The organism is Microcystis sp. 49638_E5 (assembly GCF_021300285.1).
Taxonomy (GTDB): domain Bacteria; phylum Cyanobacteriota; class Cyanobacteriia; order Cyanobacteriales; family Microcystaceae; genus Microcystis; species Microcystis aeruginosa_C.
Genome location: NZ_JAJTDH010000013.1, coordinates 1 through 115,343 on the forward strand (window position 1 = coordinate 1; position 115,343 = coordinate 115,343).

At 43.1% G+C, this 115,343-nt stretch carries 108 protein-coding genes and 2 pseudogenes (1 of these 110 running past the window's edge); 58 read left to right on the forward strand and 52 right to left on the reverse strand.

From position 1 onward, the window contains the following. Nucleotides 1-123 precede the first annotated feature (123 nt). From LW728_RS05580 to LW728_RS05590, 3 genes are all read left to right on the forward strand, one after another. Nucleotides 124-390: a GNAT family N-acetyltransferase gene (locus LW728_RS05580; protein ID WP_287669871.1), complete on the forward strand. Its 267-nt coding sequence runs from the start codon at nt 124-126 to the stop codon at nt 388-390. 234 nt (nt 391-624) lie between these two features. Next, entirely contained in the window at nt 625-969 is a 345-nt protein-coding gene (locus LW728_RS05585; protein WP_287669873.1) for a type II toxin-antitoxin system RelE/ParE family toxin, read from the forward strand. A 2-nt stretch (nt 970-971) separates the two neighbouring features. Continuing rightward, nucleotides 972-1,271, forward strand: a complete 300-nt coding sequence (locus LW728_RS05590; protein ID WP_287669875.1) for a helix-turn-helix domain-containing protein — start codon at nt 972-974, stop codon at nt 1,269-1,271. Between the two features lie 34 nt (nt 1,272-1,305). Here the strand turns inward: LW728_RS05590 and LW728_RS05595 are convergent, their stop codons facing one another. Beyond that, complete coding sequence (locus LW728_RS05595; RefSeq protein ID WP_312675946.1) at nt 1,306-1,530, reverse strand: YcaO-like family protein; 225 nt, start codon at nt 1,528-1,530, stop codon at nt 1,306-1,308. Between the two features lie 239 nt (nt 1,531-1,769). Here LW728_RS05595 and LW728_RS05600 point away from each other — a divergent pair, with 239 nt between their 5' ends. The 3 genes from LW728_RS05600 (at nt 1,770) to LW728_RS05610 (ending at nt 3,024) form a co-directional block, all read left to right on the forward strand. After that, on the forward strand, nt 1,770-2,108 hold the full coding sequence (locus LW728_RS05600; protein WP_152606973.1) for a thiol-activated cytolysin C-terminal domain-containing protein: 339 nt from the start codon (nt 1,770-1,772) through the stop codon (nt 2,106-2,108). Nucleotides 2,109-2,554: 446 nt separating this feature from the next. Further along, nucleotides 2,555-2,779 carry a type II toxin-antitoxin system HicB family antitoxin gene (locus tag LW728_RS05605; RefSeq protein ID WP_045357927.1) on the forward strand — a complete coding sequence of 75 codons (225 nt, stop codon included), beginning with the start codon at nt 2,555-2,557 and terminating at the stop codon, nt 2,777-2,779. A 17-nt stretch (nt 2,780-2,796) separates the two neighbouring features. Beyond that, nucleotides 2,797-3,024, forward strand: a complete 228-nt coding sequence (locus tag LW728_RS05610; protein WP_045357929.1) for a type II toxin-antitoxin system HicA family toxin — start codon at nt 2,797-2,799, stop codon at nt 3,022-3,024. Between the two features lie 48 nt (nt 3,025-3,072). On the opposite strand, the gene LW728_RS05615 is transcribed toward LW728_RS05610, so the two are convergent. Further along, nucleotides 3,073-5,370: a TOMM precursor leader peptide-binding protein gene (locus LW728_RS05615; RefSeq protein WP_287669882.1), complete on the reverse strand. Its 2,298-nt coding sequence runs from the start codon at nt 5,368-5,370 to the stop codon at nt 3,073-3,075. A 590-nt stretch (nt 5,371-5,960) separates the two neighbouring features. Here LW728_RS05615 and LW728_RS05620 point away from each other — a divergent pair. The 6 genes from LW728_RS05620 to LW728_RS05645 all read left to right on the forward strand — a co-directional run bounded on the left by LW728_RS05620 (nt 5,961) and on the right by LW728_RS05645 (nt 8,183). After that, nucleotides 5,961-6,308, forward strand: coding sequence for a rubredoxin (locus tag LW728_RS05620; protein ID WP_002736293.1), 348 nt, complete (start codon nt 5,961-5,963; stop codon nt 6,306-6,308). Nucleotides 6,309-6,414: 106 nt separating this feature from the next. Next, nucleotides 6,415-7,407 (forward strand): photosynthesis system II assembly factor Ycf48, encoded by a 993-nt coding sequence (locus LW728_RS05625; RefSeq protein WP_004163934.1) that lies wholly within the window; start codon nt 6,415-6,417, stop codon nt 7,405-7,407. Between the two features lie 78 nt (nt 7,408-7,485). Then, a complete protein-coding gene (gene psbE / locus LW728_RS05630) occupies nt 7,486-7,731 on the forward strand; it encodes a cytochrome b559 subunit alpha (RefSeq protein WP_002749269.1) in 246 nt (81 codons plus the stop codon). Between the two features lie 25 nt (nt 7,732-7,756). After that, nucleotides 7,757-7,891 carry a cytochrome b559 subunit beta gene (psbF, locus tag LW728_RS05635; protein WP_002736175.1) on the forward strand — a complete coding sequence of 45 codons (135 nt, stop codon included), beginning with the start codon at nt 7,757-7,759 and terminating at the stop codon, nt 7,889-7,891. 10 nt (nt 7,892-7,901) lie between these two features. Then, nucleotides 7,902-8,021: a photosystem II reaction center protein PsbL gene (gene psbL / locus LW728_RS05640; protein WP_002735805.1), complete on the forward strand. Its 120-nt coding sequence runs from the start codon at nt 7,902-7,904 to the stop codon at nt 8,019-8,021. A 42-nt stretch (nt 8,022-8,063) separates the two neighbouring features. Further along, complete coding sequence (locus LW728_RS05645) at nt 8,064-8,183, forward strand: photosystem II reaction center protein J (protein ID WP_002736108.1); 120 nt, start codon at nt 8,064-8,066, stop codon at nt 8,181-8,183. A 437-nt stretch (nt 8,184-8,620) separates the two neighbouring features. Here LW728_RS05645 and psbB read toward each other — a convergent pair whose 3' ends face one another. The 7 genes from psbB to LW728_RS05680 all read right to left on the reverse strand — a co-directional run bounded on the left by psbB (nt 8,621) and on the right by LW728_RS05680 (nt 14,505). Further along, on the reverse strand, nt 8,621-10,147 hold the full coding sequence (gene psbB, locus LW728_RS05650) for a photosystem II chlorophyll-binding protein CP47 (protein ID WP_002735904.1): 1,527 nt from the start codon (nt 10,145-10,147) through the stop codon (nt 8,621-8,623). Between the two features lie 343 nt (nt 10,148-10,490). Then, a complete protein-coding gene (locus tag LW728_RS05655) occupies nt 10,491-10,802 on the reverse strand; it encodes a hypothetical protein (RefSeq protein ID WP_002749272.1) in 312 nt (103 codons plus the stop codon). A gap of 220 nt (nt 10,803-11,022) precedes the next feature. Next, nucleotides 11,023-11,784, reverse strand: coding sequence for a twin-arginine translocase subunit TatC (gene tatC / locus LW728_RS05660; protein WP_002783793.1), 762 nt, complete (start codon nt 11,782-11,784; stop codon nt 11,023-11,025). Between the two features lie 172 nt (nt 11,785-11,956). Continuing rightward, nucleotides 11,957-12,295: a HepT-like ribonuclease domain-containing protein gene (locus tag LW728_RS05665; RefSeq protein ID WP_002752016.1), complete on the reverse strand. Its 339-nt coding sequence runs from the start codon at nt 12,293-12,295 to the stop codon at nt 11,957-11,959. Then, a complete protein-coding gene (locus LW728_RS05670) occupies nt 12,267-12,629 on the reverse strand; it encodes a nucleotidyltransferase family protein (protein WP_185239748.1) in 363 nt (120 codons plus the stop codon). The genes LW728_RS05665 and LW728_RS05670 overlap by 29 nt, the downstream gene beginning before the upstream one ends. Before the next feature lie 669 nt (nt 12,630-13,298). Then, nucleotides 13,299-14,099 (reverse strand): hypothetical protein, encoded by an 801-nt coding sequence (locus LW728_RS05675; RefSeq protein ID WP_287765624.1) that lies wholly within the window; start codon nt 14,097-14,099, stop codon nt 13,299-13,301. Beyond that, a complete protein-coding gene (locus LW728_RS05680) occupies nt 14,080-14,505 on the reverse strand; it encodes a hypothetical protein (protein WP_172963183.1) in 426 nt (141 codons plus the stop codon). The genes LW728_RS05675 and LW728_RS05680 overlap by 20 nt, the downstream gene beginning before the upstream one ends. Nucleotides 14,506-14,991: 486 nt before the next feature. Here LW728_RS05680 and acsF point away from each other — a divergent pair, with 486 nt between their 5' ends. From acsF to LW728_RS05705, 5 genes are all read left to right on the forward strand, one after another. Continuing rightward, nucleotides 14,992-16,068 (forward strand): magnesium-protoporphyrin IX monomethyl ester (oxidative) cyclase, encoded by a 1,077-nt coding sequence (gene acsF, locus LW728_RS05685; RefSeq protein ID WP_002752007.1) that lies wholly within the window; start codon nt 14,992-14,994, stop codon nt 16,066-16,068. 164 nt (nt 16,069-16,232) lie between these two features. Continuing rightward, nucleotides 16,233-16,760, forward strand: a complete 528-nt coding sequence (locus LW728_RS05690; protein ID WP_287765627.1) for a zinc ribbon domain-containing protein — start codon at nt 16,233-16,235, stop codon at nt 16,758-16,760. Nucleotides 16,761-17,158: 398 nt separating this feature from the next. Further along, complete coding sequence (locus LW728_RS05695; protein WP_287765630.1) at nt 17,159-18,463, forward strand: AAA-like domain-containing protein; 1,305 nt, start codon at nt 17,159-17,161, stop codon at nt 18,461-18,463. A gap of 184 nt (nt 18,464-18,647) precedes the next feature. After that, nucleotides 18,648-21,584: an AAA-like domain-containing protein gene (locus LW728_RS05700; RefSeq protein ID WP_287765633.1), complete on the forward strand. Its 2,937-nt coding sequence runs from the start codon at nt 18,648-18,650 to the stop codon at nt 21,582-21,584. 56 nt (nt 21,585-21,640) lie between these two features. Beyond that, on the forward strand, nt 21,641-22,738 hold the full coding sequence (locus tag LW728_RS05705) for a glucokinase (RefSeq protein ID WP_002735893.1): 1,098 nt from the start codon (nt 21,641-21,643) through the stop codon (nt 22,736-22,738). Between the two features lie 47 nt (nt 22,739-22,785). On the opposite strand, the gene glk is transcribed toward LW728_RS05705, so the two are convergent. Beyond that, complete coding sequence (gene glk, locus LW728_RS05710) at nt 22,786-23,754, reverse strand: glucokinase (protein ID WP_104396728.1); 969 nt, start codon at nt 23,752-23,754, stop codon at nt 22,786-22,788. 530 nt (nt 23,755-24,284) lie between these two features. Between glk and LW728_RS05715 the strand changes: the two genes are divergently transcribed. Further along, a complete protein-coding gene (locus tag LW728_RS05715; RefSeq protein ID WP_004162699.1) occupies nt 24,285-24,515 on the forward strand; it encodes a hypothetical protein in 231 nt (76 codons plus the stop codon). Between the two features lie 53 nt (nt 24,516-24,568). Beyond that, nucleotides 24,569-24,772 (forward strand): Txe/YoeB family addiction module toxin, encoded by a 204-nt coding sequence (locus LW728_RS05720; protein WP_071839462.1) that lies wholly within the window; start codon nt 24,569-24,571, stop codon nt 24,770-24,772. Nucleotides 24,773-25,138: 366 nt separating this feature from the next. Here LW728_RS05720 and LW728_RS05725 read toward each other — a convergent pair whose 3' ends face one another. Continuing rightward, nucleotides 25,139-26,362 carry an ABC transporter substrate-binding protein gene (locus tag LW728_RS05725; RefSeq protein ID WP_287765639.1) on the reverse strand — a complete coding sequence of 408 codons (1,224 nt, stop codon included), beginning with the start codon at nt 26,360-26,362 and terminating at the stop codon, nt 25,139-25,141. A 273-nt stretch (nt 26,363-26,635) separates the two neighbouring features. On the opposite strand from LW728_RS05725, the gene LW728_RS05730 reads away from it, so the two are divergent. The 3 genes from LW728_RS05730 (at nt 26,636) to LW728_RS05740 (ending at nt 29,487) form a co-directional block, all read left to right on the forward strand. Continuing rightward, nucleotides 26,636-26,941 (forward strand): DUF6825 family protein, encoded by a 306-nt coding sequence (locus LW728_RS05730; RefSeq protein ID WP_287765642.1) that lies wholly within the window; start codon nt 26,636-26,638, stop codon nt 26,939-26,941. 90 nt (nt 26,942-27,031) lie between these two features. After that, complete coding sequence (locus tag LW728_RS05735; protein ID WP_287765764.1) at nt 27,032-28,720, forward strand: ABC1 kinase family protein; 1,689 nt, start codon at nt 27,032-27,034, stop codon at nt 28,718-28,720. 44 nt (nt 28,721-28,764) lie between these two features. Continuing rightward, nucleotides 28,765-29,487 (forward strand): Stp1/IreP family PP2C-type Ser/Thr phosphatase, encoded by a 723-nt coding sequence (locus tag LW728_RS05740; RefSeq protein WP_194017711.1) that lies wholly within the window; start codon nt 28,765-28,767, stop codon nt 29,485-29,487. Nucleotides 29,488-29,676: 189 nt separating this feature from the next. Here the strand turns inward: LW728_RS05740 and LW728_RS05745 are convergent, their stop codons facing one another. The 4 genes from LW728_RS05745 to aat all read right to left on the reverse strand — a co-directional run bounded on the left by LW728_RS05745 (nt 29,677) and on the right by aat (nt 33,220). Further along, the gene (locus tag LW728_RS05745; protein ID WP_502845971.1) at nt 29,677-31,056 is read right to left on the reverse strand and encodes an ankyrin repeat domain-containing protein; all 1,380 of its coding nucleotides are present in this window, start codon (nt 31,054-31,056) and stop codon (nt 29,677-29,679) included. A 41-nt stretch (nt 31,057-31,097) separates the two neighbouring features. Beyond that, the gene (locus LW728_RS05750; protein WP_287765645.1) at nt 31,098-32,204 is read right to left on the reverse strand and encodes a hybrid sensor histidine kinase/response regulator; all 1,107 of its coding nucleotides are present in this window, start codon (nt 32,202-32,204) and stop codon (nt 31,098-31,100) included. A 225-nt stretch (nt 32,205-32,429) separates the two neighbouring features. Further along, nucleotides 32,430-32,612: a hypothetical protein gene (locus LW728_RS23130; protein ID WP_043997880.1), complete on the reverse strand. Its 183-nt coding sequence runs from the start codon at nt 32,610-32,612 to the stop codon at nt 32,430-32,432. Nucleotides 32,613-32,650: 38 nt separating this feature from the next. Then, complete coding sequence (aat, locus tag LW728_RS05755; protein WP_004163918.1) at nt 32,651-33,220, reverse strand: leucyl/phenylalanyl-tRNA--protein transferase; 570 nt, start codon at nt 33,218-33,220, stop codon at nt 32,651-32,653. A gap of 45 nt (nt 33,221-33,265) precedes the next feature. Here aat and LW728_RS05760 point away from each other — a divergent pair, with 45 nt between their 5' ends. Beyond that, a complete protein-coding gene (locus LW728_RS05760) occupies nt 33,266-33,607 on the forward strand; it encodes a DUF8822 family protein (protein WP_004162710.1) in 342 nt (113 codons plus the stop codon). Between the two features lie 14 nt (nt 33,608-33,621). On the opposite strand, the gene LW728_RS05765 is transcribed toward LW728_RS05760, so the two are convergent. The 4 genes from LW728_RS05765 to pdhA all read right to left on the reverse strand — a co-directional run bounded on the left by LW728_RS05765 (nt 33,622) and on the right by pdhA (nt 38,803). Continuing rightward, nucleotides 33,622-35,223 carry a glycosyltransferase family 39 protein gene (locus LW728_RS05765; protein ID WP_287765648.1) on the reverse strand — a complete coding sequence of 534 codons (1,602 nt, stop codon included), beginning with the start codon at nt 35,221-35,223 and terminating at the stop codon, nt 33,622-33,624. 60 nt (nt 35,224-35,283) lie between these two features. Then, nucleotides 35,284-36,222 carry a glycosyltransferase family 2 protein gene (locus tag LW728_RS05770; RefSeq protein WP_287765650.1) on the reverse strand — a complete coding sequence of 313 codons (939 nt, stop codon included), beginning with the start codon at nt 36,220-36,222 and terminating at the stop codon, nt 35,284-35,286. A gap of 428 nt (nt 36,223-36,650) precedes the next feature. Next, nucleotides 36,651-37,433 (reverse strand): hypothetical protein, encoded by a 783-nt coding sequence (locus tag LW728_RS05775; protein ID WP_004163915.1) that lies wholly within the window; start codon nt 37,431-37,433, stop codon nt 36,651-36,653. 335 nt (nt 37,434-37,768) lie between these two features. Next, the gene (gene pdhA / locus LW728_RS05780; RefSeq protein ID WP_004163914.1) at nt 37,769-38,803 is read right to left on the reverse strand and encodes a pyruvate dehydrogenase (acetyl-transferring) E1 component subunit alpha; all 1,035 of its coding nucleotides are present in this window, start codon (nt 38,801-38,803) and stop codon (nt 37,769-37,771) included. A gap of 247 nt (nt 38,804-39,050) precedes the next feature. Here pdhA and LW728_RS05785 point away from each other — a divergent pair, with 247 nt between their 5' ends. Next, nucleotides 39,051-41,297, forward strand: a complete 2,247-nt coding sequence (locus LW728_RS05785; RefSeq protein WP_287765652.1) for an IMS domain-containing protein — start codon at nt 39,051-39,053, stop codon at nt 41,295-41,297. A 454-nt stretch (nt 41,298-41,751) separates the two neighbouring features. Continuing rightward, a complete protein-coding gene (locus LW728_RS05790; RefSeq protein WP_004163912.1) occupies nt 41,752-42,069 on the forward strand; it encodes a KGG domain-containing protein in 318 nt (105 codons plus the stop codon). Nucleotides 42,070-42,292: 223 nt separating this feature from the next. Here LW728_RS05790 and LW728_RS05795 read toward each other — a convergent pair whose 3' ends face one another. Together LW728_RS05795 and smpB are read right to left on the reverse strand one after the other, a co-directional pair. Beyond that, nucleotides 42,293-42,847 carry a DUF2808 domain-containing protein gene (locus LW728_RS05795; protein WP_287765654.1) on the reverse strand — a complete coding sequence of 185 codons (555 nt, stop codon included), beginning with the start codon at nt 42,845-42,847 and terminating at the stop codon, nt 42,293-42,295. 118 nt (nt 42,848-42,965) lie between these two features. After that, on the reverse strand, nt 42,966-43,430 hold the full coding sequence (smpB, locus tag LW728_RS05800) for an SsrA-binding protein SmpB (protein ID WP_004162719.1): 465 nt from the start codon (nt 43,428-43,430) through the stop codon (nt 42,966-42,968). A 241-nt stretch (nt 43,431-43,671) separates the two neighbouring features. Between smpB and psb29 the strand changes: the two genes are divergently transcribed. Next, on the forward strand, nt 43,672-44,358 hold the full coding sequence (gene psb29 / locus LW728_RS05805) for a photosystem II biogenesis protein Psp29 (RefSeq protein WP_170915588.1): 687 nt from the start codon (nt 43,672-43,674) through the stop codon (nt 44,356-44,358). 137 nt (nt 44,359-44,495) lie between these two features. Continuing rightward, nucleotides 44,496-45,632 (forward strand): 7,8-didemethyl-8-hydroxy-5-deazariboflavin synthase subunit CofH, encoded by a 1,137-nt coding sequence (cofH, locus tag LW728_RS05810; RefSeq protein WP_287665169.1) that lies wholly within the window; start codon nt 44,496-44,498, stop codon nt 45,630-45,632. Nucleotides 45,633-45,653: 21 nt separating this feature from the next. Here cofH and purM read toward each other — a convergent pair whose 3' ends face one another. From purM to LW728_RS05825, 3 genes are all read right to left on the reverse strand, one after another. Then, the gene (gene purM, locus LW728_RS05815; RefSeq protein ID WP_287665177.1) at nt 45,654-46,679 is read right to left on the reverse strand and encodes a phosphoribosylformylglycinamidine cyclo-ligase; all 1,026 of its coding nucleotides are present in this window, start codon (nt 46,677-46,679) and stop codon (nt 45,654-45,656) included. A 104-nt stretch (nt 46,680-46,783) separates the two neighbouring features. After that, nucleotides 46,784-47,515 carry a RadC family protein gene (gene radC / locus LW728_RS05820; protein WP_002732646.1) on the reverse strand — a complete coding sequence of 244 codons (732 nt, stop codon included), beginning with the start codon at nt 47,513-47,515 and terminating at the stop codon, nt 46,784-46,786. 97 nt (nt 47,516-47,612) lie between these two features. After that, nucleotides 47,613-48,800: an aspartate aminotransferase gene (locus LW728_RS05825; RefSeq protein WP_287665166.1), complete on the reverse strand. Its 1,188-nt coding sequence runs from the start codon at nt 48,798-48,800 to the stop codon at nt 47,613-47,615. 338 nt (nt 48,801-49,138) lie between these two features. Between LW728_RS05825 and LW728_RS05830 the strand changes: the two genes are divergently transcribed. From LW728_RS05830 to LW728_RS05855, 6 genes are all read left to right on the forward strand, one after another. Continuing rightward, nucleotides 49,139-50,425 carry an FAD-binding oxidoreductase gene (locus LW728_RS05830; RefSeq protein ID WP_287765657.1) on the forward strand — a complete coding sequence of 429 codons (1,287 nt, stop codon included), beginning with the start codon at nt 49,139-49,141 and terminating at the stop codon, nt 50,423-50,425. Between the two features lie 9 nt (nt 50,426-50,434). Beyond that, entirely contained in the window at nt 50,435-51,790 is a 1,356-nt protein-coding gene (locus LW728_RS05835) for a (Fe-S)-binding protein (RefSeq protein WP_104396710.1), read from the forward strand. A gap of 141 nt (nt 51,791-51,931) precedes the next feature. Continuing rightward, nucleotides 51,932-53,230 (forward strand): homoserine dehydrogenase, encoded by a 1,299-nt coding sequence (locus tag LW728_RS05840; protein WP_043997934.1) that lies wholly within the window; start codon nt 51,932-51,934, stop codon nt 53,228-53,230. A 19-nt stretch (nt 53,231-53,249) separates the two neighbouring features. After that, nucleotides 53,250-54,146, forward strand: coding sequence for a LysM peptidoglycan-binding domain-containing M23 family metallopeptidase (locus tag LW728_RS05845; RefSeq protein WP_287765767.1), 897 nt, complete (start codon nt 53,250-53,252; stop codon nt 54,144-54,146). 275 nt (nt 54,147-54,421) lie between these two features. Beyond that, nucleotides 54,422-55,153: a PEP-CTERM sorting domain-containing protein gene (locus tag LW728_RS05850; RefSeq protein ID WP_287665156.1), complete on the forward strand. Its 732-nt coding sequence runs from the start codon at nt 54,422-54,424 to the stop codon at nt 55,151-55,153. An 89-nt stretch (nt 55,154-55,242) separates the two neighbouring features. Further along, the gene (locus LW728_RS05855) at nt 55,243-56,085 is read left to right on the forward strand and encodes an Rpn family recombination-promoting nuclease/putative transposase (protein WP_287765661.1); all 843 of its coding nucleotides are present in this window, start codon (nt 55,243-55,245) and stop codon (nt 56,083-56,085) included. 200 nt (nt 56,086-56,285) lie between these two features. Here the strand turns inward: LW728_RS05855 and LW728_RS05860 are convergent, their stop codons facing one another. The 3 genes from LW728_RS05860 to LW728_RS05870 all read right to left on the reverse strand — a co-directional run bounded on the left by LW728_RS05860 (nt 56,286) and on the right by LW728_RS05870 (nt 58,965). Further along, complete coding sequence (locus LW728_RS05860; RefSeq protein WP_287670660.1) at nt 56,286-57,440, reverse strand: pyridoxal-phosphate-dependent aminotransferase family protein; 1,155 nt, start codon at nt 57,438-57,440, stop codon at nt 56,286-56,288. Between the two features lie 283 nt (nt 57,441-57,723). After that, nucleotides 57,724-58,614 carry an indole-3-glycerol phosphate synthase TrpC gene (gene trpC, locus LW728_RS05865; RefSeq protein ID WP_287765663.1) on the reverse strand — a complete coding sequence of 297 codons (891 nt, stop codon included), beginning with the start codon at nt 58,612-58,614 and terminating at the stop codon, nt 57,724-57,726. A gap of 138 nt (nt 58,615-58,752) precedes the next feature. Beyond that, on the reverse strand, nt 58,753-58,965 hold the full coding sequence (locus LW728_RS05870) for a hypothetical protein (protein ID WP_004163897.1): 213 nt from the start codon (nt 58,963-58,965) through the stop codon (nt 58,753-58,755). Between the two features lie 299 nt (nt 58,966-59,264). Between LW728_RS05870 and LW728_RS05875 the strand changes: the two genes are divergently transcribed. Further along, nucleotides 59,265-59,942, forward strand: a complete 678-nt coding sequence (locus tag LW728_RS05875) for a hypothetical protein (RefSeq protein WP_287765665.1) — start codon at nt 59,265-59,267, stop codon at nt 59,940-59,942. Nucleotides 59,943-59,944: 2 nt separating this feature from the next. Next, entirely contained in the window at nt 59,945-60,235 is a 291-nt protein-coding gene (locus tag LW728_RS05880) for a DUF3288 family protein (RefSeq protein WP_004163895.1), read from the forward strand. Nucleotides 60,236-60,278: 43 nt separating this feature from the next. Here LW728_RS05880 and LW728_RS05885 read toward each other — a convergent pair whose 3' ends face one another. Both LW728_RS05885 and LW728_RS05890 read right to left on the reverse strand, forming a co-directional pair. Further along, entirely contained in the window at nt 60,279-61,184 is a 906-nt protein-coding gene (locus LW728_RS05885; protein ID WP_287765667.1) for an Npun_R2821/Npun_R2822 family protein, read from the reverse strand. 172 nt (nt 61,185-61,356) lie between these two features. Then, nucleotides 61,357-62,367: a glycosyltransferase gene (locus LW728_RS05890; protein WP_287670669.1), complete on the reverse strand. Its 1,011-nt coding sequence runs from the start codon at nt 62,365-62,367 to the stop codon at nt 61,357-61,359. Between the two features lie 118 nt (nt 62,368-62,485). On the opposite strand from LW728_RS05890, the gene LW728_RS05895 reads away from it, so the two are divergent. Next, nucleotides 62,486-62,881, forward strand: a complete 396-nt coding sequence (locus LW728_RS05895; RefSeq protein ID WP_287765669.1) for a helix-turn-helix domain-containing protein — start codon at nt 62,486-62,488, stop codon at nt 62,879-62,881. Between the two features lie 60 nt (nt 62,882-62,941). Here the strand turns inward: LW728_RS05895 and shc are convergent, their stop codons facing one another. The 6 genes from shc to LW728_RS05925 form a co-directional block, all read right to left on the reverse strand. After that, nucleotides 62,942-64,849 (reverse strand): squalene--hopene cyclase, encoded by a 1,908-nt coding sequence (shc, locus tag LW728_RS05900; protein WP_287765671.1) that lies wholly within the window; start codon nt 64,847-64,849, stop codon nt 62,942-62,944. Between the two features lie 243 nt (nt 64,850-65,092). Next, nucleotides 65,093-65,848, reverse strand: coding sequence for a translation elongation factor Ts (tsf, locus tag LW728_RS05905; RefSeq protein WP_002753383.1), 756 nt, complete (start codon nt 65,846-65,848; stop codon nt 65,093-65,095). 116 nt (nt 65,849-65,964) lie between these two features. Beyond that, the gene (rpsB, locus tag LW728_RS05910; RefSeq protein WP_043997933.1) at nt 65,965-66,762 is read right to left on the reverse strand and encodes a 30S ribosomal protein S2; all 798 of its coding nucleotides are present in this window, start codon (nt 66,760-66,762) and stop codon (nt 65,965-65,967) included. A 157-nt stretch (nt 66,763-66,919) separates the two neighbouring features. Continuing rightward, on the reverse strand, nt 66,920-67,387 hold the full coding sequence (gene bcp / locus LW728_RS05915) for a thioredoxin-dependent thiol peroxidase (protein WP_149985767.1): 468 nt from the start codon (nt 67,385-67,387) through the stop codon (nt 66,920-66,922). A gap of 2 nt (nt 67,388-67,389) precedes the next feature. Beyond that, complete coding sequence (locus LW728_RS05920; protein ID WP_287670674.1) at nt 67,390-68,238, reverse strand: M56 family metallopeptidase; 849 nt, start codon at nt 68,236-68,238, stop codon at nt 67,390-67,392. Then, a complete protein-coding gene (locus tag LW728_RS05925; protein WP_002777269.1) occupies nt 68,238-68,726 on the reverse strand; it encodes a BlaI/MecI/CopY family transcriptional regulator in 489 nt (162 codons plus the stop codon). Before LW728_RS05925 ends, LW728_RS05920 begins: the two co-directional genes overlap by 1 nt. 20 nt (nt 68,727-68,746) lie before the next feature. Here LW728_RS05925 and LW728_RS05930 point away from each other — a divergent pair, with 20 nt between their 5' ends. From LW728_RS05930 to LW728_RS05940, 3 genes are all read left to right on the forward strand, one after another. Then, entirely contained in the window at nt 68,747-69,046 is a 300-nt protein-coding gene (locus LW728_RS05930) for a small RNA NsiR4-regulated ssr1528 family protein (protein WP_004163884.1), read from the forward strand. 221 nt (nt 69,047-69,267) lie between these two features. Then, a complete protein-coding gene (locus tag LW728_RS05935; protein WP_004163883.1) occupies nt 69,268-70,428 on the forward strand; it encodes a nucleotidyltransferase family protein in 1,161 nt (386 codons plus the stop codon). 170 nt (nt 70,429-70,598) lie between these two features. Continuing rightward, nucleotides 70,599-71,837, forward strand: a complete 1,239-nt coding sequence (locus LW728_RS05940; protein WP_287765673.1) for a glycosyltransferase family protein — start codon at nt 70,599-70,601, stop codon at nt 71,835-71,837. 12 nt (nt 71,838-71,849) lie between these two features. On the opposite strand, the gene dnaG is transcribed toward LW728_RS05940, so the two are convergent. The 4 genes from dnaG to LW728_RS05960 all read right to left on the reverse strand — a co-directional run bounded on the left by dnaG (nt 71,850) and on the right by LW728_RS05960 (nt 76,727). Beyond that, entirely contained in the window at nt 71,850-73,730 is a 1,881-nt protein-coding gene (dnaG, locus tag LW728_RS05945; RefSeq protein WP_004163881.1) for a DNA primase, read from the reverse strand. Nucleotides 73,731-74,142: 412 nt separating this feature from the next. Further along, a complete protein-coding gene (locus LW728_RS05950; protein WP_287765675.1) occupies nt 74,143-75,282 on the reverse strand; it encodes a beta-ketoacyl-ACP synthase in 1,140 nt (379 codons plus the stop codon). Nucleotides 75,283-75,394: 112 nt separating this feature from the next. Beyond that, nucleotides 75,395-76,132: a peptidylprolyl isomerase gene (locus tag LW728_RS05955; RefSeq protein ID WP_287765678.1), complete on the reverse strand. Its 738-nt coding sequence runs from the start codon at nt 76,130-76,132 to the stop codon at nt 75,395-75,397. Nucleotides 76,133-76,160: 28 nt separating this feature from the next. After that, on the reverse strand, nt 76,161-76,727 hold the full coding sequence (locus LW728_RS05960) for a photosystem I assembly protein Ycf4 (protein WP_287765680.1): 567 nt from the start codon (nt 76,725-76,727) through the stop codon (nt 76,161-76,163). Between the two features lie 427 nt (nt 76,728-77,154). Between LW728_RS05960 and LW728_RS05965 the strand changes: the two genes are divergently transcribed. Together LW728_RS05965 and LW728_RS05970 are read left to right on the forward strand one after the other, a co-directional pair. Then, the gene (locus LW728_RS05965) at nt 77,155-78,954 is read left to right on the forward strand and encodes an acyl-CoA dehydrogenase family protein (protein WP_287765683.1); all 1,800 of its coding nucleotides are present in this window, start codon (nt 77,155-77,157) and stop codon (nt 78,952-78,954) included. After that, a complete protein-coding gene (locus LW728_RS05970; RefSeq protein WP_002758399.1) occupies nt 78,932-79,294 on the forward strand; it encodes an acyl carrier protein in 363 nt (120 codons plus the stop codon). Before LW728_RS05965 ends, LW728_RS05970 begins: the two co-directional genes overlap by 23 nt. Before the next feature lie 321 nt (nt 79,295-79,615). Here LW728_RS05970 and LW728_RS05975 read toward each other — a convergent pair whose 3' ends face one another. The 3 genes from LW728_RS05975 to LW728_RS05985 form a co-directional block, all read right to left on the reverse strand. Then, nucleotides 79,616-80,239, reverse strand: a complete 624-nt coding sequence (locus tag LW728_RS05975; RefSeq protein ID WP_002738397.1) for a cytochrome c oxidase subunit 3 — start codon at nt 80,237-80,239, stop codon at nt 79,616-79,618. Between the two features lie 171 nt (nt 80,240-80,410). Next, nucleotides 80,411-82,087: a cytochrome c oxidase subunit I gene (ctaD, locus tag LW728_RS05980; protein ID WP_287670685.1), complete on the reverse strand. Its 1,677-nt coding sequence runs from the start codon at nt 82,085-82,087 to the stop codon at nt 80,411-80,413. Nucleotides 82,088-82,125: 38 nt separating this feature from the next. Beyond that, entirely contained in the window at nt 82,126-83,082 is a 957-nt protein-coding gene (locus LW728_RS05985) for a cytochrome c oxidase subunit II (RefSeq protein WP_287670687.1), read from the reverse strand. 314 nt (nt 83,083-83,396) lie between these two features. Here LW728_RS05985 and LW728_RS05990 point away from each other — a divergent pair, with 314 nt between their 5' ends. Both LW728_RS05990 and LW728_RS05995 read left to right on the forward strand, forming a co-directional pair. Then, nucleotides 83,397-84,317: a COX15/CtaA family protein gene (locus LW728_RS05990; RefSeq protein WP_004163865.1), complete on the forward strand. Its 921-nt coding sequence runs from the start codon at nt 83,397-83,399 to the stop codon at nt 84,315-84,317. 13 nt (nt 84,318-84,330) lie between these two features. Continuing rightward, nucleotides 84,331-85,281: a heme o synthase gene (locus LW728_RS05995; protein WP_004163864.1), complete on the forward strand. Its 951-nt coding sequence runs from the start codon at nt 84,331-84,333 to the stop codon at nt 85,279-85,281. A 333-nt stretch (nt 85,282-85,614) separates the two neighbouring features. On the opposite strand, the gene dnaA is transcribed toward LW728_RS05995, so the two are convergent. Next, nucleotides 85,615-86,949: a chromosomal replication initiator protein DnaA gene (gene dnaA, locus LW728_RS06000; RefSeq protein WP_004163862.1), complete on the reverse strand. Its 1,335-nt coding sequence runs from the start codon at nt 86,947-86,949 to the stop codon at nt 85,615-85,617. Between the two features lie 120 nt (nt 86,950-87,069). On the opposite strand from dnaA, the gene def reads away from it, so the two are divergent. The 3 genes from def to hemB all read left to right on the forward strand — a co-directional run bounded on the left by def (nt 87,070) and on the right by hemB (nt 89,739). After that, on the forward strand, nt 87,070-87,612 hold the full coding sequence (def, locus tag LW728_RS06005) for a peptide deformylase (RefSeq protein WP_194015178.1): 543 nt from the start codon (nt 87,070-87,072) through the stop codon (nt 87,610-87,612). Between the two features lie 373 nt (nt 87,613-87,985). Further along, nucleotides 87,986-88,642 (forward strand): GTP cyclohydrolase I FolE, encoded by a 657-nt coding sequence (folE, locus tag LW728_RS06010; RefSeq protein ID WP_002752393.1) that lies wholly within the window; start codon nt 87,986-87,988, stop codon nt 88,640-88,642. A 116-nt stretch (nt 88,643-88,758) separates the two neighbouring features. Beyond that, entirely contained in the window at nt 88,759-89,739 is a 981-nt protein-coding gene (gene hemB, locus LW728_RS06015; RefSeq protein WP_190356405.1) for a porphobilinogen synthase, read from the forward strand. Here the strand turns inward: hemB and LW728_RS06020 are convergent. Continuing rightward, complete coding sequence (locus tag LW728_RS06020; RefSeq protein WP_004163859.1) at nt 89,736-90,344, reverse strand: chromophore lyase CpcT/CpeT; 609 nt, start codon at nt 90,342-90,344, stop codon at nt 89,736-89,738. The genes hemB and LW728_RS06020 overlap by 4 nt on opposite strands. A 78-nt stretch (nt 90,345-90,422) precedes the next feature. Here LW728_RS06020 and LW728_RS06025 point away from each other — a divergent pair, with 78 nt between their 5' ends. Continuing rightward, a complete protein-coding gene (locus tag LW728_RS06025; RefSeq protein WP_287765690.1) occupies nt 90,423-92,501 on the forward strand; it encodes a thioredoxin domain-containing protein in 2,079 nt (692 codons plus the stop codon). Here the strand turns inward: LW728_RS06025 and LW728_RS06030 are convergent. Beyond that, nucleotides 92,490-92,675: pseudogene (locus tag LW728_RS06030) on the reverse strand (type II toxin-antitoxin system HicB family antitoxin); the annotation flags it as partial. The gene LW728_RS06025 and the pseudogene LW728_RS06030 sit on opposite strands and share 12 nt — an antisense overlap. 2 nt (nt 92,676-92,677) lie before the next feature. On the opposite strand from LW728_RS06030, the pseudogene LW728_RS06035 reads away from it, so the two are divergent. From LW728_RS06035 to recQ, 3 genes and pseudogenes are all read left to right on the forward strand, one after another. Next, nucleotides 92,678-92,884: pseudogene (locus LW728_RS06035) on the forward strand (zinc ribbon domain-containing protein); the annotation flags it as partial. A 312-nt stretch (nt 92,885-93,196) separates the two neighbouring features. Next, nucleotides 93,197-93,808, forward strand: a complete 612-nt coding sequence (locus LW728_RS06040) for a DUF3318 domain-containing protein (RefSeq protein ID WP_287765692.1) — start codon at nt 93,197-93,199, stop codon at nt 93,806-93,808. Between the two features lie 108 nt (nt 93,809-93,916). Further along, nucleotides 93,917-96,022 carry a DNA helicase RecQ gene (gene recQ, locus LW728_RS06045; RefSeq protein ID WP_287765694.1) on the forward strand — a complete coding sequence of 702 codons (2,106 nt, stop codon included), beginning with the start codon at nt 93,917-93,919 and terminating at the stop codon, nt 96,020-96,022. A 218-nt stretch (nt 96,023-96,240) separates the two neighbouring features. Here the strand turns inward: recQ and LW728_RS06050 are convergent, their stop codons facing one another. Next, a complete protein-coding gene (locus tag LW728_RS06050) occupies nt 96,241-96,489 on the reverse strand; it encodes a DUF8620 family protein (protein WP_287765696.1) in 249 nt (82 codons plus the stop codon). A 60-nt stretch (nt 96,490-96,549) separates the two neighbouring features. Next, nucleotides 96,550-98,076, reverse strand: a complete 1,527-nt coding sequence (gene lnt / locus LW728_RS06055) for an apolipoprotein N-acyltransferase (protein ID WP_287670224.1) — start codon at nt 98,074-98,076, stop codon at nt 96,550-96,552. A 239-nt stretch (nt 98,077-98,315) separates the two neighbouring features. On the opposite strand from lnt, the gene LW728_RS06060 reads away from it, so the two are divergent. Next, complete coding sequence (locus LW728_RS06060) at nt 98,316-99,074, forward strand: GAF domain-containing protein (RefSeq protein ID WP_287765770.1); 759 nt, start codon at nt 98,316-98,318, stop codon at nt 99,072-99,074. 81 nt (nt 99,075-99,155) lie between these two features. Here LW728_RS06060 and LW728_RS06065 read toward each other — a convergent pair whose 3' ends face one another. Further along, the gene (locus tag LW728_RS06065; RefSeq protein WP_193957005.1) at nt 99,156-99,542 is read right to left on the reverse strand and encodes a hypothetical protein; all 387 of its coding nucleotides are present in this window, start codon (nt 99,540-99,542) and stop codon (nt 99,156-99,158) included. A 79-nt stretch (nt 99,543-99,621) separates the two neighbouring features. On the opposite strand from LW728_RS06065, the gene hpsP reads away from it, so the two are divergent. The 4 genes from hpsP to LW728_RS06085 all read left to right on the forward strand — a co-directional run bounded on the left by hpsP (nt 99,622) and on the right by LW728_RS06085 (nt 103,664). After that, entirely contained in the window at nt 99,622-100,782 is a 1,161-nt protein-coding gene (hpsP, locus tag LW728_RS06070; protein WP_287765699.1) for a hormogonium polysaccharide biosynthesis glycosyltransferase HpsP, read from the forward strand. Between the two features lie 562 nt (nt 100,783-101,344). Then, nucleotides 101,345-101,911 carry a hypothetical protein gene (locus LW728_RS06075; protein WP_004163849.1) on the forward strand — a complete coding sequence of 189 codons (567 nt, stop codon included), beginning with the start codon at nt 101,345-101,347 and terminating at the stop codon, nt 101,909-101,911. 48 nt (nt 101,912-101,959) lie between these two features. Then, nucleotides 101,960-102,301, forward strand: a complete 342-nt coding sequence (locus LW728_RS06080) for a hypothetical protein (protein ID WP_004163848.1) — start codon at nt 101,960-101,962, stop codon at nt 102,299-102,301. Between the two features lie 28 nt (nt 102,302-102,329). Then, a complete protein-coding gene (locus tag LW728_RS06085; RefSeq protein WP_004163847.1) occupies nt 102,330-103,664 on the forward strand; it encodes a flotillin family protein in 1,335 nt (444 codons plus the stop codon). A gap of 176 nt (nt 103,665-103,840) precedes the next feature. Here LW728_RS06085 and hemL read toward each other — a convergent pair whose 3' ends face one another. After that, entirely contained in the window at nt 103,841-105,142 is a 1,302-nt protein-coding gene (gene hemL / locus LW728_RS06090) for a glutamate-1-semialdehyde 2,1-aminomutase (RefSeq protein WP_287765701.1), read from the reverse strand. Nucleotides 105,143-105,762: 620 nt separating this feature from the next. Here hemL and dnaN point away from each other — a divergent pair. Continuing rightward, nucleotides 105,763-106,911: a DNA polymerase III subunit beta gene (dnaN, locus tag LW728_RS06095; RefSeq protein WP_004163844.1), complete on the forward strand. Its 1,149-nt coding sequence runs from the start codon at nt 105,763-105,765 to the stop codon at nt 106,909-106,911. Nucleotides 106,912-107,241: 330 nt separating this feature from the next. After that, nucleotides 107,242-107,976, forward strand: a complete 735-nt coding sequence (locus LW728_RS06100; protein ID WP_287765704.1) for a hypothetical protein — start codon at nt 107,242-107,244, stop codon at nt 107,974-107,976. Nucleotides 107,977-107,979: 3 nt separating this feature from the next. Here the strand turns inward: LW728_RS06100 and LW728_RS06105 are convergent, their stop codons facing one another. Beyond that, entirely contained in the window at nt 107,980-108,942 is a 963-nt protein-coding gene (locus tag LW728_RS06105; protein WP_287765706.1) for a M4 family metallopeptidase, read from the reverse strand. Between the two features lie 422 nt (nt 108,943-109,364). Continuing rightward, a complete protein-coding gene (locus tag LW728_RS06110) occupies nt 109,365-110,069 on the reverse strand; it encodes a hypothetical protein (protein ID WP_287765708.1) in 705 nt (234 codons plus the stop codon). A gap of 395 nt (nt 110,070-110,464) precedes the next feature. Here LW728_RS06110 and LW728_RS06115 point away from each other — a divergent pair, with 395 nt between their 5' ends. Next, nucleotides 110,465-113,857 (forward strand): HypX (modular protein), encoded by a 3,393-nt coding sequence (locus LW728_RS06115; protein WP_287765710.1) that lies wholly within the window; start codon nt 110,465-110,467, stop codon nt 113,855-113,857. A gap of 168 nt (nt 113,858-114,025) precedes the next feature. On the opposite strand, the gene LW728_RS06120 is transcribed toward LW728_RS06115, so the two are convergent. Further along, nucleotides 114,026-115,343, reverse strand: the 3' portion of a protein-coding gene (locus LW728_RS06120; RefSeq protein ID WP_287765713.1) for an FAD-dependent oxidoreductase. 734 nt of this gene lie beyond the right edge of the window; only the last 1,318 of its 2,052 coding nucleotides appear in the window; the start codon falls outside the window, past its right edge; its stop codon occupies nt 114,026-114,028.

A 115,343-nucleotide genomic window follows, 5' to 3' on the forward strand; every position in this document is an offset into this window, starting at 1 on the left:
GCAGGGGGGACTTAGACAAAATCAGTATAGCACAATAAAAGTTAAGTTAACAAGATATAGTTTAAAAAGCCGTCCTAAAAGGACGGGGCTTTAACCCAAAATTTCGGTAAATTTCGGCGGAATATGCCTAACCCAATTCCAGTGGTAATTTTGGCACGATTGGCAGTAGATACTTCTTACCAAGGTCAAGGTTTAGGATGCGGTTTATTTCGTGATGGTGCGCTACGGGTTGTTAAAGCGGCTGATACCATTGGTATTCGGGGAATTATTGTTCATGCTATTTCAGAAGAAGCTAAGAATTTTTATTTGGCTTTAGGTTTTGATGTGTCTCCTCTTGAACCGATGACGTTGATGATTACTCTTAATGATTTACGCGCTTGTACTGCTTAGTGCGCTACAGGGGCAACACGGGGTCAACCACAGGGGGTTTGCCCCTACAGGTACGTTTAAGTCCAGAATAACTTTGCTTATGGCCTCATGAACGAGATATTTGCCCTGATACACTTTACTTAGATTCAGTTAAACTAAAATGATCATCATCTTGCTTGTTAACTAACGAACAATTGACAAACTGATGATCATATTATACTAAATTAGGTATCAACCTTAATCATTAACCCCAACATGGGAGATAAACCCATTTACTGGATTGGGACGTCAAGGGAAGATATTAGAGATTTTCCTGAAGACGCAAAGCGTAAAGCAGGTTTTCAACTGAGAGCTATTCAACAAGGAGAGAAACCCAATGATTTTAAACCCATTCCCATTATTGGTCAAGGAACAGAAGAAATTAGAATTTGGACAGGAGAAACCTACAGAATCTTTTATGTAGCAAGGTTTAAAGAAGCGATTTATGTCCTTCATGCTTTTGGTAAAAAAACACAGAAAACCTCGAAAAAAGAAATTGAATTTGGACAACAATGTTATCAACAAATGATTCAATTTAGACAACAATTACAGGAGGGATAACCATGACACAATCTAACCCTATTGAAATCACTTTTGGTAGCGATAACATCTTTGAAGATTTAGGATTTAACAGTGAAGAAGCAACTAACTTAAAAATTAGAGCCGATTTGATGTTAACCTTGCGGTCTTTTATCCAAGAAAAAAGATGGACACAGCAAGAAGCCGCCACTTTTTTCGAGGAAACAAAACCGAAAATTAGTGATTTAATGAATGGAGAAATTAGCCGTTTTACTGTTGATAAATTACTCAGTCTTTTAGATAAAACGGGAATAAAAGTTAAACTCGAAATCTTCACCAAGTAACTTAAAATCATCAACAATTGACCATAAACAAGGGTTACATCCACATGGGAAAAGGATTTAATTCATCTTCCGTTAAAGCTTCTTTTAACCATCCCATGCTAACAGGAACATCATACAATCTTCCTGTCCCTAAACGCTTCCACATATGACGCATTCCGGGGACAATGACTTTAGCTACTCTTAAACCAATATCAGGACGAGTTTGGTCTAATACTAACATTTCCATCCCTTTTGACTCAATCTCTATAATTTGATTGATTAATTCATTTGTTCTACTTAAGAGATTACGCCATTATACCATAAAGTGACCCTTTAAATCTAATATAAATCTAATATAAATCTCATATAAAAGTTAATATTCTGCTCAAAAAAATATATTAGAAAAGTATTAACTTTAGAGATTGCCATTACCCAAAATAAAACTTATTCTGGTATCAAAGGTGATTAAACAAATCACTTTTAACCCAAAAAACCTGATTTTTCTGGAAGAAACAAATTATGAACACTGTGACTATGGCTGTAACCAATCAATTAAACGCACCCGTAGGTGGTTCTTTTCTTGTAAGAAATAGTGGAGGATATGTTTCTCGCTTTTCAGTCTCTTACAAATTTGAAGGCCAAGATTTTAGTAAAGATAGTGGAGAGTTTACTGCAGGTGTTAACAAATCTATCAGTATCCCTGCAGGTGCTACTGAAATTCACTTAAAAGTTGAGGAAGCTTGGTTTATTGGTTCTTGGAGTACTATTTTTACTCAAGATTTTAATAGCCCTGTTACCAAATGTTATGAGATATCTGGAACAACACTTAATCCTAGTTGGAAAGAAATCTCTTGCTAATGATCGCCTAAAGTTAGAAACGAAACCCAACATTATTCGTTCTTCCGAACTTACACTGTAGAAAATTCCTCAAGCTCCCTCTGGGGTTAGCAATGCTCTAAAGCTGATAAATATTAATCTAACAAAAACTCAAAGCTTTAGTGTACAAACTTTACAAGGGTAAGTTGCTGATAGTTTTACATGACAAGTTTGGAAGAACCACATTATTTAAGGTGTGTTACTATGGTGACATACCTTTTATCTATCTGTCATGAGGGCAGCTTATCCATTTCTGGCTCAGATCGGTTAGAATTGAAAAGTTATCAGCCTGGAAATTCGTTTTATCCTCGCGCTCATAATAAAATGTAGAACAAGCTTCTAGTTTGTCAGGGATAAAATACCTGTACTTTGTTAATTCTCTATGTACCCTATAATGACCATTAAGCCTTAAACTAGGAGAAAAACTGATGGAAAAATTGATCCAATTACATATTGAAAAGCTACCCGAAGGATTCTATTTAGCAACCTCCGATGACTTACAGGGATTAGTTGCACAAGGGAAAACCCTTAAAGAAACCCTAGAAATTGCCAGAGATGTCGCTCATCAATTAATCGAGGCTAAAAAACAACGCAATCAAATTGATAATTTAAAAGATATAGAAGATGATTTTTACTACCCTTTAGTTGTCTAAACAGATTAAAATAAAAAATGGGAAGATTATCAGGATTTCGGTATCGTGATATTATCAAAAAACTTAAAAAGCTTGGTTTTGTTTTAGATCGCCAAGCCGCAGGTAGTCACGAAATTTGGTACAATCCAGAGACAGAGAACTATACAACAATTCCTAATCATTCTGGTGATCTACCAGAGGGGACTGTAAGAGCTATTCTCAAACAGGCTGGCATTAGTCCAGATGATTTTTTACAAACAAAATAAAAACTTAATTTGTAACCATTCAGTTATAATGTCCCCTATTCCAAAGCATTACATCCACATGGGAAAAGGATTTAATTCATCTTCCGTTAAAGCTTCTTTTAACCATCCCATGCTAACAGGAACATCATACAATCTTCCTGCCCCTAAACGCTTCCACATATGACGCATTCCGGGGATAATGACTTTAGCCACTCTTAAACCAATATCAGGACGAGTCTGATCTAATACTAACATTTCCATCCCCTTTGACTCAACAATTCGCTGACAAAATTTAACATCCTCTAATAAATCATCACTAGCTAATTGTAAATAATCATGACTTTTTTTCGGTATTATTTTACTATCGGGAACTAAATAAGATTGATTGCTTAACCTTGCAGTTTGCCACCATTTAACCGCCAAAGGATCAGCAGAAGAATTATAAATCGTTGTCCCATCTTCCTTAAAAGATAACACATTCGGCAAGATTTGATTAACCTCAGTTAACGCCCGACTAATAGCAATTTTCGGGTCAAAATGCGCCCCATACCCTAACAAAATGTCCTCCACTTCCCGCTCCTTTCTCGGACTAATAGCGGCAAAACAAGGGATATTCAAATCACTGGTAATATCTAACACCCATAGCTCCCGATTTAACGCCTCATAATATTGCTTTAATTGCTCAAAATATGGCTCATTAAAGCTCTCTAAATTAACGGAAGGTTTAACTAATTGATTATACCACCATAAGGCCACACAATCTCGTTCCACTAACTCCATAAATCCTTGTAAAATCGCTTCCTCTATCGTATTTCCTGCGGCGCAGCCATTAGAATCAGCCCAACAATCTAAGGGTTCAGATTGAGGATAACCATAATAACAATATCCTGTCGGTAAATACTTAAAATCTTGAGCAGTTAAAGACCATACAGGAGTCCAATCAATGATTCTAGTTTCATCAAAAGGTTCAGGTACTTTTTGAAACCATCCTTGATTATTCCCATTCCATTCTTCTCGATGTTCATATTGTTTTTGACTAAAATTCATACATTTGTTAGGATGAATAGCTTTATCTCCTAACTCTTGATAACTGGCTTTTTCTCTGATTTCATTCCCTTGAAAAACCCCCGAATACCGCTCAATAGCTTCACAAAATCCACTGGCTTTTGCTTGACTATCTGTACGGCCTTTTCCCGCACTTCTACCTCCAATATTTTGCCGTAAACTGTCTAAATCATCAAAGACACTGCGAAAATGATGTTTAGCTACATAAGTATGAACTAAAGCATTCCCTTGTATCTTATTTAATTCTCGCACAATTCCCGTAATAGAACCGATATGATGTTGATAGGTTCTTAAGGTTTCTTCAGGAGAACAAAAACGATGTCCACCATCACTGGTAAAAGCCTTTTTCCGATGTCCCAAAACCACGGGTAAAGGTGTTTTATTCAGAGAATATCCACAACTAGGACAGTTCGGACGTTTAACTAAAATATGCTCTTGAAATTGTAAATTTAAAGTATCATAAGTCATTAGTATTCCTTCTAAACGTTGATTTTTACCTTGAATAATCCACTTAAAAACCTCCATAGCCGTCAGATTTAAAACCGTCTGTATTGTCGCTGAAGAAAACCCTAAAGGGGAAATTAAAGAAATCTTATTTTCTCTCTGTCTAATGATAAATTCCTCCACGGGACGATTATCTCGTAATCGTTGAGCCAAACAATGCCAACAACCAGTTTTATCGGGATCAAATAAGGGACCAATCCAGGCTAGGTTTCCCAGGGGATTAACTAATAACCAAGGCTTGTGCGAGGCTAAAGCTTGTTGATTAATACTCTCTAAATCGGGATGAAGATAATTATCGGTTAAAATAATGGTTAAATCCCCTTCATCTGCGACTTGAACTTGCAAGGAATTTAAAATATTGATCAAATCTTGCTGGGGAATTGAGCCTAGGCTTTTAACCGTAACCTTCAGAGATTGTAATCGTTCAAAAGCTTGGGCTTGAGAAACCTGAAGATGATGGCATAAAATTGCTAAATTAGACGATAATAATTCTTTTTTTTCTAGTAAAAACCCTCGTTTATATAACTGAAAAATCGCTTTTTGAATTGCCAGACTATAATTAATAATCACTGCGAAGGAATTAGCATTATTGGGATTGATTTCTTGATTTTGTAAAAATTCTAACTGAAGAATATCAATAATTTCATCAAGATTACGTTGACCATCGATTAATCTGACTAAACGATAATAAAGCGGCTCTTGAAAACAGATTGATTCTCGCTCAGATAGAAAAAATACCGTATTTGGTTCTAAGGTTTCAATTGAATAGGCAGGATTCCAATCAAGCTGGTTGAACACAATTTTTACTCTCTTTTTAGTTAAGGTTGATGATATACCTATAATATAAGGTTGATAGCAGTTATCTTAATGGTGAGGGGCGAAGTTTTCGTTTTCGGGAACAGGGAACGGCGAGGGAGCAGCCCATTTATGCCAAAATATAAAAGCGATCGCTAAAAGTGATTAAATTTATGCAATATGATACCAAATCCGCTTTTAATAGCATGATTAACTCCCAATCCAACTTTAAAAACCCAGTTATGGATTGTTTCCCCCTGCTCCGCAGCTCCGGCACTCCCCAATCTCCTCTACCTTTTAAACAGGATTTGCTATCAGACCCCTAATTTCTTCCCTGCCTAAAATTTCCCAATTTTTCGGAATAAATTTGAGTACCAAAATCAGGGTAAATAACCCAAATATCAACTTAATAAAGTTTTAATAGACATTTAAGCCCTAATAGATCAATCTTACTTTTTTTAAAGCCGATATGCTGCCTCGCTCATCCTTTTCAGACTTGAAAACTGGCTATTCTGTCAGGGGTTGGCCGTGAGAGGGGTCAATTTTCAAGGATAATTTGTAACAGAGTGTTGAAAATTCCTTTAATCTTAGTTATGAGCGATCGCCCACCAGAACTAACCCTAGCCGACCAGGCCCCTGCCAACCACGAATGTCGCTCCTGCGGCTACGTTTACGACCCCAGCAAGGGAGATAGTAAAACCAACACTCCCGCTGGAACCCCCTTCGAGGAATTGCCAGAAACGTGGCGCTGTCCCGTGTGTGGTGTGCGTCGTTCCCAATTTATCAACATCGGAGCTAAAGATGCTCCTTCGGGATTCCAAGAAAATCTTAGCTATGGTTTTGGAGTCAACCGTCTCACTCCTGCACAAAAAAATATTTTGATTTTCGGGGCTTTAGCGCTAGGATTTGTTTTCTTTATTAGTTTGTATGGTTTAAACTAACTCAAGCACTCATTATCTTTAATCTAACGGCTCTTGTGGCCCTGTAACCGTTCGGGTACAAACCTTAATCCGTCCCGATTCCTTGACCAATACCTCTGAACCATTGATGAGAAAACTGAAACAATTCGTAATAGTTCTAGCTGTAGCCTTTTTCTGCTTTAGCTGTAGTAATGTGCCATCCCTGAGCAGTAGTCCTTGGCAAATCCTCACCCTCGACACTGACTCCACTTTTGCCGATATCGCCTTTACCGACGACCCGCAGCACGGTTGGTTAGTGGGGACAAAATCTACCCTCTTTGAAACCAGCGATGGGGGGGACAGCTGGCAGCAAAAAGTCCTCAACCTTGGCGACGAAAAAGTTAGCTTTAGCGCCGTCAGTTTCCACGACCAAGAGGGTTGGATTGTCGGTAAACCCTCGATTCTTCTCCATAGCGAAGACGGGGGCAGCAGCTGGTCTCGTATCCCCTTAAGTGAAAAATTACCCGGTTCTCCCTACGGAATTATCGCTCTGAACGACAAAACCGCCGAAATGGTCACGGATTTAGGTGCTATCTACCGCACCAAAGACGGAGGCAAAACTTGGCAAGCTTTAGTGGAAGGTGCTGTGGGTGTGGCCCGGACAATTGTTCGTTCCCATGATGGTAAATATGTGGCCGTTTCCGCACGCGGTAACTTTTATTCCACCTGGGAACCGGGGTCAACAGAATGGCAACCCCACAATCGTCTTTCTTCCCGCCGTTTACAAAAAGTCGGTTATGGTGAAAAAGGGGAACTGTGGGCCCTGGCCCGGGGTGGTCAACTACAATTTACTAGCCCCAATGATCTCGATACATGGGAAGATAAGGTATTCCCCGAGTTTTCCACCAGTTGGGGACTTTTAGACCTCAACTACCGCAGCCCCGAAGAAATTTGGGTCGCTGGTGGTAGCGGCAATCTGTTGGTCAGTCATGACAACGGCCAATCTTGGCAAAAAGATCGCGCGGTGGAAAGTGTCCCCTCCAATCTCTATCGAATTGTTTTTATCAATTCCGACAAGGGTTTTGTCTTGGGACAAAATGGGGTTTTACTGAAATATAATCCCCCTAGCGAACCGGCCTAAAACTTGTCTCAGGGTCAACAAAGTCTCTATTATAGAGATTGAATTTTTCAAGTCCTATCATTCCGAGGAGAACCGTCCATGTCAGGTAGTACCGGCGAACGTCCTTTTGGCGATATCGTTACCAGTATTCGTTACTGGATTATCCATAGCATCACCATCCCCATGCTCTTTATCGCGGGTTGGTTATTCGTGAGTACCGGTTTGGCTTACGATGTTTTTGGCACTCCCCGTCCCGATGAGTATTACACTCAAGAGCGTCAAGAATTACCGATCATTAATGATCGCTTTGAGGCCAAAAATCAAATCGAGCAGTTTAATCAGTAGTTTACTTTAATTAAGGATAAAAACAATGGCTAGTGGTAATCCCAATCAACCCATTTCTTACCCCATTTTCACCGTTCGCTGGTTGGCAGTTCATACCTTAGCGGTCCCCACTGTCTTCTTTATCGGTGCAATTGCGGCAATGCAGTTTATTCAACGCTAGGAGAACAATTATGGAAAGAACACCTAATCCGAATCGGCAAGCCGTCGAGTTAAATCGTACTTCTCTTTATCTAGGTTTACTCCTAGTTGCTGTCTTGGGAATTTTATTTTCCAGCTATTTCTTTAACTAATTAGTCCCGATTCATTGTCATCGCAATTAGGAGGTGTTATTCATGTTCGCAGAAGGTCGTATTCCTTTGTGGTTAGTCGCCACCATCGCCGGTCTAGGCGTTATCGCTGTGCTTGGTCTTTTCTTCTACGGAGCTTATGCCGGTTTAGGTTCCTCTATGTAATTCCATTACGGGTAATTTCCCCCAGCAAAAAGCCGTTAGTTATTTCTATAACTAGCGGTTTTTTCAGTATTCGGTGAAAAGTAAAGCTCGATCGAACTTTAATACCAAATCCGGCTCTCCCAGCTTTGGTGGGTAAAATGTATTCTAAGATACATTTCTCAAGAGCGAGGGGGTGGAACGAACCACAAAGACACAAAGGACACAAAGATCGATCGATCCTATGTCAATTAAACTTATCACACAGAACCTAGAAGAGCCCAAATCCGTTTTTAATAGTGTGATTAACTCTCAAGTTATCAATGGTTTCTCCCTGCTCCCTTCTCCCCACACCCCACACCCCACACCCTACCCCCACGAAAAACTTTTTCAGCAGACCCTAATTAAAAAAAGGAGTCAAAGACTTGACTCCTTTAGTTATATGGATGATTTAGCTAAAACTAAACCTCTTGTTTACGAGTGCTAAGATCACCCAATTTTTGGAATAAACCGAATTCCACTTGTTCTTCCAGATCTGGATCGACCCCGGCGAATACGTCGCGGTAGATGGTACGAGAACCGTGCCAGATATGACCGAAGAAGAATAGTAAAGCAAAGACAGCATGACCGAAAGTAAACCAACCTCTTGGAGAAGTGCGGAATACCCCGTCAGACTTCAGGGTTTCGGTGTCAAACTCGAAAGCTTCACCGAGTTGCGCTCTACGCGCAAATTTCTTCACATCAGCAGGATCGCTGAACACCTGACCATCGAGAGAGCCACCGTAGAAAGAAACGGTAACACCACTTTGTTCAATACTCAGTTTCGATTCCGCACGACGGAAGGGAATATCAGCGCGAACGATACCTTCCGAGTCAGTCAGGACAACGGGGAAGGTTTCAAAGAAGTTAGGCATCCGACGCACGCTAAGGACGCGACCTTCGCCATCTTTGAAAACAGGGTGTCCTAACCAAGATTTAGCGATACCGTCACCGCTATCCATGGCACCAGTACGGAATAAACCACCTTTAGCGGGGCTATTACCGACATAATCATAGAAAGCCAGTTTTTCGGGGATTGCTTGGTAAGCTTCGGCGATGGTGGCTCCATTGGCGATGCTGGCCTCGACGCGACGCTCAATTTCTTCTTGGAAATAGCCTTTATCCCATTGGTAACGGGTCGGGCCAAAGAGTTCGATCGGGGTGGTAGCATTACCGTACCACATGGTTCCAGCCACGACGAAAGCGGCAAAGAAAACAGCGGCGATACTGCTAGAAAGCACCGTTTCGATATTACCCATTCTCAGGGCTTTATAGAGTCTTTCGGGGGGACGAACGGTTAAATGGAATAAACCGGCGATAATCCCGACGATACCCGCAGCAATGTGGTGAGCTACCACACCCCCGGGGTTAAAGGGGTTAAAACCAGCCGGTCCCCATTCGGGAGCTACGGGCTGCACATGACCAGTTAAACCGTAGGCATCGGAAACCCACATCCCGGGACCCCAAAGGCCTGTTTGATGGAAAGCACCGAAACCAAAGCAAAGTAAACCGGATAAGAACAGGTGAATACCGAACATTTTCGGCAAATCGAGGGCAGATTCGCCCGTGCGGGGATCGACGAATAATTCTAAATCCCAGAAAACCCAGTGCCAAACGGCCGCTAGGAATAGCAGACCAGATAAGACGATATGAGCGGCGGCAACGCCTTCAAAAGACCAGAAACCAGGGTCAACACCAGTTTCGCCGGTGACGCTCCAGCCACCCCAAGAACCGGTGACACCTAAACGGGCCATGAAGGGCAGCACGAACATTCCTTGCCGCCACATCGGGTTTAATACGGGGTCACTGGGGTCGAAAATAGCAAGCTCATAGAGGGCCATGGAGCCAGCCCAACCCGCTACCAGTGCGGTGTGCATCAGGTGAACGGAAATTAAACGGCCCGGGTCGTTGAGAACGACTGTGTGTACTCGATACCAAGGTAGTCCCATTGACTACGCTCCTCCTATTGACAATTTAGTGTCCACTTAGACGCTTTTTATATTCAGGGTCAAAATATAAGCCCAACACTCTCGACGGTTAAGTGCAAGAGTTAGCCGACCTACATTATCCCTTGAAAAGTGTATCTATTCTAAAGAAGTGTAACTATTGTTAGAACAGATTTCAAGTCTTTGCGATCGATCTTCCGCCAGAATATTCCAGATCAGGGTGTGGGGTGTGGAAATTATGAATTATAAATTATGAATTATAAATTGGGGAGTGGGGAGAAAAAGGCTGCGTCCTAACTCCTAACTCCTGATCACTGATAACTGATAACTGATCACTGATAACTGATTACTTCCTCAGTAGTTCTTCGGCATTTTGCAGGATTTCGAGGACTTGTTCGGCACTAATCAAGCGTTTTAGCACCACTTGCCCGATGGTGGGGACAGTATCGGCAATTTCTGCACTCTTGGGGGCAACTTCCACCATAATCACAGCTTCTTCCACCTTATAAAGCCATAAAACCTGTTCTCCCTCTAAAATACCGATATTTAATCGCTCTATCTGCGGTGGTCGTCGCCAACTACTCGCATGGTCCCACAAACCGCCAAATTCCCACACCCGTCCTATTGTCCAACCTGCCGTTAAGAAAAAATATTTCACTTTGTTACTCAATCTAGAATCAATCTCTAGCTTTCTGGCTTAATTAGTTTTCAGCCGTCAAATTTTATCAGCTTTTTAGCCCTCAGCCATCAGCCAGAAAAGACAATAGGCAATAGGCAAAAGACAAAAGTCAGCTTTGTTCTCCCTGCTCCCCGCTCGTCAATTCATAATTTATAATTCATAATTCCCACTCCTGTCTCCTATGACGGCTAATAGCTAGTCAACGTCCCGTTAATTTCACCACCCCAATGCCCCCAAAGTATAGACCCAAGACCGCCCCTGCTAACAGGGATTGGGTGAGAGGATCTGTGGAAGGGGTTAAAATCGCGCCTAAAATCACCGCCCCCAAAACCACGAAACGCCAACCCGATAACATCGTTTGCGAGGAAATAATGCCTAAAAAGCTCAAAATCAATTGAATAACGGGAATTTGAAAGGCGATGCCGGTACTAAACAGCAAAAGTAAGACAAATTCAAAATAGCGCTCGATCGACCAAGCTTGTTCGACCACTTCCGCCCCATAACTGACAAAAAAGTTTAAAGCGGCGGGAATCAGGGCAATATAGGCAAAAAATAAACCGGCAAAAAATAAAACACTCGATCCTAACACTACCGGGACAATTAAACGCCGTTCGCGACGGGTTAACCCCGGCAGCACAAAGAGGATAATTTGCAAGAGAATGACGGGACTAGCCACCAGTATGCCGCTATATCCAGCTACTTTTAGGGAGACGAAAAAAAATTCTCCCGGAGCTAACTGCAAAAATTTTACCCCTTGGGCGGGGACTTCCAGCACTTGTACTAGGGGTTTAACGAAGATAAAACATCCCACCGCACCCACAGCCACGGCAATTAAACTATAAAAAATCCGGCGCCGCAACTCCTCCAAGTGGTCAAATAAGGACATTTCCACTTCTCCGGGTAACTCATCGAGGAATTCAGGACTGTCTGGGGGCGGGGTTTTTACTTCTGTCGATGACATGGCTTTGGCTCGATCGTTCTCTACTCAAGCCTTTATCCTAGCATTGATAACCCTTAGCTATTAGCCGTCAGCTATCAGAATCATTCCAACATCGTCGGGTTTGCTCGGTGACAGGTTGCCAATCGAGTTTGAATTAAGTGGAAAATTCTCCCTGATAGCGATCGCACTATTCTCAGGGTTCAGGTGGAATCTGTAACTGCAAGTCTTCAATCAGTGACGGGATTTCAGCCTGAACCACATCCCATACAATATTGAGGTTGACATCATCATATTCATGTACTAACCGATTTCTCATTCCATTAATTTCTTGCCAAGCAATGTTGGGAAAGGTCTGGCGGGTTGTTTCGGAAACTCGTCTGGCTGCTTCGGCAATCACCAATAGCCGTCGAATGACTGAATCTTGAAGCTGCACATTGGCGACGAACTCAGCTTTTGAGCATTGAGCCGTGTAGGTCATGATCAGTTCTGCGGATTGCAGTATATCAAGCAGGAATTGAAGATCCCGTTGCATAAATCACCTGGGCAGAGGAAAGAATTTCGTGGCGGCGTAAATAGTTACGGCTAGTTTCAATACCTTGACGGGTAATCAGATCAATGTCTCGGTGAAACATCGTTTTTAACTCTGCTTCCATCTGATCGAGGCTGCTGAAGGTGGGGTGTGCCTCTGGGTGAAACTGCACCATAATATCAATATCGCTGTCCGGGCGAAAGTCATCGCGCAGGACAGAGCCGAAAAGGGCAAATTCGGTCACTTGCCAGCGTTGGCAGAAATCAGCAATTTTTTCCGTCGGCAGATCGATGGCACCTCTCAAGCGGGCGACTGCCGCTGCCTCAGCTAAATCCATTGCTTGTTGGTGAAACGTTTGAATCTGGCTCATTGAAGTAAGGCTCCTCCAGGATTCTGTTTTGTGCTAACGACAGAGATCGGGCGACTGAACTCCACCACAATGATATAGGCTGGCAACCCTTCTGGGTCAGATGCACCAGTTTGTTCGATTTTCTGCTTGACTCTGGCATTAATTTTACTGCGATTGCCGTTATTGCCCCACAGAAACTAGAGGCTCAATTTTACCTTAAATGTCGGCTTGAAGGAACTCTCGGTTTTACCTCGGAGATGAAAGGTTACGCCAATATAAAACAGCACTTCGACAGGCTCAGTGTCCACACTTCAACACATTTCGACAAGCTCAATGTAAAGGCTCAGTGACACGAAGCACAGCTAAAAATAAGCGACCCTGTTGCAATTCTTGCCCCTCTATTTTAACCTAAACATTGGGAATCTTCGCTAACATTCCTCAACTGAGACCACCAGAGCGGCATCGCACTCTAACCCACAGTTTCAATAAATGTACATGGTGCGTTCCCCAAAAATCGATCGGTGGAGCAGTAGGAGTCACATTAGGGAACGCACCCTACAAGAACGGCGATCGCACTGGGAATTGATTTTGCTGATGGCAATGTGTTATTCATACTTTTATCCGCCCAACGTTCCTGTTATGTTGCCTGCATAGAACTCATTTTGGCTTCATCCAATCTTTGAGAACAGCCTTACCAACACTGACATACGGATTGTCCAAAAACTCCTCAATTGCAGCTTCACCACCCGTTTGTAACGCACCGACAACACGACGCTTGAAACTAGGAGTGGTTTCATCACTCACGTAAGCCACCTTTTCAGCTTCAGTAACGCTTGGATTAGTTTGTTCTAGCTGTTTGAGAAGACGCTGAATCTCCGCTGCCGCCTCAGCAAGAGTCTGCTTTTGATCTAATTGAACGAATGTATTGTTGTCAGATCCAGCATATTTGCCAATAGCAGTACCTTGACTAACATTGTAATAGTCTCCCTCAACACCTAATCTTATTCCTCCTAGAAGACTCCCAATCTCGCTCTTTAGACCTCTAATCTGTTCACGTAGTCGAAATTGATCAGGTACAGAACTTGTAGTCATTAATTCTTCTTCTAGTATCTTTAGGTCTTCCAAAAGCCTTTGTTGACGCAGGGTTTGAATATCTAAAATACTTGAATTTTTGTTAGATCGTTCTTCTGTTACTATACTTGCAGTCTCAGATTCTTTTGGCGGAATGGATGAGTCAACTGCTTTCAAATTTCTTACTCGTTTCTGTTCACTCCAAGCCACAAAAGCAGTACCAAGACAAAAGCTTAGTGCTATGACAAAACTTGAAGGAGCACCTCCAGCAAATAGTAACATGAGGACAAAACCTATGAATACAGCCACAGTCTGCTGAACTAAGGAAAATAAACCAGCCTTAGCCTCTTCATAGAGATTTAATTCATTATGATTTCCCTGAGCCATGCTTATTACCTCCTTTTAATCCACGCAGATCTACCCAGAAGCGCCCAATGATTCGACCGGCTAGAATAATCCATAGGCAAAAGTCAGATGTGATGATTATAAAACAAGCATAGCGCGATACGCCCAACGGGTTTTCTTGCAGGCATACGTCAAAACCAGAAAAGTCTTTACCGATAATGACACGACCGATGAAACTTGGAAGTTGTAACAAAATACTAAGAGCGATCGCATCTTGTACCGAGAGATAAACGGCTCTCCATAAATCCCCCATTAACCCTCGACCTAAAACATCTAGGGGTTCCCAAACGTTCAGCAACAAGCGTTCTGCTCTTTTACCCGTCTTGGTTTTGAGTTCTGGAAGATTCGGATCTGGCTTTGAAAGAGGTTGAGGGGGTTGCTGACTCATCTAAATCATTTCGGCTCTTCTAGGTTCTGTGTGGTCAGCTTAACTTACCATAGAAGCGATCGATGCTTTTAACTTAACCAATTAGGTTTTAGATTTGTCCCTTGTTAAGTACCTAAGCAAAATTAATTACATACATCTAACCACCTCTTGCCTCTTGCCTCTTGCATGAGTGCCTTTCTTCACTAGGAAATTAATTTTGCACGACTACTTATCAGATGTGGGTTTTCAGTTCACCGATTACCGATGACTGTTTACCGATCACTGAACAAACCCCACACCCCCGAACATTTGTCAAGACTCCCAGCGAAAAATCTGGGTTTGTTCACACAGCTTAATTAAGAGTTGTAACTTTTAATGAACAGGAAGGGAGTCTAGGGCTGAGAGCTTGCTATAGTGAATCCTAGCCGTTTTTTCACGGCTCGTCATTATCAAGTCAGAGCCTTTACTCGTCTCAATCATCATCCCAGAGTAAAATCAATAATCCCTATGGTCAGCACGATCCAAAAACCAGAATTCGAGGAAATCCGTCCAGGTATAAAAGTTCCCGCCAAAGAAACGATCCTCACTCCCCGCTTCTATACCACTGATTTTGAAGCGATGGCGGAAATGTCGATCGCCGCTAACGAGGAAGAACTGAAAGCGATTTTAGAGGAATTCCGTACCGATTATAACCGGCATCACTTCGTTCGCAATCAAGAATTCGATCGCTCTTGGGAGCATATTGATGGCGAAACTCGTCGTTTATTCGTGGAATTTCTGGAAAGATCCTGCACGGCTGAATTTTCCGGCTTTCTTCTCTACAAAGAACTCGGCAGACGTTTAAAAAACAGAAATCCCGTCCTCGCAGAATGCTTTAACCTCATGTCCCGGGACGAAGCGCGTCACGCTGGGTTCCTTAATAAGGCTTTATCGGATTTTAACCTCTCCCTTGACTTGGGATTTTTAACCAAAAGCCGTAACTACACCTTCTTTAAACCGAAATTTATCTTCTACGCCACCTATCTTTCCGAAAAAATCGGTTATTGGCGTTATATCACCATTTATCGTCATCTCGAACAACATCCCGAAGATCGGGTTTATCCGATTTTTAACTTCTTCGAGAATTGGTGTCAAGACGAAAACCGTCACGGGGACTTCTTCGATGCGATCATGCGTGCGCAGCCTGATATTCTTAATGATTGGCGCGCTCGTCTCTGGTGTCGTTTCTTCCTGCTTTCGGTCTTCGCTACGATGTATCTCAATGATACTCAGCGTTCTGGTTTCTACGCCATTCTCGGTTTGGACGCTCGCGAGTACGATAAGTATGTAATCGAGAAGACCAATGAAACCGCCGGCCGCGTCTTCCCGATTGTTCTTGATGTGGATAGTCCTGAATTTTATGATCGCCTAGAGATTTGTGTTCGCAATAACGAGGGATTACGGGCGATCGATAGCGAAAACAGTGCCGCACCGGTTAAATTCCTGAAGAAATTGCCTATCTTCGCCTCTAACGCTTGGCAATTTCTCAAATTGTACCTGATGAAACCGATTCGGGTCGATAAATTAGCCGGTAGCGTCCGTTAAAAAGTTTGTTTTCTTGAGACATGGTGAGGGTGGGTGAAACCGCCCTTTTTTTGTCGATAAAATTCTTAAGAAAATCCTCTAACATTTCTATCCTCGCTAGACTGGATCCTAGGGGTGTGAACTAGGTTTTTACTTTTTACTTTTTACTTTTTCCTGTCAAAAATATGGCTATTTATAGTGAATTACCCACAGGACAACGTCTCTATCTCGATAATCAAGGGCTGCAGACGATTGTAACCCTCGCTAGTGGTGCAGTGGGACAACAACAGCAGTCTAGCAGTAGTTTTGCCACGGGAGTTTGGACAAAAGAACCCCAAATAGAGATAATTCCCCAAGGGGCGATTATTGAAATTATCACTGAAACCGGACCCCACAGAATCCAAATTCAAGGAAGCAGTATCGGTTTTTCCTCTCCTCATACCTCTGGAGTTTCTCAGTCCTCTCAATCGACCACTGCTACCAGTTTCTCCTCCTCACCGATGCAACCAATGCAACCAATGCAACCGATGCAACCGATGAAAATGGGCAATATGTCGATGAATTTTGCCCCTATGGAAATGGAGATGGGAGATATGAAAATGAGTATGGGAGACGCAAAAACCGTCAGTAAAACGCGATTTTGTAGTCAATGCGGGGCAAAAGTAGCGGCAACCGATCGCTTTTGTAGTAGCTGTGGTCATCAGTTACAGTAATAAAACCTGTTTAGCTAAATCTATAACTCCTTTTCGGGCAAAATTTTGGGGAGCATCTCATTTATGCAGGTGAGTAATTATACTTGTCACTAAAACTGTTTTCTAGCAAGGCTTTCAAAATAGCTTGACATAAAAACCTGATTTAAAGGTTACAAAGGTGAGATGCTCCCAAATTTTGTTTATATTAGCTAAATTTACCCGCTTCTAACCAGATTCGTCCACAGCGATCAAAAAGTTTATCGAATAGGGAATTGGCTGTGCCAAAGTAATAAAGCAACCGGTGTAAAGATCAGTTGCTCTGGAGAAGAACTGTATTTCAAGGGGGAATTGCTGAACTGCCCAATTGTGCTATACTGAAACCCATAACTCAAAATAGCGTTTGTTAAGTCGAGGTGTTAATGCAAGCAATGACTCCTATATACATAGAACGCCCTCCTATCGAGGAGACCTGTCGTCAGGCAATTCAAAATCCTGGAGGCCTGATTCGTATTAAAGCTCCTCAAAAAATGGGCAAAACTCTCCTACTAAGAAAAACTCTAGATTATGCTAGAAGCCTTGGATACCGAACCGCTAGTATTGATTTCTCGGAGTGGGGTCTGAATAATCCAATTTTTGATGATTATGAACAATTTCAGAAGTCACTGTGTATTGAAATTTCTAAATGTTTACAAATAGAGGATAAGGATATTGAAAGGAATATTTCTGAAACTTGGGGAATTAGATTAAGTCAGACAAAACCTACAAACTATTTTCAGGATTATTTACTTAGTCAGGGAGAGCTAGTCGTTGGCTTTGATCGGTTTGAGGTTTTATTTGATAAAGTAAATATTTTTGAGGATTTTTGTTGTTTGTTGCGAGCTTGGCACGAAAAAACAGAATTACAGTGGCAAAATTTGAAATTGATTCTTGTTAATTCAACAGATGACTACCCAGTACTTGATATTAATCACTCACCATTTAATGTTGGCATAGGAGTGGATGAATTAACTGGATTAACTGGATTTTCACCTTTACAAGCAAAAGAATTATTGAAATTTTATCTACAGGAGGATTTCAGTAGGACTGATGAGCTAATCTTGAAGGATTTTGTTGATTTTGTGGGGGGTCATCCTTTTCTTTTAGATGAATCCTTCAAGTATTTACGAAGAAACCCGACTCAAACTTTACAACAAGTAAAGGAGGAATCTCCTACAAAAACAGGGATTTTCAATCATCATCTTGGAGAAATTCTAGAAACTCTATCCAAGGAGAGCCACGAATATCTTAAAAATGATTATATTAAAATAATTCAACAATATCCAAACTCAGTAGATTTACCTCAAAAATCTGCATTTAACTTGCGTAGTTTAGGATTAATCAAAAACGCTGATAATGGTTGTTTCGTTTCAAGCTGTGATTTATATCGTTTATATTTTATTTCTTCTTTATTTATGCAGGAAGTTGGTCAACTGCTAAGTGACATTTCCCCTGATATTACTGAGGAAGAAGCAAGAACACTTGTTTCTAATAGATTAAACGACAATCTAAAACTAGGAAATAATAAAAGCAAATGGTCTCTTGTTTTAAGACGAAATTTCTTCAATAGAGATCGATTGTTTCAGTCTAGCAGAGCTGCTTTTTTTGCCGTTGTTGACTACTATATTACAGATAGTCCAGTGGGTACAGCTGTTTTAGCTTTTTTTGAAGAATGGAGCAACTACTAATAACAGCCTCAGCCATCAAACCTTCTCTTCTATAAAATTTCTCTTGTATATAGCGTTTCTCGCATCTGTGCGGCACAGTTAAACCTTTGCTGATTAAGCTGTTCAGGATCGGGAATGTACCTCTTGTGAATCAGAAATGCTATATATTGCTCAATTACTTTAATTTCAAGTTAAGGAGTTAAAAATGACAGATAATTTGACAGATAATTTGACAGGCTTTACCTTTGGCGGTGGCTTAAAGGCTGGTAATCCAACTTATGTTGATCGGAAATCAGATGATGAGTTACTTGAAAAATTAACAAAAGGCAACTATTGCTATATATTAAATTCTAAACAGACTGGAAAATCCAGCTTACGTATTAAAATTGTTGATCGTTTAAAGAAGTGTAATCCCAAAGTTGATTCTGTGATCATCGATCTAAGTGGTTTAGGAATACCAAAGATTAATTGGGAAGGCTGGTGTTTTACAATCACTCAATCGATAGCTGAAGCTGAAAGTTTGCAAATCATGACAGGGAAAGAACTGAACAAATGGTGGAATGATTTTGGAAATAATGTACCCCCATTGCAACGACATATAAATTTTCTTGAAGAATATGTACTTAAGCAACTAGATCGAAGAGTTGTGATTTTTATTGATGAAGCAGAGTGTCTTTTTTCATTTTCTGAACCTGCGAACACCGATGCTTTTTTGGCATTTATTCGTTCTTGCTCTGAAAAAAGAGAGCCAAGAGATGATAATAATCCTTATAATCGCTTGACTTACTGCATAGTGGGAACAACTTCCCCTAAAAATTTCATTCGGGATCCTCAATCTACTCCATTTAATATTGGTCAGGCGATCACCCTGGAACCGTTTAAGTTAGATGAGGTTCAACCATTAATAACAATGCTGGGTGAAAAGTTAAAAACACCAGAAAGCGCATCTAAAGAATTAATGAGAGAAATTATTCATTGGACTGGAGGACAACCTTTTTTAACTCAAAAACTTTGTCATCTTATAGTAAAAGAACGTCAAAGTAACCCGTTTACTACTGTTGAACAAGTTGTAAATTTAAAGGTTATTAATAATTGGCAAACTCAAGATGAACCTGTTCATTTTCAAACAATAGAAAAACGTCTTTTGGATAATGAAGCAAAAGCTTTTGATCGGCTTGGGCTATACAAAGGAATTTTGGAAAATGGGCAGATAGACTATCAAAATACTTCTGAGCAAATAGAACTAACTTTGTCTGGTTTGGTTTTAGAAGATGAAGGTCAATTAAGACTTTATAATCCCATATATAAAGAGATTTTTAATCTAAATTGGGTTGAACAAGAGAAAGCAAAACTGCGTTTATATATTGAAGAATTTGAGAATTGGGAAAAATGGGAAAAATGGAAAGAAACTAATAATCTGGCTTATGATCTACAAGAACGTTACTTATTGTACGGAACCAAATGTGATCGGGTACAGAAATGGAGGATAAAATTTAACGAGGATAACGGGAAGCTTTATGAAAAAGAAGGTAATTTTTTGGATCGATCGAAGACTTTTTGGCGAGAAGTCAAAGATTTATTTTCTGATTTACAGATCAATGAAGGGACGATGGAAAGTATAATTCAATCGGCCAATGATTTGACAGGAGGGTTACATAAATTCAATAGAATAGTTTTTCATATTGCTAAAAACAATAACGTTGTGGATTTACAACAGGATGAAGTTCAAGGTTGGCTAGAAAATTTAGTTTTATCAAATTCCTCAAACTTAGAGCTTTTTAAAGAATATGATCTATTTCGTCAAGATCGAGACCAATTTTTAAATCGAGATGACAGTTTTGATTTAATTTCTCTCTTTGAAAAAATTGCTCAAAAGGAGCCGATTCTCTTTGATGAAAAAAATCCACAACATCGTAAACTAAAAGATATGTGTTTTATAATTCTAGATAAGGAGCATAATTTAAGAATACTCAACAAGATTTATGAAAAAATTCTAGATCAAAACTGGATCAAGGAAGTCATGGCGGGACTCCGTCCCTATAAAAAAGCTTTTCGAGGTTGGCAAGATTCGGATCGTCAAGAATCATCTTATTTATTACAAAATAATGATCTAAAACTGGCCCTAGAATGGCTAGGAAAAAAGCCCACACCTAAATTAGAGGAAGGAGAGATTGAATTTGTAATGACCAGTTTAGTGGCGGAAGTCTGGACAACTGCTTCACCTTCTGTTCAATCTGAAGCTGTTTCATTGATCACAACTTCTCGACCATCATTACAAGGGAAAAATAACTACTCTGACTTTCTACTCCGAGAGATTTTACAATGGACAACCTCTCAAACTGCTGCCTTAAAAAAGCTTTTAGAATGGGTAAATGAGTCTGATATTCCTGTCGAAAATATCCGTAAATACCTAGAATTTCTTGTTAGATCGCAGATCAAAAACTGGAGTTATCAAGAACTATTTGACTTTGCTCTTGCTCCCCATAGCTCTTACCCTGAGAGAGAACAAAGAATTTTTATTACCTTCGACCAATACTGTCTTGGGGAAATAGACCAATCTCAAATCCAAGAACCCCTAAAAGAATGCGGAAAAATACTTGACAAATATCAAAATTTAAACGAAAATGATTTTCAGGAATTAGTATTTAACTTCCTCAAGACTAAAATTGCGAGAATCTCTCTTATGACACAACAACGACCCGAACAAGAAAAACTTGATGTTCTTCTGGACGAGACTGTTACCACCTCAAAAGGACACCTAAAATCAATCCTTATTTTTAATCTAGAGAATGGACTACCGCTGTATCACAATAAACGACTCAAATCTGATGATCCAGAGCTTTATCGTGCTCTTTTTGCAGACGGTGGTGATGCAGTAGGAGAAGCAATTGAAGGATTTGAATCCCTCAGTAAGATTCAAGAAGCTTTAGATAATTTTGGCAAGGTAACTGCCTTTGGCAATCTCACATACTCAATTTTTAAATTGGCGGAGGGAACGATGATGGTTTATTTTGTCGAACTAACAACACCTTTTGCTATTTGCTTTATCGCTCCTGATGGAATTAATTTAGGACTGGTCGTAACACGCTCACAAGCAAAAATTAAGAAGATTAAAAATGAGCTAGAAGAATTAGGTTTTTAGTCTTTTTTTGGTTGCTGTTTTCATTTAGATATATTTACTATAAAGGAGTCAATTTTATGGTCATTCTCGCTGGCAAAATTGCAGGTGATAAAAGCGAATTCGGTCTTTTTACTCACAAAAAAGATGACTCTCAAAAAAAAGTGATGCTGGATGCCTTAATTGCCCATGAAACTTATACAACTAAGGATTATGCTCAAGGCTTGGAAAACATGATAGAGACATTTTTAGAGCAATATTATTATGGGCAATATAGTGATAATGAAGATATTTATGGTGCTTGTTTTGGTATAGCAGGACCTGTTGATCATGGCGAGGCTAGAGTTGATCGCAAGGAATTTAAAGCAACTTTTACAGAGCATGACTTCAGACAAAAACTTCCCTATAACAATGTTCCTGTCTCTTTTATCAATGATATGGAAGCAATTGGCTATGGTATTTTTTTGGGAAATGGAGAAGAGCAGCTAAAAGAACTTTATCCTGGTAAATCTCACCCAAATCCTGAAGATCGCCGAGTATTAATGCTAGTGAGTGGAGGTTTAGGTCAAGCATTATGGTATAGCCATGATGAAAAAAAAGGGTTAAAACCAATCTCCTCGGAAGGTGGTCATGCGGACTTCGGTGCTAGAATAGATAAAGATTGGGAACTTTTACAATTTCTGAAAGAACTGAAACAAGAGCAGGGGGATAATAGTCCCGTTAGTTATGAGTATGTTCTTTCTGCTCCTGGTTTAACCAGAATTTATCATTTTTTTCAAAGTCTTTCTGAATGGGAAAATCAGCCAAATATCAATGATGCTGATGCTATCATTCAAGCTGCCCAGGAAGGGAATCCATTATGTAAAGAAGTTTTGGATTTTTTTATCTCTATTTGGGGAGCGCAAGCAGGGAATTTGGCTCTTACCTATAAAGCCAGTGGCGGAGTTTATATTGGCGGTATTGATATTCCCATTGAAATCTTGAAAGAAGGCAAATTTATCAATGCCTTTATTGATAAAGAGGGAAATTTCAAAGCTTATAACGAAGGCATTTCTGTTAAAGTTTTTCAAGATAACAGCATTGTCATGTGGGGGGCAGCTCGACACGCTATTGAGGCGGGTTTTGTAACTAATGGTAGATTTGCAATTATGAGGGCAAATCAACAAAAAGGGCATTGAATACCCTCACAATCAAGACAACTTCTAGGATTGTCTATCCTATGCTTCTACATTTTTGTAGCAGCGTATTTTACTGCACCTCTTAATCCCTCTAGGGTATTCAAAACAATATGGACAGGAACTTTTTCTAGCAAAACAGGATTAACCCGTGCCTTATCTGTAAATGCCTTAATAAAACTGCCATTTTGCATCAATTCAATATTTTGGGCTGCAATTCCCCCCGCAATATATAAACCGCCAAACGGTAAAAAACTCACCGCCATATCCCCTGCCGCAGCCCCAAAAGCTTCTACAAAAATTGCCATTGTTTGCTGACAAAGAAAATGACCTGCTGCTGCTCCTTTAGCGATTGCTGCCCCAGGATCAAATTGACTTAAAAAATCACCCACATCTTCAGAAGCAAACTTGCGATCCTGCAAAAAACGAAAAATATCAACAATTCCTGGGCCAGAAACCACCCGTTCCACATCAACCTTGCCGTCGGCCCGAAGATATGCTAATAACTCCTGAGCTAACAAATTATCAGGAGCAAAACTTTCGTGGCCTCCTTCCGTTGGAAACACTCGATAGCTATCACCTTCAGGAACTGCAAACGCCTTTCCCAGACCCGTACCCGCCCCAATAATAGCGATCGGCGCATCAGGCAAAAATTCACCTTCCTGTAAAGTAACTAAAGATTTATTTTTTTCTAAGACAATATTGTAGCCAATTGCTACAAAATCATTAATAAGACTCACTTTAGCAATGTTCAATTCTTCTTGTAACCGGGCCGCATCTAATTCTGGCCAAGGTAAATTAGTGATTTTACATTTGTTGTTCAGAACAGGGCCAGCCAAAGCAAAACAAGCCTTATAAACATTACACTCATCACCCAGGAATTGTCGCACTAAAGGAACTAAACCCTCATTGCCGCTCGGATAAATTTCTTCTCGGAGAGTTGATTCATTTTTTCCGTCCGTTTCTACCAAACACAACCTGGTGTTAGTGCCACCAATATCACCGGCTAAAACTAGCATGGATTTAACTACTAACGAAACTGTTCAAGATTATAGCATATCGAATATATTGCGATCTCTGTTCCAATTATCAGAACACTTAAGTAGGGAGGCACAATTATTTGTAGGATGGGTTAGCGGTAGTGTAACATGAGCGGGCGTTGGGTTTCATGCTTCTACGTTCATCTTATATTTAATTCCACCCACCCACTTAGATTTATTCAGCAACCCCTAGCTAGATTTACAAGAACTTTTGTGGCAAAATTCTGTTTATATTAGCTAAATTGAGCCGCTTCTAACCGGATTAACCCACAGCGAGCGCATTTTTCCCACTAAATCGCCTGTTTATCTATGTCCAACATTCTTAACACTGAAGACAAGGGAGGGAGTGTTTCCCTCCCTTCCCTGATGGGTTACACAAGAGCTAGAACCTCTGGAAATCTGTTACAAGGGATACCCTTGCAACGAGGTAAGACTATACAGAAACGAGAAGAGCCAAGTTATCGTTGAAACTGCTATAATTAATAAAATCTCAAGAATAGTAAAATTATATGAATGCACTAAAATACCAAACAATCATCAAAAATGGTCAACTTAGTTTACCTCCCCTCGACTTACCAGAAGGAACAGTTGTCGAAGCGATTTTGTTGATTAAAGAAGCGGCTGAAATGGATGAAACGGACTATCTGCTTTCCACAGAAGCTAACCGTCAACATCTCCAAGAGGCAATAGAATCTCTGAAAAATCCTGATAGTTATATTTATGTAAATGCTGCTAACTGATCAGGAAAGTCGCCTTTCTAACCCGAAGTTTTGATTAGTTTAATCAATGGGCAATCGCAGATAAAAAAGTTTACGCTAAAATTGTCAGCCTTATTAAAGATGTTCAAAGAGAGCCTTTTTCTGGATTAGGAAAACCAGAAGCATTAAAACATGAACTATCAGGATTATGGTCACGACGCATTACAAAAGAACATCGCCTAGTTCATAGCGTGTCTGATCAAGAAATTGTTATTGTTTCCTGTAAATTTCACTACTAATAATCGCCAGAAATTCCAGAAATAGCTGAGAGCAAGGCTCTTCTGGTTTTTGTGTGGAAGGAAGAAGAATAGGGATAATTTGGGTGCATCTCAATTTTGGACAAATATCTAGAGGACATTTTGGGCGCACGCGGTGCGCTCCTACCATTGGCGCAATAATATTAATAATATTATTGTAGGGGCGAATTGCATTCGCCCTCTTTGAATAACTTCTGCTGCTCACCTATAGGTGAGGGAAAGTCACAAATTTAATAGTCTTAAACACTTTAAACAGGATTTAGGATTACACAAAAGCTAGAACCTCTGGAAATTCGTTGCAAGGGATACCCTTGCAACGAGGTAGAAGCGAGAAGAACCACTTACTTATTAATTTTCCACAAAAGTAAATTTACCATTTTTACCATCGGCATCCATTTTAATTTGTGCGACGGAGAATTTATCCTGAATGATTTCCCCTTCGGGAGTAAAAGCAATATCTCCCAGGACAGTGACATACTTACCCGCTAAGATTTCCTGATTTAATTGTTGGCGAATTTGTTCGAGGGAAAGTGTACTGAGTTTATTTTTATCATCTACCCGTTTTAATGCCTCGACAAAAACTTGAATTCCCGTAAAAGCTTGAGCGGTAAATTGGGGCGGTGCTTTTTTATTTTCTGCTGTATAAGCGCCGACAAAATCCCGATTAATAGGATTATCTAATTCCGGGTTATAAGCTTGAGCGATGAGAATACCATCACATTGAGCTTGACAAACTGGGAAAATATTAGAAGTATTTAAACCATTGCCCCCAATAATTAAACCCTGATAACCTAATTGTCGCAACTGTTTGACCAAATTACCCCCGTCAGCAACCAAACCAGAAATAACCACTAAATCCGGTTTAATATTAATAGCGGCGGTGGCTTGATTTTGAAAATCTGTATCGGTGGTTTGGAATTTCTGCACGGTGACAATATCAAGATTTAAACTCTTTAGGGTTTCTTGAAAAGTTTCCGTTTCCGATTTACTAAAAGCATCATTTTGGGCAAAAAAGACAGCCACTTTTTTAATCTTGGGATCGATTTTTAAAGCGGTTTTAACCGCATTGGGAGCGACCACAGCCACAGGAGCGGACACCCTACCCACATATTCACCGATCTGGGGGATACCTTTAGCCGTGTTAGACGGGCCGAGAATGGGAACTTTAGCTCGATCGGCGATCGGACTAGCGGCAAAAGCTTGCTGGGACAGGGACGGACCGAGAATACCCACCACCTTATCTTGAGTGATTAGGGTATTAATGGCGTTGATCGCGCCCTGTTCATCCCCGGCCACATCCTGGATAATAACTTTAATCGGTGTTCCATTGACTCCGCCCTTTTTGTTAAAATATGTTTCAGCCATCTTGACACCGATCACCTGTTCCTGTCCCAATAGGGCGAGATTGCTGGTTTGAGCTAAAGCTGCACCGATGGGAATAGCACCAGTGGCGGCGTTTTCTGCGGGACTGGGGTTAGTTTGACTGGTGGGAGTGACGGAATTGCAGGCCACCACTAGACCGAAAGTGACTAGGGATAGTATTAAGGGGATTAATAAACGTTTTCTGAGCATCTTAACTCTCCTGAGACCGATATTGTTGATGACACTATTATTTCGCTAATCGGGTTGATTTCAGCGATAATTCCCGACGAGATCGAACCGGACTTTACCGCCTTAGAGCCTTTTCTTTCCCTTAATTTTGTCGATTAACCCCCCGTCTAACCCCCGTTTTCAGAAAAACGATTTGCCTTTTCCGGTTCTGTCGCCTAACCTAGTAGTTAGGGAATTTATAGATCGCCTTTCCCGTTCACAAAACCCAGCAAGCGAAAACATCCATTTAAGATTATGACTAACCCCGTTATTCACGCCTTTTTCCTCGGACGAGCGATCGCTGAAGTAGTCAGTGAACAGCTAGAAGATGCGTTTACCAACGCTTTAAGCGAATTAGGCAAATTTGATGCCGAACAACGGGAAAACCTGCGGCAATTCGTCGAAGAAGTGCAAATGAGAGCCGAGCGAGCCATGGAAAAGGGAGTATATACTGGTACAGAGTCCGGTGGTTCCTCCAGTGCCGATGTGCAGGAAAACATCGACGAAATGCGGGCCGAAATCGCCCAATTGCGCTCGGAACTAAAAAACCACCAGAATTAACCAAAAACCCTCTTTTAGTCGCTTTAAAGCCCCAAAAACTGCGTGTCAGCCCTTCTACCCGTCCCCGTTACCCCAGAGTTAAACCCAGCAATGCCGGCCCTCCAAGTCGCCAAAAATAGCTATCGTTGGAATCGAGAAAGCTATTCCATCAATCGTCGTCGTCTAGATATTTGGCGATTCGTTCTGACCGTACTGTATCAATTCTGGCTCAACGGTAAAAAATGGAGCTATAACGGCGGCTATAGCCAAGAAAAACTCGCCGGCAGACGCAGAAAACAGGCCGCTTGGATTCGGGAAACCATGCTAGAATTGGGACCGACTTTTATTAAAGTCGGTCAACTGTTCTCCACCCGCGCCGATCTTTTTCCCCTCGAATATGTGGAAGAACTCTCGAAACTACAGGATCAGGTTCCCGCATTTACCTACGAACAGGCCAGCAAAATTATCGAGGTATCCCTCGGTAAACCCCTGAATAAACTCTTTAAAAGCTTCGATCCCATCCCCCTAGCAGCCGCTAGTTTAGGGCAAGTTCACCGGGCCCAACTGAACAGCGGGGAAGATGTGGTGGTCAAAGTCCAACGGCCCGGATTGAAAAAATTATTTAGTATCGATCTGGCTATCCTGAAAAAAATCGCCCAATACTTCCAAAATCATCCCAAATGGGGTAAAGGTCGCGATTGGACGGGAATTTATGAAGAATGCTGTAAAATTCTCTGGGAAGAAACCGATTATCTCAACGAAGGTCGTAACGCCGACACTTTTCGCCGTAATTTTCGCGGGGAAGATTGGGTAAAAGTACCAAAAGTCTATTGGCGCTACACCTCTCCCCAAGTTTTAACCCTAGAATACCTCCCCGGCATCAAAATCAGTCATTATGAAGCCCTAGAAGCGGCCGGACTTGATCGCAAATTGTTGGCTAAACTGGGGGCAAAAGCCTATCTAATTCAACTACTCAATAACGGCTTTTTTCACGCGGATCCCCACCCCGGCAATATTGCCGTTGATAGTGATGGCTCCTTAATTTTCTACGATTTCGGCATGATGGGACAAATTAAGACCAATGTGCGCGAAAAATTAATGCAGACTCTCTTGGGAATTGCCCAAAAAGATGCCGATCGCGTGGTCACTTCTCTGGTGGATTTAGGAGCATTAACTGCTAATGGTGATATGGGAGCAGTGCGGCGATCGATCCAGTATATGCTCGATAACTTCATGGATAAACCCTTTGAGGAGCAATCCGTGGCCTCTATCAGCGATGATCTCTATGAAATCGCCTACGATCAGCCTTTTCGCTTTCCCGCTACCTTTACCTTTGTCATGCGGGCATTTTCTACCCTGGAAGGGGTAGGCAAAGGACTCGATCCCGAATTTAACTTTATGGAAGTGGCCCAACCTTTTGCCCTGCAATTAGTAAATGATATGACAGGAAATAATGGCAGTAATATCCTCGATGAGTTAGGACGACAAGCAGCCCAAGTGAGCAGCACCGCCCTGAGTTTACCCCGACGCATCGATGATACGATCGAAAAATTAGAACGGGGTGATATCCGTGTCCGGGTACGTTCCAGCGAATCCGATCGACTTTTGCGGCGATTGGGTATGATTCAAATGGGAACCAACTATACTTTACTGATCAGTGCTTTGCTTATCTCAGCGACGCTTCTATTCGTCAGTGGTTTTGGTTGGTTAACTTTAGTGCCGATGGCGATTTCGCTGCTGCCGGGGATAGCCCTCTTGAGACTTTGGCGAAAAATTGAACGTCAGGATCGCATGATGTAATTGATCGCAGGATAATAATTATTGTGTTAGCAGCAGAAATTTCGATGAACAATCTTTCTTTTGGAGGACTGACCGATCCTGGTGTAGTGCGATCGGTTAATCAGGATAGTTATTATATCGACCCCGAGCGGCGCTTTTTTATCGTTGCCGATGGTATGGGGGGTCATGCGGGGGGCCAGGAAGCTAGTCAAATCGCCACTGAAACTATCCAAGCTCATCTAGAAGAACACTGGAATTCGCCCCGGGCTGCCGGGGAATTGCTGCAGGAGGCAATTACCGTCGCTAACGAGAAGATTATCGAAGATCAGCTGAAAAATCCCGAAAGACAGGACATGGGGACAACCCTAGTCATGGCTATCTTCCGAGATGATGGCTCTTGGTACACCCATATTGGTGATTCCCGTCTCTATCGCTTTCGTGAGCAAAAATTAGAACAGGTGACGGAGGATCATACCTGGGTAGCTAGGGCGATAAAAATGGGCGATCTGTCCGAAGAAGAAGCCAAAAACCACCCTTGGCGGCACGTTTTATTTCAATGCCTTGGTCGTCGCAATTTGCCCCCAGTGACCGTGTCTCCCCTCGATCTGCAATCCGGCGATAGTTTGATTCTCTGTAGTGATGGTTTGACGGAAGAACTGTCCGACGAGGAAATTAGCGATTATTTGCAAACCGGTGCCGATTGTCAGGAAATTGTCGAAAATTTAGTGGCAGCGGCCAAAAAAGCTGGCGGTTCCGATAATATCACCGTGGTCATGGTAAGCTGTTGACTACCTAGGGTTTGCGGCAAAAAGTTTCTCGTGGGGAAGTGGGGAGATGGGAATTATGAATTATGAATTATGAAGTGGGGAAGTGGGGGAATTTCAACTAACACCCTAAAACCCTAAAACCCTAAAACCCTATCTCCTGCCGATCGCCGATCGCCTCATCTCAACAAGCAATTTAAATGCGTGGGCAGCTTACTCGATCGCTCCTGCTTGTTTTAATAAAGAAACGATCGCGTGATGGTGATTAAATTTAGCTAACATTAAAGCGGTCATTCCCCCTTGATTTTTCTGATTTAAGTACACTTTTCCCCCGTCTAACAAAACTTTAACCGTGTCGAGACAACCGTGATAACTCGCCCACATTAAAGGGGAAGCGCCGCTAAAATCGAGTTTATTGACATCGGCGCCGATATCGATTAACCGGCGCACCAGTTGACTATTATTGCCCTCACAAGCTTTCATGAGGACGGTTTTGCCATCGGGATAAACGGCGTTGGGATTAGCCCCGTAGTCGAGGAGATAACGGCAGATTTCCGTAAATTGGCGCTGTAAAGCTAAAGTTAATGGTGTTTCTCCCTGCTGAGTTAGGTTAGGCTCCGCCCCCTGTTTTAACAATTCTAAAACGATCGCTTCGTATCCTTGTACCGTGGCGATGATCAGGGGTGTATCACCAAAATGGTTGCGGTGATTGACAAAAGCGCCGGCTTGTACTAGGGCCTGGACGATCTCTAGATGTCCTTCGATCGTCCCTAAATGCAGAGCCGTTTCCCCAGCCTGATTTTGATTGTCAATACTAGCCCCCTTAGCGAGTAAAAGTCGGACAATATCGAAATATCCCTCAGCAGCAGCGATCATGAGGGCAGTTTCTCCCTCCTCCGTGCTGATGTTCGGATTTGCTCCCGCTTGCAGTAAAGTTTGCACGCTGCCGAGATTTCCCCTCTCTACAGCCAAAATTAGGGGAGTTTCCCCGGATAAAGTGGGAGAATCGAGGGGCATACCACGGGTAATAAACAATTCGAGGATTTCTGGGCAATTGGCGGTGAGAGCCTGTAACCAAGCTTCTTGACGTATTTCGTCATCTACACCACTATCGAGCAGTAAACGGACAATTGCGGCGTAATTTTGTCTGATCGCTACAGATAAAGCCGTATCTCCATCCCGATCGCGCATATTGACCCGAGCACCGGCGGTTAATAACTGTTCTGCGATCGCTGTATGACCCTTATAAACGGCGATCATTAGTGCTGGTGTACCATCTTGATTGAGCTGATTGACATTAGCGCCGACGGCGATTAATTGAGCAAGGATTTCACTGTGATTGAGGGCAGCCGCTAACATGAGAGGGGTTAAACCTTGAGGTTGTTTACTTTTGTTGATATCAGCCCCAAATTCTCGCAAAATCGCCACAATTTCCCTATGACCCCCCTGCACGGCATAGATTAAGGCCGTAGTATTTTGCACATCAGTGGCGTTGACATTTGCCCCCTGACTCAGTAAAGCTTGAACCCGCGCGAGATTGCCCTGACGCGCCGCTTGTATTAACAAGATATCCCAATTAGAAGCCATTAACAGTGACCGATCGGCAGAAAGTATTTTTTCTATTATCGATCTTTCTAGACAGGTAAACGGACAGAAAAGCTACTACCCCGTTCTAATTCTGAGGTGACGGCAATAGTTCCCCCATGAGCATCAATAATGCGACGGGAGAGATAAAGTCCTAACCCATTGTTGGAACTGTCTGGGGAACTGGAGTACAGGCGCTCAAAAATCCGGGGTAGTTCTTCTGCTGAAATGCCTATACCAGTATCCTCGACGACAATGGTGACAAAAGTATCTTCCTCTGTAGCGGGGATGAGATGAATTTTCACATCACCCTTTTGGGTAAATTTAATCGCATTGCCGATGAGATTGGTAAAAACGCGCCGCAGTTCCAAGCGATCGCCAGTTAGGAAAATTTCCCCAGCATTTTCGGCATTTAAGCTTAATTCTAGTCCTTTTTCTCGGGCAAGGGGAGTTAACTGCTGACAGACTTCTTCGAGAATATCGATAATCTTTAATTTAGTAAAATTAAGTGTCTTTTCGCCGTTTTCATAACAATAAACTTCCAAAAGATTATTAACCATTTCCAAGAGATTTGTATTACTGCGAATAATCACATGAATGACTCGACTCATTTCGGGAGTAATCTCACCGTATAAACCTTCTTGAAATAGTTCTAATATATGATTGACAGACACTAAGGGAGTTCGCAAATCGTGGGTCATCCTCGAAACAAAATCTTCTTTTTGTCTAGCCAATTGCTCTTTTTCTTGTTTGGCAATCGCCACTTCTTCTTCCGCTTCATAGATGCGTAGGGCGTTTCGCATCGCTTGATTTAAGCGCGAGGCAGAAAGACGAAATTTACTCAGATAATCGGAAGCTCCGGCTTTCATCATATCTACGGCAATTCCTTCGTCTCCGTGACCGGTTAAGACAATTAGGGGTATTTTAAGTCCCTGTTGCCGAATTTCCCGCACCAAAGTCAAACCATCTCCATCGGGTAGAAGATAATCGATAAACATACAGTCGAAAAGATTATTGGACATCTTTTCTTTAGCCTCTTGATAGTCAGCGGCTTCTGTTATTTCTATCGCCATCTCCGATGTTCTTAAGAATCGGCGCACGGCGATCCGATCTACTTCATTATCATCAACAATTAGAATTCTTAACTGGTTTAACATTGCCAATTTAAATCTGAATTTTATTACTGTCTGATCTACCCTGATAGAATACCTTGAATCGGGTTCGATGGTCAAGACATTTTCGAGGTCGATTCTTACAGCTTTTTTCTTAAAGATGAAGTATAACATAATTTGCTATTGACGACCGAATCGTGACGACTGGCCCCCCAAAACGAAAAATTAGTACCTCACTATTAAGATGACTGCCACAATCGGAAACAATACTTAGGGTTTGCTGAATAAATCTAAAAACCTTTTTGGATAAGACTTTTGGACTTTTTTCCCCTCAAAAAGTGCCAGCCATTGCGGGGATCGGGGGGAAAATTCCTGGACTTTTTCCCTGAAAATTAGGTAGTTGACCACCTGAAAATCGATGAAACCCCACACCCCACACCCCACACCCCACACCCTGCCACCACCGAAAAGCTTTTTGCCGCAAACCCTACTTAAACAAAATGGCAATGCTTCAACAGAGCGCCTTCAAGTAGGGGATGATATTCTTTTTCGGAGATAGTATAGGCCCCAAATCTAGCCAGATGGGGATTTTGCATTTGGGCATCAAATAGACAGAAATCCCGTTCTCTAAGGTGTTCGACTAGCTTGACCATGGCTACCTTAGAACCATCGGGAATTTTATAAAACATCGATTCCCCGATAAAAACCCCGCCAATGGCCAAACCTAAAATCCCTCCCGCTAATTGATCCCCTTGCCAAGTCTCGAAACTGTAAGCCCAACCGCCCTGGTGTAATTGCTGATAAATTTGCATTAACTCCGGGGAAATCCAAGTCAGCGAGCGATCAGCACAACCGGCACAAACCCCAGCAAAATCGCGGTTAATAGCCACGGTAAAGCGATTTTGATTCAAAACTCGTTTTAGGGACGTGGGATACCTAAAACGCCGATCAAGAGGGATAAGAGCGCGATTTTTACTAGAATACCAATCCAATCTGCCCCCCTCATCGGCCATGAGAAAGTAACCGCGTGCGTATCCTTGTATAATAGAGGCGGTATCCACGACTCCCCCAAGAATTCAGTCTCGTAGCCTGATCATTCTCTAATTATGCCTGATCATCCCCCACCAATTCCGCCTATTACTTTACCACCGATCGAAAATCCCCAACAGGAACAAACTTGGCTGCGCACCGCTTTACATCGTTGGTTAGATGCGGAATTTATTCCCGAAGCTATTAATGAAACTATCGCTGAACGTGCTAGTCAAATTTTTCTGCGTCAGCGTTTGGAAGGGGAAAACGATCTCGGTAGCTTGGTGATTGCGATCGTTACCGAGATGCAAGCTTTTGATTTTCGTGAAAGTTTTTATAGTGAATTCGCCATTGCTAACGCTGTCAGTGATTTAATTTTAGATAGTTTAGGGATCGATCGCTGTTGTGGCCAAAGTTAGACAGTTTTTCTTTGCTATTGGAGTTTAATTTCTATTAGCTGCTCTGCTAATTTTTCTGTGCGAATGGGGTACTGTTCATTTAAGAAGTTAACAAAATCTTCTTCGGGATGTGCCACGACGATATTACTGTAGTTTTGGGCTAATTCCTTGAGATTGAGTTTTTGCCGCCAGGATTCCACATCGCCATCCTGAAATAATTGAAACTTAACTTGATCGTTAACTAAATAGGATAATGCCAAAAAGAAACTAGGGGTATTATCGCTGATGACTATCGGCTTGGTCATGGAGTTTAAAACAGGGGCGATTTTTAGATTAGCTCCACTGGCCGTACCTCGTTGATCATCTAAAGCCGCATCAGGATTTAAACCCAGAAATACACCTGATACTATACCTAGTAGCAGCAAAATTAGCAAGATTTGTTGTCCTAAATAGTGCAGCCAATTTTTTGGCGATTTTGAGCCGATATAACTGGCAATCAGGTAGGATATAGCCATCCGGATTGCCAGAAAAGCCGGCATATAATATCTGGCTTGTAGGGAGCGGATCGATGGTTTTAATAAATCAGGTACAATTTGAAACAGTGTCGGAACAACAATCAAAGTTATGAGGAATAACCAAACTTTCGGCGATGCGTATCGGATGAGATAGTAAAGAGAATAAACCACTAACAATAATATTAATAAATGTAAAGCCGATTCTAATCTTCCTTTGCGGTGAAAGAAATTCACAAATACATGACCAGTATGACGGAATAAGGCTTGAGATATTTCGATGATATTAGTCTTAAACTGTCGATAGTATTGGGTGTTGCGATCAATTTTGTCTAGGTTGGTAAAAATCACGAATAGCCAAGGGCTAAATAAAACTAAGCTGCCAACACCTGCCAATACATAGCTAACAACTGTCCTTGTAATTTTCAATCTCTCTAGAAGAATCACATATAAAGCTTGGGCGATGGCGACGGGAGCAGAAAATAAATGAGTATAAAAAGTCAAGGCTAAACTGAGGCTATACCAGAGCCAACTTTTAAGCGTATTTTTACGGATTGCTCGTAAAAGAGCAATTCCTGATAAAAAAATTGTCACTGTCCAGCAACTATATTGGGTAGCGTTTTGTGCCGAAAGTATCCGAAGGGGAGAAACAGCGAATAAAGCGATTGCAATCGAGGCCGTTAGCGAAGAATCGAACAATTCTAGGCATAACCAATAAAGGCAAGCAATGGCTAGGATGCTTAAGAAAATCGAGAAAGTTCTGGCCGAATGTTCGATGGGGATTAACTGCATCCAGAAGCGCGCTAACAAATTGTATAGGGGAGGATGTTCTGGATTCCTCATCATAGAGCGCAAGGCATCGGATAGAGAGCGTTCGGAATGAGGATATTGAAAATATTGTAGGTCTTTCCTGCCAATAATTTCACCGTTGAAAGCCTGCTCCCGCACGTCTTGAGTCGTGTATCCCGAAAAACGCATAATACGTCTAACTTCATCGGCACTATAGACTTTTTGCTCTACATTGAAAAATCGTAGGCCAATTCCGATTAATAAAATAGCAATGATCAAAAACTTTCCGAAATTAGCGGCCAATCGATCGGGTAAATATTTTCTCTGATCCATCATAAGTTTATTTGTCCGTAGGTCATCAATCAACAAGAATTAATTGATAGTTGTTTGAAAAGTTTAATTAATTTCCAACCCAGCGATCTCAGCGATTGTATAGGCTGGTCTGCCCTTAACTTCTTCGTAAATTCGACCGATGTATTCCCCTAATATGCCAATACTGATCAATTGTACTGAACCCAAGAAAAACACAGCGATCAAGATAGTAGCTAAACCGGTAACGGGAGAGTCGGGTTGCTGCAGTCGCCAGTAGAGAACCAGTAAAGCCATCAACAGGGCAATTAAAGCAGAAAATAAGCCTAAATAAGTGGAAAGACGCAGGGGAATCTTAGAAAAAGACACCAAACTATTAATCGCTAAAGCTAGGGATTTTTTAAAAGTGTACTTGACTTCCCCGGCAAACCGGGGATCCCGCTCAAATTTAACAGCAGTTTGTTGGAAACCAATCCAAGCGCGCAAACCGCGAATATAACGATTCCGTTCTGGCATAGAATTTAATAGGTCCACTACCTGACGATCCATCAGACAAAAATCCCCCGTGTCCGCAGGGATATCCACGTCGGCTAATTGTCCCAGCAATCTATAGAAAACGTAGGCAGTCAGGCGTTTAAACCAACTTTCTTTTTTCCGTTTTGTTCTCTGGGCGTAAACCACATGATAACCTGCTTGCCAAGACTCAATCATTTTGGGAATCAATTCCGGTGGATCTTGCAAGTCGGCATCGAGGACAACAATAACTTGACCCCTAGCGAAATTGAGTCCCGCAGTTACTGCTGCCTGATGGCCAAAGTTACGAGCAAAGCTAATGTAACAGACCCTAGCATCTCTTTCCTGTAGTTCCCGCATTAATTTTAAGGATCGGTCCCCACTGCCATCATTAATCAGAATCAGTTCCACAGAATCATCTAAACTATCCATGACGGCACTGACACGACGATAGAGTTCTCGGATGGTTTCTTCCTCGTTATAAATCGGAATAATTAGCGAATATTTCGGCATTTTCGAGAGATTGAACGGACAAAGGCAGTGTTTTTATGGCGGCTACTACGCTCAATATTCTGCCAAAGTATCGCTTTTGTCAACTTAATAGATTACTGCTAAGCTGCAGGGAGGCGATTTCTTGGGCAGCACCAATAATTAGGGTTGGCTGAATAAACGTGCAATATAGACGAAGTAAGGATTTTGGAGCTTTTTTAGCGGAAGAGGTGCAAGATTTTGAAAGCTAGTGGCTCAAAAACCTTGCTTCTCCATTGCCAATCGCATCTTATTCCACCTTCAAACAATATCCTTCTCCCCTTGTCCCCTGCTCCCCGCTCCCCGCTCCCCACACCAGCCGATCGCTAACGCCGTCAGTGATTTAATTTTAGATAGCTTAGGGATCGATCGCTGTTGTGGCCAAAGTTAGACAGTTTTTCTCTGCTACTGGATTAAATTGCCAAGGAATGGTCGAGCATTGCTTGCCGACGTAAACAATTCCAGTAGGCTGCATAGAGGTCTGTCTGTTGACCGCGCAGAGAAGCGATCGCAGGTGCGGCAGGAAAAGGCCAGAGACGATCAAAAACCACTTCTCGATGAGCCAGACGAAACTGTAGCAAATAAACGGAAGCAGGAGCCTGTAAATTATCCAGTAATTGCGCTGCCAGCCGATGTAAAGACTTAAGACTCTCTCTTTCTAGACTAATCGGTTGACTGTAGGCGTTAGGGATCATACCCTCCCCGATTACCTCACCGTATTCTAAACCCTTAGATGTCACCGTGATCGGCAACCAAAGATCCCCAAAAGAGGAATCTCCCTGACTGGTTTTATAGTGCAGGGTCTGGGCAACCCAAGTGCGTCTTTCCTCGATATCCCGACAAGCTTGATAAACTTTTTTGCCAGGAAAATTCACCCAATTGGGTAATTGAATTGTTAAGGGACACCAGATTAAATTATTTTGGCCGGTTTTACCCGACTCCATTTTTGACCACAAAGAAGCCGTCCCCGTCACCTCCACCGCCAAGGATTTAGGAACCGCATTTTTTAAGGCAATCACCATCTTTTCGGTAACGGGCGATAGCCGAGACATCTGACCACTGGCTTGAGCTTCGGCATTAACGAGAATGATAACTTTGTCCATTTCTTGTTGTGGGTTGGGTGAACTTGAACGATCAGCGGTGAGGTTGGTTAAGAGTGAGAACTGACTTGGGTTCAATGCTTCTGTAGTCGCCATGGCAAAAGCTATTTCTCTGGATTTTAGCGGATTATACAAGAGCGCAACTATTTTTTACGGATTTTTTCAACAGCAACCATCTTCGAGGCGGGATTTTTCTTCTCCCCCTCATAGAATACCTTAGTTGACAGTCGCGTAAACAGTGATCAGTAAACAGTGATTAGTCAAGAAAAAATTCGACCGAATCTAAAACCTAATTGGTTAAGCTAAAAGCTTTGATGTATTTAGTTTCTAACCTTCTTTTTAGGTAGGAGAATTGCCAAATTCTTTTTTAGAGCCTCTTGCCTCTTGCCTTCAGCAGCTGATCACCGATCACTGATCACCGATCACTGAAATTACTCGTCTTCAGCGAAAATAAAGCGAGTTAGTTCACTAGGATCGGGTTCGGGGCTAGATTCGGCAAATTTAACCGCTTCCTCGATTTCAGCTTGAATTTTCTGCTCGATTTCTTTTAATTCCTCTCTCGTGGCCAGATCTCGCTCGTAGAGGTAGGCGGCAAAGCGAGTGATCGGATCTCTTTCGCCCCAGAATTGTTTCTCGTCAGCACTGCGTAACTCGTCGGGATCTGCCAGAGAGTGACCCCGGAAACGATAGGTTAAGGCCTCAATTAAAGTCGGTCCCTCACCGGCGCGGGCCCGAGCCACGGCTTCTCTGGCGGCGGCATGAACGGCGACCACATCCATACCGTCCACTTCCACACCGACCATACTAAAAACACTGGCTTTTTTATAGATTTCCGGTTGAGAAGTGGCTCGATCGTGGGCCATACCGATCGCCCACTTATTATTTTCCACCACATAGATAATCGGCAACTTCCAGAGAGCGGCCATATTCAGACACTCAAAAAACTGGCCATTATTACTCGCCCCATCCCCGAAGAAACAGACCGTTACCTGATCGGCACTGGCATCACCCATAGCTTCGCGACGGTACTTACTTTGAAAAGCCGCCCCGGTTGCGACGGGAATCCCCTCGGCCACAAAAGCGTAACCCCCTAAAAGCTTATGTTCGGCGGAAAACATATGCATGGAGCCGCCCCGTCCTTTACTACAGCCGGTAGCTTTGCCGAATAACTCCGCCATTACCTCCTTAGCGGGAACTCCGGCACTGAGGGCGTGGACGTGATCGCGATAGGTGCTAGAAACGTAATCTTCTCCCTGACGCAAGGCTTTAATAATACCGCTAGATATCGCTTCCTGACCGTTGTAGAGATGGACAAAACCGAACATTTTGCCTCGATAATACATTTCGGCACATTTATCTTCAAACATCCGCCCCAAAACCATATCCTCGTATAGGCGAAGACCTTCAGCTTTGGTAATAATGATGGAAGCAGGATTAAAGGTTGGTAAAGTACGTTCGGAAATCATAGGGTCTGTAGTATCATTTAGACAACAAAAAGGCAAGGGGAGAGGAAGCGGTAGATTTTTCGAGAATTCTGGCAGTGAATTTTTTGGTCTTAAACCAAGGGGTTCTTGGTATTTTCTCTCTCAAATCTAATCTTAGTCAGTCAGAGATTGGCTAGGATAAGATGGTATCTTGTTATTTTACTCGCTCCGCTCTCACTTACATCACTTAATTCACTAAGGACTCTCCAGAGTTGAGGTACAGCTAACCGTGCGCATTCCTCTCGACTACTACAGGATATTGGGAATCCCCTTTCAGGTGAGTGCCGAGCAAATTGATTTGGCCCACGCCGACCGGGGACGGCAATTGCCACGTCAAGAATACAGTCAAACAGCGATCATCGCCCGTCAGCACTTGTTAGATGAAGCTTACCAAGTGTTAAGTGAGCCAGATCGCCGTCGTGATTACGATGCCCAATTTTTCGACCCCAATCCCTTGCTTCTCAACCCAGAAAGCACCGCCGAAAACCTAGATTCTCAGGGTGGCGAGGCGGCCGCGGCTTCGCCGGAATATCCCACTCCCCAGATTACCATTGCCCCCGCCGATCTGGTGGGAGCTTTGCTCATCCTGCAAGAGTTGGGAGAATACGAGTTAGTGATTCGTTTGGCCGAAACTTATCTGGATTTGGAGCCAACTACTCGCCCAGACATGATCTTAACCTTGGCTTTGGCCTACGGGGAATTAAGTCGGGAATATTGGCAGGATAAAAATTATGAACAAGCCGCCAGCACCGCGGCCAAAGCCCTGACCTGCTTGGAACAAGAACAAATGTTCCCGCAAGTGGCCAGCGAGATTCGCCATGATTGTGATCGCCTGCGTCCCTACCGCATTCTGGAATTGTTATCCCAAGAAAAAAAACCCGGTCTTGCCCGTCAGCGCGGCTTAAATCTCTTGGAGGAGATGTTGTCCGCTCGCGGCGGCATCGATGGCCCCGGCGATGACCGCTCTGGGTTGGGGGTAGATAATTTTTTACGCTTTATTCAACAGTTACGGGTTTATTTGACTCAGGCCGAACAGGAGAAAATCTGGGCGAAAGAGGCACAACGCCCCTCGGCAGTGGGTAATTATCTGCTGGTCTATGCCTTGATTGCCCGCGGTTTCGCCCAAAAACAACCCGCCGCTATTGTCGCAGCCAGCGATCGCCTGCAGCAATTACAAAAACATCAGGATGTCTCCATCGAGCGATCGATCTGCGCCCTGCTGCTCGGTCAAACCGAACAAGCAAGCACAATTTTAGAAACAAGTCAAGAGCAAGAAATATTAAATTATATTAGGGAACAATCCGGGCAATCTCCCGATCTTCTACCCGGGTTATGTCGTTACGGTGAGCGTTGGTTACAAACAGAAGTTTTCTGCCATTTTAGTGATTTAGTCGAGCGGAAAGCCTCACTCAAAGAGTATTTTGCCGAGGAAGACGTACAAAATTATTTGGAAGAATTGTCAGGGTTTCCTGATGAAAAAGTTGCCTGGTCGGTTCGAGAAAAGACTGGCGAACCCTTAGAATCGGAAGTAAATGTTCTCAAAACCCACACCCCCCCCACCCATTTAAACCCAGTGCCAGGAGCGACACCGATGAGGGAATCTGCTTATTCTTCTTCCCACTCTCGTCCCCAAAAACCTTCTTTAGCTAGAGTTAACGGTGAGCGGACAGGTACTACTGTACCTGCCCTGAGAGCCACCGCTCAGGAGGAAACCTTCACCCCCTATACTCAGGGCAGTGTGGTGGTGACGGCAGCCGATCCTCAACCGGCACTTAATCCCCCCCGTCGTCGTCCTAGTCGCCCGCGCCCCCCAGCAGCCGGCAACTCCCGGCCGGCTGCCCTAGAAACGGTAAAAACCGACCTAGTCGCACCGAAACGGAGACGACCAGCCCGCAGAAAACTGCGACTTGATCGAGTGGCGATATTGGGAGTAGGATTAGTGGGAACGATCGCGGTTTTGGCCTTGGGGGTGAAGGCAATTGTCGATAGTCAATCTCCTTTGGCAGTCCTACAAGGGGAACAGTTACCGATTTCTTTAAATACTCCCATCCTAGAAATTCCCTCGGCTAATGCGGAAGCGATGGACGGGACTTCCTTGGGCAAGGAAACAGCTAAGGAGACAATTCAAGCTTGGTTAGCGGCAAAATCGGCGGCTTTTGGCAGTGAACACCAAAAAGAGCAATTGAAAGAGGTTTTAACAGGTTCGGCCCTAGAAATTTGGCAAAAACGAGCGGCGGCTTTACAAGGAAATAATTATTGGCGCTACGATCATCAAGTGGACGTGCGATCGGTTACTAATAATGCGAAAAATCCTAATTTAGCGACGGTGGAAGCGATAGTAAACGAAAAGGCCATGTATTTCCATAATGGCAAGGAAATTGTCAATCGTTCCTATAATGAGTCCTTGAACCTGCGCTATGATTTGGTACGGCAAGGAGATAAATGGTTGATCGAAAAAACCCAAGTCTTACCCTAATTTTTTCCGATTAAATCCCCAAAAACCACGCTTTAGGCTGCCCGCACACCCAATTAAGGCTGCATGGCAGCCTTTTCAGTGGGAAGTGGGGAAGTGGGGAGAAGGGAGCAGGGAGAAAAAAGCTGATAACTGATAACTGATAACTGATAACTGACTCATCCAAAGGCAACCTTTGTACCTCACCATTAAGATAACTTCTATATCTTTAGACTGATAAATGCTCGATTTGCTTAATATTTTTTAACATAAAATATGCCCTTTGATTGCTGTAATTAGTTCCCTAGAAGTCAAGCTAATGAGTTATGATCCTAGATGGGAATCCATAGTTCTTAGAGGAAAAAAGCGGGGCAATCTCAATGTTTTGCCCCGCGACAGGATCATGATTTTGATGTTTTAAAAATCTCGCATAAGTCTTTAAGAACTTTTAAAATCAGCATTCACAAGGAGAGATATTATGACAGGTAAGAGTAAACGCGGTTTTGCCTCTATGGATCAAGCTAAACAAAAGGAAATCGCTAGTAAAGGTGGTAAAGCTGCTCATCAAAAAGGTACAGCCCACGAATTTACCTCCGAAGAAGCTCGCGAAGCGGGACGAAAGGGCGGTGAAGCAGTTAGCCGGGATCGCGCCCACATGGCAGCTATCGGACGGGAAGGGGGTAAAAATTCCCACAAAGGCAGTCGCAAAAACTTAAACTCCGAGGAAAATTACCCAACCAACGAGTCTATAGGCGAAAATTTCTCGGATTTTAGCAACTCGGAAGCAAATAGTTGACTTTGGTTGACCTTTTCTCGGACTAAGAGGGTGTTGGGTGTTGGGGTTTTAGGGTGTTTGGGTTTTAGGATTTTAGTTGAATTCCCCCATTTCCCCATCTCCCCATTCCCCCATTTTCCCAATAAATACTTAGGGTTTGCGGCAAAAAGTTTTTCGTGGGGGCAGGGTGTGGGGTGTGGGGTGTAGGGTGTAGGGTTTTACCGATTTTGAGGTGGTCAGTTACCTAATTTTCAGGGAAAAAGTCGACAATCCAAGTCCCAACGTAGAGACGGACGGGAATATTGCCGGAGGCAGTCACATCACAGGTAAAGTAATAAGTGCCTAATTCGGGATTTCTGACATTAGACATGACGATTTCAACTTTGCTGGTCGGATCGATCGCTTGTTCGGGGACAATTTGAATAACGCGAGCATCCTTATCCCAAACCACTTCCTTTAAAGGCAAAGATTTACCGTTGATGCGTACCTCGATTTTATTGGTGTCAAACTGGCCGTTAAAATAATCGGGATAGGAAATAAAAAAAGCTGAAGCCCCCTGGGAGAGTTTTTTCGGGGGAATATAGAGTTTATAACGATCCATTTGCTTGGGACGACCGCCAAATTGCAAGAAATAATCTAAGATATCCTTGCGATCGACTCCACTAAAAATTGTTAGGCCGGGGTTGCCATTGGCTAAAGTTATTTTTGGTAAAATAATCCCCGCACCCACAGCTAAAGATAGAGCAATTAAAGCGGGTGCCTTAGCATATTTAATTACTTTTGTCAAGACTTTTAACATAAATTTTAACCCAAAGTGAGGGGGATGGTGACGGCCGCAAGGGGCCTAATACAGTTCAACTGTAACAAAACCCGCTCGTTTCTTACCTAGACCTTTGCCAGTCCGATAAGTGTCTTGATTAACGCTTCATCGCTCGCGCCATATCCCGTTGATCCTGACGACGTTTCAAATCTTCGCGTTTATCGTGTAATTTTTTGCCTCTACCGAGGCCAATGCTGATTTTTACCCAACTACCTTTAAAATACATCTTCAAAGGCACAAGAGTTAAGCCTTTCTGTTCCACTTGACCGATGAGTTTGCTGATTTCCTTTTTGTGCATCAACAATTTTCTCGTCCGGCGCGGATCGTGATTAAAATATTCGCTACTCTGTTCGTAGGGGGAAATATGAACATTAATTAACACCGCTTCACCATTACGGACTAAAACGTAACCATCCCGCAGGTTTACCTTACCAGCACGCACAGATTTAACCTCGGTCCCCAGCAACTGCACCCCCGCTTCAAAAGTCTCTAAAATCTCGTAGAGATGGCGTGCTTGCCGGTTATCACTGATAATTTTGATTTTATCGTCTTGATTAGCCATATAGTCAACTGAAAAGTGAAAAAGCTTTGGGGTGTTGGGGTGTTGGGGTGTTAGGGTGTTGGGGTTTTGGGGTTTTGGGGTTTTAGTTGAAATTCCCCATTTCCCCATTGCCCTATCTTACTCGCTCTTTTGCTATCTGGGGACTGACTGCTTGCGGCTCTTTAGTGATCACTGGCCTTGTCAGGGGGAACCAGAAGGGGGAAAATGAGAGCAGTGTTAAATTTTTATGAAGTTTGGTTCTGTGGATAAAATTCGCACCGTTTCCGATAGTAAGCGTGATTTTTATACTCGCCACACCCGCCCCATCAATTCGGTGTATCGGCGCGTGGTTGAGGAATTATTAGTCGAGATGCACCTGCTCTCCGTTAATGTAGATTTCCATTATGATCCAATTTATGCCCTTGGTGTGGTTACTTCTTTCGAGAAGTTCATGGAAGGCTATCGTCCGGGGGAGGATAAACCGAATATTTTTAATGCTTTGTGCCAAGCGGTTAACGGTAATCCCGAAGTCTATCGTCGTGATGCCGAAAATATGATCGCTATTGCCAAAGAAACTAATATTGATTCCTTGCTTTCCCAACTGCAAAACCCTGCCCTAGGTGGTAACAATCAGTTGTCTGATAGTTTAGTTTCGGTTATCAACGCGCCTAAGTTTAAGTATAGTCGCCTGTTTGCCATCGGTCTCTATACAATTTTAGCCGAAGCACAACCGGACATGATCAAGGAAAAAGAAAAACGCGAACAAATTTTGCAAAAGTTCTCAGAAATTCTGCATCTCTCCAGCGAGAAACTGCAAAAAGACCTCGATGTTTATCGCGGTAATCTTGATAAAATGGATCAGCTGCTCAAGGTGATCGAAGATGCCCTAGAAGCAGAAAAGAAAAAACGTCAACAAAAAGAACAGGAAAAACAAACCACCCCGCAATAAAGGCTCTCAACCCGGAATTACCGCGTGCAGACAAGGGAATAGGGAACAGAAAAAGGATTAAATCGGCTCTCTTTCTTTACTGTTCCTTCTGACCTCGTTCTACAATTAGGATCGGCAACCCTTAATATTTATCTCCCGTGACTAACTCCTCCATCACCGCACCCGTAACCGATATTTTGGCAAAAGCGCGGTCAGGGGCAAATTTATCGGCAAAAGAAGCGATTATCTTGCTAGAAACTACCGATAACCGTTTAATTGCCCAGATTCGGGAAACGGCCGACTTTTTGCGTCGTCAACAGGCGGGAGATACCGTCACCTACGTTATCAATCGCAACATTAATTTTAGTAACATTTGTGAGCAGCATTGCAGTTTTTGTGCATTCAGACGCGATGAAAACGAAGAGGGGGCCTTCTGGCTTAATTTAGAGGAAATTATCGCTAAAGCGGCGGATGCTGTCCGTCGTGGGGCCACAGAAATTTGTATGCAGGGAGGATTAAACCCAAAAGCCAAGATTAAGGGCAATTCCTTAGACTATTACCTGGAAATTGTTAAAAACCTGAAACAAGCTTTTCCTAACCTGCATTTACACGCTTTTTCGCCCCAAGAAGTCCAATTTATCGCTAGAGAAGACGGTTTAAGTTACGAAAAAGTTATCGCTTCCCTGCAAGAAGCAGGAGTGAATTCTCTACCGGGGACAGCTGCCGAGGTGTTGGTGGATGAGGTAAGACGGGTAATTTGTCCAGAAAAAATCGATGCCGCCACTTGGTTAGAAATAGTCGGTACTGCCCATCGCTTGGGGTTATATACCACCAGTACCATGCTCTGCGGTCATATTGAAACCCCTAGCCAACAGGTGCAGCACCTTGAAAAAATTAGAAAACAGCAAGAAATCGCCCTAGAAAATAATTATCCAGCTAAAATCACCGAATTTATTTTATTGCCTTTTGTGGGACAATCGGCCCCCAAACCCCTGAGAAATCGAGTCGGACGGGATCAACCAATTTTAGCCGATACATTAAAATTAACAGCAGTGGCGCGGATTTATTTGGGCAATAGCATTAAAAATCATCAACCCAGTTGGGTAAAATTGGGCTTACAGGGGGCGACAGAAGCTTTAAACTGGGGTTGCAACGATCTCGGTGGCACTCTCATGGAAGAACATATTACCACTATGGCCGGGGCCCTGGGCGGTACTTGTTTGACCGTCGAGGAGTTAGAAACGGCGATTAAATCCCTTGATCGCCCCGCCCGTCAACGGGATACAATCTATTAACTAGGGTTGGCTGAACTAACTTTAATCAAGCCCAACAATTTCCCCCTTACCGGCAATCACTTCGCCGATTTGGTAGGCATTAATCCCAGAGGATTGGAGTTGATTAATAGTCGATTGCGCCAGATCTGATGGGACAATGATCACAAAACCGATACCCATATTAAAAGTATTAAACATGGCTTCGGCATTAACCGAACCCATCTGGGCTAACCAGTGAAAAATCGGCAAAATTGGCCAACTTTCGCGGTAAATCTGCACGGAATGCCCTTTACCTAAGCAGCGGGGCAAATTTTCCGGGATGCCACCCCCAGTAATGTGGGCCATGGCGTGAATATCTAACCCAGAGCGCAGCAGTTCTAGCACAGGTTTAACATAAAGTCTAGTGGGAGTTAACAAAACTTCACCTAAGCTAGAGCCGGCCAAAATTTCGGGGCAATCTTGCCAATTTAAGCCCTGAGTCTCGATAATCTTGCGAACAAGACTAAAACCGTTACTGTGAACCCCACTACTGGCTAAACCAATAGCCACATCGCCGATTTGCACCTTACTGCCGTCGAGTAATTGACTTTTTTCGACAATACCGACGCAAAAACCCGCTAAATCGTACTCTCCGGCCGAATAAAACCCCGGCATCTCCGCCGTTTCCCCTCCCAAAAGAGTACAACCACTATCACGACAGGCCCTAGCGATTCCCGATACCACCGCCGCTAACTGTGACGCTTCCAGTTTACCAGTGGCGAGATAATCCAAGAAAAATAAAGGTTCGGCCCCAGAGGTTAAGACATCGTTGACGCACATGGCCACGAGGTCAATTCCCACCGTATCATGGCAATTGAGACTATGGGCAATTTTCAGCTTGGTTCCTACGCCATCAGTTCCCGATACTAACACCGGTTGCCGATAACCGGAAGGTAACTGAAAATAGCCGCCAAAACCGCCTAAACCGCCGATAACTTCAGGACGGAAGGTACTTTCCACATTTTGGCGAATTTTGTCGACAAAAGCGCGTCCCGCTTCCACATCCACGCCCGCTTCTTTATAATCCATGCCCAATTGACCGATTGTATCTCTCAAATTTTACCCAGATTTCGGTCGCACTCGCTCCCTTTTCCAGCTAAACCTAACAACAATTTTTGATTTTTACAAGAGGTCTAATCTTCTTGGGGATATTTTTCCCAAAGATCCGTGATTTGGCGAAGACTTTGGAAGTTGCCATTACCGAGGATCAAATGATCTAGGAGAGGAATGGCTAGATAGGTAGCTCCCTGTAATAATTGTTCTGTGAGTAGAATATCGTCTTGACTAGGCACAAGTGACCCGGTGGGGTGATTATGGGCGATAATCAACTTAGTAGCTGATTGTTTAACCACTTCTCGAAAGATTTCTCGCGGATGTACCAGTGTTTCCGTGGCTGTGCCGATAGTAATCACTTTGAGTGCGATTAACTGATTTTTGACATCGAGTAAAATAACGGCGAAACGTTCCTGAGACTGATACATTAGTTCGTGTCCAAGGATAGCGGCAGCGGTATCGGGACTATCGATAACCATTTTTTCCGTCGGTCGTCGTTGAAAAGCCCGTTTTCCCAATTCGATCGCCGCTAGAATAGTAGTAGCCTTAGCCGGTCCAATGCCATGAATAGCGGTTAATTCTTGGGGCTGAATATCCCTCAAAACGTCCAAAGGATCCCGGCGATATTTGCTCAATTCGTTGAGAATATGCTGTCCTAAACCCACCGCCGAGAGTTTCCCCTTACCTTGACCTGTAGCCAGTAAAATCGCTAATAATTCGGCGTTACTGAGGTTTTTCGCCCCGACACTGATTAAACGTTCCCTTGGTCTTTCACTGACAGGAATATCGGCAATTCTTAAGCTGTAGGTCATGGAAGTGGCAAGCTACCGCGATAAAATTCCATCATAATCGCAATTTTAGTCAGCGCCTAGAGGGATTTGGCCGGTAAATCAAGGGGAAAAACTCTCCTTACTGATAGCGAATTCCCGCATCTTCGAGGCGCTGTAAAGCTTCCCCTAATCGCGGGATATCGGCGATTAAACTGACGCGCACATAACCTTCCCCTCCCTCCCCAAAAGCATTGCCCGGAGTGACAACGACACCAGTTTTTTGCAGGACACTGAGGGCGAAATCCGTCGAAGTCATGCCGATGCTACAGGGAACCCAGAGATACATTGTCGCCTTAGAGGAGGGAATATCCCAACCTAATTGCCCCAAACCTGTGATTAAAAAATCTCGTCGCTGCCGGTATCTTTCCTGTACTTGTTTGACGTATTCATCTGGCAGTTGTAGGGCGGTTTCGGCCGCTTTTTGGATGACGGAAAAGATACCATAATCGAGATTGGTTTTCAGGGTGCGTAACCCTTGAATAATATCGGAATTGCCCACGACAAAACCGACGCGCCACCCAGCCATATTATAGGTTTTCGAGAGGGTATGAAATTCGACACTAATCTCTTTTGCCCCCGGAATTTCTAATAAACTGGTGGGCTGATAACCATCAAAACTTAATTCAGCATAACAGAGATCGTGGACGAGCATAATCTCATATTGCCGGGCCCAAGCAACGATTTTTTCAAAAAATTCCCGAGGGGCAACGGCGGCGGTGGGGTTACTGGGATAGTTAAAATAGAGGATTTTCGCCCGTTTAGCCACATCTTCGGGGATAGAATCGATATCTATCAGCCAATCCTGTTCCGCTTTTAAAATGATCGGGTATAGTGTCGCCCCGGCAATCAAGGGACCGCGAAAATGGGCGGGATAGGCGGGACTGGGAACTAAGACCACATCGCCGGGGTTAACATAAGCTAGGGCGAGGTGGGATAAGCCCTCTTTGGAACCGAGTAGGGGTAAAGCTTCGTTATCGGGATTGAGTTCCACACCATAACAGCGATAATACCATTTAGCGATCGCTTCTCGGAAACTGGCGGTTCCTTCAAAGGGTGGATAACCGTGAAATTGGGGGGTTTCAAAAGCTTGAATGGCCGCTTCGATAACTGGACGCGGGGCAGCACCGTCCGGGTTGCCCATGCCTAAATCGATTAAATCTAGTCCTTCTTTGCGGGCTAAGGCTTTTAATTCATCCAAGCGGGCGAAAACGTAGGGGGGTAAGGCACTTAATCGCTTGGCGCGGCTATTCGTCCAATCTACACTCATTACTTCTTGGCTTACTGATCGAGGTAATCTACCATTATGGCACGAGTGTATGGCTAATTTAGCAGTTAGGGACTTGCGCTTTGATAATGTACCTTTTGGGCGAACGCAGTTCGCCCCTACATTGTGGACAAAATCCGTTACTGTAGGGGCGCAAAGCTTGCGCCCTCCGATCGATTGGGTATGGCTGGAATTGCCTGACATCGGAGATGGAGAGCAAAACTAAGGTAATCTGATTAATAGAGGCTGAAAATTACTGATTAGCCCTAGCATTACCCCCATTCTTCGCCATTATCGGCCGGTAAGTCCTAACTCCTCACTCCTCAATTCTTTTCTCAAATATGACTGCGATTGCTGCCCAGATAACTTCTATTTTACCCCCCGACACGACGGTTATTGCCTGGCCACAAGTGCCAAAACAGGAACAAGAAAGATTATCAAGGGCAATTAGGGGCAAAAGTCCTGAAATTCTAGTTTATCCCGCTAATACGGCCGCTTTAGTCTCTCTGGTGCGTTTTGCCAACGAAAATCGTCTGTCTTTATTGGCCTACGGTCAAGGCAGTAAATTAGATTGGGGTGGGTTAGTCGAGTCGCCCGATATTTTAGTCAGTACCCAAAATCTCAACCGGATTATTGACCATGCTAGGGGAGATTTAACTATAACCGTGGAAGCTGGGCTTAAACTAGCAGATTTACAGGCTTTTTTGGCTCCTAGCGGTCAATTTCTTCCTCTTGATCCCAGTTATGCCCATAATGCCACGATTGGCGGTATTATGGCCACGGCCGACGCGGGAACATGGCGGCAAAGATACGGTGGAGTCCGGGATCTGATCCTAGGATTCTCCTTTATCCGTCACGATGGCGAGATTGCTAAAGCTGGAGGGCGTGTGGTGAAAAATGTGGCGGGATACGACATGATGAAGCTATTTACGGGTTCCTACGGCACTTTAGGGATTATCGATCAAATTACCCTGCGACTCTATCCCGAAACCCCTAACTCAGAAACCCTGATAATCACTGGAAATAGCGAAAATATTAGTAAATTAAGTCAAGTTATTCGGCAATCGTCTTTAACTCCCACCGTGGCTGAATGTTTAAACCCAGGGATGACGCAAGCACTAGGATTAGGGGAAAAAGTCGCTTTACTGCTGCGTTTTCAAAGCATTCCCGAAAGTATTAGCGAACAATCGCAACAGGTGAGTTATTTAGGACAACAGTTAGACTGTCAGACCAATTATTATCGGGATGAGGAAGAAATTTCTCTAGGGCAAAGATACCGAAAAACAATCGATAATTATGACCAAGAGGGCAATTTTTTCGGCAAAATAGGATTATTACCCAGCAGTTTAGCTCTAGTTATCGACCAAATTAACGGACTAGCCTCGATTAATATTAGTAGTGGGGTGGGTAAAGTTATCTTAAAATCGGAGGAAAATCTTGACAAAATTCGCTCTTTATGCAGCGCCAATCAGGGTTATTTAACGGTGTTAACTGCGCCTCCATCGCTAAAAGAAAAAATTGAACCTTGGGGTTATACAGGTAACGCAATTACCACGATGAAAACCCTAAAAACTAAATTCGATCCTCAAGGCATTTTTAGTCCTGAACGCTTTCTTAACAAAATCTAATTAAAAATCATGCAAACCTCCGAACATTCCGTTAACTTTCAAGAATTAATCGACCAAAAAAATCAAGGATTTGACCCCAAGAATCCCCCCGCTCAAGAATTAATCGATAGTTGTGTTCACTGTGGTTTTTGTCTATCTACCTGTCCCAGTTATCGAGTTATTGGCAAAGAAATGGACTCCCCCCGGGGTAGAATTTATCTGATGAATGCCATCAACAAAGGAGAAGCAGTTTTAGACGAAACCACTAGCCAACATTTTGATACTTGTTTAGGTTGTTTAGCCTGTGTTAGTACTTGTCCATCAGGAGTACAATACGATCAATTAATCGCCGCAGTCCGTCCGCAGGTGGAACGCAATCAACCCCGCAGTTTTAAAGATAAAATTATTCGTTTTCTCATTTTTAATCTCTTTCCCTATCCCGTCCGTCTCAAATTATTTTTACCTTTCCTCTGGTTATATCAAACCCTGGGACTACAAACCCTAGTCAGGAAATCGGGTATCTTAAAAATGCTCTTTCCCCGTCTAGCGGCCATGGAATCAATTCTACCCAAAATTACTCTAAATTCTCTGTTTAAAAACTATGCCGATGTTATTCCTTCCCAAACGGAAAAACGCTATCGGGTAGGGGTGGTTTTAGGTTGTGTGCAGAGACTCTTTTTCTCGCCGGTAAATGAAGCGACAGTGCGGGTTTTAACTGCTAATGGTTGTGAAGTGGTTATCCCAAAAACCCAGGGTTGTTGTGCCGCTTTACCCGCACACCAAGGACAGGAAAAACAAGCGCAAAGTTTAGCCAGACAAATGATCGATAGTTTCGCAGCAACCGAGGTCGATTATATTATTATCAATGCGGCGGGTTGTGGTCATACTCTCAAGGAATATCATCATATTTTAGCCGATGATCCTGAATATAAAGATAAGGCTAAGGAGTTTGTGGCTAAAGTACGCGATGCCCAAGAATTTTTGGCAGCAGTGGGATTAACTGCTGATTTATCGCCGATTACCGAAACAGAATTAACCCTAGTTTATCAAGATGCCTGTCATCTTTTACACGGACAAAAAATCTCCGTGCAGCCACGGCAATTATTGCAAAAAATCCCCAATATTAACTTAAAAGAACCTATCGATGCGGCCTTGTGTTGTGGTAGTGCCGGAGTTTATAATATGCTACAGCCAGATACTGCCGATGAATTAGGTCAGCAGAAAGTACGCAATTTATTAAATACTGGGGCTGCGGTGATTGCTTCTCCTAATCCGGGTTGTTCCCTACAAATTAAAAAACATTTACAATTACAGGGAAAAGATACACCCGTTATTCATCCTATCGAATTATTAGATTATGCGATTCGCGGGCTGAAAATTGGCTAACTCCCACCATTTGAGTTGTGTTAGTGGTGTCAGGGAAGCAAAAGAAAACCCCACAGACAAAGACCTTGTAATGATAAAATCGACAATGGCGAGGGCTTGGCCATTAGTATTTTTTGCGTCGGACTAGCAGGAGATAAAAGCGTGACCTTTAAGATTGGTTTACTCGGTTTCGGGGTTGTGGGGACGGGAACAGCGAAAATCCTCCTTGATCCTTTTGGTCGTCATCCCGTACTCAAAGAGATTACCATTGGACGAGTGGGAGTTAGATCCCTAGATAAACCGAGAGAAATCGAGCTTTCTCCCCATCTGTTGACCACTGACCTAGAATCGATCGTTACTGACCCCGAAATTGATATTATTGTCGAATTATTGGGGGGTTTGGAACCAGCACGCTCTTTAATTCTCAAGGCAATCGCATCGGGAAAGCACGTTGTTACGGCAAATAAGGCGGTTATTGCCCGTTTTGGTGACGAAATCTACGCCAAAGCTAACGAAAAGGGGGTTTATGTCCTTCTAGAAGCGGCCGTGGGTGGTGGCATTCCCGTCATTAAACCCTTGAAACAATCCCTCGGCGCTAATCGTATCAGCAGCATTATGGGAATTGTCAACGGCACAACTAACTATATTCTCACGGAAATGAGCCAAAAAGGGGCAGATTTTAGCGAAGTGCTGGCCAAAGCTCAGGAATTAGGTTATGCAGAAGCGGATCCCACTGCGGACGTGGATGGATTCGACGCAGCCGATAAAATCGCTATTTTAGCCTCTCTGGGTTTTGGAGGTCGGGTAAAACGGGAAGATGTTTACTGTGAAGGTATCCGGCAAGTTAGCGCCGTCGATATCGCCTACGCTGATAGACTGGGATTTGTGATTAAATTATTAGCGATTGCGAAAGACACGGTTAAGGAAGATTCCGATACCCTAGAGTTGCGGGTTCATCCAACCCTAGTACCGAAAAACCATCCCCTCGCTAATGCGAACGGAGTCTATAACGCTATTCTGGTCGAGGGGGAACCCTTGGGACAAGTGATGTTTTATGGACCGGGTGCCGGTGGCGGACCGACGGCCAGTGCAGTAGTATCGGATGTGATGAATATCGTCGGAATTTTAAAAAGTAGTGGCAAAACCAAGGAACTTGACCCGCTTTTAAGCTGTGTTCACCAGCATTATTGTCAAATCGCCCCCATGGAGGATTTATCGACCCGTTTTTATGCTCGTTTTCTCTGTCGCGATGTGCCGGGGGTCATCGGTCATTTAGGTATGGCTTTCGGCGACCATGGGGTTAGTCTAGAATCCGTGGTACAAATTGGTATTAGGGGTGATTTAGCCGAAATTGTCGTTGTCACCCACGATGTGCGCGAGGGCAATTTCCGCAACGCTTTAGCGACAATAGAGTCTTTAGAAGCTATTGACAGTATTCCTAGTATTCTCCGAGTTTTGTAGTCAAGAAATCGCTTTTTTTATGGTCATGGGTCGGAGAATCAGAAGTGAGAAAATTTGGCTAAGTTTGACTAGCACAATTTGGTTTTTTTGTCTAGGTTTTTTGGGCTTAAATCAAAAATTAATTTTTGCCCAAGGGTCTGATAATGTTTGTCCCCTGCCGATTTTATCAAGGTTACAACGCCATAAAATCCAAGCGGGAGAAACGATCGCCTCCATCGCCGAAAAATACGCTCTTATCCCCGCAACGATAATTAAACTCAATCCGACTATTCTCAAAAATGGTTTGGCCCCCGTCGGGAAAGAAATCTTTATTCCCCCGATGAACGGCATTCGCATCGAAGCACCCCGGGGTTCCACTTGGCGCGATTTAGAAGCAGCCTATGGTATTCGTGCCGATATACTCTTTGAGCTTAACGGTTGTGGTCGCCGGCCGACAATAGTTTTTATCCCAGGCACCAATTGGTCCGCCGCCGGCAAGCGATCGGATTATACTGGATTAAGTTCTTATCCCTTACCCTTTGCCAGCACTGTCGGATTAGCCTACGGTTGGCAAAAAAGCCCCACGGAACAGAAAAATCTTTTTCATAGTGGTATTGATCTTCTCGCAGATGTTGGTACACCTGTTCTAGCCGCCGAGGATGGTCTAGTGATTTATGTGGGTCAGGAAGGGGCCTATGGTAATTTGGTAGTAATTAATCATTTAGGTCGCCGGCAGACCCGTTATGCCCATTTAAGCAGGGTTACAGTGAGAATTGACCAACGGGTACGAGCAGGAGACGTTATCGGTGCGGTTGGGACCACGGGACAACCGGATATTATTCCCCCCCATCTTCATTTTGAGGTGCGCTTAGATACTCCCGTCGGTTGGACAGCGCAGGATCCAGCTTTGCATTTGCCCCAAATTGGCCCGCAATAGGGTGTGGGGTGTGGGGTGTGGGGTGTAGGGTTTTACCGATTTTGAGGGGGTCAATTACCTAATTTTCAGGGAAAAAGTCCAGGGATTTTCCCCCCGATTACTCGCATATAATGTAAAGATTTATTAAATTGTAGCGTTTGATACAATGCGGGGGGGGGAAGCGTGTACCCTCTTGACTGTTAGGTTCGCTTGTCATTGTTTTGGGTTGCCCTATCGCTTAACCCAAATGGAAATGTCAGGCACTCAAATCATCTACCATTAACCCTTTTCTTTTCATGAAAATAAAACAACTCGGAATTGTCTCTGGAGTTGCCCTGGCGACTCTGGTAACGGCTAGTGCAGCACAAGCTGCTTTGGTGGTCGTACCCCCCGGCTTGAATCCGGGCGACCAGTATCGCTTGGTGTTTGTCACTGACGGCACACGGGATGCAACAAGCACCAACATCAACGACTACAATAACTTTGTTACCAACCAGGTAACAGGAAGCGCTCTTGCTACGCAATTAACAACGGCAGGATTTAACCTGGGTACGATCACTTGGAAGGCGATCGGTTCTACTTCCGCTACCTCGGCCAAAGTCAATACCGGTACTGATGGCAGTCAGCCAGATGTTCCCATCTACCTCATAGATGGCAACAAGGTCGCCAATAATAATGCCGATCTTTGGGATGGCAGCATCCAAACCTTTATTAATCGCACTCAGATAGACACATCTGGAACAGATTCTGTATGGACAGGCACTAATGTGGGTGGCTCCGCTCAATCCCCGTTGGGTAACTCGGGTTTTCCGCCTATGGTTACTATAGGTAGCCCTGTTCAAACTGACGCCTCGTGGATCAATATGATCGGTCTTAGTTCAAGTAACTCATACACTCTATATGGAATGTCCTCAGTCCTGACAGTGCCGACTCCAGCAGTCAGTGTCCCCGAACCCTCTAGCCTTCTCGGTTTTATCACACTGGGCGGTTTAATGTTAGGGGGTGCTGTCCGCAAAGCGAGGAAATAATGCCTACAAGGGAGAGGAGACGCGGGTTTCCTCTCTCTTTTTTGGGGGGGGTTTTATGGGAAGATCGCTATGGTGCAATCCCGATCATCATGAAACGAGACTCGATATTTTACCGGCTTTTCCAACAATCCCCCTCCCTTCTCTTCGATTTACTGGAAAACCCACCCGATAATGCCACCGAATACCGCTTTGACTCCGTAGCCGTCAAAGAACCCAAATTTGAGATCGATGGCGTATTTCTCCCACCTGATACTGATAGGAACGGGGTGATTTATTTTTGTGAAGTACAATTTCAAAAAGACGAACGACTCTATGAACGGGTTTTTGGTGAATCATTTTTATATTTCTACCGCCAGCGAGAACGATTTACCGATTGGCAAATTGTTGTCATCTATCCCACCCGTAACCTAGAACAAAGCAATGCTCATCCCTACCGATCGCTTCTCAATTGTGAGCAAGTACATCGAGTTTATCTGAACGAATTAGGGGAAATTCAGCAGTTACCCCTAGGGGTTGCCTTGATGGTACTCACTACTGTAGAAGAAACCCAAGCACCAGAAAAAGCCCGCTATTTACTGGCACGAACCCAAGAGCAAATTGTAGATACAGAAGCCAGTCGCGCCATAATAGAAATGATTGCCACAATTATGGTCTATAAGTTTACTAACTTGAGTCGGCAGGAGGTTGATACAATGCTAGGACTACAATTGGCAGATACAAGGGTATATCGTGAAGCCAAGGAGGAAGGTCGTCAGGAAGGAGAATCTGCGCTCATCCTGCGGCTCCTCTCGCGTCGGATCGGTGAAGTGACTCCTGAACAGCGATCGCAGATTCAAGCTCTCTCAATTAATCAACTGGAAGCTTTAGGAGAAGCTTTGTTAGATTTTACCAAACCGGGAGATTTAGAGGAATGGTTGCGATCGCATCTGTAGGTGAACTTGGTGTTAAAACTATTTGGTTGGGACTAGGAAGATGACAGTATATTAGCCAGACGTGGAAACTATCTGATCAAATTAGTTCCCCCATAGAACCCCCTTGAGCCATCTTGCACACTTTTCTCTCTTTGTCAAATTTTATGTTAAGAAAGATGTGACTAATGGATAGGGGGAGAAGGGGAAAAGCCAACCCAAGATTAACCCTGCACCATCACCGAGGCAGCGGCAGCCACACCGGCGCCGGGGGTGACACCTTCGACACCTAACTCGATTAAAGTCGCTTCAATGGCAGCGATAACCGTGAGGATATCCCTCTCACTGGCAAAACCTAAATGACCGATACGGAAGATTTTACCCTTGAGGTGATCCTGACCACCAGCCACAGCGATGTCGAACTTTTTATTGAGAGTCGAACGAATTTTTTCCGCATCTACTAGAGTGGGGGCCACCGCAGTAATCGCCGTGGAAGCCCAGGAATCCGCCGCGTAGAGGGGCAAATTCAGGGCCTGCATACCGGCCCGCGTCATCTTCGTTAAGCGTTGGTGACGGGCGAAAATTGCCGCTAATCCCTCCCTTCTCATCATTTGCAGAGAAGCTTGTAAACCGTACATCAGGTTAACTGGAGGGGTAAAGGGGGAACTATCCTCATCGGTGGCTTTTTTGTATTTGCCCAAATCTAGATAAAAACGGGGCAGTTTGGCGGTTTCGTAGGCTTTCCAAGCTTTTTGACTTACGGAAACAAAACCTAAACCGGGAGGAATCATATAACCTTTCTGGGAACCAGAACCGACCACATCTAAACCCCATTCATCGATGGGAATATGATAAGCTCCTAAACTGGTGACAGCATCGACGATGATTAAAGCTTCCCCGTGGTCTTTTACCGCTTTGTTAATGCTTTCCAAGTCATTGAGAACCCCGGTGGAAGTTTCCGAATGGGTGATAATTACCGCTTTGATGGCTTTTTCCTTGTCTTCGGTCAGTTTAGCAGTGAATGCCTCTGGATCTAGGGGTTTACCCCATTCTGCCTTAATGATATCCACATTTAAGCCGTAGGCTTTCGCCACTTTCGCCCAACGTTCCCCAAATTTACCATTATCCCCCACCAAAACTCGATCGCCGGGGCTGAGAAAATTAATAATTCCCGCTTCCATGACACCGGTTCCCGAAGCGGTTAACATTAAGACATCGCCACTGGTTTGATGCAACCATTTGAGATTTTCGGTTAATTCGGCGATTACCTTGCTAAAAGCACCCGTCCGATGACCGATGGGTGCTTTAGCCATAGCCAATAATACCGCTTCCGGCACTGGTGTGGGGCCGGGAATCATCAACATATTTTTATTTTCCATGGTTCGTCCTCTCTCGTTGGGCCATATTTAACAAAGATAAAAAACCAAATCTCGATCGCATCAATTCTGAGGGGATGATTTAAGATTCGGCAAACTCTGATTATATCCCGGCAGATAGCCTTGTCAGTTATCAGTGATCAGTAGTCGGGAATCAGGATTCAGGAGATAGGGTGATAGGGAATTGGGGTGATAGGGTGATGAGACAGCTTCCCCATCTCCCCAATTCCCCACTTCATAATTCATAATTTATAATTCATAATTCCCTCTCCCCACTTCCTAACTCCTATTCCCGATTTTCAAAGAGTTTCTGGATACCTGCGGCAGGATCGGGCAGTTTTACCAAAGATTCGCCGATTAGAACTGCATTTGCTCCCGCTTGTTTCACTTTCGCCAGATCTGTTGCTGTGTGTAATCCCGATTCGCTGACGATCAGAATACCTTTTTCTCGCACCTTTTCGCCCCTGGCTTCTAGTAATTGGCGAGTATTGTCTAAATCGACTTTAAATGTCTCTAAATTGCGGTTATTAATGCCGATTAGTTCGATTCCCTCAATGGCTAACACTCGATCGAATTCGGCCAGACTATGCACCTCTACCAAAGCTGTCATCCCTAAACCCTTGACAATTTTGACAAAATATGCTAGGTCTTGATCGCTTAAAATAGCGGCAATTAAAAGGACAGCATCGGCTCCTTTAGAGCGAGCGTAGTAGATTTGATAGGGATAAAGGATAAATTCCTTGCATAGTAGGGGTAAAGATACCGCTTGTCGGACGAGGGTAAGATTTTCGTAACTACCTTGAAAAAATTTACTATCGGTTAAGACCGATAAACAAGTGGCCCCTCCCTGTTCATAGGTACGGGCGATCGCTACAGGATCAAAATCTTCGCGGATGACTCCCTTGCTAGGGGAAGCTTTTTTCACTTCGGCAATCAAAGCGGGTTCGGTTTTACCCTGTTTTAAGGCGGCTAAAAAGTCGCAAGGTGGCGCAGTATTGGCTATTTTTTTGCGTAATTCCAATAAAGGCAACCGCTCGCGCAATTTATCGACTTCGATCTCCTTATGCCAAACGATTTCTTCTAAAATATTTTGTGGTTGTGCCTCTGGCACTTTCACCACATAACTCAAACTCTCAACTTTGACGGCAGGATTGGGGTGTTTTCTTCGGATCTGCATTTTCTCACTGTCCAGAGCTTAACAGTGATTAGTGTAACAGCGATTAGTTATCGGGAATTGAGATAGAGACGGGGAAAACCACGTCTCTACAGACATTTATCTAGACTTGTGTGGATATTGCCAATCTTCACCGAAAGGCTATTGCATAGCTTCGAGCGAACGTTCTAAAATTTGATCTTGACGTTTTTCGTCTTCTTGGCGATTTTCAGTTAATAAAACCCGCGCTTTTGCAGTTCCTGCCTCCCCTTCCCCTAAAAGCTCTTCTGTACGAGTTAAGACATTTTCTTCGAGCATTCCCTCTGCTTGTCGTTCTTGGGTTAAATTAAGACGTGCTTTTTCTTCAATATTCATAAATTTATCCTTGCCACAGGTGCGATCAACTTCTACCTTTAGTCTGACACAAATTTGCTATTCTGTATCATTAACTACAGAAAAATTTAGAATCTTATTAGTGAAACTGAGATTTAGGTATTTGTTCTCATTCCTCAAATGGACAGGGATCGATCGACCTAAAGCTATAAAATAAAACCTATGGAACAATTCCCCAGCGTAATCAAGCTTGTATATCGGGCGAATAATTATCGATTGCCTAAACCAACAGATTTCTTGACAGTATCCGACTCTATCGTAATATCCTATTTGCAGAGCTTATGACCAAAGGTAATTTAAACGATCTCATCCGTAAAGAAGCTAATAAAGAGGTAGAATCCCAACCCTCTCCTTCTCCCAAACGTTCTAAGGAAACTAACGCCACCCTACAGGCAAAAATTAACGACTTGACGGCAGAGTTAGAAAAAACCAAGAAAAATGGGCAAACTCTCCAAGAAAAAGTTATTTCTCTGGAAGAAGAACTTAAAGAAAATCTGGAACTCTCTGTCAGGTTACAGCAGTTACAACAACAGACCGAGCAGTTAGAATCTGTCCTCTCGGAAAAAACTACTTTGGTGGCAAAATTATCGAGCCAATTAAGTCAATCCCAGACGGAATTAACCGAGAAAAAACAGTTAATTGAAAAACTATCGAGTCAATTAAGTCAATCCCAGACGGAATTAACCGAGAAAAAACAGTTAATTGAAAAATTATCGAGTCAATTAAGCAAGACAGAAACAGAACTGACTGATAAAAAACAGTTAATTGAAAAATTATATAATCAAATTAAAACCCTAGAAAATAGTCCCACCGCCACCCCTGAACCGTCAGCAATTACCAAACCTGTGCCTAAGAAACCCAGTCTTTATAACTTTGAAATGGCCACTTTAGCCCGTTATATTGCCCCCAATCCTACCCCCACAGAGTTAACGGATTCCGATATCGGTTGGTTCGATTAATTATGGCTAGTAAAAACCAAGAACAACAACATCCACAGGAAAGAATCGATCGCCCGATTGTTGATCAGCTACTGCAATCAGAACCCAATGATTTAAACTTAGCTGAATGCGCTCGTTTACGCATACGTTATCAAAACTTTCCGGGGGCAAGAGAAATCCAAAGAGATTTAGATTTAATCCTAGAAAAATGGCAGTTAGATGAAGCGAGTTTATGGGCAAAAACTCGACAACTGCACAGTCACGGACAAGTGTATCAAATGCGTCAAACCGAGGAGCAACAGGATTGGAGTTAAATTGCAGCAGTTATCTTAAATGGTGCGAGAGGAAAAATCAAACCTATAATTTGATTTTATCTAATAATCTCTGAAACCGATTTTTGGGTTTGCTTGCTGGCGGATCTGTGGGGGGATTAGGATCATCTAGATAACGATAATATTTCCAGATATCCCAGTAGGGACATCCCGGTTCAATACGAATTCCTGCCCAATGTAAATATTTTAAGGGCTGATTTAATCTCGGATCGATTAAAATATTTCCCTGACGTTGAAAATGAGAACTTCTCCCCCAATTTCCCGCTTGACAACCCGGGACGCGGACAAGATTAAATCGATTGGGAACTCGTTTGAGAATGGTATAATTAATAATCGGTTGATCGGAGGTTTTTTGAGAAAAATCAAAATATTCTGGATGAGCGGCACATTCTTGAAAAGCACTATATAATTCCTGTTCTGAGAATAGATTCTTTTTACTAGCCCAAAAACCACCGTTAAACATTCCAGTTAGATCGTTTTCCGTGAAGATTCCTTGTTCTAAAACAATCGGATTAAAGACATCAGTAATCCCTTTTTTGTGTTGATAATCACAGCAGAGAAAATCGTAGGTATCGAGGAAATTTAGATTATCTATTATTTTTTCAAAAACCACGATATCGGTATCGATATAAAGAAATTGATCTAGTTCTCCAAACCAACACACCTGCTTGCGAAATTGATTAGGACGAGCAAAGAATTTTTCTCCAAAAATATCATATATTTTCTGTGCCAATTCTTCCACTAATTGCAGATCAGGATAGAGAATAACGCCATATTTTTCGGACAATAAATCGGCAATTTTTTGATAATTATTGTCGTAGGGAATCAAGATGACGGGAGAATCGGGATCGTACAAACGAATACTATTCATTAATGCGATCGCCTGCTCGATAACTCGATCATTAGCGGTAATGTAAATCCCTCGCTTCATAAATATCCTCGGGGTAAGAGTTAGAAATAATTATATAGCAGTTATCTTAATGGTGAAGTAGAAAGTTTTCCTTTTGGGGAGTCAGCCATCAGCTTTTTTCTCCCGATATCCCTGTTCACTGATCACTGATCACTGATAACTGAATAGCTGATCAGTCTTTCTCTGTCAACTCTTAAAGTTGATGCCTTTGCTTAAACAGTTTTTTCTTAAGTTTAGCCAGAGAACTCTGCATCCATAATTTTTTAAGTCGCAGGGGTTCTAAACCTTCTATATCAGCCAGATATCGTTTTTTAATATCAAAGAAATCATTAATTTCTCTTAAAATTGTTTCAAAACGTGGTAGTAATTTTTCGGGATGATAATCATCGAGAAAATTAGCCGGTAAAGAATTAACGGGAAAATTACGGGCATAATTAAGAATACGTTCCAGATCGTATTGAGTGGAATAAGCCCCAATTTTTTGACAATTGAAACCGGGATCGAGATAATCGGCTAGAGCGCTATTGACGCTAGAAAATACCGTACAACCACAGGCTAAAGCTTCCAGGGGCGGTAAGCCAAAACCCTCCGTTAAACCGTTTACAACCCAATATTCAGCCGAATCGTAGAGATAAACCCGACTGCGATTGAATAATCCCACTAAATCCTCCACATAGCTATCTAAAACCTTAACGCGACAGTGGGGACGGAGGGCGGGAACTAGACGATTGAGAAGATACTTTGAGGATTTGCGCCCCTGTACTAGGACATCGATATCCCTTTCTAAGCCTAAATTGAGAAATTCTGAGCCAATTTGATTAGGAAGATAGTAAATTAAAGCATTAGGAGCTTTTTCTCCCCAATACCCCATAGTATTACGGCTAACGGTGATAATTGGTATTTGGGAGGGTAAACGGAAGCCGTAACCTGTACTATGGGCATGATAGATGATATTATGCGATCGCAATCTTTGCACCAATTTAGGAACATCAAAACCCCAGCTAACCACAAAAATACTGTCATCCGAGCTTATTTTCGCGAGTATATCCTCTAAAAAAGGATAATTTAACTCTTTTTGACGATAAGTCACAATCTGGGCGGTACAAATTTGACTAGCCAAATTGACGGTTTTCATTTCTGCCCACAGTCCACCCCCACCAAAAGGAGAAGTAGTACCGGGCAAAAGAAAATAGAGGTTTCTCATCAAGATAATAGAAGTTTTGGTTAAGCGGTAGTCTGGAGACTTGGCTATTCTATACTTAATTATTAAGGTGTGAGGTATCTAAAGGCAATAGTCGATCAACCATAGATATTATTAAATTATGTTTGCCACTGATAAATACTTAGAATTATTAAAGCAATACCCTCCTCGTCCTATTGACAATGAGGAAGACTTAGAAATGATGCAGCAGGTTATTAATCGCCTGTTAGACAAACCCCAATTAACGGCAGAAGAAAGGGAATATCTAAATGTTTTAGGGGCTTTAATTTATGAGTATGAGGAAAATCAAGAGCCAATACCTGATATTTATGGACTTGAATTGTTGAAATTCATATTAGAGGAAAGAAACCTACAAAAGCAAGATTTGCTATCTATTTTTGAAAGCAAGTCAACCCTGGATGACATTCTTGATGGGCAACAAGAGTTAACTCCTGTCTACATTCAAAAATTAGCCAATTTTTTAAATATATCTCCTGATTTATTTTTTCCTAGTTAGTCACAAAAAATGCGTTAGACAGTTAAGCTTATTTCCTGTCTTAACGCATAGGTTAACAGACTAAATCAAAGCCCGATAACGCCCCAAAGCCAGTAAAGGAAAATACTGCTGATAGAAATGATATTTCAGGTAAAAATGACAGGGAAAACCTGTACCGGTGAAGTAATCTTCATCCCATGTACCATTTTCTTTTTGGGTAACAAGAAGATAGTTAACGCCCTTTTCGATTACTTCTCGCTGATAATTACCGGTGACTTTCCCGATGGCTAATAAACCGATTAATGCCCAAGCAGTTTGGGAAGCGGTACTATTTCCCTGTCCTTTAAATTTAGGGTTATTGTAACTAAAACAGGTTTCACCCCAACCACCATCAACATTTTGACAACTGCTTAACCAATTGGCTCCTTTTTGCAATTGCTGGCGATATTTATTCGGTTCCAGAAAAGCCAAAGCAGATAACGCCCCACTGGTTCCATAAATATAATTTACACCCCAACGACCAAACCAACTACCATCAGCTTCCTGTTCTTTTTCCAGATAATCCAAAGCTTTTTTAACTCGAATTTCCTCCATTTTAACATCACAAGTGCCTAACATTTCTAGAACTCTGGCAGTAACATCAGCCGTATTAGGATCGATCATTGCTTTTAGATCGGAATATGGCAAAGAATTAAGCCAGTTTTGATCGTTATCGATGTCAAAAGCTCCCCAACCACCAGCTTTACACTGCATAGTAGCCATCCAATTAACTGCCCGTTTCATCACAGCTTTTTTAATATTTTCATCGGGCATTTTAATTAACTCTAAAGCCATCACCACCACTGCCGAATCGTCTAAATCGGGATACCAGCGATTGTCAAATTCAAAAGCCCAACCGCCGGGGGTTCCGATTTTATTTTTAATCGCCCAATCGCCATAATCAAGAATTTGTTGATCGATTAACCATTGTCCCGCTTTAATCATAGCTGGATGAGCGGGATTTAGACCGGATTCAATTAGCGATCGAATTACCCAAGCCGTGTCCCAAACCGGCGACACACAGGGCTGTACACAATAGGTATTATCCGTCTGAATAGCAAAATTATCCACCGCTTTTAAACCGCGGGCAACAATCGGATCGTCAACATCATAACCTAGGGCTTTTAAAGCTAATAGGGAATTTAACATCGCCGGGATAATTCCCCCCCAATCGCCCGTGTCTTCCTGTCGTTCAATTACCCATTTTTCCGCCGCTTTCAGACTTTCTTGCCGGAAGGGAACTAAATTAGTTTTTTCTGCCCATTTAAACAGCCCATCTAACCAGAGGAAAACATCTGACCAATCGTTATTTTTTGGTAACTCATACTTGACATTATTCACCCCTTCTGTATAGAGTTCATCGAGATTAAAACCCATTTTATACACGGGTTTTTTGTCAAAAACAATTAATAAAGGAACCGTACTTCCCCGCGCCCAACTGGACATTTCATAGATAGTAAAAGGGAAATTTTCCGGCAGTAGCATGATCCAAGCGGGGATAGAGGGAACCCCCTGCCAATCATAACAACCAATCAAAGCGAGGTGCATTTTGGTGAAAATGCGGGTTTTACTGATGCCACCTTTAGCTAAGATAAATTCTCTAGCTTTTTCTAAAGCAGGATCATTAACGGGAATTCCCAATAGTCGCAGCCCCATGTAGGCTTCCACAGTGGTGCTAAGATCGCCACCATCCCCATAAAATAACTCCCAAGCGCCGTTAGGACACTGTTGCTGACGCAGATAGGTGGCTGCTTTGTCTAGGGGGCGATTTTTGTCAGTTTTCCAGATTTTGTGCAGTAAAATTGCTTCTGAGGTGATGGTGACATTAGATTCTAATTCTGCCCACCAGTAACCGTCAGAGTATTGGGTAGAAAGTAAATAATTTTGAGAAAGTTCGATCGCTTTCGCTGTTTTAGCGGCTATTTCGGTGATTTTGTCCTGAATCTGCATTTTTTCCGTTCGACAACCTCTAGGGACCACCAGTGCAAATAAGATAATCTTATTTACAAAGTTTTTAATAAGTAGGTAAAAGATAGGCTTTTGTTCCCAAGGAATCCAGTCAAGGAATTTGCTTTGGTTGCCAATTTCTTTTTTCTTTTGACTGATTACTGATAACTGATCAAGTACCCCCACCCCCCTGAAGACAAAAAGGGTACGAAACTCGCACCCCCACCAGATTGATCTTCATTTAACTTACTTTTTCTTTTTGCCTTTAGCGGGCGGATTATCCTTCGCTGCCGGTTCCGGGGCTTTTTCCTCCACTTGCGGGGCTGCTGCCACGGGTTCCGGGGCTTTTTGTCCCATTTGGGCGGCTACTTCGGCGGCGAAATCCGTTTCTTCTTTTTCGATCCCTTCACCTAGTACAAAGCGTTGGAAACGACGCACCTGAATATTTTCTCCCAAAGCGGCGATCGCTTGTTTAAGCAATTCGTCAATACTGATGTTCTGATCGCGGATAAAGGGTTGATCGAGCAGAGAAAGTTCTTTCAAACGTTTTTCAATGCGGCCGGCCACGATTTTTTCTTTGATATTATCGGGTTTATTGGCTAAATCGTCCCGTCCCATCTCAATTTCTTTTTCTTTGGCGGCAATTTCGGCGGGAATATCGGCCACTTTTACATATTCGACGTTAGGACAAGCGGCAATCTGCATGGCCACGTCATTAACCAATTTTTTGAACTCCTCGCGACGGGCAACAAAATCGGTTTCGCAGTTCACTTCCACTAAAACACCGATGCGGCTGCCGGTGTGGATGTAACTGCCGATCATCCCTTCTGCCGCTACCCGACTGGCTTTTTTCTCGGCGGAAGTAATCCCTTTTTGACGCAACCATTCGATCGCTTTAGTTATATCCCCCGCGTTTTCCGTCAGCGCCCTCTTACAATCCATCATGCCGGCGCCGGTCTTTTCCCTAAGTTCTTTAACCTGTTGTGCTGTAATTTCCGCCATAAAATTCCTAACCTACTGCTTATAATTGATCATGCCACGAGAGGGGCAGGTTTGACCGCTCGATAGGCTCGGAAAGTTTCCCCCCGAACCTAGCTGCGATCAATGGCTAATTTTCCCTAGTTATCGTCGTCTCCACTGGCAAATTCGGCGGCGTATTGGGAATAATCACCTTCTTCCTCGTACTCGGTTTCATTATCGTAGTCTTCCTCGTATTCTTCCACCGCTGCTTGACCACCGCGACGACCTTCGATGATCGCATCGCTAATTTTGCCTAAAATCAGTTTGACTGAGCGAATTGCGTCATCGTTGGCGGGAATCGGCACATCTACCAAGTCAGGATCGCAGTTAGTATCCAAGAGGGAGATGATGGGAATGCCCAATTTTTGGCATTCTTGGATAGCGTTGTATTCCCGACGCTGATCGACTACGACGACTAAATCCGGCAGCCGGCGCATGGTTTTAATGCCACCGAGGTATTTTTCTAGTTTGCCTAATTCCCGACGCAGTACCGATGCTTCTTTTTTCGGTCGTTTATCGAGGGCGCCGCTATTTTCTAATTCTTCTAATTCTTTGAGTCTTTCTACCCGGCCGCGAATGGTTTCCCAGTTGGTTAACATTCCCCCTAACCAGCGTTGGTTAACGAAGTGGCTACCGCTGCGTAAAGCTTCCTGTTTAATGATTGCTGCCGCTTGCCGTTTCGTACCGATGAATAAAAAGCGTTTACCGCTATCGGCTTCTCCTCGGACAAATTCGTAAGCTTCTTCGATTAATTGGGCAGTTTGCACCAAATCAATGATATGAACCCCATTTCGGGCAGTGTAGATGTACTGAGACATTTTCGGGTTCCAACGGCGCGTTTGATGGCCGAAGTGAACCCCAGACTCTAGCAATTCTGCGAGAGAGACAACGGGCATATTTTTCTCCTTATTCGGGTTTATCCTCCATCTAGGGCTGGATTTCTAGATTCCTAGAAACACCCGATCGCCTAGATGTGCGATTTTTGACAACTTTTCTAGTCTAACACGAAAGGGCGCAATTGCCTACCCGTAAATATTGGGTACTGAGGGCTTGCTACTGCAATTCCTCAAGTTTTTTCAAAACCGCTTCTGCATGGGCTTTTACCTTGACATTTGACCAAATATAGGCAATATTTCCCCGGGGGTCGATCAGGAAAGTGGATCGTTTAATCCCCATATATTCCTTGCCCATAAATTTTTTTAATCCCCAGACTTGATAAATTTCCGCCAGTTGATGATCGGGATCGCTCAATAATTGAATAGTTAAATTGTGTTTTTCAATAAAACGACAGTGGGACTTCTCTGAATCGGGACTAACTCCCAGAATTACCGCATTTAATTGCTGAAATTGCGGTGACAAAGCGGTAAAATCGATCGCTTCTGTGCTGCAGCCCGGAGTGTTATCTTTGGGATAAAAATATAAGACCAACCATTGACCGGCAAAATCTGCTAATTTACTAATTTCGCCTCTTTGGTTTGGGGTGGCAAATTCGGGGGCTTTTTGTCCAACTTCTAGGGTCATTTTTAGGAGTGTAAAGGCAAGAGTAAGAAAGGAGCGAGGGAGAGGGAAAGCAATAGCCAGACTTGATAGTTAAATCTGGGAAGTTCGGGGTTTTCTGACTCGACTAAAGCATCGATTCTCTCTAATAAACGATTATTTAAAGAATGATCATTGAGAGCGACACAGCAACTATCGGAGAAGTTTATTTCCGCTACTTGATTAACTTTTTCTGCCACTAAAAGCAGCGATTCAGCTAATAGTAAATAATCCACTTGTCCAGAAGCGTACTTATCGGCGCGTAATTCCCGTAAGAAGACCAATTCTGACCATAAATTCTCGCTATTGGGCAGCCAAGAAGACATCGATCGCAACCAACCTAACCAGAAAAACCAGAAAGTGTCATGATATTCTTGGTGAGCTTGTTCGTGGGCTAAAACTGCTTGTAAATGTTCTTGATCTAAGAGATTTAATAATCCTTGCGTCACAATTAATTCCGACTTCCAAAAGCCAACTCTGGCACTGTAGGGAAAATCCACTGCTAAAACTCTCGCTTTCTGAGCGGTGATTTTTTTGAGGGGATAACTGCTAAAATCCCGATGGGTTCGCCAAGTTTGATAGGAGAGTTTTATCAAACAAAATAGAGCAAAAACTAGCCAAATTATGGCACTAAAGTAACTAATTAAACTGGAGTTATAGCCTAGCATTTGCCCGCGATAGCCCATACAAACCACCGATATAACTGTCATTAACAGCAGCAAAGGCGGAAAGAGAAAGAAAAATAGAGTTATCTGCCAACGACGCTGATAGCTGGGCAGAAACCAACGTAAACCAATGGCGATAGTTAATGCTAGTAATAACATTGAACCGTGCATTAGCGTTCTCTCCGTTGTTGACGCAGGGTATCTAAACGAGAGGCGATCGCTTTTAATTGTTCGACACTAGCAGTATCGAGACTATCGGCAAAAGAAGCCACCACATCCGCATTACCAATAGCCAAAAAACGATGTAATTGTTCGTAGGCTTTAATTGCCTGTGCTTGTTCCTTAGAAACCATCGGTTTCCAGTAGAAAATCCGACCCTGTTTATAACAACTTAACCAGCCTTTATTAGTCAAACGACGCAGTACCGTAGTCACAGAAGTATAGGCCAGATCCCGTTCTGGATCCGCTAAAATGCGATCGTGGACATCCTTAACGCTAACGGGTTCCAATTCCCAGACAATATTGAGAATTTCCGCTTCTAGGGGGCCAAGGGATAACTGTTTTGGTTGATAGGTCGGCAATTGAGCCATAGTCACACAGAAATGAAGATTACTTTCCTGATCATAGCGGCGGATATCGATCGCCTGATAAAATAGCAACGATCCTTTATATTGTCTTTATGTCCACCGAAACTAATTTAACCACAACTACGGGCGCTGATGCCATTGATGTGGCGATCGCTAATGGCATTGATTTTGATGGTTCCCCAATTCCCCAGGCAAAATTGGAACTTTATCACCGGGTAATGGGTTTGGAAGCAGGACGACAAAGAAGCGGGGTTTCTAACACGATGAGATCGCGAATTGTCCGCATCGGGGCCAAACATATCCCCCAAGAGGAATTAAATCAGCTGTTGTTAGCCGCCGATTTTGCCCCTCTCAAGGAGAAAGAAATCGCTTTTTACTATAGCGTTTCCTAAGCTAGTGAGGTACACATATTTTTCTTCCCTTTTGACTTTTGCCTCTTGCCTTTTGCCTAAAACCCATAACTTTTGTACCTCAGCAGACTGAAAAACGCTAGGCAGGGAGTCTAGGTTTATCTAATGGTCAAGAGGATCGATAACCACTGATTCCGAGCCAGTAATGATACACTAGGCATGATTTAACTTCAGACCTCGATCGCAAAAGGAAATAAACATCGATGAAAGCCATGATTTTGGCGGCAGGCAAAGGAACTCGTGTCCGTCCGATTACCCATACGATTCCCAAACCCCTGATCCCGATTTTACAAAAGCCGGTGATGGAGTTTTTGTTGGAACTGTTGCGACAGCATGGCTTTGATCAGATCATGGTCAATGTCAGTCATTTAGCCGAAGAAATTGAGAGTTATTTCCGCGATGGTCAGCGTTTTGGGGTGCATATCGGCTATTCTTTCGAGGGTAGAATCGAAGAGGGGGAGTTAATCGGTGATGCCCTGGGATCGGCGGGCGGTTTACGACGAATTCAAGATTTTAATCCCTTTTTTGACGATACTTTTGTGGTTCTCTGTGGTGATGCGCTGATCGATCTCGATTTAACCGCAGCCGTTAAATGGCATCGAGAAAAGGGAGCGCTCGCCACTATTGTCACCAAAACCGTCCCCAGAGAGGAAGTATCCAGTTATGGGGTAGTAGTTAGCGACGAGGAAGGAAGGATTCTCAGTTTCCAAGAAAAACCGGCCATCGATGAAGCTTTAAGTACCTGCATTAACACGGGTATCTATATTTTTGAGCCAGAAATCATTGATTTTATTCCCCCTAATAGTAAATACGACATCGGGGGCGAGTTATTCCCCGAATTAGTCGCTAAAGGTGCGCCTTTCTACGCTTTAAACATGGATTTTGAATGGGTGGATATCGGTAAAGTTCCCGACTACTGGCAGGCAATTCGCGGGGTGTTATCCAGGAAAATTAAAAATGTTGCTATCCCCGGCATCGAAGTCAAACCGGGCATCTACACGGGCTTAAATGTGGGGGTAAACTGGGATAAAGTCGATATCACCGGACCTGTGTATATCGGGGCAATGACGCGCATTGAAGACGGGGCGAAAATTGTCGGTCCGAGTATGATTGGCCCGAATTGTTGGATTTGTGGCGGCGCGACGGTGGATAATAGCGTTATTTTTGAATATTCTCGCCTCGGTTCAGGGGCGCGTTTGGTGGATAAGTTGGTCTTTGGGCGCTATTGTGTTGATAAAACTGGCGCCGCGATCGATGTGGAAGCGGCTGCCTTGGATTGGTTGATTACTGATACCCGCAAGGTTCCCCCAGAATTTGATCACCCTAAACATCAGGCGATTCGTTCTTTATTCCATGGCAACTAGGCAACACCGCAACAGGGAAACCACTTCCTGTGCGTTGTGGGGAATGATGAATGATGAATGATGAATTATGAATTGGGGAGACGGGGAGAATAAATAAAAGCACATCTCCTATCTCCTGACTCCTGAATACTGTCTCCCCAAAACGAAAACTTCCTACCTCACCACATATCATGTTTGATTCTCCTGTTGATCTTCTCATTCTCTCCAATGGTCCTGGAGAAATATCTACATGGGTGCGTCCAGTTGTCAAGAGATTGCGACAAAACTTAACAGAAGATCGATCGCTGTTGCGGATTTCGGTGATTCTTTCCCCTTGTACTCATTCTATGGGGGCGGAAACGGAAGTAGTTAGGAAATATCCAGAGGTAGATCGAGTCCAGTCGCCAGAAAACTTCTTTAATTTTCTTTTCTGGCGAAAAACCGCCGATAATTGGGATTGGCACTCCAAGGGCATCGTTTTATTTTTAGGGGGCGATCAATTTTTTGCCCTCACCATCGGTAAACGTTTGGGTTATCGCACGATTATCTATGGGGAATGGGAAGCGCGTTGGTATCGGGGGATCGATCGCTTCGCCGTGATGAATACAAGTGTATTAAATAATGTTCCCCAACAATATCAGCATAAATTTACTGTTATCGGCGATTTAATGGTAGATTTGCCCACTGCTATCACCCCGGATGATGCTACCTTAATTGCACTCCTCCCGGGTTCCAAACCCTCGAAATTAGCCCAGGGTGTACCCCTAACCCTAGCTATTGCCGAAAAGATACACGCGCAGGATCCCCGGACTAAATTCTTAATTCCCGTCGCTCCTACCCTAAATTTAGCTTATTTGGCGAAATTTGCCGATCCTAGCTATAATCCGATGATCACTAAAACCGGTTGGAGTGCTGCCAAATTAAAAAACGGTGAAAAACCCTATCTAGAAACAGCTAAGGGGGTAAAAGTTGACCTAATTACCGATTTTCCCGCCCATAACCAGCTTTCTCGCTGTCATTTAGCTTTAACGACGGTGGGTGCTAATACTGCCGAATTAGGAGCGCTGGCAATCCCGATGATTATTTTACTACCGACTCAGCAACTAGACGCGATGCGGACTTGGGACGGTTTACCCGGTTTATTAGCCCAACTGCCGGGGGTGGGGTCTTTATTTGCTAAGATAATTAATCTCTATATGTTGCGGAAAAAGCGTTTATATGCCTGGCCAAATATTTGGGCCGGTGCAGAAATTGTTCCGGAATTATTGGGGGAATTACAACCAGAAGAAGTGGCAAATCTGGCTATATCTTGGTTAGAAAATCCCGAACAATTAGAGGCTATCCGGCAAAAATTGCGGGCAGTGCGTGGGCAAGCAGGAGCAGTGGATAAGTTAGTATCTATTATTGCCGAACAACTGTCTAGTTTCTAATCAATCAGAGAATTAAGCTTGTTGGTAGTGAGGATCAATTGCGATTAATTTATTAACAGTTTGATAGAATTCCTGCTGATAAAATTCCCGTTGATTGCTGTCGAGAGCATTAATTAATTGTTCTTGACAGTAACGACGATATTCCATTAAACTAATTTTTTCCAGAGCTATAATAGCATTTTTTATCTGTTCTTCTGGCTGCAAAATTTGCTGACTCGTATGTTCATTTAAGTGAAATAAAGAATTAAAATCACGATTTTTGTCTGCGGTGATTATCAATAAATGATTCTGTAAAGCTGACATCAAATCTCTTTGGTTAGTAATTTGGGTTTCTAACTCTAGAATTACTTGCCATAACCAACGATAATCAGGGAGATTAAAAATTAAATCTTTTTCATCCAAAAGTTCACAAATGAGCCTCCGATATTCGGGAGAATGGAGATAGATTAGTAATAGTAACCATTCGGCTTTTTCTGAGCCGTTTTTTTCGGATTTATCTAGGATATTTTTCCTTTTAATTGCTGGGGATTTTCCCAGAGGTTTATTAACTTGCTTCGAGAGATTTTTAAAAATATATGGCAAACGAGTGGCATCTTTTTGAGCCAAAATTTCAGCACAATAATCTAGGTAAAAAGTGCGTTGATTGCCGTCGATTAACTTTTGCAGTAAACTGACCATACTACTAGACACTTGTTGAAAATGTAGTCCCTGTTTTAAATCTTTATTAACCAACATTTGCGAGATTTGCCAATCAATCCAAAAAGGAGAATTTTCGATTAATTCTCGATAACTATTTACCCCGTCAGTATGGGATTTAAGAAATTCATCGGCATCTTTACCCTCGGGAAGATTGAGGATTTTTAGGTTAACTTGTCCTGAATAAACTAGGGAGTTAATTTCCTCGATCGCCCTTTGTGTGGCTTTAATTCCCGCTTGATCGGCATCAAAATTAAAGATTATTTGTTTACTTTCACTGTAGCGCAAAAGTAGCTTAATTTGCTCTTGACTTAAAGCTGTTCCTAAACAGGCAACCACATTATTAATACTGGCTGCATGGAGAGCGATCGCATCAAAATAACCCTCGACAACTATCGCTAAATCTTGCTGAATAATTGCCTGTTTAGCTCGATCGAGAGCAAAGAGAGTTTTTCCCTTTTCAAATAGAGGAGTATCGGGAGAATTTAGATACTTTGGTTGTTCATTACCTAAAGTGCGACTACCAAAAGCGATCGCTCGTCCTTGACTATCAAAAATAGGAATCATTAAACGATCGCGAAATTGATCGTAATAACCACTACCATTTTGACGCGCTTTAATTAATCCTGCTTGTTCCACTAAAGCCACAGGATAGCGCTTTTGTTCCACCAAATAACGATAGAGAGTTTCCCAACCTTGGGGAGAATATCCCAGTTGAAAATTAGCGATAGTTTCTGGGGTTAGTTGTCGTTGTACCTTGAGATAATCTAACGCTTTTTCCCCTTGAGGTTGACTAAGGGCGTGTTGATAAAAACTCACCGCCACGGCCATTATTTCGTATAATTGTTCCTTGAGGGATAATTTCTGTTCTAATTCCTGACGCTGTTCTACTGCCAGAGTTTTAATCGGGATTTGATACCTTCTAGCAAGATCGAAAACCACCTCACTAAAAGATTGTTTTCCCACTTCCATGAAAAATTTAATCCCGTTTCCCCCCGCACCACAGCCAAAACAGTAATACATTTGTTTGGCAGGACTAACCGTAAAACTAGGGGATTTTTCCTCGTGAAAAGGACATAAACCGACGTATTCCCTTCCCCTTTTTTTGAGAACGACTCTCTCGGAAATTAAATCCACAATATCAATTCTTTGTTTAACTTCTTCGATCGTATCCGGATGTAGTCTCGGTGTATCCATAATCAGTTATCAGTTATCAGTTATCAGTTATCAGTTATCAGTTATCAGTTATCAGGAGATTTGCTTTTATAGTCATTTCAATTAAGATTGAGAATATCAATCCCAGAGTTCATAAGAATTTTGTCGGTCTAGACTAGACCTCGACCTAATATTATCTCAAGACCAAAAGTCTTTCTAGTTAAGGAATCTACCCGAATAAAAATTATTTTAATTGCCTCATATTTTTTCAGTGAAATTGAATTAACAACGATAGATATACATTTCAGCCATCGAACTACTTAATTAGTATATAGGCTAAAAGCAAGCTGTGACTGGGTTATAATTTTTGAAGATGTCTACTGTATCAGACTTATCTGAAATGACTATATTTATTCTCCCCGTCTCCCCGTCTCCCCAATTCATAATTCATAATTCATAATTCATAATTCCCACTCCTTCTCCCCCATCTCCGCACTGCGATGGCGGCATTTTGTCCTCCGAAACCGAAACTAAGACAGAGACAATTGTGCAGGGAAAAATTAACAGCCGATCTAATTAAATTTAATTGAAAAGGCGACTCGCGCACACCGACACAGGGGGGAATTAGCTGATTTTTCAGGGCCATTAAACAAAAAGCCACGCCTAATGCCCCCGAAGCCCCTAAAGTGTGTCCTGTTGCGCCTTTTGTCGAGCTTACAGCCACTTGCGAGCCAAAAATGCTGGCGATCAGGTTTGCCTCCCGTTCATCGTTTAAACGCGTGCTAGTGCCGTGGGCGTGAATGTAATTAATTTCATTTTTTCTTAATTGACTTCTGTGCAAACATAGTTCTATGGCTTTGGTAGCACTACGATTATCCACCGCCGGGGCGCTAACATGATCGGCATCGCAGGTAAAACCATAGCCCAAAATTTGCCCGTAGATGGGGGCATTTCTGCTTAAAGCCAGTTCTTCCGATTCAAGGACTAAAATCGCCCCACCTTCCCCCAAAACCAAGCCCTCCCTAGCTCTATCAAAAGGATAACAGCCCGTTTTCGCCAAAGCTCCCATCTGTTCAAATCCCACTAGAGTTAAGGGAGTGATCGGGGTTTCGATCGCCCCGGCTAAAACTCGATCGCATTCTCCCATAGTAATTAATTCTACACCCTGGGCGAGCGACCAGATGCCCGTGGCACAGGCCGCCATCGGTGCTAACACTGGGGCGCCGGTTTCTATCAATCTAGCGGTCAATACCGAGGCGCGATCGGGTAAACTGTCTAACCAGTTTTCTACTATTCCCGTCGCTGCCATCCGTTCCCATAAACCCTGACAACCGCGACTAGAACCGATAGTGACACCACAATCCTTTAAGGGAGGGGTTAACTTCGCGTCTTCGAGGGCAGCAATCAGGGCAATTTTGGTTAAATCCTCTAAAAATGCCGGTTTGTGACCGATTAAACCCAAGGGTAAAGCGGGTAAATCAGAAAAGGGTTGTTGTCTAGTTATACCAGTTTTGCCCTCTAGTAATCTTTGCCAACTCTGACTTAAATTTCCCAGAGAACTGATCAACCCAATTCCCGTCACCACAACATTCATTTATCAGTTATCAGTTATCAGGTATCAGTTATCAGTTATCGGAATATTAAATGATTGGGGGGGGGACGGCGAATATTAAATTATTGTCGCCTGGTCCCACCCTAACCGATCGCTATTTTTTCAGATTTTCTGCACCAGAAATAACTTTGGCCGAGTCAATTTTATCCCCTTGTTTGATCGTATCGATCACTTCCATTCCCTCAGTTACATAACCAAAAACGGCATAATCACCATCAAGGAAATTGATATCCGACAGAGCAAAATAAAACTGAGAAGAAGCGGAATTAGGCTGTTGAGAACGGGCCATTGCGATCGCACCGCGTTTATGGGGTAAAGCGACGATAGGAGTGCGGGCCGTGGCCTGTTGACCGATTGCTTGCCCATAAATCGGCTCTTTTTCGTCTTTGAGGAGAATTTCCAGGGGAACATAACGGGATTGCTTGGTTTCTGGATCAACAAAACCACCGGTTCCGCGACCTTGGGGATCACCACCTTGGGCGACAAAAGGCTGCGGTTCTGTAACCACGCGATGGAAAGTTAAACCATTATAAAAACCTCTCCCCACCAGATCCACAAAATTACCGGCAGTAATTGGGGCCGCCTTGCCATCAATTTCGATCGTTACCGGTTTACCTTTGATTATCATCTCGACGACGGCAGTTCCATCTAAGCGGGGTTTGTAATTATCCATGTTGACACTGCCCGAACTGGCAGGTTGAGAGGTTTGGGTGATACTAGAATTATCGGGGGTGGAGTTAGCTTCTGGGGAAGAACAGCCGAAAAGTGTCGTCGTTGTGATTAAAAAAACACAAACCACAGACAGCCAGCCAGATTTTCTTATCTTCATCATTTTATAGCCAAAAAGAGCGAAAAAAGGCCTACAATCCCTCTAGAGGAATTTCCAGAAAACGAGCGAGTTCCGCTCCTTGATTTTCCAATTCCGAGAGGGACAGAGGATCACCGACGCGAGTTAAAGGGATATCGCGACGCTGTTTAATCCGCAGGAATAGTTCCCGTTTCGGGTTGAGTCCTTCTCGCACTTCGGCCCGCACAGCTTGCACATCTTCCATGGGCCAATCGAGATCAATGCGACGATTTTTGCCGGGGTAGCCCCAACGAAAGATTTTAACTTTGCCGGTTTCCTTGTTAAACTCGTTGTAACCACCTCCGACATTCCAGAGGAGAGATAACCAGAGATAGATGGCTAAAAGGGTCCCCGCAGTGCCATAAAAGAGGAGGGCGACTCCTTGGGGAATAAATTGTAAGGAACTGGTATCGCTAACGAGAAGTAGATTGACCTTCAAATAACTGGAAAGACCGGCTAGGAGAAACCCTAGACCGCCAATAGAGACGATTACAGCCCAAAAATAGTTACTAGGGCGACGCGCTCCCACTACTTCCTGCCGTAGGATCAGGCTATCTTTACTTGTTGTTTGCGCTTTCATGAATTCTTTTTAAGGTTGCCTAGAGTTATTTTACCAGCTTTTTTCTCGCCACTTCCCCAACCCCGCCCCAGGGATACAGCCGTTGATTTTTCTGGATGTACCCATGTTTATCATAATACTTACTTATAGGTGAGTGGGGGAAGTTTAGGGGAAAATTCCCTAATCGTAATTCTCCTCGGCAACAATCATGCGTTAGATTTATTCGTGGTTTCCTTAATTTGTACCCAGTAACGGCACACCAGATACCGCAGAAGACGGTCTAGCGCCCCCCCAAGTGGGTTCTAGCACATTTAAGGTAAAGGGGAAATTAAGAATTGTTGCTATTCTACAGCCAAACGTCTAGAATGGTCATTAATTTTTGTGCATGGTCGGGTCTTCTAACCGAAGGCATTGACGAAAAACACATTGTATCTGTCCTAGAGGCACTATGAAAAAGCTTAAGCAATACTGGACTGCTGAAGCACTGGAAAAAGACTTAGGCGATCCTCTCAATCCCGATAACCCTCTATCCTACAAGCGGGTGATCGAAATTGACGAGAGCGAAGAATTTCCCCACGAGGAAATTCGCTGGTTATACGACTGGAAACTCCAACACTACTACATTCCCACCGATTGCGGCGGTGAATTTACCTCTTTTGAGGAATTTGTCGCTTTTGTGCGGGTACTTTCCCGACGGGATCAAACTATCGGCATCGCTTTTACTACCCTATTCTGGTCGTTTTTAAACTGGATGGCGGGAACCCCAGAACAGAAACAGAAGCTCGCCCGTTTTATCATGGATGACTATGGGGCGATGTGTCTGGGTTACTCGGAAAAGGAACACGGTAGCGATCTGATCAATGGTGATCTAACTGCGACGAAGGTGGAAGGAGGTTATATTCTCAATGGGGAGAAATGGCCGATTAACCGGGCGACTATCTCTGGAGTTTCCTTTATTTTGGCGAAAACCGATGCTAACGGCGGGCCAAAGTGTTTAACCCTATTTATGGTCGATAAACGGCAATTAGACCCCGAAAAATACTATAATTTACCGAAAATATACACCCATGGTGTGCGGGCCTCGGATATGAGTGGCATTGGTTTTAAGGATTGTTTCGTCCCCGATTCCATGCGTTTACGCGAGGAGGGAGACGGTTTAGAATTAGCCCTGAAAGGTTTCCAGATTACCCGAATGTTGTGCGCTGCTTTTTCCCACGGGGCAGCCGATACCGCTTTAAGAACTACCCTCGGTTTTGCCGTTAATCGGGTAATTTATAACAAAACTGTGATGGATTTGCCCCAACCCCGGCGCACTCTCGTGGATGCTTTCCTTGACATCCTTATTTGTGATTGCGAGACGATTCCGGCCGCGAGAGGTTTTCATATTATCCCCGAACAGTTTAGCGTCTGGGCTTCGGTGGTAAAATATTTTGTCACCGTCCGTCTGGAGGAGATGGTTAATAGTGTTTATGTGGTCTTGGGATCGCGTTTTTATATGCGAGAAGAACACGAATTCGGCATCTTCCAGAAGCTACTGCGGGATAATTCGATTATCAGTATGTTTGACGGCAGTTCGATCGTCAATCTTCATGCTTTAATCCTACAATTGCGTCCTTTAACTAAATATCGGGCTAAACGCAACTCGCGCACCATGTCGGCGTTAAAAAGCCGTTTAGAGACGATTTTTAGCCTAGAAAAGTCAGTTCCTCCCTTTGAACCCAATAATTTAGAATTATTTGGCCGGGGAATCGATGATTCCCTACAGGGTTTAGAGATTGCCCTTGATATGCTGGAAGGATTGAAAGATTCTCAGGAGGTGGACCCGGAAGTATTAGAAAATCTATTGATGTTGGGTAATTTAGTTTTAGAGGAACTAAATGCTCACGATGAACAGATTAGTCAATCGAAATTCGAGTATGGTCACGACCAATCACCCGAATTGTTCGAGATTGCCAAGAAATACTGTACCTTACACGCTGCTTCCGCTTGTTTACACACTTGGCTTTATAATCGTTCCATCCTGGGTGAATTTTTTGCCCGGGGGGAATGGTTGGTGTTGAGTTTACACCGATTACTGCGAACTCTCCGGCCGCTGCCTTACACTCTGTCTGAGGTGTATGTAGAAAATGTTGCCCAAGAATTGCTGAAATTATATCGAGAAAATCAACATTTTTCGATCGCCCCTTTTCAATTAGCCCATTCACAAACTACCGAGGAAAAAACCCATGAACTCCAGCTCCAATCTTAATAATCTGGTACAAAATTGGTTAGTAAAACAGTTAGCCGATCAGTTATCTTTAGATGCCAAAACGATTAATGTGACTGAACCTTTAACCCGTTATGGTTTAGATTCGATCGATGCGGTAACGATGGTGGGTGATCTAGAAGATTGGGTCGGTCAAGAGTTACCTTCTACCCTTTTCTGGGATCATTCTACTATTGAAAAAGCGTCTCTTTTCCTAGTAGAAAACTACGATCTTTCTAATCTTTCCGGTGAGGAAACCCCCGCAGAAGTTGCTCCCGTCGCTGAAAAAGCTGAACCAGCCGTTAGTGGTGGCAAAGGTTGGAGTTTATTCGGTCGTCGTTAATTTTAGGTGTAGGGTGGGTTAGGCGACGACAATTTATGCTAGGGAAAATTATCTAGTATTCGCCGTAACCCACCTATATTAGTTATCAATTGGCTCTGTTCTCTACTCACCAGTATAGGAATTGCTAAGTACCTAAACAAAATTAATTACCCATTTCTCCGTAAAGCAACAATCGCTGTATTTCTTTTCTGTTGCCCGTTCCGCAGTTCTGGAGTTCCCTCTCACCACTAGGAAATTTATTTTGTACGACTACTTATAAATTGAAATATATAAAAAAGGGCGATCACTTGATCGCCCTTTTCTCCTACTAAATAACAAAAATTAGCGTAAGATATACACCAGTAAAAATAGGATAATCCAGACCACATCGACGAAATGCCAGTATAATTCTGCCGCTTCCACACCAAAGTGAGATTGACTAGAATAGTGGTCTTTTTGACGAGAACGCCAGAGGACAGATAGAATCAGCACTAAACCGAAGGTAACGTGGAGACCGTGGAATCCGGTTAAGGCATAAAAAGCGCTGGTGAAAACATTAGTTGTCAGACCGAATTCAGCGTGATAATATTCGTATCCTTGACCACAAAGGAAGATAATTCCCATCAGGGCAGTAATGCCGAACCACAATTGTAAACCGGCATTATTGTTTTGTTTAATTGCCTTTTGTCCTATGTGCATAACAAAACTACTGGACACCAGAATAATCGTGTTAATTGTCGGTAGGGTTAATTCTAATTCGGGCGTGCCGGCGGGGGGCCAAACGGGTAACATGGTACGGTAGAACAAGAAAGCGGCAAATAAGCCTAAAAAGATGGAACTTTCCGCCACTAGAAACAAAACCACACCGAATAAGCGATGATCTGGGTGGCCATGATGTCCGTGTTCCACCGTTTCCTGATGATAATTGACAGAGAGTTGAGAATCTTCGAGCGTTGAACCTTGCATAATTGAATATCCTTAGTTTACACGGGAGACGGGAAGCTTTTTTTCAGTGATCAGTGGGAAGTGGGAAGTGGGAAGTGGGAAGCTTTTTTTCGGTAAACAGCAATCAGTGAACTGATAACTGATAACTGATAACTGATAACTGATAACTGATAACTGATAACTGATAACTGATTATTGCGATTCTGCGCCCACTTCAGCGAGGAGATCTTGTACTGATTCCGCTGCTTCTGATTCTTCCATATCAATACCGTAATCGTAGGGGCCGGACCAAAGAATCGGCATTTCCTCGAAATTCTCGATAATTGGGGGAGAGGAGGTTTGCCATTCTAGGGTTAAAGCGCGCCAAGGATTACGGCCGGCGGGTTGACCTTTAAAGGCACTCCAGACCATATTAATAGCGAAGGGAATACTCGATATACCGAGAATATAAGCTCCTGCGGTACTAAGAACATTTAAATCCTGAAACTGCACATCATACAGAGCAATACGACGGTTCATACCCAATAATCCCAATTCGTGCATCGGCATGAAAGTTAAATTCAAACCGATAAAACTGAGAACAAAGTGGATACGACCGAGAGTCTCGTTATACATCCGTCCGGTCATTTTCGGGAACCAATGGTAAACGGCAGAAAACAGGGCCATTGCCGTACCACCAAATAGTACATAATGGAAGTGACCGACGACAAAATAGGTATCGTGGACGTGGATATCGAAGGGAACAGAAGCCAACATAATCCCGGTCAAACCACCGATGAGGAAAGAAGACAGGAAACCGATCCCAAATAATAAAGACGTATTGAGACTAAGTTTACCCCCCCAAAGAGTGGCACACCAACTAAAGATTTTAATGCCCGTGGGAACGGCGATTAACATAGTTGCCGCCATGAAAAACATCCGTAACCAGCCGGGGGTGCCGCTGGTGAACATATGGTGGGCCCAAACGATTAAACCCAAGAAACAGATGGTGAGACTGGAATAGGCGATCGCTCGATAACCAAAAATCGGTTTACGCGCATGAACTGGTAATATCTCCGATATCGTGCCGAAAAAGGGCAAAATCATGATATAAACAGCAGGATGGGAGTAAAACCAGAACATATGCTGATAAACCACCGGATCGCCGCCGCCGGCGGGGTTAAAAAAGCTCGTGCCAGCGATTAAATCAAAGGATAAGAGAACGAGAGCAGAAGCGAGAACGGGGGTGGAAAGCAGTACCAGAGTCGATGTGGCCAGCATTGCCCAACAAAATAGCGGCATACTGTACAAATCCATCTCAGGAATCCGCATTTTCAGGATCGTGGTGATGAAATTAATCGAGCCTAAAATCGAAGAAGTCCCGATCAATAAAAGGCTCAAAATCCACAATTCTTCGCCCCATTTGCCGCTAATTAAGCTTAAAGGTGGGTAGGAAGTCCAACCGGACTGGGGTGCGCCGACAAAGAAACTGGATAATAATAGCAGCCCGCCGGGGGGATTAAGCCAGAAAGCCACAGCGTTAAGACGAGGAAAAGCCATATCTTCCGCCCCAATCATCAGGGGAATGAGATAATTGGCAAAACCTGCCCCAACCGGAACGATCCAAAGAAAGATCATGATCGTTCCGTGCATGGTCATGAATTGGTTATATAGTTCCGGGGAGACAAAATCGGGGTCGGGAGTGGCTAATTCTGTCCGCAGCACTTCCGCGAAAGCACCGCCAATAAAGAAGAAAAGAAAGGCAGTCACCAGATATTGAATCCCGATGACTTTATGATCGGTGCAGAAAGTAAAGTAATCGGTCCACTTGCGGTGATGGATCACCTCGGGAACGGTTGCTGGGGTGGTTATTTCCGTTGATGCTGTCATAATACCAAGATTTTAGATGACAAGAAAAATTACATTTGCTACTGATGGGCAACTTGGGCGAGGATTTCAGCGTCGATGCCCATTTCTTCGGTGTAGGGGGTCAAATATTGACTATCAGAGCGATCTTTAGTGGTCATGGCTACAGTTCGATCGCTGTCAACTTCGGCGATCGTGTTATCCTGCACCCATTGGTCGTAATCGGCTTGGGAGTGAACTACAAAGCTAGATTTCATGCCGCCGTGATAGGCCCCGCAAAGTTCCGCACAAATGATCGGATATTGACCAATTTGGTTGGATGTGAACGATAACACCGTTTCCTGTCCGGGGATAACGTCCTGTTTTAGACGCAATTGGGGAACCCAGAAAGCATGGATCACATCTCCCGCTTCCATATTCAGTTGCACGGGACGATTGACGGGAGCGTGCAGTTCTCCGGAAACAATGCCAGTTTCGGGATAGGTGAAGATCCAAGCGTATTGAATGCCTTTAACATTGACCACTAGGGGGGGAACTCCTTCACCATCGTAGGAATTGCCGATACCTAGGGCTACCCTGCGATCGCCGCCCAGGGCCATCATCGTGCCGTGGTGATGACCGTGGTGGGCGATTTCTCCTTTGCCACCCTTGGAAATCAAGGGATCGAGACCGCCGATATTGTTATAAATCTCGAAGCTATAGACGGCAAGGATAAAAACGATTACCGTCGGGATGGCTGTCCAGAAGATTTCTAGGGGGACATTGCCCTCCACTGCCGGCCCGTCGGTTTGATCCCCCGGTTTACGGCGAAAGCGAATCACTATATAGATAATCACGCCTTCAACTATTAAAAATAGTCCCGTGGCGAGGGTCATCATCAGATTAAAGATATTATCTATCTCCTGAGCATCTTCGGAAGCGGCCACAGGCATTAAGCCATGATTTTGGCCATACCAGAGACTAATTAAGGTCAAGGCGATCCCGAATACGAGCGTCAGGATACTGCTGGGAATTTTCACGGTCTTTTCAATATTTTTAATAGTGGCTACTTATTCAAGGCTAAAACATGATTCCCCTATAGATGGGAAATTTAACCAGCATCTTCTGAGAATTTTATCTTTTCTTTGGGATCGTTTTCGGGGAAAGTATTTTAAATAACTAATTTTTATGTTTTATTCTGAGTTTATGTAAACAAATGTAACGGAAATGACCAGAAATCTAAAGAATATCTAAAAGGTTTTACTGGTCGTAAAAAAACTCATTCACAGTGATAACTAACTGGCAAACAAAGCCATGATCTTTGATGACAGACTCCTTGAGAACAGGCAAACCGATGACCGAATCTGTTTTTAACCCGACACCCCTAAGAGAAACTGGCCATATTCAGGTGTGGATGCGCCGCTTAGTCTGGAAAATTGCGATCGCTACTTTCGCCCTCATGGTGGTGGGTGCTGCCACCAGAGTTATGAACGCCGGTTTAGCTTGTCCCGATTGGCCTCTGTGTTACGGTCAATGGATTCCCAGTCAGCAGATGAATCTACAGGTATTTCTGGAGTGGTTTCATCGTCTCGATGCCTCTTTGATCGGGTTTAGCACGATCGCTCTCGTCGGTCTGTCTTGGTGGTATCGTCGCCATCTTCCCCCTTGGCTGTTGCCCTCGGCGATCGCTGCCTTGGCTTTAATTCTCCTGCAAGGAGTCCTGGGAGGATTAACCGTCACCCAATTACTGCGATTTGACATCGTAACCGCCCATTTAGCCACAGCTTTGCTCTTTTTTGCCACCTTAATCGTCATTGCTATCGGTCTGACTCCCTACCGTGGCACAGGTGCGGTCGGGAAACTAACTTGGATGGGAATGGTCGCCACCGGTCTAGTTTATCTGCAATGTCTACTCGGCGGTCTCGTCGGTTCCCGTTGGGCTGCCCATCAGTGTTTAACGGTTTCCCAACTCTGCACCGTGATGAATAGCCACATTATCGGGGTTTTTCCCGCCACTATCTCGGTTTTAACCCTAGTTTTCTTCGCTTGGCGAACTGCCGCTATCCATCCTCTCCTTAAAAAACTAGCTTTTAGCGCCGGGGGATTAGTCGCCCTACAGGTGTTTTTGGGCGTTGCCACCCTGAAACTGCATCTCCAGGTGGAACCCTTAACCATTACCCACCACAGCATCGGTGCGCTATTGGTGGCAACCCTCGTCGCTTTTACCACTTTTGCCCTTCGCGATCGTTCTTTCGCACCTATAAGCCATCTCTAAGGATTTAATCACGATGACTGGAACTCAAGCCCTTCGCCACCACGATAATTTTTTACAAGTCGCTAAAAGTTATTATCAACTCACCAAACCGCGAATTATTCCTCTACTGCTGATTACTACAGCCGCTTCTATGGAAATCGCCTCTAAAGGTCAGGTTTCCCCTCTCTTACTCTTTCTTACCCTCCTCGGTGGCACTCTCGCCGCCGCCGCCGCTCAAACCTTAAACTGCATCTATGATCGCGACATCGATCACACCATGCTTCGTACTCGCGCCCGTCCGATCCCCTCCGGTCGCGTGCAACCCCTCCACGCCCTCATTTTTGCCCTCGTTTTAGCCTCTCTTTCCCTAGCACTTTTTGTCTTTTTTGTCAATACTTTGAGCGGATTTTTAGCAATGACCGGCATCGCATTTTATATGCTGATTTATACCCATCTGCTCAAGCGTCATAGTATCCAAAATATTGTTATCGGTGGCGCGGCTGGCTCGATTCCTCCCCTCGTCGGTTGGGCGGCAGTAACGGGCGATCTCGGTTGGATTCCCTGGATTTTATTCGCAATTATTTTCCTCTGGACTCCTCCCCATTTTTGGGCTTTAGCTTTAATGATCAAGGATGATTATGCAGAAGTGGATATCCCGATGATGCCCGTAGTTAAAGGAGAAGAAGCCACTAGCGAGCAGATTTGGCTCTATACTTTAATCGTCGTTCCTTTCACTTTCCTCCTGATTTATCCCTTGGCTGCCTGTGGTGTGGTTTATGGTGTAGCGGCTTTAATTTTAGGGTTTGTTTTCCTGAAAAAAGCTTGGCGATTAAAACAGAATCCTTTTGATCGGGACATGGCTCGATCGCTGTTTAAATATTCCATTCTTTACATGATGTTATTATGTACAGCTATGGTGATCGATAGTTTACCCATGACCTCTCGTCTCATCGCTACAATTGCCAGTTTATTCTCCTGTAGTTAATCTCAGTTATCGGTTATCAGTTATCAGTTAAGTAGTCGTGCAAAATTAATTTCCTAGTGAAGATAGGCAAAAGGCAAAAGGCAGGAGGCAAGAGGTGGTTAGATATGTGTAATTAATTTTGCTTAGGTACTTATCAGTTATCAGTACCGATCACCGATTACTGTTTACTGTTCACTGAAAATACTCCCCACTCCCCAATTCCCAATTCATAATTCATAATTCATAATTCTCCCATCTCCCCAATTCCCAATTCATAATTCATAATTCATAATTCTCCCATCTCCCCAATTCCCAATTCATAATTCATAATTCATCATTCATAATTACCCCCGACTACTGATTGCGACTGAGGGAGTTAATTCGCTCGATTAGTTGGGCTAAGATTTCTTGTAATTGTCGATCTTGATGCTGGGAAAGATTGATTTTATCACAGCTATAAATAACGGTGGTGTGATCTTTGCCGCCAAATTCTTCGCCAATGCGCGGTAAGCTTAAATCCGTGTGTTGACGCATCAAATACATTCCAATCTGTCGGGCAAAACTAATTTCTCGTCGGCGGGAATTTCCTTTTAGATCGGCGATCGAGAGTTGAAACTTTTCCGCTACTACCGCCATAATAATCTCAGGAGAAGTGGCAATTTTGGCCATTGGTGGATTTAAAACCGGCGCGATATTTTCTACCGTCATCGGCAATCCGGAGATAGAAATATAAGTAGTAGCCCGGATTAATGCCCCCTCTAATTCGCGAATATTAGAAGTATAATTAACGGCAATATATTCGATAACTTCTCTTGGGAGACGCAGATTTTCGTACTCGGCCTTTTTTTGTAAAATTGCCATGCGAGTTTCGATATCCGGTGCTTGGATATCGGCGACTAATCCCATAGAAAAGCGAGAAATTAAACGATCCTGTAAACTGGGCATCTGTTTGGGCAGGCGATCGGAGGCTAAAACTACCTGTTTTCCCGCTTCGTGCAGGGTATTAAAGGTATGAAAAAATTCTTCTTGAGTGTATTCTTTTCCTTCAATAAATTGCAGATCATCCACTAATAATATATCGGCATGGCGATAATGATTACGAAAACTTTCCATACTATCTTGACGGATAGCGGTGATTAAATCATTAGTAAATTGTTCCGTCGATACATAAAAAACCCTAGATTGAGGATATAATTCTAGACGATAATGACCGATCGCTTGCATTAAATGGGTTTTACCTAATCCCACACCACCACAGAGAAAAAGCGGGTTAAATTCCCTCCCGGGTAATTCCGCCACCGCTAAAGCAGCCGCGTGGGCCATACGATTGGTTGGACCGACAACAAAACGGGAAAAATTATATTTAGGGTTAAGTTGATTACTGGGGGATAATTCTGATTCTAAGCTAGTGTTGGGCTGGAAAATAGCGATCGAATCGCCCTGTTGTGCCGTTAGTTGAATCTCGACGGGATAACCGACGATATCCTCGACCACTTCAGCAATTGTTGACAGATAATTTTTCTGAAGATGGTTAAGAATAAAAGGATTGGCAGCCTGAATTACTAAGCGATCGTTTTGCCATTCTTTAACCGTCGCCGTTTGAAACCAAGTCTCGAAAGCGGGACGGGTTAATAGTAATTTTAGACGCTCTAGGAGATTATGCCAAAGTTGTTGGGCGCTGCTATCCACGATTAATTTTGATTAACAAAGTTGCTCTAGTGCTGCTGCGGGGAAACCTTATCAGTTTAGCGAGATTTTGCCCTTGACGATAAAATAATTTTCAGAGGAAAACAATTAATCTTTAGACAGATGACGCAAGTTTTAACAATCACCCAATTAGGAAATCCAATTCTAGAGCAAAAAGCAGCAGCGATCGATAATCTTCTCGATGCTGACTGTCAAAATTTGATCGATTCCCTGATTACCACCGTACAAGCTGCCCACGGGGTAGGAATTGCCGCGCCCCAAGTTGCTCGATCTCTGCGTCTGTTTATCGTTGCTTCTCACCCCAATCCTCGTTATCCCGACGCTCCGATCATGCAGGCCACTGCCATGATTAATCCTCGCATTTTGCAGGTGAGCGAGGAAATGGTCAAGGGTTGGGAAGGTTGTCTCAGTGTCCCCAATTGGCGCGGTTTTGTCCCCCGTCATCAGTGGATTGAGGTGGCCTATTATGATCGCAATGGTCGGGAAATCCGTCAAGTTTTCAGGGATTTTGTCGCGCGCATCTTTCAACACGAATACGATCATCTGGAAGGAATCCTCTTTCTCGATCGCCTTGCTTCTCCGGCGGATTTATACTCGGAGGAAGAATACCATAAAATCAGGAATATTGCTGAATATAAGCGATAAAATCGCAAAATCTGCCTATCTCTTCAAAATAAGTTAAATAACTCAACGGGAATATTTTATCTGGCGACAAAATTTTTGTTGGTAAATCTAAATTTTTTGTTAAAATGATAACGATTATCATTCTAGGAAGCCCAAGATAGCAAACAAACGAACTACTTGACAAGATAGACTAATTATGTAGTAGAACCCTGCCTGCCCTCAATATTTCCGCACCGGAGATAACCCCACAGATGAGGGAATAACCCGATAGCTTTCATTAGTTATCGTCTAGATGCCCAGAAAAATAAATACTCTAGCAAAGGGTATTTATTGACATTGGTAACATCAGAAAACTTTGCCGATCAATTAACTATTGGAGTCCGTAAAAATATCTATGACCTTAGCTAAATCCAAAGCAATTTTCGACAATGATGACTACAATCACTTTCCCGAAGTGATTACCGAACCTAAATCGCCGGTATCGGAAGCCGAGATGATGCAAGCGGTAAGAACACTGCTGTTAGGATTAGGAGAAGATCCCGATCGCGAAGGTTTACGAGACACTCCCAAACGAGTAGTAAAAGCCCTAAAATTTCTCACTTCTGGTTATCAGCAATCCCTGGATGAATTGCTGAATGGGGCAGTTTTTCACGAGGATGCTAACGAGATGGTTTTAATCCGAGACATCGATATTTTTAGCTCCTGTGAACACCATATTTTACCAATTATCGGCCGCGCTCATGTTGCCTATATTCCTAACGGGAAAGTGATCGGTTTATCGAAAATTGCCCGCATCTGTGAAATGTACGCCAGACGACTGCAAGTACAGGAACGTTTAACCGCACAAATTGCCGATGCTTTGCAAGGATTACTACAACCTCAAGGGGTAGCTGTGGTGATTGAAGCGACTCATATGTGTATGGTAATGCGCGGGGTTGAAAAACCCGGTTCTTGGACTTCTACGAGTGCCGTGCGCGGTATTTTTGCCGATTCTGCTAAGACTCGTCAAGAGTTTATGAGTTTGATTCGTCATAGTCCCGATTTTCACTAATTAGTCAGGGGGATCAGGATTATTTGATCGTCCTATCCCCGGTTTTTGCCTAGGTAAAAAACTAGAGCAAAACCAGCTATTTACTGTTTACTTTTTATTTTTAACTCGCTGTTATCATGCTGATTCGTCCCCGTCGTCTTCGTTATACTCCAGCGATTCGCCGTCTTGTTCGTGAAACTGAATTAACCGTTAATGACTTGATTTATCCCCTCTTTATCATGGAGGGAGAAAATCAAAAGGTGGCTATTCCTTCTATGCCCGATTGTTATCGTTATTCCCTCGATTTATTGCTCAAAGAAGTAGTTAATGCTTATAATTTAGGCATTAATGCCATCGCTCTTTTCCCCCTGATTGCCGAAGATAAAAAAGATAATTGCGGCAGAGAAAGTTATAATCCCGATGGTTTAGTGCCAAGGGCAGTGAAAGCGATCAAAAAAGAAGTCCCTGAAATAATTATTATCACCGATGTAGCCCTCGATCCTTTTTCGATTTATGGTCATGATGGTATTGTGGAGGACGGGAAAATTCTCAACGATGAAACCCTAGAAGTTTTAGTGAAAATGTCGCTCTCGCAAGCGGCGGCCGGGGCTAATTTCGTCGCTCCTTCCGATATGATGGATGGTAGGGTTGGGGCGATCCGTCGAGCTTTAGATGCGGCTGGCTATTTAGATGTGGGAATTCTCGCTTATACGGCTAAATATGCCTCTGCTTATTATGGTCCCTTCCGAGATGCTTTAGAATCAGCGCCAAAATTTGGTGATAAGAAAACCTATCAAATGGATGGGGCTAATAGTCGGGAAGCCTTACGGGAAGCCAGTTTAGATATAACAGAAGGGGCAGATATTATTATGGTTAAGCCCGCTCTTGCCTACCTCGATATTATCCGTCGTCTGCGCGATAGTAGTCATCTTCCCGTCGCCGCTTACAATGTTAGTGGTGAATACGCAATGATTAAAGCGGCGGCAAAACAGGGCTGGATTGACGAAAAAAGCCTGATTTTGGAAACTTTAACCAGTATGAAACGAGCGGGGGCCGATTTGATTTTGACCTATTTTGCTCTCGATGTGGCATTAATGAAACAGGAAAGCCGATTTTAGGGTTTTTGCCAGCGAAATTGATAGACATTATCCTGCGCTCCCCATACCTGCCGGCCAAGGCTATCATAACCTCGATCGCTGGTATCCATGCCCTGGGAATGTAGAATAATTGTATTAGTTATTTTCACCGCACCTCTGGCATTCGTGGGACAACCCTGGGGGGGAGTTTCTCCCCGATAACCCCCCGCTATCGGTTTTAAAAACACAGTACACACCGACTCGGCCAAATCTGATACATTTAATTTTCTTTCTGTCAAGTCTTTGTTACAAAAATTAATAAAGTTAGGGGCATTATTTAACTTATAAGCTTTTGATTCCACAGTGGAATTATCGGGGCTAGGTTGAATGACTAAAATTCTTTGACGATAGGGTTGATTTAAGCGATCGATAATTGCCTGTTCCTGATAAAGATAAATACTATCCTGTTTCGGGGAAAAATCCACGGCACAGGTAGTCATTTGCACCTTAGCAATGCGCGGGTTAGTCTGCGCTTGTTGCGTCGTATCCATGACCCCAATTAAATGATTAGCCACCCCTTGCACTTGCGGATTAAGGAGTAAAGATTGAGTGAGAAAAAATCCTAGGGCGATCGAAGTTTTCAGCATGAGCAGAGGCTTGATTCTAGGTTAGTCTCTAATTAGCTTAAACTAATAAGCAGCAAGAGCAAAAATACCCCTTTTCCCATGGCTAATCATCTGGCTGAATCTGAAAGTCTTTACCTGCGAAAACACGCCGAAAACCCGATCGATTGGTGGTATTGGTGTGACAGCGCCCTAGAAATTGCCAGGAGAGAAGATAAACCGATCTTTCTCTCGATCGGTTATTCTAGCTGTCATTGGTGTACGGTTATGGAAGGAGAAGCTTTTTCCGATCGGGCCATTGCCGATTATCTCAATCAGTATTTTTTGCCGATCAAAGTTGATCGCGAGGAAAGACCGGACATCGATAGTATCTATATGCAAGCATTGCAGATGATGGTCGGTCAAGGGGGTTGGCCGCTGAATGTATTCCTAACACCCGATAGTTTAATTCCCTTCTATGGTGGCACCTATTTTCCCGTGCAACCGCGTTTTAACCGGCCCGGTTTTCTGCAAGTGTTGCAATCGGTACGTCGCTATTATGACGAGGAAAAGGAGAAATTAAGCAAATTTACGGCCGAAATGCTGGGCGCACTGCGTCAATCGGCTATTTTACCGCGAGCAGAGACCAATTTAGCCGAACCTTCCCTTTTAGCCACAGGAATCGAGACAAATACGGCAGTGATTCGGGTTAATCCCAATAATTACGGTCGGCCCAGTTTTCCGATGATTCCATATTCTCATCTGGCTTTGCAGGGCAGTCGCTTTGGTGACGATTTTGAGGATTCCCTCCGGCAAGTGGCCTATCAACGGGGGGAAGATCTGGCCCTGGGGGGAATCTATGACCATGTGGGGGGAGGATTCCATCGTTATACGGTGGATTCGACATGGACAGTTCCCCATTTTGAAAAAATGCTCTACGATAACGGGCAAATTGTCGAATATTTAGCCAATTTGTGGAGTGCGGGTAATCGAGAGGCGGCCTTTGAGAGAGGGATTAAAGGCACGGTTAACTGGCTAAAACGGGAAATGACCGCCCCAGAAGGTTATTTTTATGCGGCCCAAGATGCCGATAGTTTTGAGAAGGCCACGGATAGGGAACCAGAGGAAGGGGCCTTTTATGTCTGGTCGGATTTAGAGTTAAGGGATTATCTCTCGACCGAGGAATTGGGGCTGCTGCAGGCTAATTTTACCGTTACTGCCGAGGGGAATTTTGAGGGTCGTAATGTGCTGCAACGTCGGCAAGGGGGAGAATTAGGGAAGGAGATAGAAAATATCCTCGATAAGTTATTTATTCGGCGTTATGGCAGTTCTCAAGCCCAATTAGCTCTTTTTCCCCCGGCCAGAGACAATCAAGAGGCGAAAAACGTCTCTTGGCCGGGACGGATTCCGGCGGTAACGGATACGAAAATGATCGTCGCTTGGAATAGTTTGATGATTTCCGGTTTAGCCCGGGCTTTTGCCGTCTTTAGCGAACCTTTGTACTGGCAAATGGCTACGGTCGCGGCCGAGTTTATTCTCCAGCATCAGTGGTTAGATGGACGTTTTCAGCGCTTGAATTATCAGGGTCAGGCCTCGGTTTTGGCCCAATCGGAGGATTTTGCCTATTTTATTAAGGCTTTACTGGACTTGCAAACGGCTAATCCCCAAGAAACTCGCTGGTTAGAGGCGGCTATCGATCTACAAGGGGAATTTGATCGCTGGTTTTGGGCCGAGGATGAGGGGGGATATTTTAATACTGCTTCCGATCATAGTCTCGATCTGATCGTGCGAGAACGGGGTTATACGGATAATGCCACCCCTTCGGCCAACGGAATTGCGATCGCTAATTTATTGCGTCTGTCGCGATTGACGGAAAATCTAGAATATCTCGATCGGGCCGAAAAGGCCTTGCAATCTTTTAGTACCATCCTCGAAGAGTCCCCCACCGCTTGCCCCAGTTTATTTGTCGCCCTCGATCACTATCGTCACGGTTTCTGTCTGCGGGCCCCGGAAAGCTCGATCGAGCCGCTGTTAAGTCGCTATTTACCCACTGCGGTGTATCGAGTCGATGACAGTTTGCCCCCTAGCACATTTGGGTTAATTTGTCAAGGGTTATGCTGCCTTGAACCGGCGGAAAATTTAGAACAGTTAGACCGACAAATTGCTGGGGTGATGGTGGGTCCGTCAATACTACTCGGTTAAGGTTTTTTCTCTCTGCTCCCCACTCTCCCAGGAAATAGGCTCTGGTGTTTGGCTTTCGTTGGCAACTTCTAACCAGCCTTGCATGGCCTCTTGAAGGCTATTGATGAGTTCATCAATACTATCCCCTTCTGTTATGCAGCCAGGGAGTGCAGGAACTTCCGCCCAGTAACCTCCTTATCGGCGGGAAAAAGGCGTTAAATATCCGTGAGTGGGAATGTCTTTTCTGTGGGACTTTTCATGATCGAGACATCAATGCTGCGGTAAATATCAAGGTCGCCAGTGGGCAATCGGAGACCCTAAATGGACGGGTCGGAAAGCGTAAGACTACCGCTAAGGTAGCAGCATCCTGTGAAGCGTCAACCCCATTGACGCGACTATCCTAAAAAGGTGGCGTGGTGAGGAATCACCGTCCGTTTACGGCGGTGAGGATGTCAAGGTTTCTCCAACTTCAGGATTTACCCCCAAGAAATTGCTTAATCTGGCTGCATAATCAACATAGTCTACCCCCAGAAGTACAGGGCAAATGGTGCTTCCCCACCATTGCCTTGCTGAGGGCTTCGACGGTGAGTTCAGCCGAACCGCCGAACGGTGGGGACTGACGCGGATTCGTTCAACTTTGAGAAAATTGTCGGAAAAGAGATATTAACTCGGAAAGCCATTATACTCAATGATCGAAGACTATTGGCTGGTGATCGATGAACCAAGACAACGAGATTAGTCATTTACTAGACCTCATGCCCGCTTCGGGACGGATGATGACGCGCATTGTCAGCAAACCCGAAAGCCCCAAGGTAATCGAAACTAATTTTCCCCTGCCCTGGCAAAGAGGGGTCAGACCAATTCAAATTAATTTTGACCTCTGGCGGCAATTATCAAGACCCCAACGGGATTTAGTCTTGTTAAGGGCCGTCTGTGTTTTAACGGCAGTAAAATGGTTTAAACCCGATCTCGATCGAGTAATTGCTCTGGCTGGTATCATCGGTTTAACCGTGGAAACCCTACAAACCGATGCCGTCGGTATGGCAGTGGCGGGGGGTTTAACTGCCTTGGCAATTAACCGGATTTGGCGGGAAAAACGCAGCCCCCAACGGGAATTAGACGCGGATGAGGCAGCCCTAAAAGTGGCCGTTAGACGCGGTTACACGGAAACCGAGGCCGCTAAGGGTTTATTATCGGCTATTGAGACTATAGCTGAAATTGAGGGGCGATCGAGTCTCAATTTTAACGAGTTATTGCGCTGTCAAAATCTGAAAAAATTAGCTAATCTATCCTTTGTTGGTGTTCCCGATCAGGTGAGACAATCTTAAAGTCAGTTGTTTTGGCTATCAGCTTTCTTTTTACTGATTACTGATCACTGATCACTTAAATCCCTAACCTTAAAATAACTACTATAAAAATATTTTTCCCCTTGCCCAATGGCTGCAATTGACTCTCTAGAAAAAGCCTTAAAATATCACTTTGGCTACGATCAATTTCGACCGAATCAACGCCAAATAATTGAGGCTGCTTTAAACAATCAGGATTTATTAGTAATTATGCCCACTGGAGGCGGTAAATCTCTCTGTTTTCAGCTACCCGCTTTAATCAAAAAAGGGGTGACGGTGGTGGTTTCTCCCCTAATTGCTTTAATGCAGGATCAAGTAACTGCTTTAGCTGATAATGGTATCGGGGCAACATTTCTCAATAGCACTTTAAACGCTAAACAAGTCAGAGAAAGAGAATCTTTAATCCTGCAAGGGAAAATTAAACTGTTATATGTTGCCCCAGAAAGATTATTATCGCCTAGTTTTTTAGACTTTTTAGCTGTTATTGATAATTACCTCGGTTTAGCCTGTTTAGCAGTGGATGAGGCACACTGTGTCTCCGATTGGGGTCATGATTTTCGCCCTGAATATCGACAAATTAAACAAGTTCGTCAACGCTTTCCCTCCGTGCCAATTCTGGCTTTAACTGCCACGGCCACCCAACAGGTAAGGGAAGATATTATCCAACAATTGGGATTGCGAGATACTTCCATTCATATTGCTAGTTTTAATCGTCCTAATCTTTATTATGAAGTTCAACCTAAAACCAGTAAATCTTATCAGCAATTGTATCAATATATTAAAGGACAAAAAGGGTCTGGTATTGTTTATTGTATCAGCCGCAAAACCGTCGATCAAGTTGCCGAACAGTTACAAAAAGATGGTATTAATGCCCTACCCTATCATGCGGGTATGGAGGATCGGGAAAGAAGCCAAAATCAAACCCGTTTTATTCGGGATGATGTGCAGATTATGGTGGCGACAATTGCCTTCGGTATGGGGATTAATAAACCGGATGTGCGCTTTGTCGTTCATTACGATTTACCCCGCAATTTAGAGGGATATTATCAAGAATCAGGCCGCGCTGGTAGGGACGGAGAACCGGCTAAATGTACGCTGTTTTTTAGCTTTGCAGATGCCAGAAAAATTGAGTATTTTATTAACCAAAAAACCGAGCAAAATGAACAACAGAAAGCCCGCCAACAATTGCGACAGGTGTTAGATTATGCTGAAGGGACTGAATGTAGAAGATCGAGCGTCCTAGGTTACTTTGGAGAAAGTTTTGCGGGTAACTGTGGTAACTGTGATAACTGTCGGAATGGGAACAATTCTGAGGATTGGACAATCGAGGCACAAAAATTTTTATCCTGTGTGGCGCGGACGGGACAAAAATTCGGTATGATGCACATAATCAACGTACTCAGGGGAGGAAAAGGTGAAAGAATCACCCAATATCAACATCATTTATTATCCACTTATGGCATCGGTAAGGATAAAACTCTCGGGGAGTGGAAACGTTTAAGTCGTTCCCTTGTCCAGCAAAATCTACTGGTAGAAACTGAAGACAATTTTAGAATCTTGAAACTTAATCAACACAGTTGGGAAGTGATGCGGAAACAACGTTCCGTGTTTATTGCCGTCCCCCAAAAAGCTAACGGTCCAATCTTGGGAGACGACAATCCCAATATGGTGGAAAGTGATTTATTATTCGAGCGCTTGCGGCAACTGCGGAAAAAAATTGCCGATAGTCAAGGAGTTCCTCCCTACGTTATTTTCCATGATTCTAGTCTGCGTTTAATGGCCCAATCAAAACCCCGGAGTTTAGGGCAGTTTCGTCAAATTTCTGGAGTAGTACACAGCAAAGTCCAACAGTATGGGGATATATTTATAGCGGCAATTAATGATTTTTGTCAGGATAGTCTTCCCTCTACTCAATTCCTCACTCTCCAATACTATCAAGATGGTTTGAATGCGGAAGAAATCGCTCGCAAAAGAAGCTTAAAAGTCTCAACCATCTATGAACATTTAGCTAAATTGCTAGAAGCGGGTTACGAAATTGATATTAATCAGTTAGTCTCTAAAAATAAACAGGAATATATTCGTTTAGCGATTAAAAAAGTTGGCGTTCAATCCCTGAAAACTCTCAAGGAAAATCTGGGAGATAATTATAGTTATGAGGAAATTAAATTAGTTGTTGCTTGGCAAAGACGACTTTAAAAACTATAGGAGAGGGGGAATTATAAATTATGAATTATGAATTATGAATTATTAAGTGGGGAAGTGGGGAAGTTTTTTCAGTGTTGCCAAAGGCACGGCGTAGCCGTCCAGTAAACAGTGAACTGATAACTGATCACTGATAAGTAGGTAGGCGTTAAAAATTATCAGACACCACCCTTATCAAGGGTAGGGTTGATTCATGAATCAACCCTACCTTATCAAGGGGAGCAGGGGGGATCGAACCTAAAATCCATATTAATCGCCCAGCTTAAAATCGCCCCCGCAATTAAAATACTAATAGCAGGATTGAATAGGGGCAGCCAAAGACGCTGAAAAAGTTTAAATCCTAGGGGAATTCCTGTGGATTCACCGATAACAGCCACGGCAAACCAGAGAAAACCCGCTATCACTAAAAACACATCAAATATTAAGATTCTATTCAACCACTTGACAAATTGCTCTTTCATTGCATCAAAAACTTAGGTTATTTATACAGTTTATTCAGGAAAAAGTATAGCACTGTCACCTTAATCCCAAGCTCTCCAGAGCCAAGCTAGTCCGGCAGTAATGATTAAAACTTTGGTTAACCAATCTCCCCAGCGCACATATAAAGTTCTCGTATCCCGTCGATAAATTGTTTCGCTATGGATTTGATATTTATCTAAATCCGATAGCCAAAGGTGATTACCGTGGGGATCGACAAAAGCAGAATAACCTGTATTGGTGGCCCGGGCCATCCATCGATCGGTTTCGATCGCTCGCATGGTATCCTGAGCATGGTGTTGAGCGGGCATGGCGTGGCTATAATGGGCGTTATTAGAAGCAGTAATAATAAATTCGCCTCCCCTAGCAGTTTGACGGCGAAAATGTTCGGAAAAAGCCGACTCGTAACAAATGCCCACAATGATTTTACCGAAAGGACTGTCAATAATTTGATCGGCATCTCCCGGTATTAAATGCGCTTGCAAGGGAGAAAGGCGATCAACAATTCCGCCTAAAATTTCCTGAAAAGGAACGTATTCGCCTAAAGGCACGAGAATTACTTTATCATACCGACTAATCACCTGTCCCTCGCCATCAATGGTCAAGAGACTATTATTATAACCCTTGTCCACCTTGCCAAATGCACCCAACCAGATCGGCGTTTTTTTGGCTAAAATTGCCGAATAAATCGAGCTATTATTGACTAAGTTCTCCCAATAATAGGGTAAGGCGGTTTCAGGAGTTAAGACGGCATCTACTCCTTGATCGGCGAGAATTTGATAACCAGAGGTGTAACCTTCGAGTGCCTTTTGAAATCCTAGGGGCGAAAGTTTAATCGTGTTGGGAATATTGCCCTGAATTACGCCAATTTTTATCCCTAAATCCCTTGACTTTTCGAGCGGTTTATGGTAAACATTCCATCCCCAGAGATGCAGGCTCAAACAAATGAGGAGGGGTAAAGAGAGAAAAGCGAGATTTTGCCGCGATTGACGGATTAGGAGCAAGCTTTCGGCGATTAAACCGTTAACTGCCACAATTGCCGCCGTTATCGTCGTAAAACCCGATAATTTTCCCAATTGCAGAATCAATAAATTATGGGGACTTTGACTATAAGCAAGGGTAGTCCACCAGAGAGGGGATTGACTCCAGAGAGATTCTAACCCACACCAGAGGGCAGTACCGATGAAAACCCGCAGGAGAGCATCCCTAAAAGATGACTGATTAACACTTTTGTTGACATAAAACATAACTAACGTCCAAGTTAGCACGATCGCCGTTCCCCAAAAAGTAATAAACAGCCAACAAAACAGAGCAATTGACAAACTCGCTAACCAGGGGACACCCATCCACGTCATCGGGTGAATTCCCGTGATCCAGAATAAAGCGAGACCATGGTAGGCAAAACCCCAGCCAAAACCGTATAAAAGCTGTTTTTTTAGGGATTTTTCCCCTAATCTCACAATAATCCACAGGGGGACGAGAGAAATCCAAGCGAGTAACCACCAAGAAACCGGCGCTACTGTTATCCCCATCCCCACACCGGCCAAAATTGCCCAGAGAAAACGCACCATCTTTCACTCCAGTCAGGTTAAACTCCTCTGACCTACTAGATCTCAGAGTAGCTAGAGGGAAGACAAAAAACAAGAGACAGACAGAAGTTTTTCAGTACATCTACAATAGATCAGTTAGCGAGTAAAAAAGCCCCTCGATCAGATGCTATGGCACGCTATAGACTCAGACAAACAGGGAGATGGGGAATGTCACCCTTACCCTAAAAGTCTAAACTCGGACTGAATAAATGATTGAATACATGGATAATTTTAACCCCAAAATAACGGCTCTGGCTCTTGTCTTGAATGTTGAGGAAAATCTCGAAGATATTTTTCGGAAAATAGCTAGTATGAGCGCTCATCAATTGCGAGCGCGGCGCTGTTTAATCCTGTTAAGCTCTCCACAGGAATTAAAAGGGGAAATTACCGATTATCTAGAAGTTTTTGCCCATTATGATGAGCTATCACCTTTGGCTGATCAAGAAATAATTAAACTTGATCAAGCTATTGCCGACAATGTAGCGGCCACAGGGAAACCTTTACTAATTAAGGATATAACTCGATCATCATTTGCCAGTGCAGCCAGTTATCCAAAAAGAGCAAATAATAATAGTTTTATATCCGTACCGATTATTCTGAATCAGCAGATAATTGGAGTAATTAATCTCAGTTTTCCCCTAGACAAAAAACATTTTGAACCATTAGATTTAGAAATCTTGCAGTTATTCGCTCAACAGGCTGCCCAATCCCTGCAAATTTTTCATTTGCAAGGGATGTTAAAATCTCGTTTTGTGGCTATGGCAGTGACTAGAGAAATAGCAGAAATTCAGTCCGAACATTCAATCGCTGTTCATCCTTATCCCCCGAAATTAGCCAAAATTGTCGCTAAGGCTTTTTTTAAAGAATTAACTCAGGCTGGTTTTGGAACCCATCAAGTTATTGAGATTGCCAATGAGGTTTTGAATTTACTACAAAAGACTCTTAATAAACATAAAAATCGTCTGGAAGGAAAAGATTGAGCGCTAGTCAAGGGTTAAAATCGACTCACTTGCCACTCCCGTGCTGTCCTAAGAAGTAATTGAGATAGTTAACAGCTTAATTTACTGATTACCGCTGCCATCCTGCCGTCCTAATTCATAGACACCAGAGGCAACACAGGCGAGAATACCGACACTAATCGGCCAACTTTTTCCTAAACTAATCTCGATTAACCAATCGGAGAAACCGCCGAGAATGAGAAAGGGAATAATACTAAAGATAGAGGCATAAAAAGCATTTTGGGATTCTCTGGCGAGGCGAGTTTTTTCAAACTCCTCTAGGGAAGTATAGAGGAAACGCTCGGCAAAATTAAACCAGCGATAGAAAATTTCTATAAACCAATTTCGCACCCCAGCTAACCCCAAATATAATGCTAAAGACCAGAGACAGCTACCGGCAATAAAGGCCGGGGAAATATTGATAGTGAAGGGCAGAAAGTCGATTACCATAAATGAGAGCCACAGAAGTGGTAAATTTGAGCGAACGGCTTGATCGATCTTAACAAGTCTTGACCCTTGCACCAAAAAGATGAAAATTCTTCAGATTGTTCCTTCGATTTCCCTTGTTTACGGGGGTCCTAGTCAAATGGTACTCGGTTTGTCAGCGGCCTTGGCCCAACTGGGCCAAGAGGTGACTATTATTACCACCGATTCCAATGGTGACACGGGACAAGCACCCCTAGATGTGCCTTTGGGGGTCCCTGTTAGTCAAAATGGCTATCAAATCTATTATTTTCCCTGTTCTCCCTTTCGGCGCTATAAATTTTCCCTTGATCTGTTTACTTGGTTGGCTAATAGGGCAAAAGATTACGATATCGCCCATATTCATGCCTTATTCTCCCCAGTGAGCAGTATATCGGCTTTGATCGCTCGTTACCGTCAACTGCCCTATATTCTCCGTCCCCTAGGCACCCTCGATCCGGCAGATTTGCAAAAAAAACGGCAACTTAAACAAATATATGCCAATTTTCTGGAAAAACCCAATTTAGCGGCGGCGGCGGCAGTTCATTTCACCAGTCAGCAGGAGTGTCAAACTGCCGAAAGATTTAATATAAAAACTAAGGATATTGTCATCCCCCTAGGGGTAGATTTTTTTGACCCACAAGCTTTACCAGTAAAGGGTTTTGCTCTTCCCGAAAATAAACCGATCATTCTCTATATGTCCCGTCTTGATCCGAAAAAAGGTCTAGATTTATTGCTGCCCAGTTTAGAAAGGTTGTTAGAAAAAGGCCTAGATTTTCATTTTGTCTTAGCAGGAGGTAATCCCCAGGACCGGGAGTACGAAAATCGGATTAAAAATCAGATCGAGCGGTCAATCTTGGCTAAAAATACAACAATTACTGGATTTGTCACCGGAGAAGTAAAAAATAGCCTCCTCGCTAGGGCCGATTTATTTGTTTTACCTTCCTACTATGAAAATTTTGGCATCGCGGTTGCCGAAGCTATGGCTGCCGGAATTCCTGTGGTCATCTCGGATCGGGTGGATCTGCATCCTGCGGTGGCAGCAGCGGCCGCGGGATGGGTGACAGCTTGTCAGCTTGAGGATTTAACTAATACTTTGGAAGCGGCTATCACTAATCCTAAAATTCGCCAACAACGAGGGAAAAATGCCAGGGATTTAGTCTTAAATCAATATAGTTGGTCAGCGATCGCTGAACAGATGCTAACTGTCTATCAAAATTTAGTCTGAGCTATCGATCGTCCCCTGCTCGATCGAAGTCACAGACGGATTAAGATTTAAGCCATCAGGATAATCAGCACTAAAAATGCCAGTAGGGTTAAACCTGATTGCAGAAAGACGGGGAGTGCAAAAGAATTCATAACAGTGGCTCACTTTCTAGGGACGGCTCTATTCCCAATATACGCTTTCATCTCCGCTAATTCCTCAGATTTCTGTCCGCAATGTCATCATCTCATCATTTAAGTAGGTAGGCGTTAAAAATTATCAGACACCACCCTTATCAAGGGGGGACTATAGGGTAGGGTTGATTCATGAATCAACCCTACTATGAATCAACCCTAGTACTAAGGGGGGATCGAACCTAAAATCCATTTTTAATTTAATTATAACCAGCTACTTATTCATCCCATGGGGAGAATTTGAGGTAAATTGTACTGTATTTAAACTGGGTAGGGAGCATTTTAATACAAATGTACGGAACTTAGTCACTCCCCACCCCGTTAACTTAAGTTTCAGCGCCATGATTATAATTAGGGAATGATAGAAATTCTTAGGCAATAGGATCACATCAGTGTTGATAAATCATCTTTTCTTCGGCGCTTTCCTACCCCTTGATACTCTCCTGTCCACCCAGGGGATTATGGTTATGCTCCTGGCCGCTTATGCTTTAGCCATGTGGATGTTTCTAACTAGCGCCCCAAAAGTTCATACAATCATGGTGACAGATTTGGAGACAGCCCGACAATTTTATGAAGGACTTTTAAATTTGCCCACGGCCGATGTCCCCCTCCATTACTATTACAATTATGAGCAGACGATGGGCAATAATATGATTGACCCATTTTATATGTCTAGTAATCCGGTTGTGACTACTGCCAACACTTCTTTGGGAGATCAACCCCAGGGTTTATGGTATCAGTTAAAGAAAAATACCCAACTGCACATCGTTAGTGGGGCAACCGCAGGTTATAAGGATCGTCATCGTCACGTTTGTTTTGATCACGATTGTTTAGAACAAATTCTGATGCGGGTGGAATCACGACGCTTAAAGTATAAGGTTCGTCGCAATAAACCTTTAAATTTTTTGGTCAAAGATAATGCTGATCGCGTGATTGAAATGGCCGAAGTCTCAAATTAGTTAACGGTAATTTGATTGGGGGCAACCATAACGGTAAATAACTAAACTATGAATGCTCAACTGCTCACAATCGTTTTAATTTCCTTAGGGGTAGGTATTGGTTTAGCCATCCTACTCCTGATTTTAGTCAAGTTAAGACGCTGCAACCAACAGGTAAATAGTATCGTCGATTATCACTCTCTCATCGGTTTAATCGGAGTTGTTCAAATCCCCTTCGATAAAAATAGCAAGGGAAAAGTGCGAGTTAATGTCGGAGATAGTCTGATCGATATAGTAGCGATAACAGAAGGGGAAGAACAATTTAATGTCGGGGATCAAGCATTTATTCTCAGTTGCACAGACAATAAAGTTTTAGTCATTGCGGAAAAGTATATCAGAGGCGATTTGTAATTTCTTCTAAACCAAAGGGTAACTAACTATGAATAGTCAAAATAATTCCTATCTCATCCAAATCAATCCCAATCAATACGACAACAATAATAACAATAGTGCTGGCAATTTATTATTGAATAGTGTTCCCATTGCTTTATTGATATTTCTGGGTATTGGTGCGATTTGGTTTATCAATTCTTTTTTGTGTATTTGTAAACCCAATGAAGTAGTCATCCTGAGTGGGATGAAACGCAAATCAAAAGATAGACAAGATGCAGGTTATCGAGTAGTATCGGGGGGTCGGGCGATTCGTATTCCAATTTTAGAAACCGTTAAACGTATGGATGTCACCACAACCCCGATCAGAATTGAGATTAAAAATGCCTATTCTAAGGGCAATATTCCCTTGAATATAGTGGCAATTGCTAACGTGAAAGTTAGTTCTAAACCTGAAATAGTCGGCAATGCGATCGAACGTTTTTTAGATCGAGATCGAGAAGAAATTATTCGCGTAGCTAAAGAAACTTTAGAAGGAAACTTGCGGGGTGTAGTCGCAACAATGACCCCCGAACAAGTGAACGAAGATCGCCTAAAATTTGCCGAAAGTATTACCAGTAACGTCAGTCAAGACCTGTTTAAACTCGGTTTAGAAATTGATACTCTCAAAATTCAAAATGTTGCCGATGACGTGGATTATCTTAACTCCCTCGGACGGGAAAGAATCGCTTTAGTCATGCGTGATGCTGAAATTGCTGAATCAAATGCCCTCAATGAAGCTGAACAAATAGTCGCGGAATGTGAGGAACAGGCAACCGTGGCTAAAACCCGCGATCAAATTATCATTTTAGAGCAAGAAAACGAGTTGAGAAAGTTAAAAGCAAAACTGGAACAACAGGCAAAATCGGAAGAAGAAATAACTATTGCTGCTGCTAAGGAAAAACGTGCTATAGTTGAGGAAAAATTGCAACAGGTTAGGGCAGAATTGGAAAGATTACGTCTTCAAGCAGATCAAGTTTTACCCGCAGAAGCGCAGCAGGAAGCTGAAACTTTCCGCGCTAGAGGAGAAGCGGCAATTTTTGAAGAAAATGCCAAAGCTGAAGCCTTAGTTAACGAATTATTTGCAGAAGTCTGGCAAAACACCGGCAGCGAAGCAGAGGCAATTTTCTTGATTCAACAGTTAGAAACTATCCTGGAGGAGGCGATTAAAATTCCTAGACGCTTACACCTCGATCGAGTTAATATCGTTGATAATGGTGATGGTAAATCCCTGGCTGCCCTGATCAAAGTCTATCCCGAAATCGTCAATCAATTCCTCGCCAGTGTCCATCAAACCCTCGGTATTGATGTGGTGGGAACTCTCACCAATAAAATTGAAAAATAGCAGTCAGAAAACCTACTAGACAGGCCTTCTAAAATAGATTGTAACCGAGATCGAGCAGGGTTAAAACCGCACTCGATCTCACCGCTAAGAATCCCCGTCTTTTGCAAGCGGGGAGATGTCAACTCATCAATACTTGGGACCCTATCAATCAATTTTCCCGGCCGAAGCAGCATTGACTATAAACTTGCTAAAACCTCTTTAGCGGCGGCCAAAGTCCGTTCGATATCGGCCTCTGTGTGAGCTAAAGAAGTAAAACCAGCTTCAAACTGGGAAGGAGCTAGATAAACGCCTCTTTCCAACATTCCCCGGTGAAAACGACCGAATTTAGCCACATCGGCCTTTTTGGCATTTTCATAGTTATGCACGGGGGAGCCGGTGAAAAACATTCCGAACATGGCACTGATATGACCTCCAGAAACGCTATGACCAGCATCTCTGGCCACTTTCAGCAGCCCTTCAGTTAAGGATTTGGTCACTTTATCGAGATATTCGTAGGTGCCGGGGCGCTGGAGTAACTCGAGGGTTTTAATTCCCGCCGTCATAGCCAAAGGGTTGCCGGATAAGGTTCCCGCTTGGTACATCGGGCCGGCCGGAGCCACCATCGCCATAATATCAGCCCGACCGCCGTAGGCCCCCACCGGCAGCCCACCGCCGATAACTTTGCCCAGGGTGGTTAAATCGGGGGTGATGCCGAATTTTTCCTGAGCGCCACCGTAGGCGATGCGGAATCCGGTCATTACCTCATCAAACATTAATAGGGACCCGTATTCCTTGGTTAATTCCCGCAATCCTTCTAAAAAGCCAGCATCCGGCACGATAAAGCCGGCATTACCCACCACTGGTTCTAAAATCACCCCGGCGATAGAGTCGGGATTTTCGACAAAGAGGGCTTTTACCGCTTCCAGGTCATTGTAGGGAGCGGTTAAAGTGTTGTTAGTGGTGGTTTTGGGAACCCCCGGCGAGTCGGGTAGGCCCAGGGTGGCTACACCAGAGCCAGCTTTAACGAGGAACATATCGGCGTGACCGTGGTAACAGCCCTCGAATTTGATGATTTTATCCCGGCCGGTAAAAGCCCGCATTAAGCGCAGGACGGACATACAGGCTTCGGTGCCGGAATTGACAAAACGCACCATTTCAATGCTGGGAACGGCATCAATCACCATTTCAGCGAGAATATTTTCTTGAACACAGGGAGCGCCGAAACTGGTTCCTTTATCTAGGGCCTGGTGTAGGGCGGCAATAACTTCGGGATGGGCATGACCACAGATAGCCGGCCCCCAAGTTCCCACGTAGTCGATGTATTCGTTACCGTCCACGTCGCGAATATAGGCCCCTTTGACGCTTTCAAAAACGATGGGTTGCCCACCGACGGATTTAAAGGCCCGCACGGGGGAACTTACACCCCCCGGCATTAATTTTTGAGCGGCTGTAAAGATTTCTTTCGATTTTGTTGTTTGATACGAAGATGTGCTAACCAATCCTGTCTCCTTGTCTATTTGAGTCTATCGATTCCGGGGAATGCCCGGAGCTTTGTTTTGTTAATTTCCTGCTGCTTGTTCCATTTTAAAGATCACCAGCCTACATTTTACGCAATTTTTTTTCTAGGGAGAGCGCTGGTCGGCTCAAGTCTCGCTCTTCTTGACTTGTAGCTTGATCCTTAACAACTTAAGTAGCTGGTTATAATTAAATTAAAAATGGATTTTAGGTTTGATCCCCCCTTGATCCCCCCTTGATAAGGGGGGTGCCGATCCCCCCTTAATCCCCCCTTGATAAGGGGGGTGCCGATCCCCCCTTGATCCCCCCTTGATAAGGGGGGTGCCGCTCCCCCCTTAGTCCCCCCTTGATAAGGGGGGCATCTGACAACTTTTAACGCCTACCTACTTATGTAATTGGCTGAGAAGGGGCGAAAATTTCACTTTTGACAATTTTTCCACAATCTTTTTAGAATTGCCAGAAAAACCTAGCAATGGGCGAAGTTATTGCTATTGATAGATTTTAGCCCGGAAAGAGCGATCAAAAAAAGCTCAGGTTTTCCACAGATTTTCCACAGGGGAATTCTTGCTATTATTTTTTAGCGTACAAAAAAACTATTCCTGCTATGAAATTTACCAGTAGTCAAAGCGAACTCAACAGCAATTTATCCCTAGTTAGTCGGGCCGTTGCCAGTCGTCCTACCCATCCGGTGTTGGGAAATGTTCTCTTTTGTGCCGATGAGGAAAAGGGCGAAATTAGCCTGACTGCTTTTGATTTGAGTTTAGGGATTCGCACCAGTTTTCGGGCCGAAGTGGTGGAAGGGGGCAAAATTACCCTGCCGGCAAAATTGCTTAACGATATTGTCTCTCGTTTGGGAGAGGGGGAAATCACCATCTCTGTGGAAGAAAACGAGAATGATGAAGAGCATAGTCTCGCTTTCCTGAAAACTGCCTCGGCACAGTTCCAAATTCGCGGCATGAAGGCCGATGAGTTCCCAGAATTGCCCACGGTGGCCGATGGAGAAATTGTTAATTTACCTATAGTTGCCTTGACAGAGGGACTAAAAGGTGCATTGTTTGCCGCTAGTGGCGATGAAACTAAACAGGTGTTGACGGGGGTGCATTTAACTAAAACCGTCGATTGTCTAGAATTTGCCGCTACGGACGGTCATCGTTTAGCGGTGGTACAAACTCCCCTAGAGGAGGTGGAAAGTGCCTCTGGTGGCTTTAATGTCACCATTCCGGCCCGGGCCCTGCGAGAATTGGAAAGAATGATGGCAACAAAACAAAATATCGAGACTATTACTCTGCACGTGGATGATTCTCAAGTCATCTTTGAAATGGGGGAACAGAGGTTAACCAGTCGTAAGTTAGAAGGGGCCTATCCCACCTATAATCAGTTAATTCCTAAATCCTTCGAGCGCTCTTTGGTTTTAGACCGCAAACAATTAATCCGTTGTTTGGAATTAGTGGCGGTTTTATCGGACCAAAAGAATAATTTAGTCAAGTTTAGTCTCGATGGCGAGAATAGTCGTTTATCCCTAGCGGTGGAATCTCCCGATTTAGGTAGCGCCAAAGAGTCCATGGCGGCGGAAATTCAGGGAGAAAGTGGCGATATTGCCTTTAATGTTAAATATTTAATGGACGGTTTGAAGGCTTTACCCAATAATGATATCCAAATGCAGTTAAATGCTAGTACCCAACCGGTTATTTTTACCCCCTTGGGAGGTTTAAAGATGACCTATTTGGTGATGCCGGTACAAATTCGTCAGTAGTTCTGACTTAATTGGAACTGTGGGATCTGTTTTTAACCTATCCCATTTTTGATTGTAAGTAGCTGGTTATAATTAAACTGAAGATAGATTTTGGTGTCGATCCCCCCTTAATCCCCCCTTGATAAGGGGGGTGTCGATCCCCCCTTAATCCCCCCTTGATAAGGGGGGTGTCGATCCCCCCTTAATCCCCCCTTGATAAGGGGGGTGTCTGATAGTTTTTAACACCTAACTACTTATTGAATCCTGTTTTCTCGCCAAAGGATTGGGTTTATTTTCTCTATTTTGGCGATATACTGTTGATAATTGAACAAGTTAACGGATTGAATTGATATGTTATTATCTACTCCTGAAACAATTCAGCATATTCTTTGGCAAGGGCAACTAGAATTGGATAGCGAAGAAGAGGAAGAAAATTTTAGATTTATGTCACCTCCCTCACGGACCAGCTATGCACCAACTGTTAGCATCGGACAACCAGAAGTTTGGCCATTAGCTGAACTTTATTCTGGTGCAATTCCCTCTTGGTTAGAGGTAAAACAGAATGAGGCACAGTTTTTTTTAGTCCGTTTTGCCTGTTCTCTTCGTAATAGTGGAGAAGATAGATTTCAAATTACTCAAGCTAAATTTTCTGTTGATTTACTGCCCGATAATCAACAAAACCGGGCTATTGCTTTTGATCTATATCCGTTAGAAATCAATCAGGAAATCAAGCGTAACTGTAAAGTTAGTCTGTCCCCCAATATCAAGTTTAAGGAAGCTCAGGCAAGTTTAGGAGGCACAGATTTTGCCCTAGAATACCCCGAATTACAACCAACAATTATAGCCACAGGAGTTGGGGAATATAAGGCTGATTGGGAATATCGAAAAGCACAGGGAAAAGGAGTTCAAGGAAGTAAATTTATGCACATGATTGTCAAAGTCCCTAATAATATGCAATTGGTGAGGACTAAGTTAAATTTAACTGCCCGCTTGGAACAAAATGGTAATCCCTTAGTTAAATGGCTTTTTAAAACTGACATTAAAAAAGTGCCAAGCGATTGCTTAATAGTCAATTTAGTTAGCTAATATTTACTTAATTCCCACATCAATAAATGCTTGAGAAATAGCATCTAATTGAACCTCTATATGAGGAGAGGGTGCTAGTAATCGCTGTGCTTGTTGTTCAAATACTCTACGACTATATAGGAAGTTGTTGAGCACAGAAATAGATTCCAGAACTTCACGGAATAGCTTAAGAGCAAATTCGCCATTAAAAAGAGGCTCTCCATCGATGAAAGTGTTATGAATTGTCATCAATCGATAAAAAGCATGACTATGAATCAAGGAAAGTTCATGATAATTCTCGGCCGTATTCCAATCAATTTGTCCATAGACAGACCCTGCATCTGTAAACCTTAAAGAAAGTAATGTATCTAATCGTCTCAGGGATCCAGTTCCTTCTTGAAAGTTTTCTCCCACATCCCACAGCCAATTATGAGGATTATTCCAATAAAAACCATCATCCCTATGATAGTTACGCACTAAAACCGCAAATATATCACAAAAAGATTCTTCAAGTGCATTTTTTTCTGAAAACTCATCATCTTTCCGTCGTATTTTTTCTGGAGACTGACTATACTCACTATTAATTTCTTCCTTAATTTGCTGAATTAAACCATGACAAAATTCATGAGCTACTGCTGTGATATCGGTTCCATAGGAACGGTTTCTGCCATCAATTAGTCTTTGTGCAAATAAGGCTCGTTTTGTGTACCATGCGGCAGGGCAAAAGCGATGCTTTATGCTGGCAACATTAATGATAGCTTCATATCTATCTAGTGGCTTGAATTTACTGGTGGGACTGTTGATAAACTGGGCAACGGTTTCAACATTATTGCGAGCTTGTTGGCAAGAATCGTGACAAGGATCATCGACTAATGAGTGGTCAGTGAGAGTGATATTAGAGGAATAATCTCTATATCTCAAATTATAAGTTTGTGGAAGCCCGCAGTTACCATTAGATGGTGCGCCATGGCATTCTGTGCAGAACATGAGTTTTTGCCCCCGATAAATTTATAAGTTTCAGTCAGTGGTTAAGTAATTAATCTTGTTAGAAAGTCGCCCAATGTGTCAAGATGGTAAAATTTCCAGAATTTAGGCAAAGCAAAGCCACAAAAAATGGATAAAATACCCATGTAAGTAGCTGATTATAATTAAATTGAAGATGGATTTTGGGTTCGATTCCCCCTTAATCTACCCTTAATAAGGGTGGTGTCGATCCCCCCTTAATCCCCCCTTGATAAGGGTGGTGTCTGAAAGTTTTTAACACCTACCTACTTATTTCCTGTTAAAAAGTGAGTTATATTTGAATAATGCAAAAAAAGTTTACCAAAACCAGCCCAATAGTTAGGGATATTTGGGTAAATATCTCCAAACGATAGACAGTTTGGCAGTAGGTTATGGACAGAACCCTTTTAGCAGAAGGTTCTCAAATTTGAGAGTTCGAGGATTATCTCCCCTGTGTGGGCATCTATCACATAATCAGTTAATTCCAGTGATGTTCCAACAGATTTTCCGCCACTGGTTGGAGCCATAACTTTAATGTTCGTAACATAAACAAGTCTCCATTCACCTAGCTTGTGACTGGAGCCATTAGAAAAGTGTTTGAAATAATAGTAAAGCTGGGGATTAATATCACAATGCTCTAGGGCTTCTGGGGAAATAGGCTCACCCTTCTTAAGACAATATTTGTAGATCGAATCTTTTAAATCTTCTTCAGGAACTTTCGGATTTTTGTCAGGAAATCCTTTTTTTACAGCTTCATCTTGAGCAACTTCAGACGAGTTTGCAAACAAAAATTTATTGTCTTCGTCTAAATCAACAATGATCGAGGAGCCGTATAAAGGGATACCTTGGTATCGGAGGCGATATTTGAATTTGGATGCTTGAGTAAATTTCGATTGATACTTATCTACAAGTTCAAATTCAACCAGCAAACCCGTGGACAATCGGACTTGCTGAGTGTTCCTCGGCTCGGGTTTGGGCTGAAGGCTTTTGGGCTGAGAGCCAGTGAAGCTGCGAAGCTCCTCTCCTGCGCCACCGGGCGAGTCTGAGCCGGACAACTTAATGGCTATATCTTCTAATTCAGTTGTTTTTTTCTTTTCTAACTGTTTTGGCATTTTACAATCACTGCAAAGGTGTTACAAAGTGTTACAAAAACGGTATAAAACATATCACGTCGTCCAACTATGTTCTCAAAAAACCGAACAATGGTCAAGATGTACATACTCTTCATGTATTAGCGTAGAAAATGCACATATAAAAAGCCGCCCTTACCAGTTCAGTGATGGATACCCTATCGGTCTCTTCCGTCATCAGCAACCTCTTTCCTGCAATCATCTACAGGGTTGCACTACAAAGGCTAACAAACCAATTACCGATAATTTTAACAAGGTTTACAAAAATTAATGCAGATTTTTTATGCACATCCCCCAGATTAGCCTGTATTATATGAACATAACTATTGATCAAAACGGGCATCTAGGGCTGAATCATCAGAGTAACATCTAAACCTATGAGCGATCTGGACACAGAAAATCAAAGACAAAGCGATGAAGACCGACAAAGAGATGCTGCGGTGTATTTGCATCTCCTCAACAATTTGACCGATTTGGACATTAGTGAGGATAGTCCCAAACCGAATGAGTACAAAATAGCCAAACAATGGCGACAAAATCGCATTTTTGTCCGGCGAGTGCTGCGTTCGGTGATGGGAGAGCGTTACCAAGAAAAGGAACGCGAGGAGCGGGTACCCAGTTTAAGCTTGGGGAAATTAGTTACTATTCTTAGCTCACTGGAGGCTTATTGGCAAGGAGAGTCAGCCAAAAATAAGGATAGCTTAGCCCAAAAAATGATCAATAAGTTTACCCAACAAGAAAAAGAACGAGTTCTCAAAAAATATGCACAGTTATCTCTGGATGAAAGGGATAAATTGAAATTACTTGTTCATCCCGAAGCTGGTTTACTTGAGCAGTTAAAAGAGATCATTACCGATGAAATACAGCAGGATTCCCTAGACGTTGTTAGCTTTTATAAACAGGCCATTAATCTATACAGTTCCCAAAAACAACAACACAGTTACCTAAAATCTCTTGACCCAAATGATAATCAAAATCTAGATGAATCTTTAGGTAATCAGATTATAGAGTATATTCAACCCCGATTAAAAAAATATTATCAGCATTTATCAACAGGCTCGGAGCAGGAAATTATCAAGGATTTGGTTGATAAGATTTTAAGAGAAGTGAGCCGGACAGAATTTCAAGCTGGACTCAGACAAATTAAAACTGTTGTCGGGCAATGTCCAGATTTTGTTAAGAATAATTTAACTAGCGATTCCATATCCAATCTCTTTTTGGAAAGCCTGAGCAATTCAATTATCAAAAATAATTTATTAGGAGATAAATTTCCCGTTTATATCGACTATTTAGAAATTGAGAAAGTCAAACCTCTGCCCCTAAAATTATACCGAGGCAAAACAGGTTTAATCAATACCGATTTTCTCGATGATCCTGAAGACGAAAATGAGTATTATGCTCAAGGATTAGAAAAACAGATAGCTTATAGGGTGCGAGTGTATTTTTATGTCTATCCCCCAGAGAACTGGAAACCAAAACCAACCTTAGAAGAAAAAGAAATCAGCCAATTTTTCAAGCAAGAAGAATCAAACAGTCGATTAGAATTTTGTGAAGAAGTGGTAGGTGTGGGCAGTCCTATCGCTCATATTACCACCGCAATTAATCGATTTTTGTTTGAGGGGATAGATATTTTGAAAAAGCAAGGCTATCTACCTGTCACCCAAAAAATAGTCAGTGAAGATAAAGTGATTGGCAATACAAGAAATAGTGCTGTTTGGTCTTATTCTCTGGTTAAGTTATGCAAACAGGAAGATGTGAAAAAATCTCTAGAAGGTGAAATTAATTATAATCAAATTGTCGCCGATCAAGAATTAGCAACAGGAGAATTTTATGGATTTGATCTTCTAGAATCTGCCGCTAAGTCTGCCCTTCACGCTCGACTGAGAGCCATTGAAAAAACGGCAATTAATTCTCAGCAATATCTACAACAACTTTGTCAGAGAATTGAGGAAAAATATATACTAGAAAAAGCAGAAAAATGGATAAAATTCTACCCTTTCTCTCTCAGGGCTATGCAAGATTATTTAGAAAAAAAGCTGTTTAAGGATAAATATCGCAATTGGGATGAGAGAAATTTCAAGGAAGTTAATAATAATCAAGCTTGGAGTAGGGTGGCCTATGAAGCACATTTGGCAATTATTCAAGTATATCTTCAAGAGGGTCTCTATCGTATTGCCCAAAAATATCTTGAGGTTATTAAACCCCATATCGAAAAGGGACGACTAGACGATAAACTATTAGTTAGTCTCTACTATATCTGTCTATTTGATTATCATTTTTATACAGACCTTGAAGATGAGGAACGTGACCATCAAGAAAGGGGTTCTGCAATTCGTAAAGCTGAAGAATATTTGAACACTGCTGAAGAATATTTGCAGAAATATTTGAAAGAATACGCAATCATTGGTGAATACTCTCAAACTAATGCTCATCCTTTTTTCTATTATCTATCTCGTATCTATTCTCACCGCGCCAAAATTTATATCTTTTTCCCTTACATTGCTCAATTACCCAATCCCAAAACTCATTTATTAATTGAACCTCTTCGTCTCTTAGAAAAAGCTCGTATTTATGCGGCTAGAGACGGTGATGCTAATTACTATGCTTACTGGACAGTGTATCAAATTTGGTCTTATTTAATCACCGCCTATGTCGGAGACACCAATCGATTAACGGAAAAATTTAGCCGCCAAAATTGTCTAGGATGGGCCGAACGTTTAATTAAAAATGCTCTTGATTGTTATGGAGAGCGAGGCAGAAAATCTTATCAACAGATAAAAAATTATAGTGGTAAACAGAAAACAGAGTTTAGTGGATTAAAACCGGATTCGACTATTATATTTTATGAGCAATACAATGATATTTATGTGCAAACCATTCCCCCAATTATTGAAATCGGAAAGGGTAGCAGCCACTTAGACGAGTTTTATCAAAAAACTATTGAAATCGGAAAGGGCAGCAGAAACTTAGACGAGTTTTATCAAAAAATTCAAAAAACATTTAATGAATCTAGTCAATCTCAAGAAGAAATTACACAGCCAACTATGCCAGACAATCCAGACAATAAAGCTTCTTCATTTAGTATTGAAGAAATATTTGGTATTCAAGAAAAAATTATACAGCTACCCATGTCAGCATTAACTTACCTTGACTCAAATTCAGATAATAAAGTTTATTTATTTGGTATTCACGCTAGTCTTCTTTTATTTGGGTTGGGACTGGTGGAACTTTGTAAAGATAATCAGGAAGAAGGATTAGAAGAACGTATTCGTATGGCGATGAAAAGGTTTACTTTAGGAGCGGCAATTGCATCTGAGGGAACAGTGGATGAAAAAAGAGGAGAAAAAACCTATCTTCAGCGAATATTTACCGAGCAAAAGCCAAATAAAGGTCAAAAAATGCCCGAAGATTTTCAAATTAGAGGCTTATATCCTCACCGGTTAACTCAGTTTACCGCTAAAGGGAAAATTTTTGCAGCAACCTGTCGAGTAATTCTCCTTTTGTATAACTACGAAAAATATAGTAGCTATTGGCCAGAGGTCGCCTATCTTTTGAATGATTTACACGATGCTCAAACTATTATAAGATCGAATAATCCTGATTATTCTTTGGGACAAAATCGCTATAGTGGTCATCTAGAACAACAATTTAAAGGGGTTAAAAGTTACTTGGAAAGTCAGAAAAATTCTGGCAAATCAGGTTCTTTAGAGGAAATTAGAAACAGAATTGTCACTGATATATTCAAAATACTTCGCGGCGACAAAGTGTAAGCTGCCCACCCACTTAAATTACTTGTTGAGATGAGGCACTCTTGCAACAGTAAAGGGATTGGGGGAGATTCAGCCAATCTAAGGATAGGGGGGTTAAAATGCGTCTTAGCTTAAAACCCCAGATCCTGCACCCTAACCCCACCAACAAACTTTTTCAGCAGACCCTAATTAATACCAATTATCCATCGACCGGAAAATTGAGGCATCGGGGAACACAGTGGGATTACCACTAGCGTCGATTTTTTGCCGTAATTCTCGCAGTTGTTGATTGCCGATGAGAAAATCACTTTCTACTAATTGATAGGGCAGTACATTATTATCTAAAGCATACACTGCCGTGATGCCAGCAGCTACCCCAGAAGACCACTCGAAGGAATGGACACGATAGGCGGCCGCGGCAATATGACTGAGAGCGATACTTTTACCCGCTATCAGTAAATTATCGATTTTTTGGGGAATTATAGCCCTTAAAGGTATCTCAAAAGGATAAGCTTGGCCCTGTCCCTGTCTTTCTCCTGCTTTTTCTGTATTACCCGGTTTTTCGGGGGGATGTTCCGTCATGCAGGGATGAAAATCAATCGCATAGTGACCGATACCGACGGAATCGGGGTAAATGGTAGAGCGCTTGCGTTTAACGGCCTGATCGGGGGATAATGTGCCATCAAGTACGGAAAATCCCTCTAATCCTGCCAAGGTGGCAATTAAGCGCCGATATTCTGCTGGAGAAAGATTTTGACGATAGAAATCGCTTTGAAAATTTTGTCGGGAAATATCGATTTCTGTGACGGTAAAACCAGTGGGGAAAGTCAGGGAAGGACGACCGATAATCCGTCTTGCTTCCCGAATATAGGGATATTTTGACAAACCATGGGCAGTTCCCATGGGAGAATCAAAACCAGACAGATAACGGTTATTCAAATGGGGAACTTTTACCCCGTCCCCTAACTGGGAATCGGTGATCCCTTCTACTAACCAATAATAGTAGGAAATGGCGTGTTCTTCGCCCCTTGCGAGGGTTTCTGTGCGTAATCCTCCCATCCATCCCCCCGGAGATAACTGTCCTAACTCTTGCAACTGTTCACGGGTGTAGATAAAGTTATCCTTGGCAGTCCCCGGACGATAATCATTTCCCCAGGTCCAATTCTGCATGGAAATGTCCCCCGGGACGGGTTCGGTAAAAGTAATTCCCCCAAAGGTTTTCTCTTTACCCAGTTGTGGACTCCAGATACGACGATAGGTGAAAACTAGGTCAAAATCGGCTAATCGCGGCAATTCATAGCTAAAATAGGGGGCGTAGCGTTCATAATAAACGGGTTTCTCGTGGGTTTGTGGTTTTTCTGTTTCCTCCATGGCAAAGGTATAGGTAAAGCCTTGGGTACAGTAGGGGTCGCCAGTGACGCTAGAGGAAGAAGGTTCGAGATAACTGCGCTTATCGACCCCTAAACGGTAGGGAATATCTGATAATCCGATGATTTCCCCGGTTTCG

Bases quoted from the DNA above. Each gene is read 5' to 3' on its own strand.
- LW728_RS05580 (WP_287669871.1), top strand. From the start codon at position 124: ATGCCTAACCCAATTCCAGTGGTAATTTTGGCACGATTGGCAGTAGAT.
- LW728_RS05585 (WP_287669873.1), top strand. From the start codon at position 625: ATGGGAGATAAACCCATTTACTGGATTGGGACGTCAAGGGAAGATATT.
- LW728_RS05590 (WP_287669875.1), top strand. From the start codon at position 972: ATGACACAATCTAACCCTATTGAAATCACTTTTGGTAGCGATAACATC.
- LW728_RS05600 (WP_152606973.1), top strand. From the start codon at position 1,770: ATGAACACTGTGACTATGGCTGTAACCAATCAATTAAACGCACCCGTA.
- LW728_RS05605 (WP_045357927.1), top strand. From the start codon at position 2,555: ATGGAAAAATTGATCCAATTACATATTGAAAAGCTACCCGAAGGATTC.
- LW728_RS05610 (WP_045357929.1), top strand. From the start codon at position 2,797: ATGGGAAGATTATCAGGATTTCGGTATCGTGATATTATCAAAAAACTT.
- LW728_RS05620 (WP_002736293.1), top strand. From the start codon at position 5,961: ATGAGCGATCGCCCACCAGAACTAACCCTAGCCGACCAGGCCCCTGCC.
- LW728_RS05625 (WP_004163934.1), top strand. From the start codon at position 6,415: ATGAGAAAACTGAAACAATTCGTAATAGTTCTAGCTGTAGCCTTTTTC.
- psbE (WP_002749269.1), top strand. From the start codon at position 7,486: ATGTCAGGTAGTACCGGCGAACGTCCTTTTGGCGATATCGTTACCAGT.
- psbF (WP_002736175.1), top strand. From the start codon at position 7,757: ATGGCTAGTGGTAATCCCAATCAACCCATTTCTTACCCCATTTTCACC.
- psbL (WP_002735805.1), top strand. From the start codon at position 7,902: ATGGAAAGAACACCTAATCCGAATCGGCAAGCCGTCGAGTTAAATCGT.
- LW728_RS05645 (WP_002736108.1), top strand. From the start codon at position 8,064: ATGTTCGCAGAAGGTCGTATTCCTTTGTGGTTAGTCGCCACCATCGCC.
- psbB (WP_002735904.1), bottom strand. From the start codon at position 10,147: ATGGGACTACCTTGGTATCGAGTACACACAGTCGTTCTCAACGACCCG.
- tatC (WP_002783793.1), bottom strand. From the start codon at position 11,784: ATGTCATCGACAGAAGTAAAAACCCCGCCCCCAGACAGTCCTGAATTC.
- LW728_RS05665 (WP_002752016.1), bottom strand. From the start codon at position 12,295: ATGCAACGGGATCTTCAATTCCTGCTTGATATACTGCAATCCGCAGAA.
- LW728_RS05670 (WP_185239748.1), bottom strand. From the start codon at position 12,629: ATGGATTTAGCTGAGGCAGCGGCAGTCGCCCGCTTGAGAGGTGCCATC.
- LW728_RS05675 (WP_287765624.1), bottom strand. From the start codon at position 14,099: ATGGCTCAGGGAAATCATAATGAATTAAATCTCTATGAAGAGGCTAAG.
- LW728_RS05680 (WP_172963183.1), bottom strand. From the start codon at position 14,505: ATGAGTCAGCAACCCCCTCAACCTCTTTCAAAGCCAGATCCGAATCTT.
- acsF (WP_002752007.1), top strand. From the start codon at position 14,992: ATGGTCAGCACGATCCAAAAACCAGAATTCGAGGAAATCCGTCCAGGT.
- LW728_RS05690 (WP_287765627.1), top strand. From the start codon at position 16,233: ATGGCTATTTATAGTGAATTACCCACAGGACAACGTCTCTATCTCGAT.
- LW728_RS05695 (WP_287765630.1), top strand. From the start codon at position 17,159: ATGCAAGCAATGACTCCTATATACATAGAACGCCCTCCTATCGAGGAG.
- LW728_RS05700 (WP_287765633.1), top strand. From the start codon at position 18,648: ATGACAGATAATTTGACAGATAATTTGACAGGCTTTACCTTTGGCGGT.
- LW728_RS05705 (WP_002735893.1), top strand. From the start codon at position 21,641: ATGGTCATTCTCGCTGGCAAAATTGCAGGTGATAAAAGCGAATTCGGT.
- glk (WP_104396728.1), bottom strand. From the start codon at position 23,754: ATGCTAGTTTTAGCCGGTGATATTGGTGGCACTAACACCAGGTTGTGT.
- LW728_RS05715 (WP_004162699.1), top strand. From the start codon at position 24,285: ATGAATGCACTAAAATACCAAACAATCATCAAAAATGGTCAACTTAGT.
- LW728_RS05725 (WP_287765639.1), bottom strand. From the start codon at position 26,362: ATGCTCAGAAAACGTTTATTAATCCCCTTAATACTATCCCTAGTCACT.
- LW728_RS05730 (WP_287765642.1), top strand. From the start codon at position 26,636: ATGACTAACCCCGTTATTCACGCCTTTTTCCTCGGACGAGCGATCGCT.
- LW728_RS05735 (WP_287765764.1), top strand. From the start codon at position 27,032: ATGCCGGCCCTCCAAGTCGCCAAAAATAGCTATCGTTGGAATCGAGAA.
- LW728_RS05740 (WP_194017711.1), top strand. From the start codon at position 28,765: ATGAACAATCTTTCTTTTGGAGGACTGACCGATCCTGGTGTAGTGCGA.
- LW728_RS05750 (WP_287765645.1), bottom strand. From the start codon at position 32,204: ATGTTAAACCAGTTAAGAATTCTAATTGTTGATGATAATGAAGTAGAT.
- LW728_RS05760 (WP_004162710.1), top strand. From the start codon at position 33,266: ATGCCTGATCATCCCCCACCAATTCCGCCTATTACTTTACCACCGATC.
- LW728_RS05765 (WP_287765648.1), bottom strand. From the start codon at position 35,223: ATGATGGATCAGAGAAAATATTTACCCGATCGATTGGCCGCTAATTTC.
- LW728_RS05770 (WP_287765650.1), bottom strand. From the start codon at position 36,222: ATGCCGAAATATTCGCTAATTATTCCGATTTATAACGAGGAAGAAACC.
- LW728_RS05775 (WP_004163915.1), bottom strand. From the start codon at position 37,433: ATGGCGACTACAGAAGCATTGAACCCAAGTCAGTTCTCACTCTTAACC.
- pdhA (WP_004163914.1), bottom strand. From the start codon at position 38,803: ATGATTTCCGAACGTACTTTACCAACCTTTAATCCTGCTTCCATCATT.
- LW728_RS05790 (WP_004163912.1), top strand. From the start codon at position 41,752: ATGACAGGTAAGAGTAAACGCGGTTTTGCCTCTATGGATCAAGCTAAA.
- LW728_RS05795 (WP_287765654.1), bottom strand. From the start codon at position 42,847: ATGTTAAAAGTCTTGACAAAAGTAATTAAATATGCTAAGGCACCCGCT.
- smpB (WP_004162719.1), bottom strand. From the start codon at position 43,430: ATGGCTAATCAAGACGATAAAATCAAAATTATCAGTGATAACCGGCAA.
- purM (WP_287665177.1), bottom strand. From the start codon at position 46,679: ATGGATTATAAAGAAGCGGGCGTGGATGTGGAAGCGGGACGCGCTTTT.
- radC (WP_002732646.1), bottom strand. From the start codon at position 47,515: ATGACCTACAGCTTAAGAATTGCCGATATTCCTGTCAGTGAAAGACCA.
- LW728_RS05825 (WP_287665166.1), bottom strand. From the start codon at position 48,800: ATGAGTGTAGATTGGACGAATAGCCGCGCCAAGCGATTAAGTGCCTTA.
- LW728_RS05830 (WP_287765657.1), top strand. From the start codon at position 49,139: ATGACTGCGATTGCTGCCCAGATAACTTCTATTTTACCCCCCGACACG.
- LW728_RS05835 (WP_104396710.1), top strand. From the start codon at position 50,435: ATGCAAACCTCCGAACATTCCGTTAACTTTCAAGAATTAATCGACCAA.
- LW728_RS05845 (WP_287765767.1), top strand. From the start codon at position 53,250: ATGGTCATGGGTCGGAGAATCAGAAGTGAGAAAATTTGGCTAAGTTTG.
- LW728_RS05850 (WP_287665156.1), top strand. From the start codon at position 54,422: ATGAAAATAAAACAACTCGGAATTGTCTCTGGAGTTGCCCTGGCGACT.
- LW728_RS05855 (WP_287765661.1), top strand. From the start codon at position 55,243: ATGAAACGAGACTCGATATTTTACCGGCTTTTCCAACAATCCCCCTCC.
- LW728_RS05860 (WP_287670660.1), bottom strand. From the start codon at position 57,440: ATGGAAAATAAAAATATGTTGATGATTCCCGGCCCCACACCAGTGCCG.
- trpC (WP_287765663.1), bottom strand. From the start codon at position 58,614: ATGCAGATCCGAAGAAAACACCCCAATCCTGCCGTCAAAGTTGAGAGT.
- LW728_RS05870 (WP_004163897.1), bottom strand. From the start codon at position 58,965: ATGAATATTGAAGAAAAAGCACGTCTTAATTTAACCCAAGAACGACAA.
- LW728_RS05875 (WP_287765665.1), top strand. From the start codon at position 59,265: ATGACCAAAGGTAATTTAAACGATCTCATCCGTAAAGAAGCTAATAAA.
- LW728_RS05880 (WP_004163895.1), top strand. From the start codon at position 59,945: ATGGCTAGTAAAAACCAAGAACAACAACATCCACAGGAAAGAATCGAT.
- LW728_RS05885 (WP_287765667.1), bottom strand. From the start codon at position 61,184: ATGAAGCGAGGGATTTACATTACCGCTAATGATCGAGTTATCGAGCAG.
- LW728_RS05890 (WP_287670669.1), bottom strand. From the start codon at position 62,367: ATGAGAAACCTCTATTTTCTTTTGCCCGGTACTACTTCTCCTTTTGGT.
- LW728_RS05895 (WP_287765669.1), top strand. From the start codon at position 62,486: ATGTTTGCCACTGATAAATACTTAGAATTATTAAAGCAATACCCTCCT.
- shc (WP_287765671.1), bottom strand. From the start codon at position 64,849: ATGCAGATTCAGGACAAAATCACCGAAATAGCCGCTAAAACAGCGAAA.
- tsf (WP_002753383.1), bottom strand. From the start codon at position 65,848: ATGGCGGAAATTACAGCACAACAGGTTAAAGAACTTAGGGAAAAGACC.
- rpsB (WP_043997933.1), bottom strand. From the start codon at position 66,762: ATGCCCGTTGTCTCTCTCGCAGAATTGCTAGAGTCTGGGGTTCACTTC.
- bcp (WP_149985767.1), bottom strand. From the start codon at position 67,387: ATGACCCTAGAAGTTGGACAAAAAGCCCCCGAATTTGCCACCCCAAAC.
- LW728_RS05920 (WP_287670674.1), bottom strand. From the start codon at position 68,238: ATGCACGGTTCAATGTTATTACTAGCATTAACTATCGCCATTGGTTTA.
- LW728_RS05930 (WP_004163884.1), top strand. From the start codon at position 68,747: ATGTCCACCGAAACTAATTTAACCACAACTACGGGCGCTGATGCCATT.
- LW728_RS05935 (WP_004163883.1), top strand. From the start codon at position 69,268: ATGAAAGCCATGATTTTGGCGGCAGGCAAAGGAACTCGTGTCCGTCCG.
- LW728_RS05940 (WP_287765673.1), top strand. From the start codon at position 70,599: ATGTTTGATTCTCCTGTTGATCTTCTCATTCTCTCCAATGGTCCTGGA.
- dnaG (WP_004163881.1), bottom strand. From the start codon at position 73,730: ATGGATACACCGAGACTACATCCGGATACGATCGAAGAAGTTAAACAA.
- LW728_RS05950 (WP_287765675.1), bottom strand. From the start codon at position 75,282: ATGAATGTTGTGGTGACGGGAATTGGGTTGATCAGTTCTCTGGGAAAT.
- LW728_RS05955 (WP_287765678.1), bottom strand. From the start codon at position 76,132: ATGATGAAGATAAGAAAATCTGGCTGGCTGTCTGTGGTTTGTGTTTTT.
- LW728_RS05960 (WP_287765680.1), bottom strand. From the start codon at position 76,727: ATGAAAGCGCAAACAACAAGTAAAGATAGCCTGATCCTACGGCAGGAA.
- LW728_RS05965 (WP_287765683.1), top strand. From the start codon at position 77,155: ATGAAAAAGCTTAAGCAATACTGGACTGCTGAAGCACTGGAAAAAGAC.
- LW728_RS05970 (WP_002758399.1), top strand. From the start codon at position 78,932: ATGAACTCCAGCTCCAATCTTAATAATCTGGTACAAAATTGGTTAGTA.
- LW728_RS05975 (WP_002738397.1), bottom strand. From the start codon at position 80,239: ATGCAAGGTTCAACGCTCGAAGATTCTCAACTCTCTGTCAATTATCAT.
- ctaD (WP_287670685.1), bottom strand. From the start codon at position 82,087: ATGACAGCATCAACGGAAATAACCACCCCAGCAACCGTTCCCGAGGTG.
- LW728_RS05990 (WP_004163865.1), top strand. From the start codon at position 83,397: ATGACCGAATCTGTTTTTAACCCGACACCCCTAAGAGAAACTGGCCAT.
- LW728_RS05995 (WP_004163864.1), top strand. From the start codon at position 84,331: ATGACTGGAACTCAAGCCCTTCGCCACCACGATAATTTTTTACAAGTC.
- def (WP_194015178.1), top strand. From the start codon at position 87,070: ATGACGCAAGTTTTAACAATCACCCAATTAGGAAATCCAATTCTAGAG.
- folE (WP_002752393.1), top strand. From the start codon at position 87,986: ATGACCTTAGCTAAATCCAAAGCAATTTTCGACAATGATGACTACAAT.
- hemB (WP_190356405.1), top strand. From the start codon at position 88,759: ATGCTGATTCGTCCCCGTCGTCTTCGTTATACTCCAGCGATTCGCCGT.
- LW728_RS06020 (WP_004163859.1), bottom strand. From the start codon at position 90,344: ATGCTGAAAACTTCGATCGCCCTAGGATTTTTTCTCACTCAATCTTTA.
- LW728_RS06025 (WP_287765690.1), top strand. From the start codon at position 90,423: ATGGCTAATCATCTGGCTGAATCTGAAAGTCTTTACCTGCGAAAACAC.
- LW728_RS06040 (WP_287765692.1), top strand. From the start codon at position 93,197: ATGAACCAAGACAACGAGATTAGTCATTTACTAGACCTCATGCCCGCT.
- recQ (WP_287765694.1), top strand. From the start codon at position 93,917: ATGGCTGCAATTGACTCTCTAGAAAAAGCCTTAAAATATCACTTTGGC.
- LW728_RS06050 (WP_287765696.1), bottom strand. From the start codon at position 96,489: ATGAAAGAGCAATTTGTCAAGTGGTTGAATAGAATCTTAATATTTGAT.
- lnt (WP_287670224.1), bottom strand. From the start codon at position 98,076: ATGGTGCGTTTTCTCTGGGCAATTTTGGCCGGTGTGGGGATGGGGATA.
- LW728_RS06060 (WP_287765770.1), top strand. From the start codon at position 98,316: ATGGATAATTTTAACCCCAAAATAACGGCTCTGGCTCTTGTCTTGAAT.
- LW728_RS06065 (WP_193957005.1), bottom strand. From the start codon at position 99,542: ATGGTAATCGACTTTCTGCCCTTCACTATCAATATTTCCCCGGCCTTT.
- hpsP (WP_287765699.1), top strand. From the start codon at position 99,622: ATGAAAATTCTTCAGATTGTTCCTTCGATTTCCCTTGTTTACGGGGGT.
- LW728_RS06080 (WP_004163848.1), top strand. From the start codon at position 101,960: ATGAATGCTCAACTGCTCACAATCGTTTTAATTTCCTTAGGGGTAGGT.
- LW728_RS06085 (WP_004163847.1), top strand. From the start codon at position 102,330: ATGAATAGTCAAAATAATTCCTATCTCATCCAAATCAATCCCAATCAA.
- dnaN (WP_004163844.1), top strand. From the start codon at position 105,763: ATGAAATTTACCAGTAGTCAAAGCGAACTCAACAGCAATTTATCCCTA.
- LW728_RS06100 (WP_287765704.1), top strand. From the start codon at position 107,242: ATGTTATTATCTACTCCTGAAACAATTCAGCATATTCTTTGGCAAGGG.
- LW728_RS06105 (WP_287765706.1), bottom strand. From the start codon at position 108,942: ATGTTCTGCACAGAATGCCATGGCGCACCATCTAATGGTAACTGCGGG.
- LW728_RS06110 (WP_287765708.1), bottom strand. From the start codon at position 110,069: ATGCCAAAACAGTTAGAAAAGAAAAAAACAACTGAATTAGAAGATATA.
- LW728_RS06115 (WP_287765710.1), top strand. From the start codon at position 110,465: ATGAGCGATCTGGACACAGAAAATCAAAGACAAAGCGATGAAGACCGA.